General features: G+C 36.2%; 117 protein-coding genes, 1 tRNA gene, 2 rRNA genes and 8 pseudogenes (2 of these 128 running past the window's edge). 69 read left to right on the top strand and 59 right to left on the bottom strand.

Annotated features, from left to right (window positions below):
* From AAHI02_RS16730 to mce, 27 genes are all read right to left on the bottom strand, one after another.
* Positions 1 to 290: the beginning of an SH3 domain-containing protein gene (locus tag AAHI02_RS16730; RefSeq protein ID WP_346984210.1), read on the bottom strand. It extends 478 nt beyond the left edge of the window; the window shows 290 of its 768 coding nt (coding positions 1–290); it begins with the start codon at positions 288 to 290; its stop codon lies beyond the left edge, outside the window.
* Complete coding sequence (locus AAHI02_RS16725; RefSeq protein WP_346984209.1) at positions 241 to 549, bottom strand: hypothetical protein; 309 nt, start codon at positions 547 to 549, stop codon at positions 241 to 243. The genes AAHI02_RS16730 and AAHI02_RS16725 overlap by 50 nt, the downstream gene beginning before the upstream one ends.
* Before the next feature lie 3 nt (positions 550 to 552).
* On the bottom strand, positions 553 to 1140 hold the full coding sequence (locus AAHI02_RS16720; RefSeq protein WP_346984208.1) for a L,D-transpeptidase: 588 nt from the start codon (positions 1138 to 1140) through the stop codon (positions 553 to 555).
* A gap of 25 nt (positions 1141 to 1165) precedes the next feature.
* Positions 1166 to 1957 (bottom strand): hypothetical protein, encoded by a 792-nt coding sequence (locus AAHI02_RS16715; RefSeq protein ID WP_346984207.1) that lies wholly within the window; start codon positions 1955 to 1957, stop codon positions 1166 to 1168.
* Positions 1926 to 2756: a hypothetical protein gene (locus AAHI02_RS16710; RefSeq protein ID WP_346984206.1), complete on the bottom strand. Its 831-nt coding sequence runs from the start codon at positions 2754 to 2756 to the stop codon at positions 1926 to 1928. The genes AAHI02_RS16715 and AAHI02_RS16710 overlap by 32 nt, the downstream gene beginning before the upstream one ends.
* Before the next feature lie 16 nt (positions 2757 to 2772).
* Entirely contained in the window at positions 2773 to 3564 is a 792-nt protein-coding gene (locus AAHI02_RS16705; RefSeq protein ID WP_346984205.1) for a PAAR-like protein, read from the bottom strand.
* A 9-nt stretch (positions 3565 to 3573) separates the two neighbouring features.
* The gene (locus AAHI02_RS16700; protein ID WP_346984204.1) at positions 3574 to 4605 is read right to left on the bottom strand and encodes a LysM domain-containing protein; all 1032 of its coding nucleotides are present in this window, start codon (positions 4603 to 4605) and stop codon (positions 3574 to 3576) included.
* A gap of 41 nt (positions 4606 to 4646) precedes the next feature.
* On the bottom strand, positions 4647 to 5036 hold the full coding sequence (gene tssD, locus AAHI02_RS16695; protein ID WP_346984203.1) for a type VI secretion system tube protein TssD: 390 nt from the start codon (positions 5034 to 5036) through the stop codon (positions 4647 to 4649).
* Positions 5037 to 5129: 93 nt separating this feature from the next.
* Positions 5130 to 5516, bottom strand: a complete 387-nt coding sequence (gene tssD / locus AAHI02_RS16690) for a type VI secretion system tube protein TssD (RefSeq protein ID WP_042721255.1) — start codon at positions 5514 to 5516, stop codon at positions 5130 to 5132.
* 236 nt (positions 5517 to 5752) lie between these two features.
* On the bottom strand, positions 5753 to 6139 hold the full coding sequence (gene tssD, locus AAHI02_RS16685; protein WP_346984202.1) for a type VI secretion system tube protein TssD: 387 nt from the start codon (positions 6137 to 6139) through the stop codon (positions 5753 to 5755).
* Positions 6140 to 6659: 520 nt separating this feature from the next.
* The gene (locus tag AAHI02_RS16680; protein ID WP_346984201.1) at positions 6660 to 8033 is read right to left on the bottom strand and encodes a DUF5458 family protein; all 1374 of its coding nucleotides are present in this window, start codon (positions 8031 to 8033) and stop codon (positions 6660 to 6662) included.
* Between the two features lie 18 nt (positions 8034 to 8051).
* Entirely contained in the window at positions 8052 to 8501 is a 450-nt protein-coding gene (locus AAHI02_RS16675) for a hypothetical protein (protein WP_346984200.1), read from the bottom strand.
* Between the two features lie 174 nt (positions 8502 to 8675).
* Positions 8676 to 10496, bottom strand: coding sequence for a hypothetical protein (locus tag AAHI02_RS16670; protein WP_346984199.1), 1821 nt, complete (start codon positions 10494 to 10496; stop codon positions 8676 to 8678).
* A gap of 15 nt (positions 10497 to 10511) precedes the next feature.
* Positions 10512 to 11699, bottom strand: coding sequence for a hypothetical protein (locus tag AAHI02_RS16665; RefSeq protein WP_346984198.1), 1188 nt, complete (start codon positions 11697 to 11699; stop codon positions 10512 to 10514).
* A 103-nt stretch (positions 11700 to 11802) separates the two neighbouring features.
* Positions 11803 to 12231: a GPW/gp25 family protein gene (locus tag AAHI02_RS16660; protein WP_346984197.1), complete on the bottom strand. Its 429-nt coding sequence runs from the start codon at positions 12229 to 12231 to the stop codon at positions 11803 to 11805.
* Positions 12228 to 12929 carry a hypothetical protein gene (locus AAHI02_RS16655; RefSeq protein ID WP_346984196.1) on the bottom strand — a complete coding sequence of 234 codons (702 nt, stop codon included), beginning with the start codon at positions 12927 to 12929 and terminating at the stop codon, positions 12228 to 12230. Before AAHI02_RS16655 ends, AAHI02_RS16660 begins: the two co-directional genes overlap by 4 nt.
* A gap of 67 nt (positions 12930 to 12996) precedes the next feature.
* The gene (locus AAHI02_RS16650) at positions 12997 to 13566 is read right to left on the bottom strand and encodes a hypothetical protein (RefSeq protein WP_346984195.1); all 570 of its coding nucleotides are present in this window, start codon (positions 13564 to 13566) and stop codon (positions 12997 to 12999) included.
* 43 nt (positions 13567 to 13609) lie between these two features.
* A complete protein-coding gene (locus tag AAHI02_RS16645) occupies positions 13610 to 13879 on the bottom strand; it encodes a hypothetical protein (RefSeq protein ID WP_346984194.1) in 270 nt (89 codons plus the stop codon).
* Complete coding sequence (tssO, locus tag AAHI02_RS16640; protein ID WP_346984193.1) at positions 13866 to 14123, bottom strand: type VI secretion system TssO; 258 nt, start codon at positions 14121 to 14123, stop codon at positions 13866 to 13868. Before tssO ends, AAHI02_RS16645 begins: the two co-directional genes overlap by 14 nt.
* A 79-nt stretch (positions 14124 to 14202) precedes the next feature.
* Positions 14203 to 15363, bottom strand: a complete 1161-nt coding sequence (tssK, locus tag AAHI02_RS16635) for a type VI secretion system baseplate subunit TssK (RefSeq protein ID WP_346984192.1) — start codon at positions 15361 to 15363, stop codon at positions 14203 to 14205.
* Positions 15364 to 15377: 14 nt separating this feature from the next.
* Entirely contained in the window at positions 15378 to 16265 is an 888-nt protein-coding gene (locus AAHI02_RS16630; RefSeq protein WP_346986630.1) for a TssN family type VI secretion system protein, read from the bottom strand.
* Positions 16222 to 16347: a hypothetical protein gene (locus AAHI02_RS16625; RefSeq protein WP_346986666.1), complete on the bottom strand. Its 126-nt coding sequence runs from the start codon at positions 16345 to 16347 to the stop codon at positions 16222 to 16224. Before AAHI02_RS16625 ends, AAHI02_RS16630 begins: the two co-directional genes overlap by 44 nt.
* Positions 16344 to 17282, bottom strand: a complete 939-nt coding sequence (locus tag AAHI02_RS16620; protein WP_346984191.1) for a hypothetical protein — start codon at positions 17280 to 17282, stop codon at positions 16344 to 16346. The genes AAHI02_RS16625 and AAHI02_RS16620 overlap by 4 nt, the downstream gene beginning before the upstream one ends.
* Positions 17279 to 17872: an NlpC/P60 family protein gene (locus AAHI02_RS16615; RefSeq protein WP_346984190.1), complete on the bottom strand. Its 594-nt coding sequence runs from the start codon at positions 17870 to 17872 to the stop codon at positions 17279 to 17281. Before AAHI02_RS16615 ends, AAHI02_RS16620 begins: the two co-directional genes overlap by 4 nt.
* A 401-nt stretch (positions 17873 to 18273) precedes the next feature.
* Positions 18274 to 19335 (bottom strand): PKD domain-containing protein, encoded by a 1062-nt coding sequence (locus AAHI02_RS16610; RefSeq protein WP_346984189.1) that lies wholly within the window; start codon positions 19333 to 19335, stop codon positions 18274 to 18276.
* A gap of 131 nt (positions 19336 to 19466) precedes the next feature.
* A tRNA-Ile gene (locus tag AAHI02_RS16605) sits at positions 19467 to 19540 on the bottom strand.
* 61 nt (positions 19541 to 19601) lie between these two features.
* Positions 19602 to 20000 carry a methylmalonyl-CoA epimerase gene (mce, locus tag AAHI02_RS16600; protein ID WP_346984188.1) on the bottom strand — a complete coding sequence of 133 codons (399 nt, stop codon included), beginning with the start codon at positions 19998 to 20000 and terminating at the stop codon, positions 19602 to 19604.
* Positions 20001 to 20089: 89 nt separating this feature from the next.
* Between mce and rbfA the strand changes: the two genes are divergently transcribed.
* The 8 genes and pseudogenes from rbfA (at position 20090) to AAHI02_RS16560 (ending at position 28348) form a co-directional block, all read left to right on the top strand.
* Positions 20090 to 20449 (top strand): 30S ribosome-binding factor RbfA, encoded by a 360-nt coding sequence (rbfA, locus tag AAHI02_RS16595; protein WP_346984187.1) that lies wholly within the window; start codon positions 20090 to 20092, stop codon positions 20447 to 20449.
* Between the two features lie 3 nt (positions 20450 to 20452).
* A complete protein-coding gene (locus tag AAHI02_RS16590) occupies positions 20453 to 21658 on the top strand; it encodes an ABC transporter permease (protein ID WP_346984186.1) in 1206 nt (401 codons plus the stop codon).
* A 50-nt stretch (positions 21659 to 21708) separates the two neighbouring features.
* A complete protein-coding gene (locus AAHI02_RS16585) occupies positions 21709 to 23520 on the top strand; it encodes an endonuclease (protein WP_346984185.1) in 1812 nt (603 codons plus the stop codon).
* A gap of 61 nt (positions 23521 to 23581) precedes the next feature.
* Positions 23582 to 24320, top strand: a pseudogene (locus AAHI02_RS16580) (shikimate dehydrogenase).
* Positions 24321 to 24401: 81 nt separating this feature from the next.
* Positions 24402 to 26207 (top strand): DUF349 domain-containing protein, encoded by a 1806-nt coding sequence (locus tag AAHI02_RS16575; protein WP_346984184.1) that lies wholly within the window; start codon positions 24402 to 24404, stop codon positions 26205 to 26207.
* Positions 26208 to 26267: 60 nt separating this feature from the next.
* A complete protein-coding gene (gene ribD / locus AAHI02_RS16570; protein ID WP_346984183.1) occupies positions 26268 to 27293 on the top strand; it encodes a bifunctional diaminohydroxyphosphoribosylaminopyrimidine deaminase/5-amino-6-(5-phosphoribosylamino)uracil reductase RibD in 1026 nt (341 codons plus the stop codon).
* 101 nt (positions 27294 to 27394) lie between these two features.
* Positions 27395 to 27580: a hypothetical protein gene (locus AAHI02_RS16565; RefSeq protein WP_346984182.1), complete on the top strand. Its 186-nt coding sequence runs from the start codon at positions 27395 to 27397 to the stop codon at positions 27578 to 27580.
* Positions 27581 to 27742: 162 nt separating this feature from the next.
* The gene (locus AAHI02_RS16560) at positions 27743 to 28348 is read left to right on the top strand and encodes a YigZ family protein (RefSeq protein ID WP_346984181.1); all 606 of its coding nucleotides are present in this window, start codon (positions 27743 to 27745) and stop codon (positions 28346 to 28348) included.
* On the opposite strand, the gene AAHI02_RS16555 is transcribed toward AAHI02_RS16560, so the two are convergent.
* The gene (locus AAHI02_RS16555) at positions 28345 to 29055 is read right to left on the bottom strand and encodes a zinc metallopeptidase (protein WP_346984180.1); all 711 of its coding nucleotides are present in this window, start codon (positions 29053 to 29055) and stop codon (positions 28345 to 28347) included. The two genes, AAHI02_RS16560 and AAHI02_RS16555, sit on opposite strands and share 4 nt — an antisense overlap.
* A 103-nt stretch (positions 29056 to 29158) precedes the next feature.
* Between AAHI02_RS16555 and AAHI02_RS16550 the strand changes: the two genes are divergently transcribed.
* From AAHI02_RS16550 to AAHI02_RS16435, 24 genes are all read left to right on the top strand, one after another.
* Complete coding sequence (locus tag AAHI02_RS16550; protein ID WP_346984179.1) at positions 29159 to 30286, top strand: GNAT family N-acetyltransferase; 1128 nt, start codon at positions 29159 to 29161, stop codon at positions 30284 to 30286.
* Positions 30287 to 30332: 46 nt separating this feature from the next.
* Entirely contained in the window at positions 30333 to 30509 is a 177-nt protein-coding gene (locus AAHI02_RS16545) for a hypothetical protein (protein ID WP_346984178.1), read from the top strand.
* A gap of 121 nt (positions 30510 to 30630) precedes the next feature.
* The gene (locus AAHI02_RS16540; protein WP_027380112.1) at positions 30631 to 31002 is read left to right on the top strand and encodes an NADH-quinone oxidoreductase subunit A; all 372 of its coding nucleotides are present in this window, start codon (positions 30631 to 30633) and stop codon (positions 31000 to 31002) included.
* Between the two features lie 105 nt (positions 31003 to 31107).
* A complete protein-coding gene (locus AAHI02_RS16535; RefSeq protein WP_047397471.1) occupies positions 31108 to 31668 on the top strand; it encodes an NADH-quinone oxidoreductase subunit B in 561 nt (186 codons plus the stop codon).
* Positions 31669 to 31673: 5 nt separating this feature from the next.
* The gene (locus AAHI02_RS16530; protein WP_346984177.1) at positions 31674 to 32168 is read left to right on the top strand and encodes an NADH-quinone oxidoreductase subunit C; all 495 of its coding nucleotides are present in this window, start codon (positions 31674 to 31676) and stop codon (positions 32166 to 32168) included.
* Positions 32169 to 32243: 75 nt separating this feature from the next.
* Complete coding sequence (nuoD, locus tag AAHI02_RS16525; RefSeq protein WP_042723044.1) at positions 32244 to 33467, top strand: NADH dehydrogenase (quinone) subunit D; 1224 nt, start codon at positions 32244 to 32246, stop codon at positions 33465 to 33467.
* Between the two features lie 133 nt (positions 33468 to 33600).
* On the top strand, positions 33601 to 34110 hold the full coding sequence (locus AAHI02_RS16520; RefSeq protein WP_346984176.1) for an NAD(P)H-dependent oxidoreductase subunit E: 510 nt from the start codon (positions 33601 to 33603) through the stop codon (positions 34108 to 34110).
* Between the two features lie 102 nt (positions 34111 to 34212).
* Positions 34213 to 35571: an NADH-quinone oxidoreductase subunit NuoF gene (nuoF, locus tag AAHI02_RS16515; protein WP_346984175.1), complete on the top strand. Its 1359-nt coding sequence runs from the start codon at positions 34213 to 34215 to the stop codon at positions 35569 to 35571.
* 1 nt (position 35572) lies between these two features.
* On the top strand, positions 35573 to 35710 hold the full coding sequence (locus tag AAHI02_RS16510; RefSeq protein ID WP_346984174.1) for a hypothetical protein: 138 nt from the start codon (positions 35573 to 35575) through the stop codon (positions 35708 to 35710).
* 167 nt (positions 35711 to 35877) lie between these two features.
* Positions 35878 to 36453, top strand: a complete 576-nt coding sequence (locus tag AAHI02_RS16505; protein ID WP_346984173.1) for a hypothetical protein — start codon at positions 35878 to 35880, stop codon at positions 36451 to 36453.
* A gap of 4 nt (positions 36454 to 36457) precedes the next feature.
* Positions 36458 to 37459 carry an AAA family ATPase gene (locus AAHI02_RS16500; RefSeq protein WP_346984172.1) on the top strand — a complete coding sequence of 334 codons (1002 nt, stop codon included), beginning with the start codon at positions 36458 to 36460 and terminating at the stop codon, positions 37457 to 37459.
* A gap of 2 nt (positions 37460 to 37461) precedes the next feature.
* Positions 37462 to 38004, top strand: coding sequence for a hypothetical protein (locus AAHI02_RS16495; RefSeq protein WP_346984171.1), 543 nt, complete (start codon positions 37462 to 37464; stop codon positions 38002 to 38004).
* 25 nt (positions 38005 to 38029) lie between these two features.
* On the top strand, positions 38030 to 39028 hold the full coding sequence (locus AAHI02_RS16490) for a 2Fe-2S iron-sulfur cluster-binding protein (protein ID WP_089856701.1): 999 nt from the start codon (positions 38030 to 38032) through the stop codon (positions 39026 to 39028).
* 92 nt (positions 39029 to 39120) lie between these two features.
* Positions 39121 to 40185, top strand: coding sequence for an NADH-quinone oxidoreductase subunit NuoH (nuoH, locus tag AAHI02_RS16485; protein ID WP_346984170.1), 1065 nt, complete (start codon positions 39121 to 39123; stop codon positions 40183 to 40185).
* A gap of 102 nt (positions 40186 to 40287) precedes the next feature.
* The gene (locus tag AAHI02_RS16480) at positions 40288 to 40845 is read left to right on the top strand and encodes an NADH-quinone oxidoreductase subunit I (protein WP_089856697.1); all 558 of its coding nucleotides are present in this window, start codon (positions 40288 to 40290) and stop codon (positions 40843 to 40845) included.
* Positions 40845 to 41342 carry an NADH-quinone oxidoreductase subunit J gene (locus AAHI02_RS16475; RefSeq protein ID WP_346984169.1) on the top strand — a complete coding sequence of 166 codons (498 nt, stop codon included), beginning with the start codon at positions 40845 to 40847 and terminating at the stop codon, positions 41340 to 41342. Before AAHI02_RS16480 ends, AAHI02_RS16475 begins: the two co-directional genes overlap by 1 nt.
* Before the next feature lie 4 nt (positions 41343 to 41346).
* A complete protein-coding gene (gene nuoK, locus AAHI02_RS16470; RefSeq protein ID WP_027380123.1) occupies positions 41347 to 41676 on the top strand; it encodes an NADH-quinone oxidoreductase subunit NuoK in 330 nt (109 codons plus the stop codon).
* Positions 41677 to 41678: 2 nt separating this feature from the next.
* Positions 41679 to 43592, top strand: coding sequence for an NADH-quinone oxidoreductase subunit L (gene nuoL, locus AAHI02_RS16465; protein WP_346984168.1), 1914 nt, complete (start codon positions 41679 to 41681; stop codon positions 43590 to 43592).
* A complete protein-coding gene (locus AAHI02_RS16460) occupies positions 43592 to 45085 on the top strand; it encodes an NADH-quinone oxidoreductase subunit M (protein ID WP_346984167.1) in 1494 nt (497 codons plus the stop codon). Before nuoL ends, AAHI02_RS16460 begins: the two co-directional genes overlap by 1 nt.
* 16 nt (positions 45086 to 45101) lie before the next feature.
* Entirely contained in the window at positions 45102 to 46487 is a 1386-nt protein-coding gene (locus AAHI02_RS16455; RefSeq protein ID WP_346984166.1) for an NADH-quinone oxidoreductase subunit N, read from the top strand.
* A 217-nt stretch (positions 46488 to 46704) separates the two neighbouring features.
* Entirely contained in the window at positions 46705 to 47562 is an 858-nt protein-coding gene (locus AAHI02_RS16450) for a hypothetical protein (RefSeq protein WP_346984165.1), read from the top strand.
* Positions 47486 to 48121 carry a GAF domain-containing protein gene (locus tag AAHI02_RS16445; protein ID WP_346984164.1) on the top strand — a complete coding sequence of 212 codons (636 nt, stop codon included), beginning with the start codon at positions 47486 to 47488 and terminating at the stop codon, positions 48119 to 48121. Before AAHI02_RS16450 ends, AAHI02_RS16445 begins: the two co-directional genes overlap by 77 nt.
* A complete protein-coding gene (locus tag AAHI02_RS16440; RefSeq protein WP_346984163.1) occupies positions 48114 to 48668 on the top strand; it encodes a hypothetical protein in 555 nt (184 codons plus the stop codon). Before AAHI02_RS16445 ends, AAHI02_RS16440 begins: the two co-directional genes overlap by 8 nt.
* Positions 48631 to 49011 carry a hypothetical protein gene (locus tag AAHI02_RS16435; RefSeq protein WP_346984162.1) on the top strand — a complete coding sequence of 127 codons (381 nt, stop codon included), beginning with the start codon at positions 48631 to 48633 and terminating at the stop codon, positions 49009 to 49011. The genes AAHI02_RS16440 and AAHI02_RS16435 overlap by 38 nt, the downstream gene beginning before the upstream one ends.
* Positions 49012 to 49067: 56 nt before the next feature.
* Here the strand turns inward: AAHI02_RS16435 and AAHI02_RS16430 are convergent, their stop codons facing one another.
* Together AAHI02_RS16430 and AAHI02_RS16425 are read right to left on the bottom strand one after the other, a co-directional pair.
* Positions 49068 to 49652: a Pycsar system effector family protein gene (locus AAHI02_RS16430; protein ID WP_346984161.1), complete on the bottom strand. Its 585-nt coding sequence runs from the start codon at positions 49650 to 49652 to the stop codon at positions 49068 to 49070.
* Positions 49612 to 50241: an HD domain-containing protein gene (locus tag AAHI02_RS16425; RefSeq protein WP_346984160.1), complete on the bottom strand. Its 630-nt coding sequence runs from the start codon at positions 50239 to 50241 to the stop codon at positions 49612 to 49614. Before AAHI02_RS16425 ends, AAHI02_RS16430 begins: the two co-directional genes overlap by 41 nt.
* A 26-nt stretch (positions 50242 to 50267) precedes the next feature.
* On the opposite strand from AAHI02_RS16425, the gene AAHI02_RS16420 reads away from it, so the two are divergent.
* Genes AAHI02_RS16420 through AAHI02_RS16410 form a run of 3 tightly spaced genes read left to right on the top strand, consistent with a single transcriptional unit; the run spans position 50268 to position 53986 of the window.
* Positions 50268 to 51599, top strand: coding sequence for a metallophosphoesterase (locus tag AAHI02_RS16420; RefSeq protein WP_346984159.1), 1332 nt, complete (start codon positions 50268 to 50270; stop codon positions 51597 to 51599).
* Positions 51559 to 52581 (top strand): hypothetical protein, encoded by a 1023-nt coding sequence (locus AAHI02_RS16415; protein ID WP_346984158.1) that lies wholly within the window; start codon positions 51559 to 51561, stop codon positions 52579 to 52581. The genes AAHI02_RS16420 and AAHI02_RS16415 overlap by 41 nt, the downstream gene beginning before the upstream one ends.
* Complete coding sequence (locus tag AAHI02_RS16410; protein ID WP_346984157.1) at positions 52532 to 53986, top strand: BamA/TamA family outer membrane protein; 1455 nt, start codon at positions 52532 to 52534, stop codon at positions 53984 to 53986. The genes AAHI02_RS16415 and AAHI02_RS16410 overlap by 50 nt, the downstream gene beginning before the upstream one ends.
* Positions 53987 to 54035: 49 nt before the next feature.
* On the opposite strand, the gene AAHI02_RS16405 is transcribed toward AAHI02_RS16410, so the two are convergent.
* The 4 genes and pseudogenes from AAHI02_RS16405 to AAHI02_RS16390 all read right to left on the bottom strand — a co-directional run bounded on the left by AAHI02_RS16405 (position 54036) and on the right by AAHI02_RS16390 (position 57788).
* Positions 54036 to 54908 carry a hypothetical protein gene (locus AAHI02_RS16405; protein ID WP_346984156.1) on the bottom strand — a complete coding sequence of 291 codons (873 nt, stop codon included), beginning with the start codon at positions 54906 to 54908 and terminating at the stop codon, positions 54036 to 54038.
* 2 nt (positions 54909 to 54910) lie between these two features.
* On the bottom strand, positions 54911 to 55990 hold the full coding sequence (locus AAHI02_RS16400) for an FUSC family protein (RefSeq protein ID WP_346984155.1): 1080 nt from the start codon (positions 55988 to 55990) through the stop codon (positions 54911 to 54913).
* A pseudogene (mazG, locus tag AAHI02_RS16395) lies at positions 55991 to 56759 on the bottom strand (nucleoside triphosphate pyrophosphohydrolase).
* A gap of 510 nt (positions 56760 to 57269) precedes the next feature.
* Positions 57270 to 57788 (bottom strand): hypothetical protein, encoded by a 519-nt coding sequence (locus AAHI02_RS16390; protein WP_346984154.1) that lies wholly within the window; start codon positions 57786 to 57788, stop codon positions 57270 to 57272.
* A gap of 697 nt (positions 57789 to 58485) precedes the next feature.
* Here AAHI02_RS16390 and AAHI02_RS16385 point away from each other — a divergent pair.
* Complete coding sequence (locus AAHI02_RS16385; RefSeq protein ID WP_346984153.1) at positions 58486 to 58836, top strand: helix-turn-helix transcriptional regulator; 351 nt, start codon at positions 58486 to 58488, stop codon at positions 58834 to 58836.
* Positions 58837 to 58886: 50 nt separating this feature from the next.
* Here AAHI02_RS16385 and AAHI02_RS16380 read toward each other — a convergent pair whose 3' ends face one another.
* The 5 genes from AAHI02_RS16380 to ruvX form a co-directional block, all read right to left on the bottom strand.
* Positions 58887 to 59165, bottom strand: a complete 279-nt coding sequence (locus tag AAHI02_RS16380) for a hypothetical protein (protein WP_346984152.1) — start codon at positions 59163 to 59165, stop codon at positions 58887 to 58889.
* Entirely contained in the window at positions 59137 to 59523 is a 387-nt protein-coding gene (locus AAHI02_RS16375) for a hypothetical protein (RefSeq protein WP_346984151.1), read from the bottom strand. Before AAHI02_RS16375 ends, AAHI02_RS16380 begins: the two co-directional genes overlap by 29 nt.
* 204 nt (positions 59524 to 59727) lie before the next feature.
* Positions 59728 to 60291, bottom strand: coding sequence for a DUF5606 domain-containing protein (locus tag AAHI02_RS16370; protein ID WP_346984150.1), 564 nt, complete (start codon positions 60289 to 60291; stop codon positions 59728 to 59730).
* A gap of 97 nt (positions 60292 to 60388) precedes the next feature.
* Complete coding sequence (gene def / locus AAHI02_RS16365; RefSeq protein ID WP_346984149.1) at positions 60389 to 60961, bottom strand: peptide deformylase; 573 nt, start codon at positions 60959 to 60961, stop codon at positions 60389 to 60391.
* Positions 60958 to 61374 (bottom strand): Holliday junction resolvase RuvX, encoded by a 417-nt coding sequence (gene ruvX, locus AAHI02_RS16360; RefSeq protein WP_346984148.1) that lies wholly within the window; start codon positions 61372 to 61374, stop codon positions 60958 to 60960. The genes def and ruvX overlap by 4 nt, the downstream gene beginning before the upstream one ends.
* Positions 61375 to 61487: 113 nt before the next feature.
* On the opposite strand from ruvX, the gene AAHI02_RS16355 reads away from it, so the two are divergent.
* Positions 61488 to 61949 (top strand): histidine phosphatase family protein, encoded by a 462-nt coding sequence (locus AAHI02_RS16355; RefSeq protein WP_346984147.1) that lies wholly within the window; start codon positions 61488 to 61490, stop codon positions 61947 to 61949.
* Between the two features lie 389 nt (positions 61950 to 62338).
* On the opposite strand, the gene AAHI02_RS16350 is transcribed toward AAHI02_RS16355, so the two are convergent.
* Positions 62339 to 63883, bottom strand: a complete 1545-nt coding sequence (locus AAHI02_RS16350) for a serine hydrolase (protein ID WP_346984146.1) — start codon at positions 63881 to 63883, stop codon at positions 62339 to 62341.
* Positions 63884 to 64262: 379 nt separating this feature from the next.
* Here AAHI02_RS16350 and AAHI02_RS16345 point away from each other — a divergent pair, with 379 nt between their 5' ends.
* The 5 genes from AAHI02_RS16345 to AAHI02_RS16325 all read left to right on the top strand — a co-directional run bounded on the left by AAHI02_RS16345 (position 64263) and on the right by AAHI02_RS16325 (position 66647).
* Positions 64263 to 64760, top strand: coding sequence for a metallophosphoesterase family protein (locus AAHI02_RS16345; protein WP_346984145.1), 498 nt, complete (start codon positions 64263 to 64265; stop codon positions 64758 to 64760).
* An 8-nt stretch (positions 64761 to 64768) separates the two neighbouring features.
* Entirely contained in the window at positions 64769 to 64957 is a 189-nt protein-coding gene (locus tag AAHI02_RS16340) for a hypothetical protein (protein ID WP_346984144.1), read from the top strand.
* Positions 64958 to 64991: 34 nt separating this feature from the next.
* Complete coding sequence (locus tag AAHI02_RS16335; RefSeq protein WP_346984143.1) at positions 64992 to 65264, top strand: Smr/MutS family protein; 273 nt, start codon at positions 64992 to 64994, stop codon at positions 65262 to 65264.
* A gap of 18 nt (positions 65265 to 65282) precedes the next feature.
* A complete protein-coding gene (locus tag AAHI02_RS16330) occupies positions 65283 to 65999 on the top strand; it encodes a DUF3822 family protein (protein ID WP_346984142.1) in 717 nt (238 codons plus the stop codon).
* A gap of 69 nt (positions 66000 to 66068) precedes the next feature.
* Positions 66069 to 66647 carry an RsmD family RNA methyltransferase gene (locus tag AAHI02_RS16325; RefSeq protein ID WP_346984141.1) on the top strand — a complete coding sequence of 193 codons (579 nt, stop codon included), beginning with the start codon at positions 66069 to 66071 and terminating at the stop codon, positions 66645 to 66647.
* 56 nt (positions 66648 to 66703) lie between these two features.
* Here AAHI02_RS16325 and murI read toward each other — a convergent pair whose 3' ends face one another.
* The 5 genes from murI to AAHI02_RS16300 all read right to left on the bottom strand — a co-directional run bounded on the left by murI (position 66704) and on the right by AAHI02_RS16300 (position 72072).
* Positions 66704 to 67534, bottom strand: a complete 831-nt coding sequence (gene murI / locus AAHI02_RS16320) for a glutamate racemase (RefSeq protein WP_346984140.1) — start codon at positions 67532 to 67534, stop codon at positions 66704 to 66706.
* Between the two features lie 110 nt (positions 67535 to 67644).
* On the bottom strand, positions 67645 to 68769 hold the full coding sequence (hemW, locus tag AAHI02_RS16315) for a radical SAM family heme chaperone HemW (protein WP_346984139.1): 1125 nt from the start codon (positions 68767 to 68769) through the stop codon (positions 67645 to 67647).
* A 49-nt stretch (positions 68770 to 68818) separates the two neighbouring features.
* A complete protein-coding gene (locus tag AAHI02_RS16310) occupies positions 68819 to 69769 on the bottom strand; it encodes a PorP/SprF family type IX secretion system membrane protein (RefSeq protein WP_346984138.1) in 951 nt (316 codons plus the stop codon).
* Positions 69770 to 69820: 51 nt separating this feature from the next.
* Positions 69821 to 70894, bottom strand: a complete 1074-nt coding sequence (locus AAHI02_RS16305) for an RluA family pseudouridine synthase (protein ID WP_346984137.1) — start codon at positions 70892 to 70894, stop codon at positions 69821 to 69823.
* A gap of 62 nt (positions 70895 to 70956) precedes the next feature.
* Complete coding sequence (locus AAHI02_RS16300) at positions 70957 to 72072, bottom strand: PASTA domain-containing protein (RefSeq protein ID WP_346984136.1); 1116 nt, start codon at positions 72070 to 72072, stop codon at positions 70957 to 70959.
* Between the two features lie 143 nt (positions 72073 to 72215).
* Here AAHI02_RS16300 and AAHI02_RS16295 point away from each other — a divergent pair, with 143 nt between their 5' ends.
* The 3 genes and pseudogenes from AAHI02_RS16295 (at position 72216) to AAHI02_RS16285 (ending at position 74475) form a co-directional block, all read left to right on the top strand.
* Positions 72216 to 73199, top strand: a complete 984-nt coding sequence (locus AAHI02_RS16295; protein WP_346984135.1) for a D-alanine--D-alanine ligase — start codon at positions 72216 to 72218, stop codon at positions 73197 to 73199.
* 92 nt (positions 73200 to 73291) lie between these two features.
* Positions 73292 to 73760 (top strand): annotated as a pseudogene (gene coaD / locus AAHI02_RS16290) (pantetheine-phosphate adenylyltransferase).
* Between the two features lie 82 nt (positions 73761 to 73842).
* Entirely contained in the window at positions 73843 to 74475 is a 633-nt protein-coding gene (locus AAHI02_RS16285; RefSeq protein ID WP_346984134.1) for a trimeric intracellular cation channel family protein, read from the top strand.
* Positions 74476 to 74554: 79 nt separating this feature from the next.
* On the opposite strand, the gene AAHI02_RS16280 is transcribed toward AAHI02_RS16285, so the two are convergent.
* Both AAHI02_RS16280 and AAHI02_RS16275 read right to left on the bottom strand, forming a co-directional pair.
* Entirely contained in the window at positions 74555 to 75121 is a 567-nt protein-coding gene (locus AAHI02_RS16280) for a DUF2892 domain-containing protein (protein WP_346984133.1), read from the bottom strand.
* 96 nt (positions 75122 to 75217) lie between these two features.
* Entirely contained in the window at positions 75218 to 75712 is a 495-nt protein-coding gene (locus tag AAHI02_RS16275) for a dihydrofolate reductase (RefSeq protein WP_346984132.1), read from the bottom strand.
* 74 nt (positions 75713 to 75786) lie between these two features.
* On the opposite strand from AAHI02_RS16275, the gene AAHI02_RS16270 reads away from it, so the two are divergent.
* The 5 genes from AAHI02_RS16270 to AAHI02_RS16250 all read left to right on the top strand — a co-directional run bounded on the left by AAHI02_RS16270 (position 75787) and on the right by AAHI02_RS16250 (position 80217).
* Positions 75787 to 76395, top strand: a complete 609-nt coding sequence (locus AAHI02_RS16270; protein WP_042722299.1) for a LemA family protein — start codon at positions 75787 to 75789, stop codon at positions 76393 to 76395.
* Positions 76395 to 76826: a TPM domain-containing protein gene (locus AAHI02_RS16265; RefSeq protein WP_346984131.1), complete on the top strand. Its 432-nt coding sequence runs from the start codon at positions 76395 to 76397 to the stop codon at positions 76824 to 76826. Before AAHI02_RS16270 ends, AAHI02_RS16265 begins: the two co-directional genes overlap by 1 nt.
* Positions 76807 to 77613 (top strand): TPM domain-containing protein, encoded by an 807-nt coding sequence (locus AAHI02_RS16260; protein WP_346984130.1) that lies wholly within the window; start codon positions 76807 to 76809, stop codon positions 77611 to 77613. The genes AAHI02_RS16265 and AAHI02_RS16260 overlap by 20 nt, the downstream gene beginning before the upstream one ends.
* A 199-nt stretch (positions 77614 to 77812) precedes the next feature.
* Positions 77813 to 78334, top strand: a complete 522-nt coding sequence (locus AAHI02_RS16255; protein ID WP_346984129.1) for an NAD(P)H-dependent oxidoreductase — start codon at positions 77813 to 77815, stop codon at positions 78332 to 78334.
* Positions 78335 to 78339: 5 nt separating this feature from the next.
* A complete protein-coding gene (locus tag AAHI02_RS16250; protein WP_346984128.1) occupies positions 78340 to 80217 on the top strand; it encodes a monovalent cation:proton antiporter-2 (CPA2) family protein in 1878 nt (625 codons plus the stop codon).
* On the opposite strand, the gene AAHI02_RS16245 is transcribed toward AAHI02_RS16250, so the two are convergent.
* Positions 80218 to 81039: a head GIN domain-containing protein gene (locus AAHI02_RS16245; RefSeq protein WP_346984127.1), complete on the bottom strand. Its 822-nt coding sequence runs from the start codon at positions 81037 to 81039 to the stop codon at positions 80218 to 80220. It abuts the gene before it with no gap.
* Between the two features lie 194 nt (positions 81040 to 81233).
* Here AAHI02_RS16245 and AAHI02_RS16240 point away from each other — a divergent pair.
* From AAHI02_RS16240 to AAHI02_RS16230, 3 genes and pseudogenes are all read left to right on the top strand, one after another.
* Positions 81234 to 83376 (top strand): annotated as a pseudogene (locus AAHI02_RS16240) (M3 family metallopeptidase).
* A 135-nt stretch (positions 83377 to 83511) separates the two neighbouring features.
* Positions 83512 to 83832: a superinfection immunity protein gene (locus tag AAHI02_RS16235; protein ID WP_346984126.1), complete on the top strand. Its 321-nt coding sequence runs from the start codon at positions 83512 to 83514 to the stop codon at positions 83830 to 83832.
* Between the two features lie 32 nt (positions 83833 to 83864).
* Positions 83865 to 84242: a YchJ family protein gene (locus AAHI02_RS16230; RefSeq protein ID WP_346984125.1), complete on the top strand. Its 378-nt coding sequence runs from the start codon at positions 83865 to 83867 to the stop codon at positions 84240 to 84242.
* A gap of 502 nt (positions 84243 to 84744) precedes the next feature.
* Here AAHI02_RS16230 and AAHI02_RS16225 read toward each other — a convergent pair.
* Positions 84745 to 85245, bottom strand: a complete 501-nt coding sequence (locus tag AAHI02_RS16225) for an FKBP-type peptidyl-prolyl cis-trans isomerase (RefSeq protein WP_042722290.1) — start codon at positions 85243 to 85245, stop codon at positions 84745 to 84747.
* Positions 85246 to 85348: 103 nt separating this feature from the next.
* Entirely contained in the window at positions 85349 to 85600 is a 252-nt protein-coding gene (locus AAHI02_RS16220; RefSeq protein WP_346984124.1) for a VF530 family protein, read from the bottom strand.
* A 147-nt stretch (positions 85601 to 85747) separates the two neighbouring features.
* Here AAHI02_RS16220 and sbcD point away from each other — a divergent pair, with 147 nt between their 5' ends.
* From sbcD to AAHI02_RS16200, 4 genes are read left to right on the top strand one after another with little or no spacing between them, the layout of a single operon-like run.
* Positions 85748 to 86953, top strand: coding sequence for an exonuclease subunit SbcD (sbcD, locus tag AAHI02_RS16215; protein ID WP_346984123.1), 1206 nt, complete (start codon positions 85748 to 85750; stop codon positions 86951 to 86953).
* Positions 86954 to 86956: 3 nt separating this feature from the next.
* On the top strand, positions 86957 to 88264 hold the full coding sequence (locus tag AAHI02_RS16210) for an SMC family ATPase (RefSeq protein ID WP_346984122.1): 1308 nt from the start codon (positions 86957 to 86959) through the stop codon (positions 88262 to 88264).
* Positions 88236 to 89993: an SbcC/MukB-like Walker B domain-containing protein gene (locus tag AAHI02_RS16205; protein ID WP_346984121.1), complete on the top strand. Its 1758-nt coding sequence runs from the start codon at positions 88236 to 88238 to the stop codon at positions 89991 to 89993. Before AAHI02_RS16210 ends, AAHI02_RS16205 begins: the two co-directional genes overlap by 29 nt.
* Positions 89994 to 90028: 35 nt before the next feature.
* Positions 90029 to 90475, top strand: a complete 447-nt coding sequence (locus tag AAHI02_RS16200) for an STM3941 family protein (RefSeq protein ID WP_346984120.1) — start codon at positions 90029 to 90031, stop codon at positions 90473 to 90475.
* Positions 90476 to 90517: 42 nt separating this feature from the next.
* On the opposite strand, the gene AAHI02_RS16195 is transcribed toward AAHI02_RS16200, so the two are convergent.
* Entirely contained in the window at positions 90518 to 91426 is a 909-nt protein-coding gene (locus tag AAHI02_RS16195; protein ID WP_346984119.1) for an LLM class flavin-dependent oxidoreductase, read from the bottom strand.
* Between the two features lie 279 nt (positions 91427 to 91705).
* On the bottom strand, positions 91706 to 93847 hold the full coding sequence (locus AAHI02_RS16190) for a DPP IV N-terminal domain-containing protein (protein WP_346984118.1): 2142 nt from the start codon (positions 93845 to 93847) through the stop codon (positions 91706 to 91708).
* Between the two features lie 235 nt (positions 93848 to 94082).
* On the opposite strand from AAHI02_RS16190, the gene AAHI02_RS16185 reads away from it, so the two are divergent.
* A complete protein-coding gene (locus AAHI02_RS16185) occupies positions 94083 to 94595 on the top strand; it encodes a YceI family protein (RefSeq protein WP_042722281.1) in 513 nt (170 codons plus the stop codon).
* 149 nt (positions 94596 to 94744) lie between these two features.
* Complete coding sequence (gene ygiD / locus AAHI02_RS16180) at positions 94745 to 95572, top strand: 4,5-DOPA dioxygenase extradiol (protein WP_346984117.1); 828 nt, start codon at positions 94745 to 94747, stop codon at positions 95570 to 95572.
* Between the two features lie 64 nt (positions 95573 to 95636).
* Here ygiD and AAHI02_RS16175 read toward each other — a convergent pair whose 3' ends face one another.
* Entirely contained in the window at positions 95637 to 95912 is a 276-nt protein-coding gene (locus AAHI02_RS16175; protein WP_346984116.1) for a hypothetical protein, read from the bottom strand.
* A gap of 568 nt (positions 95913 to 96480) precedes the next feature.
* On the opposite strand from AAHI02_RS16175, the gene AAHI02_RS16170 reads away from it, so the two are divergent.
* Positions 96481 to 97419, top strand: a complete 939-nt coding sequence (locus tag AAHI02_RS16170; protein ID WP_346984115.1) for a hypothetical protein — start codon at positions 96481 to 96483, stop codon at positions 97417 to 97419.
* A 35-nt stretch (positions 97420 to 97454) separates the two neighbouring features.
* Positions 97455 to 97652 carry a hypothetical protein gene (locus AAHI02_RS16165; protein WP_346984114.1) on the top strand — a complete coding sequence of 66 codons (198 nt, stop codon included), beginning with the start codon at positions 97455 to 97457 and terminating at the stop codon, positions 97650 to 97652.
* A gap of 31 nt (positions 97653 to 97683) precedes the next feature.
* Here the strand turns inward: AAHI02_RS16165 and AAHI02_RS16160 are convergent, their stop codons facing one another.
* Complete coding sequence (locus AAHI02_RS16160; RefSeq protein ID WP_346984113.1) at positions 97684 to 99180, bottom strand: S8/S53 family peptidase; 1497 nt, start codon at positions 99178 to 99180, stop codon at positions 97684 to 97686.
* Between the two features lie 185 nt (positions 99181 to 99365).
* Positions 99366 to 100854, bottom strand: a pseudogene (gene hutH, locus AAHI02_RS16155) (histidine ammonia-lyase).
* A 131-nt stretch (positions 100855 to 100985) separates the two neighbouring features.
* Here hutH and AAHI02_RS16150 point away from each other — a divergent pair.
* The 4 genes and pseudogenes from AAHI02_RS16150 to AAHI02_RS16135 all read left to right on the top strand — a co-directional run bounded on the left by AAHI02_RS16150 (position 100986) and on the right by AAHI02_RS16135 (position 104552).
* Positions 100986 to 101258 (top strand): hypothetical protein, encoded by a 273-nt coding sequence (locus AAHI02_RS16150; protein WP_346984112.1) that lies wholly within the window; start codon positions 100986 to 100988, stop codon positions 101256 to 101258.
* On the top strand, positions 101209 to 101748 hold the full coding sequence (locus tag AAHI02_RS16145; RefSeq protein WP_346984111.1) for a hypothetical protein: 540 nt from the start codon (positions 101209 to 101211) through the stop codon (positions 101746 to 101748). Before AAHI02_RS16150 ends, AAHI02_RS16145 begins: the two co-directional genes overlap by 50 nt.
* A 187-nt stretch (positions 101749 to 101935) precedes the next feature.
* A pseudogene (locus AAHI02_RS16140) lies at positions 101936 to 103058 on the top strand (VWA domain-containing protein).
* A 54-nt stretch (positions 103059 to 103112) separates the two neighbouring features.
* Positions 103113 to 104552 (top strand): AAA family ATPase, encoded by a 1440-nt coding sequence (locus AAHI02_RS16135; protein WP_346984110.1) that lies wholly within the window; start codon positions 103113 to 103115, stop codon positions 104550 to 104552.
* A gap of 234 nt (positions 104553 to 104786) precedes the next feature.
* Here the strand turns inward: AAHI02_RS16135 and AAHI02_RS16130 are convergent.
* Positions 104787 to 106416, bottom strand: a pseudogene (locus tag AAHI02_RS16130) (carboxyl transferase domain-containing protein).
* A 388-nt stretch (positions 106417 to 106804) separates the two neighbouring features.
* Here AAHI02_RS16130 and AAHI02_RS16125 point away from each other — a divergent pair.
* The 4 genes and pseudogenes from AAHI02_RS16125 to AAHI02_RS16110 all read left to right on the top strand — a co-directional run bounded on the left by AAHI02_RS16125 (position 106805) and on the right by AAHI02_RS16110 (position 112464).
* Positions 106805 to 107684, top strand: a pseudogene (locus AAHI02_RS16125) (DMT family transporter).
* 12 nt (positions 107685 to 107696) lie between these two features.
* The gene (locus AAHI02_RS16120) at positions 107697 to 108779 is read left to right on the top strand and encodes a PorV/PorQ family protein (protein ID WP_346984109.1); all 1083 of its coding nucleotides are present in this window, start codon (positions 107697 to 107699) and stop codon (positions 108777 to 108779) included.
* 11 nt (positions 108780 to 108790) lie between these two features.
* On the top strand, positions 108791 to 109531 hold the full coding sequence (locus AAHI02_RS16115) for a hypothetical protein (RefSeq protein ID WP_346984108.1): 741 nt from the start codon (positions 108791 to 108793) through the stop codon (positions 109529 to 109531).
* Between the two features lie 53 nt (positions 109532 to 109584).
* On the top strand, positions 109585 to 112464 hold the full coding sequence (locus AAHI02_RS16110; protein ID WP_346984107.1) for a T9SS type A sorting domain-containing protein: 2880 nt from the start codon (positions 109585 to 109587) through the stop codon (positions 112462 to 112464).
* Positions 112465 to 112507: 43 nt separating this feature from the next.
* Here the strand turns inward: AAHI02_RS16110 and uvrC are convergent, their stop codons facing one another.
* The 3 genes from uvrC to AAHI02_RS16095 all read right to left on the bottom strand — a co-directional run.
* A complete protein-coding gene (uvrC, locus tag AAHI02_RS16105; RefSeq protein ID WP_346984106.1) occupies positions 112508 to 114301 on the bottom strand; it encodes an excinuclease ABC subunit UvrC in 1794 nt (597 codons plus the stop codon).
* A 679-nt stretch (positions 114302 to 114980) separates the two neighbouring features.
* A 5S ribosomal RNA gene (rrf, locus tag AAHI02_RS16100) occupies positions 114981 to 115088 on the bottom strand.
* Between the two features lie 215 nt (positions 115089 to 115303).
* Positions 115304 to 115343, bottom strand: a 23S ribosomal RNA gene (locus AAHI02_RS16095); it runs 2716 nt beyond the window's last position.

The raw sequence follows: 115343 nt of genomic DNA, 5'->3' as shown, positions 1-115343 counted from the left end.
GCTAAATTATCTTTAAAAAAGGTTTCATTAACAATGAAATCTTTAAGAATAGTCAAAACATAATTATTAATTTCTTTATCGTCATATTTTACCCCTTGTTGAATAAAAAAATAAGGATCATCAAGAAATAATTCAGTTACACTGTCTCCTAATAATTCTATACCTTCAGATGAAAGCTCATTATCTTTAGAGCTTTCTGATAAAATAAAAAAAGAATTTGAATCTTTAAGTTGTTGAATCCTAATGAGTAAAAGTTTGCAAAAAAAGAGTCGCCTTAAAATCATTATCATCTGTTTTATTTTTTAGATAATTAAAAAAATTGTGCCTATATTCTTTATCCAATAATTTTTCAATATGAATATTTTCTATATATGTATCCTCAAACTTATATTTCTTAAGCTCTATTTCTTCTTTAGGAAAAACAGAGTTATTCAAATCTAAATTTCCTGCTAATTCTATATTTGTTTTCATATATTTTGATGGTTGTTTTTTTTCTTGACAATCACTTAAGATCGTAAACATCAGGAAAAAAAATAATTTACTTTTCATATATTATTTAATTATTTTTAGCCTACCTGGTTTAATATCAGGATTAGATTTATGGTAGTCACTCCACCAATCATAAAATCTTTTTGCATCCGCATCCCATATTCTTATACATCCATGCGTTCTCAAAAGATCAGGATTTGGTCTTGGCTGAAATTTCTTAGTTTCCTGCCTTCCTCCATGTATTCTTATTAAAGAACGTCCGCTTTTTGCCGCTTCATCATCGTTTCCTGAAATTGGTTCAAAAGACAATCTGGGATTTGGTCCATAAGAAGTACGTTTGTCTCCTGACGCAGAACCCATAATAAAGGGTGAGGCTGATATTTGATATACGCCAAAAGGAGCGTCAGAATCTTTAACTTTCCTATCTTCTCCAGCTATTCCTTCAAGCAAACAGTCTGAAATTGTAAAAACTATTTTTCTATTATGATCATAAACCTCTATTTTACCTCTTCTACAATTATTTCTAATTGGAGTTTTTTCAATGTGGGTACACATTTTTCCAGTATAGTGTTCAGTAATTATTACATTCCATGTCCCTTTTTCTGTTGATGAAAATATCTCTTTCTTTGGTTCTTTTTGACATTCGAACACTTTTGCTTTATAATTTTTCCCATCTTCATAGAATGTAGAAATACTTTTTTTCTATTTCCCATATATATGTTTTTCCTTTACCATTATATTTTTTTTCTCCGTTTTCATACCATATCTTCTTTTCATCATAAAGTTCTTTAAATACTTGATATTTTCCGTCACTTCTCTTAATTTTAATTTTTTCGTGTAACTCTCCCTCAAAGAAAAAAGCAGGATTTTGTCTGTAACCATAATGTCTTGATTTACTTAAATCTGTCAGAATTCCTTTTTTAGAATATTCAAGAGGATATTTATTGTCAAAAACTATATAATTAGGTTGATTACCCTTACCAACATCAACAGGCATTAATATAGACAAATAAAAATCAGTAAGTGTATTGATCTTATCTTTTTTCTTTTGCAGATATTTTTCAACATAATGCAATTGCTGAATATCTGTCATTTTTAATAAAGCGTCTATTGTTGTTCCTACAGATTCTGCAGCCAAATCGCCAAATTGAATAAGCCCTACATAACTAGTTCCTGCTCCTACAGTTGGAGAAAATGTTCTTCCAGTTTCTAACGCCATACCAGCCATTAATAAATTTGGATCTTTGCCCAGTCTATTAGCAATTTCCACCACTTTCTTCCTAAACTCACAGCTAACTTTCTCACCCCAGATTAAGTCATAACTCTTGCAAACACAATTATTATTTATTTTGAGAGTTTCTTGTTCTTTCACCACCACAACACTTCTCCCTTCCTGTTTCTGTACCGTTGGCACTTTATCTTTAGTAACTGTTCCTTTACTTTCTTTCCAATCCCATAAATCTATCAATTTGTCGGTAACAGCATCCAAAATTCCCTTTTCTTCTTTTTTTGGACCTGGGTCTCTGTTCGGCAGGCGAGCCTTTAGCTTTTGGAATTACAGGTGGTTCATAGGGTTTGGGGTTATAATATTTTGCATAAGGATTATCGATTTCTGCATTTTCTGTTGCGTGCTTTTTATTTTTATAATATTCTACTGTCACATAGAATTCCAGCTGCTTTGAATCAGCTTCGCCCTGCAGAGCTTTTTTCATCAGAGCTTTTGTGAGCATAAATTCTGCAACAGCAACACCGTTTTCATTTATTCTTGCTTTTTGTACATCTATGGCTTTATTGCTTTCACTATGCCCTGATCCCTTGAAATCATCTTCCCATAATGTAAAGACCAATTCTTTATTGAACATATTAATGCAATATGCTCTGGCTCTCAGCTTTTCCATAAAGCTAAACGTACTGCCTTTAGTATCATCAACATAAAATAATTCTACCTTACTGATTTGCGGAATTTTATTTGGCTTGGGCGTGATAATTAATCCACCACCTTCCGGTTGATGAAGGTAGCCTTCCAAACGGTATGTATTTCCTAAAGATGCTTCTCCAAAAGTAAAACTGCTGTCTCCCTTTTTCTTGACATGTGTGGTAGTAAACTTTCCATTACTCCTTTTCCTGAACAGTTCCCATGTCACATTTGCAGGATTACGTTCTGCTTTTGGGGTATCGGGATACCAATCAATAATATGATAGATCTGTTTTTCTCCTACTACAGGAGAAATATTTCCTGAAATTACTGAAACTCCTTTTTTACTCATCACAACATAAGTTCGATTACCAGGCTTCGCCGTTAGTTTGATTCATTTCTTCCTGAAATTCTTTAAAATTCACGATCGTATTATATATTCGCTGTTCGCGTTCATCTGCTTTTTTCACCTGGCTTTTACCCATTTCACTTTGCTGACCATGTTTTAAAACCGTAATCTTTCCGCCAGTACTGCACATGAGTTCCGAAATTTCCGTAACACAACTCTTGCCCGTTACCTTTACTTTTTCATAGGTTTTTATCCATTTTCCTGCAGGAGCATATGTACAGGGAAGATAACCTCCGGAAGAAGGTTTTAGTTTGCATTGTCCAAAAGGTTGTACCGGAGGATCTAATTGAGTATCATCTTCGGTTACAGCAAGATAATCTGCCTTTCCGTCTTTATCATTCCAGTAATGCTTCTGATGAGAGGTAACCTTAAATTTTGGAAATTTAAACCCTTGATTGCATTGGCATGTTCCTTTTTGTATCACGAAATATTTGCCGTCATGCTGGCTGGAACTACTTTCTTTTTTCTCATTTTCTTGTTTGTTTTTTCGGTGTTCTTCCTTTTTTTCGTCAAAACTTTTTTCTGCTTCATCATATCCTTTCTTAGGATCGGTCACCTCATCATTTTCTTTCAGATACACCGAATCTTCAGGAATCAAAATCTCTTTTCCGGGAATCGCTTCGTAGCCCAATATATCTTCCAAAGGACAATAGATATTATGATAAGAGCGAAGCGATTGACCATTCTTCACTCCAAATTTCTCCGCAATAGAGTCTAAAGAATCTCCTTTTTGTACAATATATTTTTTCATCCAATTCGTTTATTTTGCCGTCAGCAGAAGACGATACTTTTGATATATTTTTTCTTCATGCAGAAGAATAATATAAGCTTCAATCTTTCCCAGCTGTTTATGTTCTTTATGAAAAGTATATTTTAATTCTATTTCACCGCTTACTTTTTCTCCAGGAAATTCATCAATTCTTACTCCTTTCAATAATTCCTGCAAACTGCAATCATCTACTATTTTACCTTTTATAATAACTTCGATATGATTGAAATTTTCAAAATCGTATTCTGTATGAAAATGGCACTTCACAGGAAATGAATCAGGAACAACATCATAATAATCTTCCCAGTCTTTTTTACTGTGAAGCCAATTCATTTCAGGAAAAAGAGTTTGGTAAAGCGGTTTAGAACAAAATTGTTTTAGCAGATCATTCTCATTTTTAAGATTTTCATAAAATGTATTTAAATAATCATGAGAAGTTTCACCAATAAAAAAATCAGTGAGATCAGAACGTTTATCTTCAAACTTTTTAACAATTCCCTTATGATCATAGAATCTTTTTATTTTTCCCTGTGCCGGAATCAGAAATGCAATTGGAGAAATATTTTTCATACAAGAAAGAGAAAGCTGGCTCATTTTATCATCAGGACATTCGCCAGCCTTACTAAAGCCGGTAGTTTCAATTTCTGCAATAAAGCCTCTATCAGTTGTTTCTCGGAGCTTAACAGACAATAAATATGTTATGTTTAAATCTTCCCTCCCTGATTGTGCAAAGCTTTCAGACACCTTATATTCTGACACATAGAAATCTTTCGTCAAATAAAAAAGAGAAAGGATTTCACTTACTTCTTTGTGATTTTGTGATTTTTTAAGTTCAGTAATGGTTTCGGGTGACGGAACCATTATTTCATTAACACCTGTAAGATCATGCCCAATAAGATCTTTCAAATCACAATACGTATTGTGATAGTGTTTCAATGTCTCCGCAGGAATTCCTAATTTTTCTGCAACGGATTGTATTGTATCACCTTTTTGAACACGATATGTTAAAATATTGATGTCCATTTTTCAGCCCAAAAGTTTTTTGTTACCAGTACCGCTCAAGATTATTCTCTCCACATTTTCTCATGGACAGCTCCATTCACATTGAATTTCCTGGCGATCAAATGCATTTCTATCTGCAGAGGTTCTTCATTATCTGAATTGAACTGTTCAGTAAATTCTACACAAAAAGCTTTCTCAAAAATAAGTTCCTGTAATTTGCTCATGGCATCTCTGCGGTAGAAAATTATTTTCCCGTTCTTTACCTGATTATGATCCAGCATCCAGCTTAACAATTCAGGATTTCCGGTACTTTCAATACGAATCACTATTTCCCCACCTTTTGGCACCCCCTTCGGCTTTCCCGTTCCATCAACCGGCTGTGTAAAATTGTATTTACATTCAAGAATATTATAGGTATTTCCGTCTAATTCTAATTTCGATAAAAAGGACATAATTCTTTAATTTGAAAAGTTTAAAAATGAATCGAGATTCTGAAAGAAAAAAAATGGATAATAATATCATCATCCATTTTCTGTTCCCCAGGATTACACCCATTCATTCTCATAAGCTCCGCTTCCCATTTCTATCTTTCTGGCAGAGATTGTAAAGGATTCCGTAAGTGGATTTTCTCCCACGGAATCAAATTTTTCCTTATGCTTTACCAAATAAGCTTCTGTGAATTTCAATTCTTTAAGGGTTGCTTCACTATCTCTTTTGAAAAAGACTACTTTCCCGTCTTTCCTTTCGAATGAGTTTGTCATCCATTCAAAAAGGTCGGTGGCGCCCGTCCCTTCTACAGTGACATCAATTTTACCTCCTCTTGTAATAGTGGAAGGCCTTCCTGTAGAATCTGTTTCCTGAAACAATCCATAATTGACGTTCAGTATGTTATACTTTTTTCCGGATACTTCTAATACTGCTTTAAATGACATAATGCTAATTTTTTTATTAGTTGATAATTGAATTAATCCTACCAATTGCTGATTTACTTTATCTACAAGACACAGCAGTTCAATGCAATGCGTTGATTACAAATAGAATATTTAATAAAAACCAAAATTTCCTTTGTTATAACATCTTTCAATTAAGACGTAAAGGGATGTAGAATCTTGTATTTGTGTTTTTTGAAAATAAATAATAAGGTATATAAAAGCTCTTTATGTGAAGATTATACCCATTCATTTATATGCTTGGCATTACCGAGTTCAATTTCCTTTGCGGAAAGAACAAAGGATTCCGTAAGAGGATTTTCGCCAGATGCTTCAAAATTTTCCGTGTACTTCACAATGTAAGCTTCCTTAAATTTAAGCTCCTTTAACGTAGCATCACTGTCTCTTTTGATAAATCTTATACTTCCATCCTTCCTCTCAAATGAATTGGTCATCCATTCAAAAAGGTCTGTGGCACCTGTTCCTTCTACGGTTAAATGAATTTTGCCGCCACGGGCTACGGAAGACGGCCTTCCTGTTTTATCGGTCTCCTGTAGCATACCGAACTCTACTGATAATACGTTACGCTTTGTACCTGCGTATTCTAAAATGGTCTTGAATGACATAACAAAAATATATTTAGATTAAACTTCAATACTACCAATATGGAATACACTCTGTCTTGTTTTTTTCTTTTTCATCATTTATGTTTTTATAAAAACCAACTATGGAATATATTCATCCGATATTGCGACTATATTAATCGTTTCTCAAAATCATATTCAAATGTAAAATTAATTTCACAATTAAAAACGTTTTTATCAACAAAATTTAAATTATTTTATTATGTTAAACAACAAAAATTTAAAAATTTAAATATTATTTAAAATAAATCATTATATAATATTAATTTATCAATTATGAAAAACAAACAATATTGTGTTATTACTAAAACATATGTAAAATAAATAACTTTATATTATTTTTCCCATATCACAGCAACAAACAATTTTAAACTTTATAAAATAAAAAACACAAGAACAAAAAAATGTTCTTGTGCCAAACACAAATGAAATATTCAGGAGTACTACATCAATCTCCGGCTCATCTCCTGAATCGTACACTATCAAATCAATAGTTTTATTTTTACTTTTGTTCGTATTCCGTATCCCATTCGTTACCATCGTCACCTTTATGACCATCCATTTTGATCAGGAAGTTCTTTGCCGGAAAGTATGGTTTCATATGAATGTCCAGATGGATTCTGTCTTTTTGCAAAGGATCCTGCTCAAATCTTCTGATCTCAAAATTTTCAATCAATTTACCAGGCCCTGTAATAGCATCCAGAAAGCGGACAATCTGGTTCATTATTTCTTTTCGGGTAACAGCGGTAAAGTTTTCAAAGGCTCTCCTGTTCAAAAAATCCATCAACACTTTAGTCACATAATCAAACACCCTAACTACAGAATAAGTCTGAAGTCCCAGGTTATCACCATTAAAAAGTGTTTTGCCTGAGAAAGCCATTACTTTTCCATATTCATTGACCATAGGGATCAGGCCTAGGTTTTCCAGGTTGGCAATCTCGCTTTTCTTCAAATCGAATTTTACACCGTCAACTTCATTGATTCCTCCGAATTTCTTTCCTGCAGTTACCTGAGACATCAGCGTTTTATAAACTTTTCCTGCCAACGCACCCGATGGTGGAATAAAAAGATCGTCTACCTCATCTATTTCTTCATATCGTCCTCTTCCTACCAGCCAGTTGCAGGTCATCAGAACATTGGATCTGTATATTTCTCCGCCGGTAAGGTAGGCTTGGTCAAACATCTCCATCACATCATCCGGCTCATCCAGATGTTCAAAATCGGTAACAAGCATCACTTTATTCTGATGAGCGATTTTAGCCCATTTTTCTATTACTGTGTTAGATCCAAGATATCCGGGAATAACTAATAATCCGTAATTGTTTTTAAGATCCAGACGGTCATAATTATCAGAAAGTTCGGCATGGATGGTATCAATAAAACGAGTATTATCGAGATCTTTCAGCTGTTCCAAGGTAGAATTCACTACCGTTACATTTTTCACCTTATCCGATTCTGTATTTTTATAAAACAAAGCTATTGCTCTGTAGTTGGCTTCCAGCTCCCTGGTGGCCTCTACTGCTTTGGAAAGGTTTTTAGAAAGTAATTCTTCTGCAGATTTCCTCTGATCTTCGCAGTGTGTAACCATATCCAGAAGGGAATCGCCTTTATTGATAACAGTTGCCCAAAGCTCAAGGGTTTTCTTCAGGGTTTCTCTCTCTTTTTCTTTACCTTTTTCAGTCAGGAAAATTTTTCTTCTTGCCTTACGGTCGGGGTTGATATTCTGAACATTTTCTATTGATGTTTCCAATAAATCAAAACCTCCGTAGCGAGCTAGCTCTTCCAATAATTTATCTGCAGATATCTGACCGGTTCTTTTCTGTTCAAGTACAGGCACTTCTGCTGTCTGTTGTATTTCCTGTTGTTTCTGTGACATAATTTGTGTTTTTAAAGGTTATTTGTTTTCTTCCAGTTCTGTGATGAGTACATGTATAATATCGTACAATGCTTTTCTTGCATCAGGATCCGCCAGTGCAGCTTTTAAAATTTTATTTGTTTTGAGCTGCTTCACTATCTTCTGATACTGATCTTTTTCAGTTTCCAGTCCGGTGAGAAAGTTGCTTTGTGCGGTGATTCCTTTAGTTCCGAAATCTCCGAGGTTTTTAAATTTCAGGGTTTCCATTTTGGCTGTTCCGTTTGCATCTTCAAAATCGGCTCTTACCTCCGGCTTGTAGTGTTCAAAAACTTTCTCTACGGTAGTAAGTCCTTCCACAAGCTCAGGCTTTACAGGATCATCTGCCGTAAGTTTCTGTGCAAAAAGGGTTCTGTTTTGTGGGATTTCCGTAATGGCTTCGTTTGTATCCAATGGCAATTCATTACCACCAATTCCTTTGTTTGATAACATAATAATATGATTTTAAATTGTTGTTCTTTGTATAATCCAAAAATGAGATCATCAATTTTCCAAAGGATTCGGAATTTGGGAAGATTCCGGCAGTACCAGGAAGGTGAGATTCATCATCGTGTTTTGTGTTATAAATGTATAATTTTTTTACTAATCAATACCTTTTTTTAGAAATTATTTTTCAAATACCCGATACGGATAAATATTAGCCGACATACTTTGCAGCTTTAATAAAAAGCTTTCAATCAAATAGTTCCATTCCGAATCCTGAATTTCCATAACGTCTTTATTTCGAGTCAGGAAGATATCAACTGTCCTGCTGAAGCCTCCTTTCAAGGATACTTCTTTTTTCGTTCCTTTCAGGACTTCAACTTCCGTAATGAGGTTTTTAAAATGATTCATTCCGAATGCCCTGATGTCGGCTACCGTAACAATCCTGCCCCTAGTCAGAAGTGAATTTCTGTATTCGAGAATCTTATCCTGCGGTGAAAGTTTTTTCCTTCCTCCTACCGATGTCCGGATCATGACTGCCTTTTCTTTCAATACACTTTTTCCATTGCTTTCAACAGTCAATACAGAAGCGGGTTTCAGATTATTAGCATCTTCAGATGTTGTAGACCAATATGAAATCATGCATCTCGTTTCTGTTTCAGCATTTCCGGAGGATATGACCAGATAAGGATTATTGGTCTGAATAAAATTCTTTTCCCTGGCAATCTGATGAAGTGACGCAACATTCTGATTGATCTGCCTTAGCACTTCAGTTGCCGCATTGGCACCCATTCCTGCAAATGCAGCGGTTTCATCTTTTATGAGTTCTAAAAGATATTGCAGCAACTCGGAAGCATTCCTCCTGTCAAAGCGGGATACTCCTCCGTTTCTCAAAACAGCATTCATCTCTTCATGATCAGCTTCATAGTTTTTAAGATCTAACCTTTTGCCGTTTTCTTCCGAAACATGATCCAGATCTAAAAAATGATCTTCTTCATCTATGGAAATAATATTCAGCCTTCCCGTTATTTTCCTTCCCATCCTAATGTTTCTTATATTAAGTACCGGAACACAATTAAGCGTAAAGCGAACGTTCTGAAGGATATCAGGAACAATGGCTTCGGAAAAACAGAATTTCAGCCAGATAAGATCATCTTCTTCACCCACTTTGTGATAGGGATAATAATGATCAAATAATTCGCTTTTCTGTTTACTCTCAAAACTTATTTTTCCCTTCAGGGTAAAGAAATGAGATTTGTAATACTGATTGATTTCATTATAAATATAATCGAGGTCAGAATAATTTTTAGTAATAATATTATCGATGTTCAGTTCTTCATTTTCTTCGTTATAGCCTGGCTTCAGAGTGTATTCATTTTGCCCGCAGTACACTTTCACCTGCTTAAGGTAATAGAAAAAAAGCTCTTTCTGATACGTATTGTTGATATCAATAAAAAACATCAGATCTTCAAGATCTTCTTTCTGAGAAGACTGTATGCCCAGCCAAACCTCACCCGACGGAAGAGGCCTGTCGGCTTTTCCCATAACATCGTCAGAGAAAAAACTTTCAACATGATGCAAGGTTTCATTGTAAGCAAAATACTTCACTATTGCCGTTGTAAGCTTCACTTCGATGGATGGACTGAAATATAAATCCTTAACAGTACTTTCTGCAGGATTGTAAATATTCTGTTTTCTTATTGAAGTCTTAAAACTCTCATACCGTGAGATCTTAACATTATTTTCCAGAGGAGCCACCTGAATAAGTGACCTTGCCGGAACAACTCCCGAAACTTCTTCAGGAAACATGACGTCCAGTACCCTTTCAATAATTCTGGATCGTGAACTTTCCAGTTCAAAGCTCAGTTTTTCAAGCTCTGCGGCACATGCTGAAAGCAATAAACCGACAATAGGATCAAATGAAGTTTCTGCTTCCAGTTCATTATATCCCCACATACGGGCGGCTCTCCTTAGTATCCTGTCTTTTATTCTTTCCTGATTCATTTACATAAATTTGTTTTATCTAAACAGATTATTCCAAAAGCCTTTTTTCTTTTTAAGTTGTAATTTTTCATCTTCTTTGATAATTTCATTGGAAAAATCGGGATCATTGCTCAATGGTGACGTTTGCTGTCCGGAGGATCCATTTTCTAAAAGAACTCCGCCATTTCCTGTTTTAGCTTCCTCCCATATTTCTTTGAAATCAGAGATATTATAATAATTATTCTTTTTAAATTCTTCTTCATACCTCTCTCTTTCCTTATCTAATAACAGAATTTTAAAGCATTGAAAAGATTTGTTTATTTTCTTGCCTGTTTTTTCTCCGTAATAAGCAATTTTGCCCAGAATTTCAGCTTTTTTGGAAAAGTTCTCCTTTAAAACGGCAGTAGTATTCTGAATTTCATATGACAGATAATCAGCAATCTTATCAATATACTGTTGTTGCTTTTCTATAGAAGATTCCTGAATTAATTTTACAGTTTCTTTATTGAAAACGACTTTACCGTCACATTTTTCATTCCATAGTATTTTCCCAAACCCCTCAATACTTTTATTATTATTTTCAAGAACAAACTTTAACAATTCCTGATCCTTTACATAACCGAAAGTTTTCACTAAGCTTTCCAGAAATGGCTTGTCATTAAATTTCAACCAGGCAAAATCTGCCCTCCTTTCATTGAAAAGATATTTGTTTCTGGAAATTAATGTCTGTAAATTTATTGGCCTTTGTTCTGCAAGTGCTGAAATATCCTTCCATTGAAGTATATTGATCTTTCCATCATCCGTTTGCTTTGTTATTGGCTTGCTTTCGTATTCTGCCAGTTCCGGATATAACCTCAGATAGTCTACAATATTGGGGAGAGGTAAAAAGAACGTGATGAAATTATTTTCTTTTGACACATATATATAGATTTTCTCCGATGTAAATGGTTCAAATACCAACTCCTCTTTACATTCCCCGGAAATGTCTGCTATCACGTATTTTGCATTGGAAGTATAATCTACCTGCCGTCCAAATATTTCATTGATTTTCAGCTTAAAATCTTTGTCTTTAAGCTTCTTATATCCGTTATTGATCAGAATTTGTTTTTCAAAATCAACAAGAACCTGAAGATCCCTTTCAGAATAATCATCAAAACTTCCGTGCTCCGGTGCTGCTCCGGAAATAATCTGCTTTTTCAGAATTTGTTTTAATTCATAATTCATTTTAACTTCATTTATAAAATTATCATTACTGGTGTTATATGAAAGTCATCAGAATAAAAACCAATTGCATTTTAACAGTCATTTTCATCATATTTTATTTTTTTTAATACGAAAGCGGTCCTACAAAAAATGAGGTGCTGAAGAAAAAAGCGCGGTTGGTTTCGGAGATCAGGCCTTTGATGCCTATTTCTACTTTTTTCTTCATTCTCCTTTTACCCAATGTACCTACATTATAATCTTTAATAAAAACGTCCACATCTTCCAGAAGAAGCCTTTTTTCGTGCATGGTTATCGTTTTTTTTAAGGTTCCTGCAATAAGATCTTTCAGATTGTTGTCTGTTTTTAAAAGATCAAAATCCATTTCCCATATCTCAGAACCATAGGTTTCATCAAATTTGCATTCTCCAAACGATGTCGTTGCCAGCAAGAAGATATGCTGACTGACAGATACATCCAGCGGGATCTTATCCGCATCTTTTTTCTTCATCAGGTTCTCAAAGTCGAGCGGTATTTTGTAATAGGCTCCTTTCATAGATACATCAGTTTTTTAATGTTTCCTTTTTCGTCATATTCAACATTCCTTGGAATCTTTTTTCTCTTGATAATACTTAGCTCAACCTTTGGGGTAAGTTTCAGAAACTTTTCACGGTAAAGAACATCCCCGATAAAGCTTTTGCCGTTGTCTTTATCGACCACGATAAAATATTTATCAATATGTGCAGGCTTTGCAAAGGCATTAATATTTCCCGCATAGAGAAGCACTTTTTCGCCATTGTTTTCCAGTTCATAAGTCAGCATATCCTGTGAGAGTTTGCGGTATTTTGTAATATCAAACTTCTGAAGATCCTCCAGCATTGGCTCAAAAGCGATGGTATCGTAGAGATAAGACGTCTTGTCAAAACGCCTGAATCCAAAAAATGATAAAAAGCTTTTTCTTGTTTTACTTTTCACAAAACTAAACGTGTCTCGTGTCACCTGATAGCATTCTGTTTCTTCAGTTTTACCATCGGTTATTAGAAGCTTATAGGTAGGAACCACAATTTCTTTTCCTCCGGCCTTCAGGATAATGTTGCCGACTTCCTGATCTGATATCGTAAGGCTGATGGTATGTTTTCGCATTCCTGAATCAGTACGCACCATCACCTCTTCTTCACTGTTGCCACCATACAATGAGGAGCCAAAGGTATTGGTCATTCCTAAATTCAGATTTAATTCCGGCAGTGGGCTCATATCGTTAATGATAATTGATTAACTGGTAATTGACAGTGGCTTTAGTTATTATATTCTTCACCTGTTATTATGGGTTTCTTTCCTTTTTGTTCAGCCTTACCTCATCAGATTTCCTGATTTTATATGCTGAAAGACAGTTGATATAATGTCTGATATCCTGATTCTGAATTTCACTAACATCCATCTCATAGTTTTTTTTAAATGTGTATATTTTGATGAGGGTAATATCACTTTCTTTAAGTTTCTGAAGTTCTTTTTTATTCAGCTGCTTGGCAAAAAACGAATCACAATTCAGAGAAAATTCATTTTTAAGGGTAATGATTTCACCGGTCTTAAAATACACATCCACATTTTTTTCTTTTTTAAGACATACATTATCAGCCAATATTCTGAGGTACAGATATATTTTATTTTTTCTTTTTCCCAGCTGAAAGATGGTATAAGTATATTTTTCATTACTTACCCGCAGCTCGATAGGCGGGGTGCTGGCAAAAAACTTTTTGTCAAGTCGCTGCTTTGTCTGGGTAATGTTACAATCGAAGTGAGCAAATCCGGAGGAATCAGTCATTTTCTGCTGGGCTTTCAGAAAAAGTGCCGAAAACAACAACAGAGCCAATAAAACTTGCTGATATTTCATAGATTATTCTTTATACTGCATTTCTTGTTCACTTCATTATTTATCATTGAGCCTGATAAAGCTGCCTGCAGACATCAAGATCGGTTTTCATTTTATCATATTCTTCTTTCAGCGTTTTATTTATTGTACTTAAACTATCCATCAGCACTTGATTTCCGGAAAGCTGGTTAATCTGTTTCTTGGCATCAATAAGATCCTTGAATGTCATGATGGTGTTGTTATACATATTCTTATTTTTCAATGTATCTTTCGGCAGCTGTTTGTACATATCAGCAAGAATTGATAATGCCAGCTTTTCATTAAAAAAAGTCATTCTGCCCTTTCACTCCTATAGAATCTACCGCCGCTTTCACTTTTTCCAGCTGAAAGGAAAATTTATCCTGTGTTTCCATTTCTTTTTTCATTTTCATATTCTCGGCTTTTAGCAGGCTGTTTTCCTTGAAAGGAAAATAGGCGTTGAAAAAAACTGCGGTGACCAATACTGAAACTGTAAGCAAAAAAAAGAGTACGAAAAACCAGTAAGCACTTCTCCTTTGTTTTTTGTTTAAAACCTCCATAAAATTAATTATTTACAGGGTTGATTATTGATGGTAATTTAAAATTCATAATAATTTATTATTCATTAAACATACGCCGCTAGTCGGCCAGGAATGTTCTACTCCTTTTAGTATGGATCACCGCATCATGATCGCTGGTATTCTCCGACACAAAGATGCTTCCGTCACGTTTTTTACCGATATAATCCAGCCTGCTGAGGATAGCAAAAAGGTCTTCCAGGGTCTTCATAAATCTTTTGATTTTAGTAATCATTGCATCCATTCGGTTGTGATCATAATCTGAGTTGATAGGATCTGAAAATATGGTATCAAAATCTCCCTGGCTTACATTGCACCATTCTGCAAAGTAATTCAGCAACTCTTCTTTACCCGCGCCTGAACGCGCATCTATGAAATTTTTTAATATTCTTGCCAGAGCTACCACAGACACCAACATTCCGGCAGGAGGCATGTGTGGAGACAACCAACGAAACCTGTTGATTTCTGTTCCCAGATAATTCAGAGTTTTGTCAGACATCAGTTCCATCATGACTGCCAGATCATTGGTCTGCCGTTTAGCGTATATTTTCCGGGCTATCTGTGTAGCAGACAATTCGATCTGACCATAAAAACGATCAATCTCAGTGTACAGATCCTGAAGTTTCGGATGGCTTGATACACTGACACAGGGTGGAATATAATCTTCATCAATCTTTGACTCTCCGGAGCTGACGAGTATTTTACCAATAGTAAGATAATGGGTCCCGAATCCCACGGTATTCTTCAGTTCATTTTCAGGAATCAGATTGAGGGTATATTCCGGCAGTGTATAAGGATATCTCGGAGGATTCTCTTCAGGATCCGGCTCTCCGTATGGGGTTCTTTTAAATGGATTCACGGAAATACAGGCAAGAAGTACAGTACTTTCATTTTCTTTCAATTCACGAATTGCTTCCGGATAAGGGATTGAAATACTCAAACTTTCTGAGATATTTGAACCAATCTCTACCCGTGATCCGTTAGACGTAATAGCATGACATTCCTCGACTCTTATTCTGAGTAGTTGATGATTATCAATAATAAGGTTTATTTTAATAGGATCCTTTACAGGCAGCAGCCCATAGCTAATCATCGAAGTATGAACACTTACGGAGTCGCGGACAGAATCGCTTATAAAATTCTGCACATCGGTAAAATGGCTTTTATTAATTTTCATCCCGTCTTTCCAGTTTACAGGGAAATGAGTTAGCTTTTCTATCATTAGTTTTTTTGTTTTTATTCGTTGGCTATAAATTGTTGGTTCTCCTTCTGCTGGCTGTACTCAAAGTCCGCTTTCTGCTGATGTGTATTTTTACTTACTGCCTGATCTGTTCTCATACAAAACACAACACTATTTTCTTCGATACCATTCATATAAAGAGTGAGATTGGGATCGATATATTTTGTAGCTTCATACCATTTCGGCTGAAGAAAGAACACCCAGTCGAAAAGACCGTTCTCATCTTCCACCTGAATCTGGTTTCCGGGATGTCTTTGATTATAGTCTACTACAAAGTTGTAAAACAGTCTTCCAAAATCTATTCTTGTTGGTCCTTTAGCCCGGTAAACACTGTACTTTGTAGCTTCTTTGTCTTTATCCATTACATAGGAAAGTACCACCATATCGCGCCATTCATCATCGGTGAGTCCAACCGTTTCTCTATAATTTTCCGGAAAGCGCCAGGTTACGTAGATTTTTGGAGGGATGCTCATTGCACGTTTGAAGGTATCATTCAGAAAAGTTGGCACATAAAACACGATGAAATGTCCAAGCATCAGATACACAAGATCTGTCCCATTCAGAAATGCGTAAATGAGCATAAAAGGAACAGCGGCAAAGCATATAGCAATAAGAACAAAAAGATATTCATCAATAGATTTTTTTGAGCCAAATTTCTCAAAGTAAGCTCTGTATGCATAACAATGAACAATTCCTATTACCAGGGAGCACAGCTGATAGAAGATAAATTCATATAAATTATTATTCTGAAAAAGTTTATTATAGCCCAGCAAGGCAATAATGGCATATATAAAAGCTAATGAAAAGAGATAAATGTAAAATTTTGAACGGTATTTTTGCTTAAAATCCGAAGCTTTTTGCGAAAAAAACCATCGTGAGAACAATACATATCGCAATGACTACCAATACAATGATCAGCAGCTGTGGGTCGAATAAATTGAAGAAGTATTTTTTGATCTTATTCATATCGTTGTATTGTAATCTAAAACAGAGATTTCCGTTCTGTTGAACTCAAATTTTTGCTGGTCTTCCGGAAGCAGGATAATGGTATTAATCTCTACTTCAATCGGGAAGAAATGCTCATAAAAAATTTCTACAAATCGCTTCTTTTTGCCCTCATGGATAAAGTCTGTAAAGGAGGATGTTTGCAGAGGTCCTATCATGATGTCCAGATGTCTGGAATAGTCGTCATATTCAGTACCTGTAATTGAATCTAATCCCAGGCGTGTTTCTCCAAGAGAAATCCCCTGACTTTCATCGGCATATCGCTTATATGCTCTATTATTTAAACTCACTTTTTCTTTCAGTAATATGGATAGAATATCACATGCCAGCATGATATCACCAACTATTTTGTACGCAAACGGTAACAAACGTATAAATTTTGAGATCAGATGCTCTGGGAAATCACGGCTGATGTTCCAAAAATCATAAAACATATCCGGAACGTTACTGCTATTTAGTCCGAACAAAAATTTCCTCTCGAAACGTTCCATTTCCACACCGTAAAGGAACATCTCATTTTCAAAAGGCTGGAAAAAATTCCTTGCTGCTTTTTGCTGCTTCTTCCGATTATTATATTCCCCGATCATTGTTTCTATATCTTTTCCGGGGATATCATTTTGGGAATTATGACTTACTGCTTCCGGGAAAGTATCATACATACAGTCACGGGAAAGGCTGAACGAAAGCATCTGCGTACTGTCATAATCATAATCGACTACCTTGGTATCCAGCAGATCAAAACGGTAGGATCTTGAAAACTGCCCCTCTTTACGGATTACGTATTGACCTTCTTTGAGGTCACCGCTTTCCAGAAGGTCACTGATAATGACCTCCGACCGGATATCGTACTTCAATGAAGTGACGAGATTAGCAATATGGTTTAAAGAAGCTTTCATTTAGTTTTTGTCTTAAGCCTTCCGGCAGCAACATATCTGAGCTGGAAATATCCATCATTAAAATTATAAATATTGAGTTCTTTGGCTGTACATGCAAGGATACGGTCGTTGTGGAGGTAAATCCCCACATCCGAAATAGGATGAAACTTGTCATACCGAAAAAAAATAATATCTCCTTCTTTTAAAAATCCCCTCCCTGTAAATAGCTGAAGAGATTTAGCCCGGAAAATACCTTCCGGCGTCTTTGGAAAAGTTTCACCGTATATATCACTGAACAGCGCCTGTACAAAATAAGACATTTCAATACCAACCTGGACCTCAAGAGATTGTTTTTTATAAGGCGTCCCCAGCCATTCATCAATATAAGAATAGAGTTTATAATTGCTAATTTGCCGTGGCATTACTTCCATCATTATGGAATATTTCTCGCGTATTTTTAAAACATCATCATTGAGATCTTCAGGATTATCATCAACAACAGAATACTGTGAATCTAAACTGTTTTTCTTTACCTGTACTGTTTCAGAAAATTCATCCGAAGAATAGTAGTAAGGTATCTCATTGATATAATTTTTACTGCCGCAAGACATTACGGCAAAAAAAGAATAACGAATAAAGGATAAGGATTTTACCTCTTTTCATCGTGTGCGTTTTTTATTATTTCCTTTTAATCTATTTTAATACAAAATTTAAACGGCAAGAACTTAATTTAGCAAATATATACAATTTGACAATAAATTTTAAATAAATTAAAAACAATTACATTATTTAACATTAAAACAATAATAAATCAACAATTTTACGTTATTAATCTCAATTAAAACTTACAAGAATAATCATTTATTGATTCAATGATTTTAACGATAAACAAAATTAAATTACATTTTCAGCAATAAAACACGAATATTAATCCTTTTATTGTGATAAAATTTCATACCAATAATTTTAAATAGATTTTTAAATTAAAATCAAAATCCACCTTATAAAAAGATTATTCTTTCATCCACAAACCCCATTTCCTAATTTTATATTGAACATTGATATTCTGAATACAATTCTCTTGATTCTTGTTCACTCTTAAAGCTGTAATTTTAATTTTCTTTCCGGCAATTTCCTGACAGAACTGACCAAACGGAATGAGTTTATCATCATTGGCAATAACCGGAATATCATAATTTCCACAAAGATAATCCTTGAAATCATCTTTTGTCTTTGCCTGAACAGCTACCTGATTGAGCACCAACTGAAACTGCTCATTAGAAATTTCAGGAGCTTTTCTCCCTAAAATAACAGAATCTTTGCTGGATTTGGTTTTTGGAGAAACGGGAATATGTTGCAACATGTCTACCAACGGATCTTTTTGAGCATCTCCTTTCGGCAGTGAAAATGCGGCATGAGGTTTTTCAAATTCATATGACCTGATATCAATCTTCTGTTTTGCACGGATAGTTTTGGGGGCAATATAGATTGTCTTAACAGCCGTATGTTCTACATCACCATTGACAATAAGTGTGATTTTTTTGTCTCCAACTGTTTTAAATTTATATATAGGAGATTTTCCCAATGCATCAGTACTTGCAGTTTCGCCAAAGCTCCACTCCCAGGATTCACCGTTTTCCTTTTCAGCATTAAAACGAACAGTTTCTCCCACTGTAGCGACATCGGGGCACATAATTATCGGCAAATAACCGATTTGCTGACTAACACTTGTAATGGTAATTAATTTCTCATGAATACAACTTTCGTTAATAGTAAGCCTCACTATATATTCGCCTGGTTTTTTGTAGTAATGAATCGTTCGTTGCCGCGTATCAATATTTGTACGATCACCAAAATCCCATTTCCAGGAGGTAGCTCCCTGAGTATTATCGTTGAATTCCACAACTTTGTTAACAAGGTATTCATCAGCATGAATATAGTAATTGGCTTTTTCACAATCTATATGCCGAAAGTACTGAAATAATAAAAAAACTATGCTTAGAAGCAGGATGATAACAAAAATTATGTATATTCTCGCATCAATATTGGGTAAGAAACTTATTTTCTTCTTCATTTGGTTTTTGTGTATTCACAAATATATTTACACTTTTAGTTTTGCGCAAATTTTTTTTGAATAAAAGTTTCTCTAATATTTTAAAAACAAAAAAAAACACCTACATTTCTGTAAGTGCTTGATTTAAAAAGTGGTCCCACCTGGGCTCGAACCAGGGACCACCTGATTATGAGTCAGGTGCTCTAACCAACTGAGCTATAGGACCGCAAAATCGGTTGAATTTTGTGATTGCAAAAATAGTAAAATTTCTCGCATTACAAAATTTTTTATCGCTTTTCTTGACAAAGTTCTACCAGAATACCATTGGTGCATTTGGGATGTAAAAATACAATAAGTTTATTATCAGCTCCTTCTTTCGGCTCTTCGGAAATAAAATAAAATCCTTCTTTTTTTAATCTGTCAATTTCTTCCAAAATATTTTCAACCCCAAATGCTAAGTGATGAATCCCCTCTCCCTTTTTATCTATAAACTTTGATATCGGACTTTCTTCTTTACTAGCTTCCAAAAGCTCAATTTTACTTTCTCCGGTGTTGTAGAATGAAGTAACGACACCTTCTCTTTCCACAGATTCTTTTTTATACGATTCTTTACCTAAAAGTTTCGCAAATAGCTCGTCGGAAACTCCCAACGTTTTTACCGCAATACCGATATGTTCTAATTTCATAAATAATTATCTAATTAAATTGTAAATTTGATAAAGCTTCAAATTTTCAAAGGATCAATTCAAACAAAAGTACTAAATTTGCACAACTTATGGAAAGCAACAGACAACGAAAAGTAGCACAGATTATACAGGAAGACTTCGCGGAGCTTTTCCGCAAGCAAGCTGCAGAAAGCAAACAAAGTATTTTAGTATCAGTTTCCGATGTAAAAGTGACGGCAGATCTTGGTATTGCCAAAATTTACTTAAGTATTTTCCCTCAGGAATTTCGTTCTGCCGTGATGAAAGAAATTGAAGAAAATAAAGCCCAATACAGAAACTTTATCGGCCAGAAAATGGCAAAACAGGTGCGCGTGATCCCTAATTTAAATTTTTATCTGGATACTGCTCTTGATGATGTAGAAAGATTAGACAGAGAATTAAGAGGTGAAGGTGATAATCCTATTCTGTAAACCTTGAAGAACATTGCATTTTATATAGCTTCCAGATACCTTTTATCTAAAAAAGGAAGTACTGCCGTTACATTTATTACGTGGCTGGCAGTAGGAGCCATGACGGTTGCCGTTACCGCAATGTTTGTCATTATTTCCGTTTTTTCAGGTTTGGAAGACCTTAATAAAGATCTGATTTCCAACCTCCATGCAGACCTTACCATTAAAAGTATTTCAGGAAAAACACTGAAAGATTTTAATACAATCAATTCCGTGCTTAAAAACAATAAAGAGATCAGTCATTTTTCAAGAATAATTGAAGAAAAAGTATATATCAGCTACAACGGAAAAGGCGACATTGCTTACCTGAGAGGTGTTGATTCCGCATATACCAAAGTTAACCCCATTGATAAAGATATTTTCTACGGATCTTATCCGACTTTTAAATATTCTAATGAGGTTTTAATGGAAAACTCTCTTGATAACAGACTTTCTGTCCCGGTCTCTTCAAGTTCGGGGTATGCAACTATTTTTATGCCTAAGCCGGGAACCGGAATCATTAATAAAGAAGACGATATTTACAACAAAAAAGATATTCTTGTAACAGGAATATTTCCGGGAAAAGACCAACTGGATAATTATATCATCTCGCCTATTGAGCTGACTGAAGAATTATTGGATCTTCCAAAACATTCAGCATATCAGATTGTTGTTAAACTTAAAAATCCGGACAACGCCAATACCGTAAAACAGCAGCTTCTTTCTTCCCTCGGAAAAAACATTGAGATCAAAACCAAGGAAGAGGAAAATGCAGCATTTTGGAAAATGATCAATACCGAAAAGCTGTTTATCTATCTGATTTTTGCTTTGGTGATTTTTATAACCACTTTTAATCTGGCAGGAGCCATTATTATTTTACAGCTTGATAAAAAACAGCAGGCCAGATCTTTGGTTTCCCTGGGACTTCCTTTAAGCCATTTGAGACAGATTTATTTTTATACAGGAATTCTTATTGTCGTGCTGGGAATTATTTCCGGGTTGATAATAGGAACTGCACTTTGCTTTTTCCAGCAATATACAGAGTTTTTTAAAGCGAATGAGATATTACCTTTTCCTATAAAAATTGTTGGCAAAAATTATTTAACGGTTTCCGTTACCGCAGCACTTTTTGGTATCGGTATTTCATGGGTATTCTCTAAAATCGGCAAGGACTACATTACCAAAAGTTAATATTTCACACGTACATTTTTTTTTACTTTTACCGACCAAATTTAAAAAAAATGAAACGTATTTTATTCTCTTTATTAATGAGCTTTGTCTTCATCAGTACATTTGCTCAGATTCCTACGGGATATTACGACGGTACTACCGGTCTTTCCGGAGCAGCATTAAAAACTAAACTTAAAGACATCATTACATCCGGACACGTAGACCATGGCTATGGCGGATTATGGACCGGCTACCAGACAACAGACCGCGATAACATCGCAGGAATTTCGGGATATGAAAATGACGGAACAATTCTGGACATGTATTCTGAAAACCCCAACGGAACCGATCCTTACACCTATACTTATGGTACAAATCAATGTGGAACTTATGGCGTAGAGGGTGATTGCTACAACAGAGAGCACGTTGTTCCACAAAGTCTTTTCAACAGTACCGCACCAATGGTTTCAGATATTCATTTCATCAGACCAACTGACGGAAAGGTAAATGGAATGAGATCAAACTATCCGTTCGGAATCGTAGGAAATTCAACGTTCACTTCTCAGAATGGTTCAAAAGTAGGTAATTCCGTTTCGCCAGGATATTCAGGAATCGTTTTCGAACCTGTTGACGCTTTCAAAGGAGATATCGCAAGAATGATTTTTTATTTTATAACAAGATATGAATCTCAGCTTTCAGGTTTTTCTACAGGGAATATACTGGGAGGCTCTGCTTTCCCTGGATTACAGACATGGGAACTTAACCAGCTCTTAGCCTGGAACACATTAGACCCGGTTTCACAAACAGAAATTGCCCGAAACAACGCATCTTACTTATATCAGGGAAACAGAAATCCCTATATTGATCATCCAGAATATGTTAACGAAATCTGGGGAACTCCAGTTGTGGACACGGAGGCACCGACCGCACCGACCAATTTAGCAGCAAATACCCCTACGGCAAATTCAATTTCTTTAAGCTGGACAGCTTCTACAGACAATCTTGGTGTTGCAGCCTATGATGTTTACAAGAACGGTGTTTTAAATACAACCGTTACAGGAACTACAGCGACTGTTTATGGGTTGACACCTTCAACAACTTACAGTTTTTATGTGATTGCTAAAGATACAAGCGGAAATTCTTCAGCACAAAGTAATACGGTTACGGAAACTACTCTTTCAGGTGGTCAGACAGGAACCGTGTGCGGAACAGAAGATTTCAGCAACATTCCTGCAAGCGCAAACAATTACACAACCAGAACATGGACTAACAACGGCATCACATGGAATGCAACAGACGCAAGAACAGATCAAACTATTAATGGAAAGGCAATTACTTTAAGAATCGGCAACTTAACAAGTTCTTCATTTTCAGGAGGTATTCAAAGTCTTACCGTTACAGCTTCTTTAAAATTCGGAAGCGGTGCAGGAGTTTTAAATATTGAAGTAAATGGCGTTCAGGTAGGTACAGTTCCTTACAATGCAGTAGCAAATACTACCACTACCACTACAATCAACAATATTAATGCAACAGGAAATGTAGTTATCAAAATTACAAATCCTACAACAAGTACAAGCGGACCAAGAGTTGCCATTGATGATGTGAGCTGGACATGCGCCGGAGTGCTGGGAATTGTTGAAAATTCTAAAAATAAGCCTATTTTTTCCATTTATCCTAATCCTGTAAAAAACAATGAGCTTTTTGTAAAAGGTGAAAACCTTAATAAAATTTCAAAAGCGCAGATCTATGACCTTTCAGGAAAGTTAATTGAGACGATAGAAAACCCTTTCAGAAATTCAAATAAAATAAATCTTAAAGGGTTATCAAAAGGAAATTACATCCTTACAACAGATTCTTATTCTACAAAATTTATCGTTGAATAAGATTTGAAAATATTTTGCAACAAAGACCGGTTTTGTCCGGTCTTTTTTTTATTTTTATACTATGGATTCCAACAAAAAATTAGGGTTGATCGGAAGAAATATTTCTTATTCTTTCTCTAAAAAATTCTTTGAAGACAAGTTTCACAAACTCATGCTAAAAGGTTATTCCTACAACATTTTTGATTTAATGGAAATTAATGAAGTTGATGATCTTTTTTCAGCTCCCGGCCTTTTAGGGTTTAATGTCACAATTCCTTACAAAGAAAAAATCATCGGTTATCTGGATAGCTTGAGTGATGAAGCCGAAAAAAATTGGGGCCGTAAATTGTGTGTTAATCGAGAATGGAAAAAAAACAGGATATAATACTGACGCTTTCGGATTTGAAAAAACGTTGCTGCTCCATAAAAAAGCCCATCAGAATTCAGCCATCATTTTAGGGAACGGCGGAGCTGCAAAAGCCGTGAAATATGTTTTGGATAAACATAATATTCCTTCTGTTACAGTCTCAAGAAAAACAGAAATCAATTTCGAAAACCTGACCAACGAAACTGTCGAAAACAATAAAATCATCATTCAGTGTACACCTGTCGGAACTTTCCCCAATGTAGACGACTGCCTGGAATTTCCATTTAATGGTTTAACAAAAGATCATTTGGTTATTGACCTGATTTATAATCCAAACTATACACAATTTATCATCAAAGCAGCTGAAAAAGGAGCCAAAACCGTGAATGGATACTATATGCTTGAACAGCAAGCAGAAAAAGCATGGGAAATTTGGAATTTTCAAAAAAAATAACATAAATTAGTACTATAATTGGCTTTTTTACTATATATTTAGAAGATATATTTAAATGCCACTCACAATAAACGATTTGCTATGATTACAGAAAACAATCTTTCTGAAAACGAGGAAAATAAGAATTCTAACCCAACACCTCAGGAAGAAACTTCAGAAAATGCCGAACCTAAGGAAGAGAATGTCACCCATGACGAAAATGAACATGAAGAAGAACATGAAGAGGCCGATATCTCTCTGGCCGACGCTTTGAAGGAAATGGAAAAAATCATCAATGCACCTAATGCCGGTGAAGATTTTAAAAGGTTTAATCAGCTAAAAGAAAAAGCAAGTCATTACATCCACGATGAAGTGGAAGACAAAAAACACGAGTACACAGATGCAGGAAACGCTCCCGAAAATTTCAGCTATGAGCATCCTGCCCAGGCAAGATTTTCAGCTTTGGTAAATATTTTCAGAGAAAAGCATGACAATTACCAAAAAGGCCAGGAAGAAGAGCAGAAGAAAAATCTTGAGCATCGCCAGAATATTATTGAAAGACTTAAAAATCTTTATACAAACTCAGAGCCGGGAACCAATCTTTTCAAGTCGATAAGAGAAATCAAGGAAGACTGGTCTCATGCAGGTCAGGTTGCCAAATCTGAATTCAAAATTCTTAACAACAATTATTTCCATCATTTGAATCAATTTTATCAAATGTTAGATTTAAATAAAGAATTTCTTGAGCAGGAATACAGTCATAATCTCGAAAAAAGACAGCATATTATCGAACGTGCAAAGCAGCTTGAGCATGAACCTGTTATTCAGAAGGCACTCAATGAGCTGCAATACCTTCATAAACTCTGGAAGGAAGAAGCTGAGCCGGTAGCTGAAGAATTCCGTGAAAAAACTTGGGAAGAATTTAAAGAAATTTCCAATAAAATCCATGAAAGAAAATCTGAGCTTTCAGCAGCAATAGAAACGGAACAAAACGAAAATCTTGAAAAGAAAAATCAGATTATCGCAGAAATAAAAAAACTTTCGGAACCGTCTGAAAATCCAAACCACAGTTACTGGCAGAATTCGATCAAAAGAGTTGAAGAACTGCGCTCAGAATTTCTGAAAACAGGAAGCGTTCCGAGAAAACTTTCTAACCAGAACTGGAATGATTTTAAGACGACGCTGCGCGCTTTTAACACTACAAAAAATACTTATTACAAATCACTAAAAGGTTCTCAACAGTCTAATCTTGAGGAAAAATTAAAATTAATCCAGACAGCAAAAGACAATCAGAACAATGAAGAATGGGACATTGCTGTTCCGTTGTTTAAAAAGCTTCAGGAAGACTGGAAAAAAATCGGGCATGTTCCGAAAAGCATGACGAATAAAATCTGGGATGAATTTCGTGATGCATGCAACGCTTTTTTCAACAATTACAGAGATAAAAGCAATGCCTCTACCGATAACTGGAAAGAAAACTACAAGCAGAAAAAGGCGATTCTTGAAGATCTTAAAACAGTAAGCAACGAAGAAGGAAGCATCGAAAGAATTGAAGCCATCAAAACAGCATGGAATAATATCGGAAAAGTTCCAAGAGATAAAATTTCAATCAATACAGAATTCAACAAAACGCTGAGAGAAAAATTGAAACTTAATAAGATCAATGAACTGGAACTGAAGGAAGAAGGTTTATCTGAAAACCAACTGACGGATAAAGCACGAAAAATCAAAAACCAGATCTCAGATCTTGAAGCTGAAATCGTGAAGCTGGAAAATAATCTGGCATTCTTTAAAAATCCATCAAGAGAAAATCCTTTATTGAGAGAAACTTTTGAATCGATTGATGGAAAAAAAGCTCATCTGGAAACGTTAAAACAAAATCTTCACAGCATTATTGCCGGAGAATAATACAATTTAAAATCTAAAAAGGCGGAGCAAAGCAATTTGTCTTCGCCTTTTTCATTCAATATGCAGGACGAATTTTATATAAAAAGATGCATAGAGCTTGCTAGTAAAGCTCTTGGAAAAACTTACCCAAACCCGCTGGTAGGAAGTGTTATTGTGCATAATAACAAAATTATCGGGGAAGGATATCATCATAGAGCCGGTGAAAACCATGCTGAAATCAATGCGATCAACTCTGTTAAAGACAAATCCCTACTTCCTGAATCTACCATCTATGTGTCGCTGGAACCTTGCGCACATTATGGAAAAACACCTCCGTGTGCATTGAAAATTAAAGAATTGGGATTCAGGAGAGTCGTAATCGGCGCAATGGATTCTCACGACAAAGTGAACGGAAAGGGAAAAAAAATCATTCAGGACGCCGGAATTGAAGTTGTCTCAGGGATTTTAGAAAAAGAGTGTCTGGATTTAAATAAAAGATTTTTCACTTATCACGAGAAAAAAAGACCTTACATTATTCTGAAATGGGCACAATCCGGCGATGGATTTTTAGATAAAGATTTTAAACCTTATTCAATTTCAAATTCTATAGTGAATCAGTTTGTTCATCAACTTAGAGCCGATGAACACGCCATTCTTGTAGGAACACAAACTGCTTTAAACGACAATCCAGGCCTAACAGTGAGAAATATAGAGGGCAAAAACCCTGTAAGAATTCTCATTGATTTTGAACTGAAAGTTCCGGAAACTTTCAATATTTACAATCAGGAAGCGAAAACATTGATTATAAATACAATCAAGGAAGAAGAGCAGGGAAATATAAAGTTTATCAAAATCAGAAAAGAAAATTTCCTGAATGAGCTGATGAATGTTCTATACAAAGAACAGATCCAGTCGGTGATTATTGAAGGCGGAAGATTCACGTTACAACAGTTCATCAATAAAGGGCTTTGGGACGAAGCAATTATTATAAAAAATGAAAATCTTAAACTTAATAATGGTACAGAAGCTCCATTAATTAAGGACCTTAAACCATTCAGAAAGGAAGAATTCAGAGACAACGTCATTGAGTTCTATAAAAAAAGATAATACTTTAGTAATCAACATTTAACACAATAAATATTTTAAAAACATCACTATACTTTGAAATTAATTCGTAACTTCATGATCAACTTAAAAACCTATACATCATGAAAAATTTAAGAAAACTTTCAAAGAGAGAACTGAAATCAGTAAGCGGAGGAATTCCAAGCTGTTATTTTGACATTGTACTCAATCAAATGGTTTGCCCATGCAATCCCCATCTTTATTATAACTGCAACGGTAAATGTGTGCCGCTTGACCAAGCCTGTGCTACTCCGGGTGTTGAATTATGATATTTTAGTTTTCAGATATCGAATATAGATAACCGGGAAGAGAATTTTCCTTACTAATGAAATTAAAGAGAACTTCGGTTCTCTTTTGTGTTTATTATAAAAATGTATTTTGAAAAAGTTTTAACTTTGGAAATTTAATGTAAAGCAAGTTAGTTTTTAATTATGTTCAATTTCAAAACGATAGAATTTCCGGTCGAAAATATATTATTAAAAGAAAAAGGCAGCAAATTTATCGGATTTGCTTTTCCTGTAAATAATGAGGAAGAGCTAAAAAACGCTTTAGAAAAAATACGCTTAGAACATCCGAAAGCTACACATCATTGTTATGCATTCAGAATCGGATTAAATGGTGAAAATTATCGGGCCAACGATGACGGAGAACCTTCCGGAAGTGCAGGCCTTCCTATTTACAATCAATTATTGGCTCATGAAATTACCAATGTTCTGGTGATTTCAGTTCGTTATTACGGTGGAACAAAACTAGGAGTTTCCGGCTTAGTAAAAGCGTATAAAGAGTGTGCTAAAATTACTTTGGAAGAAGCCCGGATTGTCACAAAAGAACTGGAAACCTCTATAGAAATTACGTTCAATTTCAACCAGCAGAATATTATTTTCACCTTACTATCAAAATATGATGCGAAAGTGACAAATTTCGACGCCAATGAACAGTGTCTTGTCACCGCTTCTCTGAAACTGTCACAAAAAGAAAGCATCTCAGACAAATTGTCCGAGATGCAGCATATTATTTTTAATTTTAAAGATAATTAATTTCTCCTTCCTCCCATAAGAAGTGATGCCCAGTAAAGCAGTTGCGCAAGTGAACCAATTGCCGCCACTACATAAGTTCTCGCAGCCCATTTTAAACTGTCTTTCACTCCTACATACTCTTCAGTCGTCACAGTACCCGTATCTCTGAGCCATTTCATTGCTCTGTTGCTGGCATCGTATTCTACAGGAAGCGTTATAAATGCAAACAGCGTGGTGAACGCAAACATTATTACTCCTATTGCCAGCACCAGTCTGTTTCCCGTAGGATTTTCAATAGATCGGGTCGCAATCATAATCATGACTCCTGCGATCACCACAAACTGCATCAGATTTGAACTTATCTGCACAACCGGCACTAATTTCGACCGCAACTGCAACATAGAATATCCCACTTTATGCTGTACAGCGTGTCCACATTCGTGCGCTGCAACGGCGGCGGCGGCGGCATTTCTCTGCATATAAACAGCCTCAGAAAGATTGACTGTTTTATTTTCAGGATTATAATGATCCGTCAGTTGTCCGGGAACAGAAATTACCTGAACATCATTAATCCCGCTATCTTTAAGCATTCTTTCAGCGATTTCTTTTCCGGAAAGTCCATTTCTGAGGTGTACTTTAGAATAAAATTCAAATTTCGATTTCAATTTCCATGAGACATACCAGCTCACAGCCATTGAAACAATAATAATCAGATAATACCCATTCATCTTAGTAACTTTACAATATATTTTCACACAACAAGATGTAAAAACTGTGCCAAAGTATTACATTTAATTGGTTATATTTGCTTATTAATTTGCCTTTAAAACTATGTCTAAAGTTTCAGTAATTGAAGTAACAAACGCTGCTCAGTTAAAGCAATTCGTCAGGTTTCCTATGGATCTATATAAGAACAATCCATATTACGTTCCGTCATTCATTAATGATGAAATCAATATCTGGAATCCGGCTGAAAATCCGGCTATGCAATATTCTGAATCTAAACAGTTCCTGGCTTTTAAAGAAGACAAAATTGCAGGCAGAATTGCAGTAATGATCAATCACAAAGAAGAAAGAGAACTGGGAATAAAAAAAGTCCGTTTCGGATGGATTGATTTTATTGATGACTTCGAAGTATCTAAAGCCCTAATTGACACCGTCATAAATTACGCCAAAGAAAAAAGCATTGACAAAATAGAAGGCCCGATGGGCTTCACTAATCTTGACAAAGCAGGAATGCTGACTTTAGGATTCGACAAGTTGGCAACGATGATCGGAATTTACAATCATGAATATTATCCAAAACATCTTGAACAATTAGGTTTAACAAAAGAAAAGGAATGGGTAGAATTCGAACTTCAATTCCCGGAAATACTTCCTGATAAAATCCACAAATTCAATGAATTAATATCGCAAAAATATAAGCTTAAAGTTTTAAACTTCAAATCAAAAGAAGAGATTATTGAATATGTTGATCCCATGTTTGACCTTCTGGATGAAACCTACAAGCATTTATCTACATACACTCCTATTTCCGATGAACAGCGAAAAACATACAAGGAAAAATATTTTAAGTTAATTGATAAAGATTATATTGTGTGTGTTGCTGATGACGCAGATCAGCTCGTCGCCTTTGCTATTACAATGCCTTCGTATTCAATAGCTTTACAAAAATCAGGAGGAAAACTTTTACCTTTTGGATGGTGGCATTTTTTGAAAGCCGGAAAGAAAAACGACCGGGCAAATTTTTATTTAATAGGAATTCATCCTGATTATCAGCGAAGAGGCGTTACTTCCATTATTTTTAAAGAGATATGGAAACTTTTAAGAAAAAAAGGAGTAAAATATCTGGAAACGAATCCTGAATTGGAAGAAAACAAAAGTGTTCAGCTTTTGTGGCAGGATTACAATCCTGTTAACCATAAAAGAAGACGCACATATTCTTTAAATATCAAATAATTTTCTTTCAAACCAAAAAAAGTAGACTTATCCAGTCTTTTAATTTATGAAAATCCATCTTATTATTTTTGGAGTTTTAATCGCAGGATTCATCATTTTTAATATTTTTCTGCAGTCAGGAGACGACAGAACCGATACTGCCATTAATATCATCTATGCAAGTATACTGTTTGCTTATATTTCTTTTATGGCGTTTTCTCTCTTAAAAAAAATGAGAAAATAAGCATTATTTTTATTCATTCTAAATTATGAGTTTTCTTCATTTTGAAGCGACTTTTAACCCGATAAATTTCATGCTTTCTTGTTTATTCGCTAAATTTGCAAATTGAGATAATAATGCAAAAATGAATTTACCTGAAAGTTATATTCCAATCCTTATACAAGCAGGTGTTGCGATAGGTTTCGTAGCCATTTCTTTGCTTGGAGCGCATTTTTTAGGTCCGAAACAGAAAAAAGGAAATTCTGTGAAAAACCAAAGCTGGGAGTGTGGAGTCCCGGTAGAAGGGAATGCAAGAACACCGTTTTCAATTAAATACTTTTTGACGGCGGTATTATTCGTATTGTTCGATATTGAAATCGTATTTTTTTATCCGTATGCGGTCAACTTCAGAGAATTCGGGATGGAAGGATTCCTTGCCGTTCTTACCTTTGTGGCGATTTTCTTTATGGCATTTTTCTATGTCTGGAAACGTGGCGCACTAGACTGGGATAAATAAAAAAAATAAAAATTTTAAATTAAAAATTTTAGATGGTGATTTTTAATTAAAGTTAACATTAACAATAATTTAGAATCTAAAATTTAAAATCTAAAATCTACTAAAATGTCAGATAACAAACCAGTAATAAGAACAGATGCACCTGCTCCGGAAGGATTTGAAGGAGAAGGGTTTTTCGCAACGAAACTGAGCAGTGTAATCGGGATGGCAAGAAAGTTTTCGCTTTGGCCGTTGCCTTTTGCAACCTCTTGTTGTGGTATCGAGTTTATGGCTACCCTGAACCCAACCTATGATGCCTCAAGATTTGGTATGGAAAGAAACTCTTTCTCGCCAAGACAGGCAGATATGCTGATGGTTTGCGGAACTATATCTAAAAAATTAGGACCTGTCCTAAAAGAAGTTTACACTCAGATGGCAGAGCCGAAATGGGTGGTAGCAGTGGGAGCCTGTGCTTCCAGCGGTGGTATTTTTGATACCTATTCTGTGTTACAGGGTATCGATAAAATTATTCCGGTAGACGTTTATGTTCCGGGGTGTCCTCCAAGACCGGAGCAGATCATTGAAGGCGTAATGCAGGTTCAGGCTTTGGCAGAAAGCGAAAGCATCAGAAGAAGAGATATGCCTGAATACCAGAAATTATTAGATTCTTACAACATAAGCAACTAACGGAAATGACAAACGAATTTGTATTAGAAGCAATTACAAGAGAATTTCCGGAGTCTGTAATTTCGAGTTCAGAACCTTATGGAATGCTGACAATTGAGGTGAAAAAGGAAGATTTAAAGAAGATAATTCACTATCTTAAAGATTCATCTTTAGAAATCAATTTCCTTACAGATGTTTGTGGAATCCATTACCCGGAATATCCTGAAAAAGAAATCGGAGTGGTTTATCACCTTCATAATATGATGACAAACTTCAGATTGCGTCTTAAAATCTTTATGTCCAGAGAAAATATCGAGGTTGATTCTCTTGTAGAATTATACGCCGGGGCCAACTGGATGGAGAGAGAAACTTTTGATTTCTATGGAATTAAATTTAAAGGACATCCGGATCTGAGACCTATTTTGAATATGGAAGATCTTGGATATCATCCTATGTTGAAGGAATATCGTTTGGAGGACGGAACAAGAACCGATAAGAACGATAGCATGTTCGGAAGATAAAATATAATGCAATAAGCAGTAAGCAGTAAGCAATAAGCTTAAAGCCTATAGCCTATAGCCTAAAGCATTTAAATTATGAAAGATAACTCATTATCTAATATACTTAACCAATACGACAGCAAGGAACAGATTGACGGACAATTATATACCCTCAATTTAGGCCCTACTCACCCTGCAACGCACGGGATTTTCCAGAATGTCTTAACGATGGACGGAGAAAGAATCCTTCACGCGGAGCAAACGGTGGGATATATCCACAGAGCATTTGAGAAAATTTCGGAAAGAAGAAACTATTCTCAGATTACTACCCTTACCGACCGTATGAATTACTGTTCTGCACCTATTAATAATCTGGGTTGGCACATGACCGTTGAAAAGCTGATTGGCGTTGAAGTTCCAAAACGTGTAGATTATATGCGGGTCATTTTAATGGAATTGGCAAGAATCGGTGACCACCTTATTTGTAATGGTGTAACCGGGATGGACTCAGGAGCAATTACCGGTCTTACCTACATGTTCATCGAAAGAGAGCGTATTTACGATATGTACGAGCAGATCTGTGGAGCGAGAATGACGACTAATATGGGAAGAATCGGAGGTTTTGAAAGAGATTTCACACCGAAATTCCACGAGTTGATCAAGGATTTCCTTAAGACTTTCCCGCCAAGATTCAAAGAATTCTGTACTTTATTGGAAAGAAACAGAATTTTCATGGACAGAACCATAGGAGCGGGAGGAATTTCTGCAGAAAGAGCATTAAGCTATGGTTTTACAGGTCCAAACCTAAGGGCAACCGGCGTAGATTATGACGTAAGAGTTGCACAGCCTTATTCTTCTTATGAAGATTTCGACTTTATTATTCCTGTAGGAACCTCCGGTGATACATACGACCGTTTTATGGTTCGTCAACAAGAGATCTGGGAATCCATCAAAATCATCAAACAAGCATACGAAAATCTTCCTGAAGGACCTTTCCACGCGGATGTTCCTGATTTTTATCTTCCTGAAAAGGCAGATGTTTATCAGAAAATGGAAGCTTTGATCTACCATTTCAAAATCGTAATGGGAGAAACTGATGTCCCTAAAGGTGAAGTTTACCACGCTGTAGAAGGTGGAAACGGAGAATTAGGATTCTATTTGGTGAGTGATGGCGGAAGAAGTCCTTACAGACTGCATTTCAGAAGACCCTGTTTTATCTACTATCAGGCATATCCGGAGATGATTACAGGTTCTGTAATTTCTGATGCGATCGTAACCATGTGTAGTATGAATATTATTGCGGGAGAATTAGACGCATAAGAAATTATAAATTTTAGATTATGAGTTTTAAATTAATCTAAAATTTATTAAAAATAAAATTATAAAATTGATAAGATTTTTAGAACACGATTTTCATCTAAAATCTAAAATCTAAAATCTAAAATCTTTAAATATGAGCGAAACAATAGCTTTTAAACCGGAAAGTTTAGCACAGGTACACAAAATTATCGCAAGATATCCTGAGGGAAGACAAAAATCGGCTCTTATTCCTGTACTTCACATAGCACAAAAAGAATTCGGAGGATGGTTAGACGTTCCGGTAATGGATTATGTTGCGGAACTATTGAGCATCAAACCGATTGAAGTATATGAGGTTGCAACTTTCTATACGATGTTCAATATGAAGCCGGTAGGTAAATATGTTTTGGAAGTTTGCAGAACGGGACCTTGCATGGTTTCAGGAAGCGAAAAAATCCTTAACCATATCAGGACTAAACTGAACATTAAAGACGGAGAAACTACGGAAGACGGAATGTTCACACTAAAACCTGCTGAATGTCTTGGCGCTTGTGGATATGCCCCGATGATGCAGTTAGGAAAATTCTTTCATGAAAATTTAACGATAGAAAAAGTTGACGAAATCCTTGATCTTTGCAGAGAAGGACAGGTTAATTTGGGCTAATAGAAATTTTAAATTCTAGATTTTAGATTTTAAATTATTCACTTAACGTTTAATACTAATTAATGCAAGAAGCCAAAAGCCAATTGCAATAAGCAAATAAAAATGAGTAAAAAACTTTTACTTAAAGACGCACATATAGAAGGAATCCGCTACTTTGAAACCTACCGCAAACAGGGAGGTTACACAGCAGCTGAAAAAGCCTTGAAAATGACACCGGATGAAATTCTGGAAGAAGTAAAAGCTTCAGGACTTCGTGGCCGTGGTGGAGCAGGATTCCCAACCGGGATGAAATGGAGCTTTCTGGCAAAACCGGAGGGTGTTCCAAGACACTTGGTGGTAAATGCCGATGAATCTGAACCGGGAACTTTCAAAGACAGATATTTGATGGAATTTCTTCCTCATTTATTGATTGAAGGAATGCTCATTTCATCGTACTGTTTAGGTTCCAACACTTCTTATATCTACATTCGTGGAGAATATTCATGGATTCCTGATATTTTGGAAGAAGCAATTGAAGAAGCGAAAGCAGCAGGATTTTTAGGTAAAAATATTTTAGGAACCGGCTTTGATTTAGAAATTTATGTTCAGAGAGGTGCAGGAGCTTATATCTGTGGTGAAGAAACTGCATTGCTTGAATCTCTTGAAGGTAAAAGAGGAAATCCAAGATTAAAACCGCCATTCCCGGCTGTAAAAGGGCTTTGGGAAAGACCAACGGTAGTTAATAACGTTGAATCTATCGCTGCAATTGTTCCGATTATTGATATTACAGGAGCAGAATACGCTAAAATAGGAGTAGGAAGATCTACAGGTACAAAATTAATTTCTGCTTGTGGAAACATCAATAAACCAGGAGTTTATGAAATCGACATGACCATTACGGTTGAAGAATTCATTTACTCTGAAGAATATTGCGGCGGAATTAAAAACGGAAAAAAATTAAAGGCTTGTATCCCCGGAGGAAGCTCAGTTCCGATTGTTCCTGCTAATTTATTATTAAAAACCGTAAATGGAGAACCAAGATACATGAACTACGAATCATTGGCAGACGGTGGTTTTGCCACCGGTACCATGATGGGTTCAGGAGGTTTTATCGTATTGGATGAAGACCAGTGTATCGTAGAACACACCATGACTTTAGCGAGATTCTATAATCACGAAAGTTGCGGACAATGTACTCCTTGTCGTGAAGGAACGGGATGGATGTATAAGATTTTAAAGAAAATCGAGAAAGGAGAAGGAAAAATGGAGGACATTGATCTGCTTTGGGACATCCAGAGAAAGATCGAAGGAAATACAATTTGCCCATTGGGTGACGCCGCGGCTTGGCCGGTTGCAGCAGCAATCCGTCATTTCAGAGATGAATTTGAATGGCACGTTAAAAACCCTGAATTGTGTTTAACACAAAATTACGGATTGGCTCATTATGCAGACCCAATCCCTGCAGTTGAGAATAATGCTTAAAATGAAACAGATATTAGCAATCGGTCTAATGATGTCGGGGTTTGCTTTCGGACAAGTCAAAAAAGACACAATAGAAAAAGAATATAAATTGGAGGTTACTCCATTTAAAGCTGAAAAAAAGAAAAGCCTTTACCATTAAGCAAAAAAGGACAGGTTTTCGTTTTTTACGGATGGAACAGAGGAGCTTTCAGTAATTCTGATATTCATTTTACCGGAAACGGTTATGATTTTCAGTTAAATAATGTTTCTGCAAGAGATAAACCAACAAAGTTTGGAATTGTATATTTTGATCCAAGCTGGTTTACAGTGACGCAATATAATTTCAGGCTAGGGTATTTTATTAAAGATAATTTAGCACTTGTTCTTGGAATTGATCACATGAAATATGTGATGAAACAAAATCAGACGGTTGATTTTTCAGGACATATTTCAGATCCGAAATATGCGGCGATGGTACAGAATGGTCAAATAGATTTATCTAATGGCGAATTTCTTACTTTTGAGCATACAGACGGACTTAATTATGAAAATTTAGGCCTTGAGAAATACAAAAATCTTATTCATAAGAAAAATATAGATTTGGTATGGTCTTATGGAGCCGGATTGGGAGTGATGTTCCCGAAAAGTAATGTAAAACTTTTTGGTAATGACAGAAGCGACCGTTTTCACGTTGCAGGTATGGGAACCGACCTGAGATCCAGTTTAAACTTAGTTTTCTGGAAAAACTGGATGCTTAGAGCAGAGGCAAAAGCCGGATATATCAATATGTGGGATATTAAAACCACCTTAAACAATAAACCGGATAAAGCCCGTCAGGATTTTGTTTTCGGACAAGTGCTTGCAGGAATCGGATATACATTTAACACAAAGAAGTATAATTAAAAGAGTGAATCAACACATTCAAAATATTGAAATTTCCAATTTCAAATCTATTAAGGATTTGAAAATAGACGGCTGCAAGAAAATAAATATTTTTGCAGGAAAGCCAAATGCTGGAAAGAGTAATATTTTGGAAGCTCTGGCAGTATTTCAGTATAATACGGATGACAAAATAAGATTAAAATTTCATGTAAATAATGATTTAAAAGAATATGATTTAAATGATATTGTAAGATTTAATGAAATTTCTGATTTATTTTTTGATGGAAATTTAAATGACCATATAAAAATTCGTTTAGATAAAAATTATACTAGTTTCGGATTTAACAACAATTCACTACAATCTTTAAAAAGTTCTTTGTCAACTTCAACTAATAAAAATGGTATTTTTGAATATAGACCATATATTAAAAAGTATTCTTTCAACTTAAAATCAACCAATATTAGTAATATAAATTTGGTTTCGTTATCATATCCTTTTGGAGAAAACTTAGGACAAATAATTTCATCACATTCTGATTTAAGAAAGTCAGTAAATAAATTTTTCATTGAAAACAATTTGAAATTATTAATTGAAAAAAATACTAATGAAATTAAGATTTTTAAAGAGTACCAAGATGGAACTGTTTTCATTCTTCCATATAACATGATTGCAGATACTCTTCAAAGGTTAATATTTTATAAAGCTGCAATGATGAGTAATTATGATTCTGTTTTATTATTTGAAGAACCAGAAGCTCATTGTTTTGAACCTTATATTTTAGAATTTACTAATGAAGTGAAGTATAATAAAAACAACAATCAGTTTTTTATGGTTACTCACAGTGATTTTATTATTCAAGAGTTTCTAAGAGATGAGGAAAGCAGAAATAATTTACAGATTTATCTGGTAAATAATGTGGATGGAAAAACTGAAGTAAAAAAATTAGATGTCGATAAAAATGATGATGTTTATGAATATGGAATGAATGTGTTTTTTAACTTCGACAGTCTTTGGGAAAATAATTAACGATGGAAAGGGTTGTTGCGGTAGAATGTTTTGCAGATAAATATTTTTTCGGAAAGTTATTACAAAATGAAAAACGTATCCGGAAAGAAAAAAATAAAAATGAAGTAATCAAAGCATTTGATAAAGTAAAAGGAGAATTTCTTATCGGAATTGTAGATGAAGATAGAAAAGATTTATTACTTAACCCTAATTTAAAAACCTTTGAAAAAATAAAAGAAGGAAGAAGTTTCAAGATTTATAAGGATAAAACAAAATATCATTTTATTTTTGCACTTTGTCCTAAAGCTTTTGAAGATTGGATTTGCCAATTTTTAAAAACTCAGAATAAAGATTTGAACGAATTTGATTATTTTGATTTTGAGTCATTCAAAAAGGAGACTAAAAGTGAACAAATAGACAGAGATAATAAGTATAAAAATTTGGTTAAACATATTATTCAAACTTATCCAAATTTTGACAATCATATTAAAGAATTTAAAATTCATATTGATTATCTACTTACTGAAACTTATAATTTTAATTTAGAAATATTTAAAAATATATAGCTTAATTAAGCGAAAAGCATAGAATATGAGCGAAGAGGTTAAAAAATTCAAAATAACTATAGACGGACAGACTACTGAAGTTTTGCCTGGTACTTCTATTCTGGAAGCAGCAAGACAAATCGGTGGAAAATCTGTGCCTCCTGCAATGTGCTACTACAGCAAATTGGAAACCAGTGGGGGAAGATGCAGAACTTGCCTGGTAGAGGTATCTAAAGGGTCTGAAGCGGATCCTCGTCCTATGCCTAAGTTGGTTGCAAGTTGCAGAACAAATGTAATGGATGGGATGGAAGTGAAAAATCTTACTTCCGAAAAAGCTCAGGAAGGCAGAAAAGCAGTGACCGAATTTTTATTGGTTAATCACCCATTAGACTGCCCTATCTGTGATCAGGCCGGTGAATGCCACCTTCAGGATCTAGGATATGAACATGGCGTTGAAAACACAAGAACAGAATTCGAAAGAAATACTTATGAAGCTGATGATCTTGGTCCACATATCAAATTGAATATGAACCGTTGTATTCTTTGCGCAAGATGTGTATTAGCAGCAAACCAATTAACTGGTGAAAGAGAGCACGGAATTTTGTTCAGAGGAGACCACGCCGAAATTTCAACTTATTTGAATAAAGCTTTGGATAATGATTTCATCGGAAACGTAATCGACGTTTGTCCGGTTGGAGCATTAACAGACAGAACAGCACGTTTTGCCAGCAGAGTTTGGTTTACAAAGCCAATGAACGCTTCTTGTAATTGCGATAAATGTTCAGGAAAAGCTGTTGTTTGGATGAAAGGTGACGAAATCGTAAGAGTTACTGCAAGAAAAGACCAGTGGGGAGAAGTTGAAGAATTTATCTGTGACACTTGTCGTTTCGAAAGAAAAGAACTTTCTGACTGGAATATCGAAGGTCCGAGACATATCGACAGACATTCTGTTATCTCATTGAACCACTACGAAAAGCCTAAAGATGAACTGAGAGTTTTAGACAATCCGATGGCTAAGGAAATCAGTGAAAAAGACGAAAAATAAATTTTAATCAGATTTCAGATTTCAGACATTAGATAACAGACCTTGTATTACTAATTTCTAACTTCTAATATCTAACATCTATAAAAATAAAAATGGATTTACTTACATTTAAACTTATACTTGTACTGGCACTTTTCCTGCTTTCTTTAACGATCGCCGCCTACTCTACCTGGGCGGAAAGAAAAGTTGCTGCTATTATGCAAGACAGAATCGGGCCAAACAGATCAGGACCTTTCGGATTGCTGCAACCTCTTGCTGACGGTGGAAAATTTTTCTTTAAAGAAGATTTTACCCCGCAAAATGCAGAAAAATTCCTTTTCGTATTAGGACCGGCTTTAGTAATGTTTATATCATTGATCACAGGAGCGGTTATTCCTTGGGGTAAAAGTTTAAATATTGCAGGTACTTCTTATGATCTTCAGGTAGCCAACATTGATGTTGGGGTACTTTTCATCATCGGGATGGCTTCCATTGGTGTTTACGGAATCATGATCGGAGGCTGGGCTTCAAACAATAAATATTCATTATTAGGTGCCATCCGTGCTTCTTCTCAGATGATTTCTTACGAATTGGCAATGGGACTAGCTTTACTTTCAATCATTATGATGACGGGAAGCTTAGATTTAAAAGAAATCACCGCAAGTCAGACTAATGGAAAACTTTGGGGAGTAATTCCTTGGGTTTCCGGCCTGAACTGGAATATTTTTTATCAACCGATAGCTTTCCTTGTTTTCTTTGTAGCAGCATTAGCTGAAACCAACAGACACCCTTTTGATTTACCTGAATGTGAATCTGAATTGGTAACGGGGTATTCTACAGAATATTCATCCATGAAATTAGGATTGTACATGTTTGGTGAATATGTGAATATGTTTATTTCCAATGCTTTCATGGTTGTCTTGTTCTTCGGAGGATATAATTATCCGGGAATTGAATGGGTAACTCAGAATTGGGGCGAAAATACAGCCGGTATTTTAAGCATCGTAGCATTCTTAACTAAAACGATCATCGGAATTTTGATCTTTATGTGGATCAGATGGACGCTTCCGAGATTCAGATATGACCAATTAATGCATTTAGGTTGGAAAACTTTAATTCCAATGGCATTGGTGAACTTATTAATTACAGGAGCCGTAATTTTAGCTTTTGCGAATTAATCTAAACCTTAACAGGTTTAAAAACCTTAGGTTTGTATAAATTGAATATTAAAAATTAAGATAACAGACAAGATTAGTCTAACATCTAACATCTATAATTAAATGAAACTTACAAACAGATCAAAAGTTGTTTCCAATAAAGAAATGACCCTTGCTGAAAAAATCTACTTGCCTGCAATTTTTACAGGAATGGGGATTACATTTAAGCATGCTGTAAGAACCGTATTGAAAGGTGCTCCCGCAGTATATTCGTATCCGGAAGTACAAAAACCGAGAGCGGATATCTGGAGAGGTCAGCACGTTTTGAAAAGAGACGAGGAAGGCAGAGAAAGATGTACCGCTTGCGGACTTTGTGCGGTGGCATGTCCTGCAGAAGCAATTACGATGACTGCCGCTGAAAGAACTAAGGAAGAAAGAGATCTTTACAGAGAAGAAAAGTATGCTTCAGTATATGAAATCAATATGCTGAGATGTATTTTCTGCGGGATGTGTGAAGAGGCTTGTCCGAAATCTGCAATCTACCTTACCGACAGGTTGGTAGACGTGGAAACCAACAGAGGTTCTTTCATTTACGGAAAAGATAAATTGGTTGAAAAAATAAATGAAAGGATTGATATCACAGAAAGACAATCCGAGAAACAAAAAAATGCGGTAAAATAATGGATCAGTTTTTATTTTTCTTGGTGGCGTTTTTAGCAGTGGCAAGTGCGGTGTATTTCGTATTTGCGAGAAATCCTTTATATGCTATTTTGTCATTAATTGTTACGATGTTTTCTATTGCGGGTATGTACATCCTTCTGAATGCTCAATTCCTCGCGATTATTCAGATTATTGTTTATGCCGGAGCGATCATGGTATTATTCCTTTATATCCTGATGATGCTTAACCTTAATAAACAAGACGAAAGTAAGAAGAACAATACTTTAAAATTTGTTGGGGTTTTTACAGCAGGTCTATTATTAACCGGAGTATTAGGGGTATTCAGAGGCGTTCAGCAAAACCAGATTGTCGTTGAAAATGTGGACGGAAGTGTTGGACTTACCAAAAATCTGGGAAGACTTTTGTTTAATGAATATGTTTTACCGTTTGAGCTTGCATCCATCCTTATTTTGGCAGGTATTGTAGGTGCGGTATTAATCGGTAAAAAAGATTTATAAAGTTATGGGAGAAGTAAATACATTTATACAAAGCATCCCTCTGAATTATTTCATCATTCTTTCGTCAGTACTATTCTGTCTGGGAGTGTTGGGAGTATTGTTGAGAAAAAATGCGATTGTTATTTTGGGTTGTGTAGAGCTTATGCTGAATTCTGTAAACCTTTTGCTGGCTGCATTTTCAGCGTACAAAGGGAATGGCGACGGACAACTTTTAGTTTTCTTCATTATGGTGGTGGCTGCTGCGGAAGTAGCGGTAGGTTTGGCAATTATTGCTATGCTGTATAGAAATACCCGTTCTGTTGATGTAAGTATATTTAATAAATTAAGAGGATAAGAATGGAAAATTTAGTGTATGCAATAATACTTTTACCACTTTTAGGTTTTCTTATAAACGGGTTATTCGGAAAAAATCTTCCAAAAATTGTTGTAGGTAGCTTGGCTACAGCAATGGTTTTTGCATCTTTCTGCATCGCAGTAAGTATTTTCATGAATTTTGATTCTGAAAGCCAGCCTGTTATTGTAAAAGCTTTTGAATGGTTTAGAGTAAATGGAGTTCAGATTAATTTCGGATTCCAGATCGATCAGTTATCCTTAATGATGATCATGATTATCACAGGAATCGGTTCTTTAATTCACCTCTACTCTATCGGATATATGAGTCACGATAAAGGTTTCTATAAATTTTTCACTTATTTAAATCTGTTTATCTTCTCAATGTTATTATTGGTAATGGGAAGCAACTACCTGATCTTATTCATCGGATGGGAAGGTGTAGGATTGTGTTCTTATTTACTGATCGGTTTCTGGTACACCAACGAAGAATATGGTAAAGCGGCAAGAAAAGCTTTCATTATGAACAGAATCGGTGACCTTGCGTTATTGATCGGTATTTTCATGTTGGCTTCTCAAACCAATGCTGTTGATTATCTTACGATCAGAGAGAACGCCGGAAAATTTGAATTAGACGGAAGTGTAATTATCTTTATTACAGCGAGTTTATTTATCGGTGCAACCGGTAAATCTGCTCAGGTTCCATTATATACTTGGTTACCGGATGCGATGGCGGGTCCTACTCCTGTTTCTGCGTTGATTCACGCGGCAACGATGGTAACTGCGGGTATCTACTTAGTCGTAAGATCAAACTTTTTATTTACACTGGCACCAAGCGTTCAGGATGGAATTTTATTCATCGGATTCCTAACGGCTGCATTAGCAGGATTCTACGCATTACGTCAGAACGACATCAAAAAAGTATTGGCCTATTCTACCGTTTCACAGCTAGGATTTATGTTCATCGCTTTAGGTTTGGGAGCTTATACAACGGCGATGTTCCACGTAATGACGCACGCTTTCTTCAAAGCACTACTCTTCCTTGGTGCAGGTTCTGTAATTCATGCGATGAGCAACGAACAGGATATGCGTTTCATGGGAGGTTTGAAAAAATATATTCCTCTTACGCATGCCACTTTCCTTATCGGAACATTGGCAATCTCAGGATTCCCTTTATTATCGGGGATGATTTCTAAAGACGAAATTTTAGTAGCAGCTTTCGCTAAAAATCCAATCTATTGGGTATTCTTATTTGTTTTAGCCGCTGTTACAGCAACTTATATGTTCAGACTGTATTATTTAACTTTCCACGGAGAGTTCAGAGGTACTGAAGAACAAAAGCACCACTTACATGAAAGCCCGACGAATATGACATTACCACTGATCGTATTGGCTATTCTTTCTGTAGTTGGCGGTTTGATTAACCTTCCTCACTTCATCGGTCACGGTCATTATGCAAAATTAATGGAATGGCTGAAGCCCGTTCTTACTGAGGAAAGTTTTAACCAGATGGAAGCTACTCTGTCAGGAGTTCCGTTTGGTACTGAAATGATACTTTTAAGTGCAACTGTTTTGATGTTCTTTGCGGTTTGGTTTCTTGTTAAAAACACTTATGTCAATAAGAAAAAACAGGCATTACCGGAAGAGCAGTACACAGGATGGGAAAAACTGTCTGCCAGAAAATTATATGTTGACGAACTTTACAATGCATTGATTGTAAAAACTGTTGAAGGATTAGGACGCGGAGGAAAGATGTTTGATAAAGGTATTCTTGACCGTTTTGTAGACTTTGTAGGCGAAGGCGCTGAAGACAGCGGAAAAGCCATGAAGCGCATTCAGAACGGAAATGTTGAGAATTACATTTTAATCATGTCTTTAGCGGTGGGAATTATACTGATTGTTAACTTTATATTACAATAATGTCTGGTTTATTATTAACATTATTACTATTACCTCTAGTAGGTTCGGGATTAGTTTTTGCATGGAAAGATAAATCCAGCAAATATTTGGCATTGGGAATTGCATTGATACAAATGCTTATTACCTTCTACATTGCGGCGGATTTTGATTATAATCCGACGGTAGACAGCGTATTGCAGCATGAGATCAATTATCCTTGGTCACAATTCATTAAAAGCACTCTTCACTTCGGTATCGATGGGATGAGCCTGCTTCTTTTATTGCTGACAAACATTTTAACGCCAATCATTATTTTATCTTCTTTTAATGAAAATGTAAGCTACAGAAATACATTCTACGGTTTGATCTTGCTCATGCAGTTCGGATTGGTGGGAGTTTTCACATCGCTTGACGGATTACTGTTCTACATTTTCTGGGAAGTAACTTTGATTCCGATCTGGTTCATTGCCGGACTTTGGGGTCAGGAAAATAAAAGATTTGAATTCACTACGAAATTCTTTGTCTATACATTCGTTGGGTCATTATTTATGTTAGCCGGATTGATTTATGTTTACAATCACTCTGCATCTTTTGCACTGACAGATTTATATAATGCTCAATTAAACGAAACACAACAAACCGTGGTATTCTGGTTTATTTTCTTTGCATTTGCAGTGAAATTACCGGTATTTCCTTTCCATACCTGGCAACCGGATACTTATACCTATTCGCCGACGCAGGGATCGATGCTTTTATCAGGGATCATGCTTAAAATGGCGATCTACGGAGTTATGCGTTATTTATTACCGATCACACCACTTCCTATTGCAGGAATTTCAGGACAGATTGTAATTATCTTAGCCATCGTAGGAATTGTTCACGGTGCATTGATCGCGATTATCCAGACAGATATGAAGAGAATTATTGCATATTCCTCTTTCTCTCACGTTGGATTAATGGTTGCGGGTATCTTCGCTTCCGCGGTTATTACTTTAAGAGGAAGTTTCAATATCGAAGGTGCTGAAGGTGCTTTGGTACAGACTTTTGCTCACGGTATTAATGTGGTAGGCCTTTTCTACTGTTGTGATATTTTATATAAGAGATTTAAATCAAGGGACATCAGACAAATGGGAGGTCTTGCAAAAGTAGCTCCCAAATTTGCCGTATTGTTCTTAATCATCATATTAGGTTCGATGGGAGTTCCGTTAACGAATGGATTCATCGGGGAATTTATTTTGTTAAAATCGGTTTATGATTTTAATGGACTGGCCGCGGTAATCGCAGGTCTTACAGTAATTCTTGCAGCCGTATATTTATTAAGATTTTATGGAAAAGCAATGTTTGGGCCTGGTGACGAAGCGGTTTTGAGTACTGCAAAGGATTTATCCGCAGTAGAATTCTCTGTGTTGGCAAGTTTAGCGGTTTTTGTGATTGTGTTTGGTATTTTCCCACAACCGATAATCGAAATGGTGAATAGTTCGTTGAAGTTTATCTACCAATCAATGGTAAGCTAATTTGATATTTTAAAAAATGAGTGTTTTAATTATTGTTTTCCTAACGGCAGTTGTTGCGTTATTTTCAGGAGTTTTTGAACAAGGGAAATTCGCAAGATACATTGGGATTTTGGGATTAATCATCGCATTATTTGTAAGTTTTATGCCAGAATGTGCTTTCTTCGGACAGTATAGACTGATGTATGACTACACCGCAAATACAGCGTTATTCACTAAAATATCAATTGTAACGACTTTATTGTTATTCTTTCTGGGAGGTTTTGCATTCAGCAACCACAGAAGCCACCAGTCAGAATTATACGCGTTAATGCTTTTTGCTCTTTGCGGCGGAATTATCCTTTTCGGATACCAAAACTTAGTAACGCTATTCCTGGGAGTTGAAATCCTTTCTATTCCTCTATATGTAATGGCGGGAGCCAACAAAACCGATCTAAGATCAAACGAAGCTTCTATTAAATATTTCCTGATGGGTGCATTTGCAACAGGTTTTTTACTGTTCGGTATTGCATTTATCTACGGAAGTGTTGGAAGTTTTGATTTATATAAAATCCAGGATTTCGGAGTTTCAAATCCTAAAGATGCCATGTTCATTTTAGGAGTATTATTGATTCTTTGTGCACTGGCATTTAAAGTAGCATTGGCACCTTTCCATATGTGGAGTCCTGATGTATATTACGGAGCGCCTTCATTAATAACGGCTTTCATGGCAAGTGTTGTAAAAATCTCAGGATTTTATGCATTATTCAGATTGATGACGATTGGGTTTGGAGGTGTTACAGAAGAATGGATCAATGTTTTCGGAGTATTTTTAATCATTACACTGCTTTTGGCAAACGTTATGGGTCTTGCCCAGACGAATGCGAAAAGAATGCTGGCCTACTCTTCAGTTTCTCACGCAGGATACATTGGGTTGGTATTTTTCGGAATGACAAGCCTTTCTACTTACAATCTGGCATTCTATTTATTTGCTTATGCTTTAGCAACAGTAGGAGTTTTCATGTGCTTAATTTATGTTGAAAAACTAAAAAGAGAAACCTCTTTCGGTGCTTTCAAAGGATTGGCAAAGACAGAACCACTATTGGCAACAGCTGCAGCGATTTCCATGCTTTCAATGGCGGGAATTCCTTTAACAGCAGGATTTATGGGTAAATTTGCATTATTCTCCCAGGCAATGAACTCAAAGCACGGAGCATTTTTAGTATTGGTCGCCGTTCTGGGATCTGCAATTTCAATTGCTTATTATCTTAGACTGATTATTTCAATGTTCTTCTTTAAAGAAAGTACATTCAAGTCTTCGGAGAAAGTAACGATTACTTATAATATTGTAGCGGTAGTTGTGATTGTTTCAATCATCGCATTAGGCATATTTCCGGATCTTTTCGCAAGGCAATTCGGATTGTAGATTAAAAAAAATTATATCAAAAAATAGTAAGCCACAACCGAAATGTTGTGGCTTTTTTTAATATGCCAGGAATAGTTTTGACGATAAAAATTCAAATCTAAATTATTCCATTTTATAGATAATCTTCAAAACTATAATCAGAAAAAAAATGAAGTAAAGGCACGCTAAAGAAGAGTAAAATCCCGCATTTTTCTTAACTTTACCTTAAATTTCAGCTTTGGCAGACCTTTACAAACAAGACGCTCCATTTCAGGTTTATATTTCATTCAAAAAGTATTTGGATGTACTGGAACATATCCGATATAATGACCGTTTGGAATACCGTGTTAATTACGCCGAATCTTTAATAGAAAAAACAAAAAATTTCACGGAACTCAGAGACGGCTTTCAGGATATCTCTCTGCTTGAAAAAAATGAAGATCTTATCAAGCTTTTACTCGCAGATCTCTTCCCTACCGGATTGACAAATAACGAAATAAAAGCTGCCAGCATCCCTCTTTCAAATATTACATTCAATTACACAGAAAGATTTAAAGCTATATTAAAAGATGCCGGGAAAGATTTCGAGATCGAACTTAGGAATATTGATGATAACGAATTTTACGTTTTCTGCTGCTGTCTGATTTTACAAAGCTATTTTAAAAGAGACATAAAAAGTAATCTTCCTCTCTATTATGACATTCCCAACAAACAGGGAATCATGAAGCACTATAAAATTTCGGTAAATGCAGATTTTACAGAAGTTTATCCAACAGATGATGCCAGAATTCCTTCAGATGAAGTCATTGATATGCTCCTCGAAAATCTGGATGATTTCAAACTCTGGAAAAAATATTTCCCTTCAAATTCCTGGATCCTGAAAGGCTTTACAATTGTTTCTCTTGTCGACTGTACTTCGGAAGTTGCGCTTTCAGATTTGAAATCAAGCATGATTCAGATCGACCCTGAAGATTTAAGCCCAGATGAAAATCTTATTGAAATTTTTAAATCTTATTTTGATGTTGCACAGCTCAGTTTTGGGCTCATGCTTTTTAATAAAAAAAGATCAGCAACTGGAAAAACTGCCGATTTATGAGAATGTCTTTACCAATCATATTTTGGATTTCTGGATCAATACTTTCGATGAAGAAACAAGAAGAAATACATTTAATAATTTAAATCATAATTCCAGACCGATCGTCGTTTCCAATATAGAAAATCTGGATCATGACATTAAATCGATGCCGTCATTCAGAATTTTAAGAGAAAATGAAATCAACAGTTTTATGGTCATCCCGATCATGAAAGACGGGGAGCTCATAGCCATGATGGAATTTACTTCGCCTATTCCCAATAGTTTCAACGGTCTGAAACTAAAGAAAATGGAATTCTTCACGGATATGATTTTATTTTCCCTTAACCGCTTCAGCTTTGAAAAAAATTATCAGATCGAGGCTATTATTCAGCGGGAATATACCACTATCCACGACAGCGTTGTCTGGAAATTCAGAAATGAAGCAGAAAAATATTTCAATGCCTCTCTGGCAAAAAAAATCTATACTTTAAAACAAATTTCATTTAAAAACCTTACCCCGCTTTTTGGATTTTCAGATATCCGTTCATCTTCAGAAAAAAAGGTATCATCTGATGCTTGAAGATCTTAACCAACAAATTGACTGTCTTCATGATATTTTTTCGTTAATTAATTCTGATTCGGAAAAGTATATGCTTGCTTTGGAAATTTTTGAAAACGAACTGAACAATGAAATAAAAGCAGACAGCGAACAGCGATTTCAAAGATTACTGAGAGATGAAATCCATCCTTTTCTTCAGGGAAAACTTGAAGTAAAATCATCCAGTGAAGTAAAAGCAAAAATTAAAGATTATTTTGCTCTGGTTTTTAATCAGACTGATCTTTTTTATAGCAACAGAAAAAGCCTGGACGACTCTATCACACTGGTCAACAGAAAATTGGCCGATGTGTTGGACGAAGCACAGATCAAAGCTCAACAAATTTTTCCACATTATTATGAAAGATTTAAATCTGACGGCGTGGAACATAATTTATACACGGGTCAGAACATAGCGCCTGATCTTCATTATCATTCGAAAATTGTGCATAAGCTGAGATATTGGCAGCTTAAGACCGTGTGTAATATGGAAATTGAATTCCGGAATTTCAAAAAAAGATCTCCCGATTGATCTGGATATTGCTTCGCTGATTTTTGTGTATAATGAAAAAATAGATATCCGTTTCAGAATGGACGAAAAACGTTTTGATGTCGACGGAGCATACAATTCTTATTATGAGATCATTAAAAAACGTCTGGACAAAGCTCTTGTAAAAGATTCTACAGACCGAATTACCTGTCCGGGAAAAATCACGATCGTTTATTTCGGAATGGAAAATCAAAAAGAATATCTCGATTACATCAGCAGATTACAGAAAAAAGAAATCCTTAAAAATGACATTGAATTTCTAAAAGTTGAAGATTTACAGGGAATTACAGGGCTTTTAGCATTAAGAATTTCATTAGCTCAATAAATCCATTTGTCTTTAAAATTATTTTTAATTTGTTAAAATTCTGCTTAATAAAAATGTTAGAGACTCAGAAAAGCATATCCGAAAGACAGTACTGAAATAACGATTCCAACCATAAAAATCTGGTAGGTTATCGACAAAAGCCTGTATTTTCTATCTAAAACTTTACCGAGATAATATAAATCTTTCACCATAGAATCGTAAATATAATCGCGATCTTTAATCAGAATGTTCATTGCGTCCTGATAATCATCGAAAATCATTCGATTAAAATTCCCAAAAAACAAAAGATTTACCTTTCTGTCGGCAATATCCTTGGCAGTAAATTTCGCTTTTGTAACATTTGGTTTTGTAGATAATATCGCAAATATGATCGTTAAAACAGCTGATAACAAAAGAATAAAGCTTGGTATAATCAGATGAGAATTTTTTGGGGTGTCTAATTTCGGAACGAGTACAGAAAGACAAACAGAAATAATAATCGCATTTACAGAAAGCAGGATATTTGCTTTGCTGTCGGCAATATCACTCAATCTCGTATGATTGCTTAGCGTTACTCTGAACAATGTATCAACACTTCTGTCAGGTTTTACTTCTTTTTCTTTATCTTTTTTTACTTTCAGAATGTTCTTTTTTCCCATCATCCTTTTCCAGCTTTTTTTCGATTTTCTTGATATTTTTTTCCTTTAAAGACTGCCAGTTCTGTTGGGCATATTCGGTATAAAATCTGTGCTTGTTTTTAAGCATATCCAAATTTCCGGCATTCCATTCGTCGTTGGAAAAACATCTCACATTCGTCAGTTCCCATTCTTTTCTCAAAGCATCGGAAATATCATTATAATCATGGCTGGCAAAATGGCTGCAGTCGGCATCTTTCACAATTTTCTCCAGTAAATTCTGTGGCTGATAGGTAATTTTGGTTGCCAAAATCAGCTTTGACACCTCATCTATATAATTTTCAGGGTAATTTTCATTCTGTAGAAAATTTTTCGCAATCCTTACTCCTTCTTCCTCATGCTCTTTGGCACATTCTATGTATCCTGTATCATGGAACCAGAGAGCCAAAAGAACCTTTTCCTGATCTTCCGGAGAAACATCCGTGTTTCTCAGAATCTCTTCAGCTTTATTTACCGTAAATGTAGTATGAATAAAATTATGATAAAAATATACCGAAGATAACTTATCTTTGAATAAGGTTTCAACATAATCTTTGGCTTTTTGTAAAATGTCCATCACCGAAATTTTGTTAATGTAAATTTATGAATTTATCCTTTAAAACTCATTTAAAAAATACTTCTGTTATCATCAGAGTAGCATTATCTGCAGGAGTTCTTTATTCCTGCGCAACATATAACGTAAAAAAGGGTAAAAACTTATCTGAAATAAATAATTCTGAAATAAAATCTGAAAATGATTTTAAAGTTTTCCTTGTAGGTGATGCCGGAAATGCTGATGAAGCGCAGGCTCAAAACACGTTGAACTTACTGAAAAACCAACTTGAAAAAGCAGACAGCCATTCGATGCTGATCTTTTTGGGTGACAATATTTATCCTTCCGGAATGCCCGAAAAATCTGATAAAGATTATGATCTCGCAAAAAAGAAACTGGAAGACCAGCTTTCCATCGTAAAAAATTTTAAAGGCAAAACATTAGTAATACCTGGAAATCATGACTGGTATAACGGCCTGGATGGAATGAAGGGCCAGGAGGATTTTGTGAAAAATTATTTAGACGACAAAAAAGCTTTCCTGCCTAAGAATTCATGTCCGATTGATGATATCAGCCTCACCAAAGATATCAAACTGATTGTAATTGATTCTGAATGGGCTTTGCTGAACTGGGACAAATATCCCGGAATCAACAAAAACTGTGATATTAAAACCCGGGAAGATCTCTTTACAGAATTTAAAGATTTAATTAATAAAAATCAGGATAAAAGAATCATTGTTGCTCTGCATCATCCTGTCATGAGCAGCGGAACCCACGCTGGATATAGCTCTGCGAAATCCCATCTTTTTCCTTTAAAAAGTAAAATTCCGGCTCCGGGCGTTGCAAGCCTTATCAACATAGTAAGAAGTTCATCAGGAGCCAATCCTGAAGATATCAACAATAAGCATTACGCTGATCTGGCAAATCGCTTAAAAAGCATTGTTCAGGAGAAAGAAAATGTAATTTTCGTTTCAGGGCATGACCATAATCTTCAGTATCTTGAAATGAGAAATATCAAACAAATCATCAGCGGTGCGGGTTCCAAGATTGATCCGGCGACCATTGGTGATCAAACAGATTTTTCGTATGGAGGAAGCGGCTTTGCTGTTTTAAATATCAGAAAAGACCAAAGCTCGGATGTTGAATATTTCTCGACAAAGGATAATTCTTTAGAAAAACTTTCACATATTCAGGTAATTGGAAAACCGGCACAATTTATAAATAATTATTCCGATTCTTTTCCTTCAACCTTTACCTCAACCATTTATCCTGAAAAATTGACTCATAAGAGAAAGTTTTACCGATGGCTTTGGGGGGGATCATTACCGAAAGTATTACGGAATGCCGATCGAAGCTCCTACGGCCAACATTTCAACGCTTGATGGCGGCTACACACCTTTTAGAGAAGGTGGTGGAAATCAGTCAAACAGTCTGAGACTGAAAGCTCAGGACGGTCAGGAATTTGTCATGAGAGGTATTAAGAAAAGCGCAGTCAGGTTTCTGAATAATATGGCATTCAAGAAAAGTACGTTCGGAAATGAATTGAGCAATACATTTCCGGAAAAATTCCTACTGGATTTTTATACTGCCAATCATCCGTTTACTCCTTTTGCGGTAGGAAATATGGCCGATAAGATCAATCTTTTCCACAGCAATCCGCGATTATATTATATTCCGAAACAAAAAGCTCTGGGAGAATATAACCAGAACTACGGTGATGAAATGTATATGATTGAAGAACGTTTTTCTTCCGATCCTAAAACCTTGGCGTCACTTGATAATGCAAAAGATATTCTCTCAACAGATGACGTTCTGAACAACTTTAATAAAAACTATAAATATTCCGTAGACAAGGAATCATACATCAGAGCAAGACTATTCGATATGCTCATCGGCGATTGGGACAGGCATTCTGATCAATGGAAATGGGCTGAATATAAAGACGGGGACAAAGTAATCTATAAGCCTATCGGTAAAGACCGGGATCAGGCTTTCAGTAAATATGACGGTAATGCTTTCAAGCTTATCATGAACATCCCGGCAATCCGCCATATGAAAACATTTAAGGATGATATTAAAAACGTAAAATGGCTTGCGATGGAACCTTATCCTTTGGATCTGGTGTTTTTAAAAGGATCAACTGAGGAAGACTGGGTTGCGCAGGCAAAATATATTAAGGAACACCTTACTGATCAGGATATCGATAATGCTTTCAGTAATTTACCAAAAGAAGTACAGGATGAAACTATTGCAGATATACAGAGAAAACTGAAATCAAGAAAAACAAAATTAGAGACGTACGCATCTCAATATTATGATGTTTTACAGAAAAAAAGTTCCATTGGCGGGAACTGTAAATCCTGATAAATTTGTCATTACAAAAAATGGAAACTCCGTCAATGTAAAACAATATAAATTAGATAAAAATCAGCAAAATCCTGAGTTGGTTTTTGAAAAAAATTATGATGATTCCAAAACGAAGGAACTTTGGATCTATGGCTTGGAAGATGATGATATCTATGAAGTTTCCGGTGAAGGAAGCCCAAATATGAATATCAGATTAATCGGCGGTTATAATCATGATACTTACAACGTTGCTGATGGGGAAAAGGTGAAAATATATGATTTTAAGTCTCAGAAAAATACATATAATACAAAAGGGGCAACCAAAAACATTTCAGATGACTACGAAATCAACACGTACAATTATAAACATCCGAGATATAATTTCTTTGCAGGTTATCCCAATGCAGATTACAATCCTGATGACGGTGTAATTTTAGGTGTTTTGGCCAATTATACGGTCAATAATTTCATCCGTTCTCCATACACACAAAAGCACAGCCTGAAAGTGAATTTTTATACCGCAACAGGCGGCTTTAATGCAGCATATAAAGGAATATTCAAAAAAGCAATAGGAAGCTGGGATTTTAATCTGGATGCAGGTTTCACAACGCCTCGCTTTGCAGAAAATTTCTTTGGCCTTTCCAACGAAAGTGAATATGACAAAGAAGAAACTGAAAGGAAATTCAACAGAGCAAGAATTTCAAAGGTGAATTTTGCGCCATCTATTTCTAAGAAAAGCTGGACTAATATATTCAATCAGTTTCAGATGACTTTTGAAAATAACAAAGTACAGCGGAACGGCGATCGTTTTGTGGATCTTTCATCGGATGTAAGGCCTGAAGTTTTCGACAATCAGCAGTTTGCAGGTGCAAATTATACTTTCGGATACAAAAATCTTGACAATACAGCTTTCCCAACCTTAGGCATGGAATTTAAAGTAAATGCCGAGTGGAAAACCAATCTTAATGATTCGAAAATAAACTTTTTAATAGTAAAAGGCACACTATCTTTAGACCATAAGCTAGACAGAAGAGGAAATTTTGTTTTTGCCAACTCCAGCAACGGAATGTGGATCAACAACAATAATTTTGAATTCTATCAGGCGGCTGCAATCGGTGGAAATAATGGGATGCGGGCTTTCAGAAACGAAAGATTTTCAGGGAAATCATATTTCACCAACAACTCTGAGATCCGTTGGGATTTCGGAAGGGTGAAAAACAATATCGTCCCTGCCAATATGGGTGTTTTATTAGGCTACGATATAGGAAGAGTGTGGAATGATCATGAAGATTCCAGAAAATGGCATCAATCCGTCGGCGCAGGATTCTGGCTAAGCATTGTTGAAATGTTCTCTGCGAGATTAAATTACTTCTACGGAAGCGATGGAGGTCGAATTTCAGGCGGTGTCGGCATGACTTTCTAAGTACACTTACATAGTAATAAAAATCCGCAGAAAATTTCTGCGGATTTCTTTATTTTAATTTAAACTGATAAATATTTCCTCCCTCTTTTTTGTCCTTTTCATCGGCAATCAATAATGTTTTATCATCAAGAAAAACAAGAGCTTCTTTTTGTGAATTATGATTCAAAGGTATCTTCTGAATTTTTGCTTTACTAAAATCATCTGCAGTAAATCCGGTTAAAACCTGAATATTTTTATGATTTAATAAAACAATTTTATCTTTTGTACTGTTGATGGCAGCAGAAGTAATCGCGGCATCAGTGTAACCTCCCTGAAGTTTCAGTCTGCCGACTAATTTGGCTTCAAAATTTCCCTGTTTATTCGGAACCCGGAAAACCAAAAAAGTTCCGTCAAAACCTTTGCTTCTGTTTTTTGTAAAAAGATAAAAATTACCATCCATTTCTACAAAAGCTTCGCAATCGTACAGCCAGTTTGATTTTTTAGGAGGAAATTCAGTCTGTCCCTCATAATGAAATGTCGTTGCCTGCAAAACTTTTGTGGATTTCTGTGACACATCTTTCAGATCGATTTTAAGAATCGATAAATTTTGTCTGTCATTATCGTTATTCCCGAAATCCCCGATGTAAATATTCCCTGCAGAATCGGTTGTGATATCTTCCCAATCGTGGTTTTCTGTGTTTTCTACTAAAACATCACTCGTGAGATTTCCTTTCTGATCCAGTCCGTAAATTACATTTTTATTTCCCTGATCTTCAATCGCCCAAATGGTCTTTTTATCCTTAGAAACCGTAATTCCCGAAACTTCTTTAAGCTTTTTAGGTAAAGAAAATTCTACCTTTACATCTTCTGTTTTAGGTGAATCCTGTGCTTTCGGATTACAGCTCCACAACAAAAATGCCGATACAATAACAACGCGCAACATATCTATTTTTTTAATTTTTTAAACTGAAAATAAGAGAATCTTATATTTTTCTCTAAGTTATTAATAATCTGCTGATGGTGAAGAAAAAAACCTGCCGCCAGACCGATTAAACTTCCGATAACGGTATCAATAAGCCTTGCCTGCATAAGATTTTCAACGTTATGATGAATTTCACTTCCCGTTTCTGCCAGAAGAATCGTTAAAGGCGTAATAAATACCACCGCAAAACCGTAATTTCTTACGATTAATAATTCAATAATAAACTGCAAAACAGTGATCATGACAATCATGACGATCTTTTCAGGATTGAATAAAAGAATCAGCCACGCAAATCCGATCCCGATGAAAGTCCCTAAAATACGGTGCATATTTCTCTGCCGTACATGCTCAAAATTACGTCCCTGAATAATGGCAACGGCTGCAATAGAAATCCAATAGGTGTTTTTAAACTGTAAAAGATGCCCGATAATTAAAGTCAGCGCCATGAAGAAACCGATGATGGTACTTTCGACAAATTTGGTATATCTTCTCTTGTTGAATGCTCTTCTCGGAACCGTTACCACTTTGCTTTTTTCAATAAAAACCGAATACAGAAAAGCAAAAGAGCATGATAAAATGGCTCCCATCGTGACAAGCCCTACTCTTGCTGGAATCAGTTCCAGATCAAATTTATAAGTGCTTGCCATCGCCGCCACCATGATAAAGAAAAAATTTCCCGGTGGTGGAATTTTAAAATACGAAGAAATAAAATGCGCCAAAAATGAGATGATTGCCACTGATAAAGCTGCACAATAAATATTAAATCCAAAAAATGAACTTACTGTAAACGAAAATATAATACCGAAGGCACAAATCGCCAGATGGATCATTCTCTGCGTAATCGGAGCCGACGTGAAATACAGAATAGTCAGTGCTCCCAGACTTGAAAGTGCTCCATAATTTGGTTTTCCTGAAAAATACCCTATGAACAGGCAACTTCCAACGCACAGAGCAGCAAGAAAAGGAAAATGCCATTTTCTTTCCGTCTGTTTGAATTCCAGCAAATAATGGAAACGGTGATGTACCGGATTTTGTACTTTCATTTATTGTAAAAGTTTAGCTTTTTCCCAAAGAACATCCATTTCTTCAAGCGACATTTCTGCTAATTTAAGATGCTGATCTGATGCCAAATTTTCCATTTTCTGAAACCTTGAAATGAATTTTAAATTGGTCCGCTCCAGTGCAGAATCGGGATTGATACCGGAAATTCTTGCATAATTGATTAATGAAAAAAAATACATCTCCCAGTTCCTGTTCTTTTTTATCAAGATCTGTTTCAGCATGAAACTCCTGAATTTCTTCATCTACTTTTTTCCATGCATCTTCCGCATCATGAAATTCAAAACCGATTCCTTTTACCTTATCCTGAATTCTGTAGGCTTTTACCATGCTTGGCAAACTTTTCGGAACGCCTCCCAAAATGGATTTGTTACCTTCTTTTAGTTTCAGTTTTTCCCAGTTCTGTTTTACTTCTTCTTCGTCCTTCACTTTTGTGTCTCCATAAATATGAGGATGGCGGAAAATGAGTTTTTCGTTCAATGAATTAATCACATCCGCAATATCAAAACTTTCTTTTTCCGAACCTATTTTAGCATAAAAAACCAAATGCAAAAGAACATCTCCCAACTCTTTTTTTATTTCCTGCAGATCATTCTGCAAAATGGCATCCGAAAGTTCATACGTTTCTTCCAGCGTCAAATGACGAAGCGATTCCAAGGTCTGTTTCTGATCCCACGGACATTTTTCGCGCAGATCGTCCATAATATCTAATAATCTTCCGAAAGCTTCAAGTTTTTCCTGTTTGGTATTCATAGTTTGAGAATTCAAGTCTTACAAAGTTAAGGCAAATATTCTGTTTGATTCTTTTGCAGTTAAAATTTTAAACCACAGATGAGCACAGATCTTCACGGATGATAATGTGTAGCTTCAGACAGCGGAACACATAGTTCACGGAGAAAAATGTTCCTACTTACTGCTGAAAGTTTCACAAAGGCGTTCTACTTATAAGAGACCGCTAAGTTTGGCTTCAATACAATTAATCAGGCTACTGGATAGTTGTTTCTTACAACCATGGGGTATCAAATAACATCTGCAAATTCAACACCCTGTTTGTCATTCCCGAAGGGAATCTCAACATCGTATTAGAGATTCGCAAGGAAAAATTCGCATCTGGATTCCTACGGAATGACAAACGAAATACATAGTCTAATACTCCAGTAAAAATCTTTTGATTTTCTTCTTCTGTGCTCTAAAATATGCGCAAAGCTTATGTTTCTAATGTGTTTAAATATCTTTTGTCACTTTTGCGGTTTAAAAAAAAGCTTACTTTTCCGCTGAAGTCTTTTCCACGATCAGCCATGCAGCATCCAGTATTTTCATGAGCTGGATATACGGAATCATGATTTTCTTTTCCGTTTCACAACTGAAATTTCCCAACGAGAAATAAACCATCGCCGACAAAAACTCATCGAATTCCTGCAAAGTACAGATTTTAAAAGCGTCCTGAAATACCTGCGCTGGATTCCGGTATTCTCTTTCTGAAAGGCTCATTACCATTTTGGAGAAACTGGCTTCCGATGAAATTTTAAACTTCCCTTTTTTGGCGATCAAATGAGAAACACGGATCAACGATCGCAATGACTGGTACAAATGGAAAACTTCGGCAGGCTCTTTTGTGGTTCGGATATTTTCCTGAACCGAACATTGAACCATTTGGTTGAGAATTTCTTTCGTAACAGCAAGATCATTGAACTGGAAAAATGCCTCCAGTAAACCTGTTGCGGAATGTTTTCTCGTTCCGGACCAGAATTTGGCTTCGAAGTCTGTTTTTTTCTTTTTCATCATTCTGTTTTTTGATTATCCGTTATTAAGCATAATACTTTTTTAACGCAAAGGATCGCTAAGATTCTTTTATATACCAAATGTTTTTAAGTTCGCAAAGACTGAACTACGTTCGTAAACCTTCAGTTTATACTCAGCAAAGAACTCAAGATTTTCAACTCAAGGCAGTTCAAAAAATTCTTCGCTCTCTAAGCATACCGGAGCCGGCCTGCCTCGTATGGCAGACCATTACCGGATGTCAAAAACAACAATCACTACGTTGCTCTATACAGGCCGTGTTCTTTTTAAATTCCTTTCGGGATGAAAATAATTTGGAAAATTGAAAGAAAGCCACTACTTTTAAGGAGTGAGTTTAAGCGTACTTCGGCTTTCCTTTAGGCATAAAGGAATTTCGGAGGGCGGCGGTTTTTGGGTGAAGCGATACTCCGGCTTCCTGCCTTTATGGCAGTTTGGGTATAGCACTGTTATTGGTAAAGCTGCACGGCTCCGCTTATTCGGGCGGTGCTGTAAGCAAGAGGATTGGGATTTTCTTTTTCATCATCTGTGTATTGTGAAAACTTTTACCTGAAACCCACCTAAAGATCACATTCTTGTTGCTTGGAATGCGTCTTTTGAATTGGTCTTTCGAGGCTTTTTCTAATTCGCTGATACAAATATAAAAAAAATAATTTACACCACACTATAGTAGGGTAAAAAAATGGAAAAAATATTTACGTTTGAGACTTATCAATTTGATTTTGCTTTTATTGAACACGTAAAGGCTTTAAGAATATCAAAAGGTTGGTCTCAAGAAACACTTAGCATTGAGATGGGAGTTGCTAAAAAATTTATTGGAAATGTTGAATCTTATAAGCAACATCAAAAATATTCTACCCGCCACATTTCGTTGCTGGCAAAGGCTTTCGGCTTTAAAAATATTTCTGAACTGATGGACTTTCCTACTCCTGAATATGACCGGATTAGAGTTACCGTGAAACAGGTTTATAATGAGAGTGGGACCAAGGTGATGGAAAGTGAGGTGGTGGGGATTGAGGGGATTGACTTTTAGTTTTTTAATAAGATTTTTAATAGTGAAAATTCTGTATTCTTATAAATAAGTCATTTTCTAATTTTTAAAATTGCTTTTTCTAAATTTTCTAATTTTTCTGAAATATTGCTATTTTTTATATAAAAATCTTCTAAATCAGAATCTGGTGAAGTTGTCATTCTATATTGTTCAATAGAAATTGTCTTCTGCCTTTTAATCAGTCTTCCATTTTCAGATTGCGAAAATGAATACTCAACTATATATTTTTTAGGTCTTTCACCACTTAAATTTTGAGCAAACATATCAGCAGTATAAAATACATTATATTGTATTCTTTCTTTTTTTGTCAATAAAATTTATATTACCATTTTTTATTATTTGATTATTAATCACTTCCAATTCTGGAGAAACACTGAAGTTTACGTTATAAGCTCTACTACCACCAGTATTTTCGATTACGAACAATACCTTTCTGCTAAGCGTTTTTAAATCAAAATTAATATCAATATCAGCCTCATATTCGTCTTCCTGTTTCCAGGAAATACGTTGAGAATTAAAATTTGCAATTATTGCTGCAATTACCGCCAATGCAGCTGCAGTAATTTCCCAATTGGAATTCTTAATAGAGTATCCTATAAGAATTACAGAACCTAATAAAGCAAAGTATTCTATACTAAGTATGAAATTTCTCAAAATTCTTTTTTTCATATAATTTTATTCTATATTGAAACTGATAGACTATAAGCCAAATTCTATTGATAGATCAATTAACAAATGTAATAATAACAAATTATTCACGTTTACGGCAATCCATACTTATACTGATTTAATAGTAGAATATTCTTTATTTAAGCTAAAACAAAAAACCTCATCAAATCTGACGAGGCTCATATTTTAAATAAGATAAATTAATTATCCCTGTTTTCTGTGCGTGCTTTTCGGAGCAGATTTTGCGGCAGAAGTTGCTTTTACTTTTGGAGCTGCTGGTTTTTCTGCTTTCGGCGCTGCTTTTTTAGGCGCTTCTTTTTCTACGTTTACTTCTTCCGTTGCCGGTTCACCATCCAACGTTTCTGGTTCTGCTTTTACGAAGCTTTCAGGAGTAATGTATCCTGCTTTATGAAGAATATTGTACCACTGTGCTAATTTCTTGATGTCTGAAGCGTAAACTCTTTCCGTATCGTAGTTTGGAAGAGAAGCCGTCATAAATTCTTTTAGTTCAGCATCACTTGCTTTATGGTGAATCGCTTCTTTGTAATCGTAGTTTTTAGCAATATTTTCAAAAACTTCGAACAAAGGAACTTCTTTATCAAAAGTAAACATGGCGATATTATCCAATAAGCTTACCTGGCTTGAATTACCAATACTTACTTTTTTCTTTGTTGTAACATCTTCAATGATAAATCCGTTTCTTAATTGAGAAACTAATTTAAAAAGTCCTGGTTTTCCGGAAATTGAAATTATTTTTTCTAACAGCATAATTTTATTTTTTGTATTTCTGAAATCGTTATTGCACTTCGACAGGCTCAGTGTGACAACTTTTTGCTCTTTATTTTTTTATTTATTGTATTGTAAACTATTTTGGAAATCTCATTTTATAATTGATGCTTACATCACCTTGGGTGATTTTTGTCAATTTACCTTTTACCAGTTTCTTTTTCAAGGCACTTAAATGGTCGGTAAATAAAATTCCTTCAATGTGATCGTACTCATGCTGGATTACGCGGGCTCTAATATCGGAAAAAGTTTCTGTATGTTTCACAAAATTTTCGTCATAATATTCGATCACGATCGTCCCTTTTCTCTTCACATCTTCTCTCACATCCGGAATAGAAAGGCATCCTTCGTTAAATTTCCATTCTTCCCCGGATTCCTCAAGAATTTTCGCATTAATGAAAACTTTTTTGAATTCTGCCAGCTCATCTTTGATATCGTCATAATCTTCATCTTCCGCCAAAGGACTTACATCGATCACAAAAAGACGGATATCCAGTCCGATCTGAGGTGCAGCCAGACCAATTCCGTTGGCGCTGTACATGGTATCGAACATGTTTTCTATCAATTCCTGCAGGTCGGGATAATCTTTATCAATATCCTTTCCTACTTTTCTTAAAACGGGGTCACCAAAGGCTCTTATCGGTAAAATCATCTTGTTTTCTGTTCTAAAAAATTCTGCAATATGATGGTTGCACTTACTTTATCTATTAATCCTTTCTGCTGTCTCTGCTTTTTATTTTTTCCGCTTTGGGAGATAAAAAACGAAGCCATTTTGGATGTAAATCTTTCATCGAAGCGGTTGACTTTAACCATTGGAAATTCGTTTTTAAAAATATCTATAAATTTTAAAATATCAGTTTCCACTTCGGAAATATTTCCTTTCAAATCTATAGGAAGTCCTATCACAACTTCATCTACTTTGTTTTCACTGAAATATTTTTTCAGAAATTCAATCATCAATGGAGTCTGTACAGTATCCAGACCGCTTGCAATGATCTGCATGTCATCCGTTGCAGCAATGCCACAACGAGCCTTTCCGTAGTCTATTGCAAGGATTTGTCCCATAGGTTTGCAAATTTAGTAAATTTTAATGATTTTATTCCAAACACATTTTTTTTATAAATCATGTTTTTATTCCGCTATTTTTTTTATAAATTTAATTTTCCAAAAACGTAATTATGAAGAAACTCATTCTCGTAAGACATGCTAAAAGTGACTGGCCGGAAGAAACAGACGACTTCGACAGACCATTGGCAGACAAGGGTTTAGAAGAAGCGATGCAAATGTCCAGATTCATGAAGAATAATAATGTGGCCATCGATTATTTTATCTCGAGTCCTGCAGTTCGCGCATTAAATACGTGCAAAATCTTCAATCAGGACTACCACATCAGCATCGTTACGAATGAGAGACTTTATAATCCTTCAGAAAGCAATTTTGAATCGGTGATTTATGACCTGGACGACAGGCATGAGTCGGTTGCTCTTTTCTCCCATAACAACGGAATTTCCAATTTTGCCAATTCTATTTCCCAGGATATTTTTCATTTTCCGACATGCGGTGTCGCCGGCTTTGAAATCGACTGCAATTCCTGGTCTGAATTTGACGGAGCAAAAAAAGAGACTATTGTTCTTTTATGATCCGGGAAAAATTAAATAAATCGTCTGTAAATAGAGACTTTGTCTTTATAAATCAAATAATTAAGATTCTTCACTACCAATAAAACATTATAAATTTCACCGCAAAAGTTACAAAAGATTTTAAAATACTTTTTAAAATATGTGAAGTTCTCAAAAAAATAAAAATCAGAGATTTTTAAAAACTCATGTGTTCTAAAATATTCATAAAGTTTTTATTCTTTAATCTAATGTGACTCATGTGTTAAAAAGCATTTGTGACTTTTGCGGTTAAATAAAAAGTTTAAACTTAATCAATAATTTTTGGCTAAAGCCTTTTTTCTCCATTCAAACAAAAGACGGGCTAAAGCCCGTCCCTATTGATAATCATCCCCTGAATGATTTTTCTAAAATTATTTTCGTCTTAAATCCAGATCATCAAAATCAAAACTGAAATCCGTAACATCAGAAATTGGTTTTAGTCTGGCAGACTGAGCCTTTCCTGTCTCGTCATAATCAAAAACAATATAAGCATCGGCATCATAGCTTCTGTCGTCCCATTTGATAATGAAGGAATTATTGGAGAATGACAACAGTTCACCTTTTAATCTTGGAGAATTTTTGCATGAAATTCTATACGTATTCCCTTGTCTTGCAACTTCTACATCTCCAAACCATTTATCGTTATACGTTCCGACAAACTGTTCCGGTTTTGGCTGAAGATTTTTATCCTTTTGGAAAGCTTCAGATTTAGCAAAAGCTTCTTTTTTCTGCTTGTCAAAACCTTCTTCCATTTTTTTCATTCGGTCTCCGTACGTTTTCAGCCAGTTACGGTCTGCGATGCCGAGATAAGAATCTTTCACCGTATTGGTAATCGTATTGAAAGCTGCTCCGGACTGTTGATTCGTCAAAATCACAATTCCCAATTTCATATCCGGGATCAGCGTAAATTGTGTTACCGTCCCTATCAATCCGCCGGTGTGTTGAATTTGCTTGTGTCCTTTGATATCACTTAAAAACCAGCCCATTCCATATCCATAAAAATTGGTATCGTAAGGACTTTTCGCTGCTACTGCAGTTGGAATCTGTAAATTCCAAAGCTGTTGAACATTTTTATCTGAAACTAATTTCTTTCCGTCTCTGGTGGTGAAATTGTTCAGAAGACATTGTGCCCAGACTGTCATATCTTTAATATTACTCAAGATTCCTCCGGCTGCATTGGCTGTTTCGTTCCAGTCGTGAGGAACAGCGATGGCTTTACCATCCACCGGTGCATGAGCATCAATTTTGTTCGCAACTGCTTTAGCTCTGTTATAGCTCCCGAAACTTGAGGTCATTCCGACAGGCTTCATGATTCTTTGTTCAATAAATTCTGCCCAGCTCAATCCCGAAACTCTGTGAATAATTTCACCGGCAACGATGAACATAATATTATTGTAATCCAAAGTTGTTCTGAAAGGATTTTCCGGTTTTAAATAGCGTACGTTGTGAACAATATCGTTTACCGTTAAATTTCCACCTTCCGGAAAGAACATCAGATCGCCCTGTCCCAATCCTAATCCAGCTCTGTGGGTTACCAGATCTTTAATGGTAACGTTTTGAGAAACATACGGATCATACATCTGGAATTCAGGAATATATTTGGAAACTTTATCGTCCCAGTCTAATTTTCCTTCATCTGCTAAAATTGCCAGAGCTGTACAGGTAAAACCTTTGGAGTTGGAGGCAATTCCTACCAGCGTATTGTCGTCCATAGGCTGTTTCGTCGTTAAAGAACGTACTCCAAAGCCTTTGGAATAAATAACTTTTCCGTCTTTGATAACACCAACCGACATACCCGGCACATCGAATGTTTTCAGCGTGTTTTGTATTAATTCATCCAATTTTTTCTCTTCAACCTGTGCGTTGGCAAAACCAACCGTGAGCAAAAGAAGGAAAATAGAAAGTTTCTGCTTCATTTTTAATTTTTTTCAAATTTAGTAAATAAAGCTGTTTAATCTTTTTAATTATATTCAATAACAATTAAAAACGCAAAGTTTTCATTTTCAGTTTAAATCGTTTAAGGAAAGCAAAGAGGGCAGATTTCATCTGCTATCAAGCCTACGCTTAATCATCCGTCTCTGAAGGAAATTCCTTTAGTTTATTCATTAATAAAAATATACTTTTCTCTGCGTTTAATCATTACTTTAAATTTTGATTCAATACTATTTGAAGTAAAATCTGAACATTCAAATAGCTTATCTACAAATCTTACAGAAGACAACTGATCGTAAAGATGTTCGTAAATAGTCACAAAAAATAATTTCAAATCTTATCTTTGTAAAGAATTTTTAATCAATGACCAAAATCCTCCTACTTTCTGACTCTCATTCCTACATTGATGACCGTATTTTAGAATATGCCGGACAGGCTGATGAAATCTGGCATGGCGGTGATTTCGGAAGTATGGAAGTGATTGAGCAGCTTGAGAGGATAAAACCCTTAAAAGGAGTTTACGGAAATATTGACAATGCAAAAATACGCACTGAATTTCCTGAAGTGAACCGTTTCTTTTGTGAAAATGTAGAAGTTTTGATGATTCACATCGGAGGTTATCCCGGAAAATATACGCCACTGGCAAAACAGGAAATTGCTGAAAAAGCTCCGAAGCTTTTCATTTCAGGGCATTCGCATATTTTAAAAGCGATGTTCGATCCGAAGAATAATCTGCTGCATCTCAATCCGGGAGCCTGCGGAAAACAGGGATGGCACAAAATGCGAACAATGATGCGTTTTGTGATTGATGGTTCAGAAATTAAGGATTTGGAAATTATAGAATTAGGACCGAAGTTTTAAAATAAAATATGAAAATTGGTGATAAAGTTTCTGTAGTGGATGAAGATTTGAGCGGAGTTGTAACTTCGGTTAACGGAAATACTGTTGTTTTAAAAGATGAATATGGTTTTACGCATCAGTATTCGAAGGAAAAACTGGTTCCGAAAAACTCTGATTTATACGAAAACATTAAAATTGTAAAAAAAAGCAGAACCTAAAAAAAATATTTCTAAAAAGCATCAGAAAAATGCTTTGATTCTGGATCTGCATTTTCATAATCTGGTTAAAAACCCTAATGATTATGACAGTTTTGAAAGGTTATTCATTCAAAAGGAAAGATTACTAGAAACGTTGAATTTTTGCAGAAAAAACCACCTTAAAAGATTAGAAATCGTTCACGGAATTGGTGACGGAATTCTTCAGAGAATGGTTTTAGATGTTTTGCAAAGCCAGACCGGACTTGATTTTTACAATAAGGAGATACTTCATCATCAATCAGGTGCAGTAATGGTAGAATTTCACTAAATTTGCAGGAATTGAAATATGAATATACTTAATTTACTTTTCACTAAAGACGGTTTGACGTACCAGATTGCCAGAAACAAAAGCATTGTGGAAGAAAAATCGTATTTCGTAGATGAAGAATCTCCGGAAAATCTTATTTCAGATAAGCTGGATGAGGTATTAATCAAACAAAGATTTGATGAAATTCATGTCATTTCCGCCCTCAATCACTTTACTTTGATGCCGGAAGGTTTTTCCCAACATGAAACAGGATTTGATCTGATCGCCTTCAATGCACCGATTGACAAGGAAAAAGAAGAACTGATGCTGTCGATCAATGAGAAATTCAAAGTTCAGTTTTATTATACTTTTCCGAAGAATTTTTATAAAAAGATTAAAGAGCTTGCAGTGCCTGTTAATTTTAATTTTTCCGGCGAAAAGTTTCTGAATTCAATTCATAATAAAAACAATAAGGAGATTCATATCAACCTTTATCACAATCAGTGTGAATTTTTTGCGATAGACAGCAAGAAAGTTATTTTATATAATAATCTGGATGTAAATTCTGAAGTGGATTTTTTGTATTTCATCATGTTTACTTTAAGCAAAATCGGTTTCGGAATCAATGAAACCAACTTCTTTGCGTATGGAGAAACTACTGAAAATGAAACTTTTATTTCAGAACTGCAGAAATTCGTGAAAAATTTAAAAATCATATTCGATAATATTCCGAATAAAAATTTTATACTAAATTAGGTTACAGGAAGCAGTTATCAGGTTTAAGTTACCTGCATGCTATGTCTACAATCTAAAACCCAACTATTTATGTACAGAATCATTTCAGGCAAATGGAAAGCCAAAAAAATAGCAGCTCCAAAGAATTTTGATGTAAGACCGACGACGGATTTTGCCAAAGAAGCCCTTTTCAGTATTTTGGAAAACACTTATGATATGCAGTCGATTTCTGTGCTTGATTTATTTGCCGGTATTGGCTCAATAAGCTTTGAATTCGCTTCAAGAGGCTGTAAGGATGTAACTTCTGTAGAAATGAACCCTAAGCACACCGCTTTTCTTAATGCTACGGCTGCCGAACTGGATATGGCGTTACAGATCAATGTTCAGCGTGGAGATGTTTTTGACTGGCTGAAAAAATTCAGAAATAAAAAATCATTTGAAATTGTCTTTTCTGATGCTCCTTTCGAAATGGAGGAGAAAAAATATCAGGAAATTATTTCTTTAGTTTTAAACAATAAATACTTAAAACCAAACGGAGTTCTGGTTATTGAGCATCAAAGCCGTATGAAATTTGATCATACGAACTTATTCGACACCAGAAAATACGGAAATGTAAGTTTCAGTTTTTTTGAACCGAATAAAGAAGAAAATACAGAAATTGGAGAATAAAACCTGTATTTATAGAAAATCAAAAAGCTGTTTCTTATCGCGAAACAGCTTTTATTTTATAATACTTTTAACTCTAAATCAATCGATTTTCCAAAAAATTTCTTTGAGATCTTTTCAAAGTTTTTCGTTAAATCTGAAAGATAAAAATGATAGCTCGGTTTTGGATTCTGATCATTCAGCAAATTATATTTATCCAAAATAATTTTCAAATGATTGGCCACAATATTCGGAGAATCGATCACACGGACACGATTTCCGTAATACTGTTTGATTTCGTCAATGAGTAATGGATAATGGGTGCAGCCCAGAATCAGTGTTTCAATATTTTTCAATTTACTATTACTCAAATAATTATAAATAATTGCATGAGTGATCGGATGATTCTTGAAACCTTCTTCAATTGCAGGAACAAGCAGAGGCGTTGCCAATTCATCCACTTTAATCCATTTGTTGTGCTTTCTAATACTTTTTTTATACAGACCTGAATTCACCGTCGCCTTTGTCGCAATAACTCCAACATTGTTGTGGATTTCATAAGAAACTTTCTCCGCGACAGGATTGATAACATCGATTACAGGAACTTTACCGGCAACAGAATGCATTACTTCGTTTAAAGCATTCGCCGTCGCCGTATTGCAGGCAATAACGATCGCTTTACAGTTTTGGTCTAACAGAAAATTGGTGATCTTGGTAGAATATTCGATAATGGCTTCCTTTGATTTTTCACCGTACGGAAGATGTTTTGTATCCCCGAAATAAATAAGATCTTCATGAGGAAGAAGTCTCTTGATCTCTTTAGCCACCGTTAAACCTCCCACTCCGCTATCAAAAATGCCGATAGGTTGCTTGGCTGAAAGATGCGAATAATCTTGCTTTTTAGTTTTCAAAACTGAGTTAAAATTTTATACAAAAATAGTGAAATTGTTGGATGCGGGATGTGGGATTTCAGAAGTTTTTCACAAAGTGCTCTTCGAATATTGGGATTCAAATTCACGACTTAAATAATAAACAGATCAGAAGCAATACCATCTGCCATGAACCAATGCTTTTCAGGGATTTTTAAATGATTGTTTTCAATGATTAAAATTTCTTCTTCCAGCTTAGATTTGATTTCAAATTGGAAATGTTCCAATATTTTATCATTAAACTTTTCTTTTAAGCTTCCGAGATCAACTCCCCAAATTGTCCGTAAACCAATCATAATCATTTCATTAAACTGGTCTTCCGTAGAAAGCAATTCTTCTTCTTTAGCCAAAATATTTGAATTTAATTTCTTAATATATTGACTATTATTGGCGACATTCCAGCTTCTTATCTCAAATCCGTTGTAAGAATGCGCGGATGGTCCAATTCCCAAATATTCTTTATACTTCCAATACGAAGAATTATGTTTTGAATAAAAGCCAGGTTTTGCAAAATTGGAAACTTCGTAATGTTCAAATCCGTTATCTTTTAGAAAATCTGATAAATAGTAGAATTCTTTATTCTGTTCTTCTTCTTTCGGACTCTTTATTTTTCCTTTTAAGATCCAGTTTTCTAAGGCCGTTTTGGGTTCTACCGTAAGAGCATATGAGGAAATATGTGGTACTTCCAGCGCAATTGTTTTATTTAAATTTTCTTTCCAGATTTCCAGATTGGAAGTTGGTGAGCCATAAATTAAATCAATACTTAGATTTTCAAATCCGAAATCCTGCGCTCTTTTGATGGAACCTTCTGCTTCTGATGCAGTATGGGCACGATTCATTAATTTTAAATCTTCTTCAAAAAAACTCTGAGTTCCGATGGATAAACGATTGATCGGTGAACCGGCTAAACCTTTCAGGAAGTTTTTATCTAAATCATCGGGATTGGCTTCCAGTGTTATTTCGATATTATTTTCAAAACTGAAATGTTTTAAAACCTCATCAATTAAAGATTTTATTTCATCTGATGAAAGGATGGACGGCGTGCCACCACCAAAATAAAGCGACTGTAAGTTTTTGTTTTGCAATTCATCTTTTCGCAGGAAAATCTCCTTTTTCATCGCAGTCAGCATTTCATCTTTAAAATTTAAAGATGTTGAAAAATGAAAGTTGCAGTAGCTGCATTTTTGTTTGCAAAAGGGAATGTGAATATAGATCATAAAAAAAGCCCTGAAAATTCAGAGCTCAAATTTATTTAAATTAAATCAATTAATATCTATAACCTCTGTGGTTAATGAAGTTATCGAAGTTATATCCTACCCCAAGCATGAAGCTATTTCCTCCATACTCTTGGATATCAGACAAACCGATGTTGTAGGTAGCACCTATCATAAATTTATTGAATCTCACTTTCACTACCGGAGCGATCTGCAACTGCTGACTGTCAAATCTGTTCTGAACAGTTCTGTAGTTTACTCCGAAAGAGAATGAGTTGATATCATTAAAGAACGTAGCCATAAGGTTACCGTCAATAGTTCTTGTAGAGTTGGTATTTAAGTTAATCAATACAGATGGTGTTACATACATATTATCTGCAAAATGCCAGTCCCATCCTAAATTTAAGAAGAATTTAATTGGAGAAGGCTCACGTCCGTTTACGATTGCCTCATCGTTTGTAAGAGCGATATCATTCACGGAAACCGAAGCAAAGATGTTACTGTAAGTAGCCGCTACCCCAAAATTGGCATATGCCATGAAGATGTTACTTTCACTTCCCTGTAATAAAGGATCTGAAGCATCCTGAGTATTAATTTTTGAATAATCAAAATTCATGTTGTAGAAGCTCACGCTTGTACCGAAAGAGAACTGATCTTTTCTGTCTCCTTCACTGCTAAGAGGAATAAAATATGAAGCACCAGCCGTAATACCTCCTGCAGAAATAGGACCATTACTGTCTCTGAATACAGATAAACCCGCACCTACTCTATCAAAAATATTCGCGTTAATCCCCACAGACTGTACGTTTGGAGACTCACTGAACTTCGAAAATTGCTGCTGATAGTTAAGATTAAGTTGCACATAGTCGGTCTTTCCGTATTGTGCCGGGTTGAACAGAAAATCACCATCCAAAAGGTATTGTTGATAGTATGGTAATGTTTCTTGTGCTTTGTATGCATTTGACAAAAGAGCTAAACATACGATAGCATATAGTTTTCTCATAACAAATCTTGATTTCAATTCAACAAATATAAAAAAATTCTCAATATATTTTTAGTTTTCTAAATAATTTCTCCATTTTTTTACAGCATCCGCCATATCTTTCGGCATTGGGCTTTCAAAATATAATTCCTTTCTGGTAGTGGGATGTATAAATCCTAAAGTGTGTGCATGCAGTGCATGTCTTGGAAGAATTTCGAATACATTTTTTATAAACTGCTTATACTTAGGAAGATTCACTCCACGGAGAGGCGTATGGCCTTCATATCTTTCATCGTTAAACAGAGTGTGGCCAATGTGCTTGAAATGCGCCCTGATCTGATGTGTTCTTCCTGTCTCCAGTTTACATTCTACCCAGGTCATATATCTGAATCTTTCCAGAACCTTGTAATGGGTCACGGCATGTTTCCCCTGGCTACCGTCTTCATACGTGTGCATCTGCATCCTGTTTTTGGGATGGCGGCCGATATGCCCCGTTATTGTGCCCTCATCATCCTGTACATTTCCCCAGACAAAAGCCCAATAAAGTCTCTTCGTTTTCCTGTCAAAAAACTGTTTCGCCAAAAAACTTAAAGCAAATTCATTTTTTGCGATCACAAGAAGTCCGGATGTGTCTTTATCAATTCTGTGAACAAGCCCTACTCTGTCGAGATCAGATTTTTCACCTTGCTGTTCAAAATGATAAGCTAATGCATTCACCAAGGTTCCGTCCCAGTTGCCGAATCCGGGATGTACTACCATTCCGGGATCTTTATCTACCACGATCAGATCATCATCTTCGTAGACAATATTAATAGGAATATTCTGAGGGATAATGACATTTTCTCTCGGCGGATGTGCCAAAAGCACTGAAACCTGATCTCCCGGTTTTACACGATAGTTTTTTTTTACAGGAATTCCGTTCACCATGACATTTCCGGCTCTACAGGTCTGTGAAATTTTATTTCTTGAAGAATTCTGACGAAAAATCAATAGAAACTTATCTATTCTTAAAGGTTCCTGGCTCTTATCCACAGTGATATTGAGGTGTTCGTACAGTCCTTTATTTTCCTCGTCAATATCGATATTATCAATACTGTTCTGATCTAATAATTCTTCATCTGAAAATTCTTCGTTATCTTCTGCCATTGTTTTACTTTTTATACAAAAAGGCTTCAACATAAAAGTTGAAGCCTGTATTTTTATGATTATTAAAAAATTAATCTATCACGACTTTTTTTAGCCTTCGGTTTTTCAGCCGTTTTTTGTGTTGCCGTGGCCGCAGGTCTGTTACCTGAAGTTACATTATTCGGGGTACCTGTATTGGAAGCTGTCGTTCTGGATTTGTTTCCTTCGTTTACCGAACCTGATGTTTTCACTGTTGATTTCTGAGCTTCCGTCTTTGGAGCTTCCGTAGAAGGCTTAGGACTTTCTTTTTTCGGTGCTGCCGGCATTGGAGGCTCTTGATAGGTTGGCTCATGATAAGCCGGAACTTCCTGATACTGAACAGGCGGCAGTCCTGTATCCACTTTCATCCTATAGATTGAATTCAGCTCTTCTATTTTTGCTCTCAGCTCCGCCGGAGTTCTTTTACTTGCCCAAAGATCCATCTGCATTCCCTGATCCCTGACATCTCCCGCTGCAGGATCCTGATAATAAATAATATCAGATTCATCTTTACTTCCGTCTTCATGCTCTACAAGGCCTACTTCAAACATGCTTCTTGCAATCACGGCTCTTGCCTCTTTCACGGTAAGACCAACAACATTAGGAATTGAAATATTTCTCATCGGCCCTGAACCTATGACTACATCCACCACAGAAAATCTCGGTAGTTTTGTCTTTGGTTTTACAGCTGCCCCTTTGAACATAATTCTTAAGACCGCATCTTTCTGAATACTTGGTTCAAAGATGGTATCTCCTACTTTTAATCCTACCTGTTCAAGTCTCTGGAAAGCAAGACCAGAATATTTATTGATAACATCCGGAACTTCAACTTTAGCCCAGGTTCTCGGATTTACTTTTAATAAAATTGCTCTTCCGTCTTTAACCCTTGAACCCGGTGAAGGATACACCTGCAACACCTGGAAAGGCCTGTATTTAGGATTATACTGAGGACTATCAACTTCATATTCTAAACCTGAATCATCTAAAATTTTAATGGCTTCATAAACGGATTTATTGACAATATTGGGAACAGGAATTTCCTGACCGTGATTGGTATGATACTCCAGCCAACGGAATGTAAGCCAAACCAACCCAACGAAAACACCTATGGCAACAGCTAAGTTCAATAAAACTTTCCAATTGAAAAGTGATTTAAGCATACTTAAAATGACTATAATTAGACAGCAAATATAATTAATAATTTTAGAATGTCCATATTTCATTTTCGTTTTCAAAATTTCAGGTTTTGCAAAATTGCATGACATAAAATCATTAAATTTGCCCTAATTGATACTTTACGAATATGAGCAAAAAAAGTGTTGCCGTAGTAATGGGAGGCTATTCAGACGAATATGTTGTGTCATTAAAGAGCGGACAATTAATTTATGATTCTCTGGACAGAAACCTTTACGATGTATATAAAGTGGTCATCCTTAGAGACGAATGGTATTTTTTAGATGAAAATGATCACAAATTTCAGATCAATAAAGGTGACTTTTCAGTGACATTGGATCATAAACCGCTGAAATTTGATGTCTGCTTCAATATCATTCACGGAACGCCTGGCGAAAACGGAATTCTTCAGGCATATTGGGATGCCATCGGACAAAAATATACCGGCTGCGATTTTTATCAAAGCGCTCTGACATTTAATAAAAAAGATACCTTAGCCGTGCTTTCAAAATATGGAATCCCCTCAGCAAAAAGTATTTATCTTCGAAAAGGTGAAGAGATCAATGCCGATGAAATCGTAGAAAAACTAGGATTGCCTGTTTTTGTTAAGCCTAATCAATCCGGCTCTTCTTTAGGAATTTCAAAGGTTAAGGAAAAATCTGAATTAATTGCTGCCACAGAAATCGCTTTTAAAGAAGATGATGAAATTTTAATTGAAAGCTTTCTTGACGGAATGGAAGTTTCCGTAGGAGTTATTGATTATCATGGAGAAACCGTTGTTTTGGGCATCACAGAAATTGTTCCTAACAATGAGTTTTTCGATTATGAAGCTAAATACGAAGGTGCTTCTGAAGAAATTACACCGGCAAGGATCGATGAAGAAACAAGAATCCGTGTGGAAGAAATCGCAAAAAAAGCCTACAATTCTCTCGGAATGAGTGGTTTTTCACGTAGCGAATACATTCTGATGGACGGAATACCCTATATGCTTGAAATGAATACCAATCCGGGATTCTCTCCTGCCAGCATCCTTCCGCAACAGGCAAAAATTTACGGAATATCAATTAAAGACCTTTGTGGAAACGAGGTTGAGAAAGCTTTACATAAAAATTAAAACAATTGAAGATTGAGGCAGGAAGATGGAAGTTAATGATTCTGTAAATTTTACCTCATCGTTCATAGCACATAACTTATAATTTACTGCGCATGAAAATTGCTGTTTTCCCCGGATCATTTGATCCCATAACTTTAGGACATTACGATATCATAGAACGGGCAGCTCCGCTTTTTGACAAACTCATTATTGCTATCGGGCAGAATTCCCAGAAAAAATACATGTTTCCTCTGGAAAAAAGAATGGAATTTATACAAAACTCTGTCGCCGAATTTCCCAATGTAGAGGTTGATTTTTTTGAAGGCTTAACCGTAGATTACTGTTTTGAAAAAGATGCGCAATACATTATCAGAGGCTTAAGAAACCCTGCAGATTTTGAATTTGAAAAAGCCATTGCACACACCAACAGAACGTTAGCACACAAAAAAACTGGAAACCGTCTTTCTGTTAACTTCCTCCGGAAAATCATTTATTAGCAGCAGCATTGTAAGGGAAATCATCAATCACGGCGGGGAATACGGACTGCTGGTCCCGGACTCGGTGAGAGTTGAGAAAAAGTAAAATGATCGATAATCGATAAATGATGATTGATAAAAATCCGACTAAAAATCAATTATTATCATCATTTTATCATTCCTAAAATATGCACGAACAATTCAATTTCGCCATAGAAGTTCTTGGAACGATATCTTTTTCGATGTCGGGCAGTTTTGCTGCGATGCAGAAGCGGCTGGATCCGTTCGGCGTATTGATTATTGCATTTGTGACATCTGTAGGTGGCGGAACGGTAAGAGACCTGCTTTTAGATATTCCGGTTTTCTGGATGCATGATCTGTTAACATGTTCTTTAATCATCCTGACCAGTATTTTCACAATGATTTTTAAATCTTTTGAAAAAAACTTCCGCGTCACCTTATTTATTTTCGACAGTTTCGGACTGGGATTGTTCACGATAATCGGTGTTCAAAAAGGACTTCATGCAGATATCCATCCTTTGATATGCATAGGACTGGGGACTATTACAGGTTGTTTCGGAGGGATTATCCGGGATATTCTGCTTAATAGAATTCCGTTGATTTTCAGGAAGGAAATCTATGCAACGGCTTGTATTATAGGAGGTGCTGCATTCTTGTTACTAACAGAATTCACGACTTTATCATATACTATCATTCAGATTGTCACTATTTTGTTAATTGTATTAATCAGAACTTTAGCCGTGAAATATCACTGGCAGATCCCAAAATTCTATGGCTATAACAACGATGCAGAAATGTAAAGTTAAATTAATTGCAACACTTAAATATAAAAAGCATCTGAAAATTTTCAGATGCTTTTATTTTTTATAAGATTCTTCATTAAAAGAATTTCCCTCTGTTTCTCATATTCGGGTTATGCATATGCTTTTGCATGGTCGGCATTTTAAGCTGCTCTTTCATCATTTTGATCTGATCGGTCATCATCCCGGCGCTGTCGAGTCTTTTTGCTTCTTCAAGCAATTTCTGCCCTTCCTGCTTTCTTCCTTTAGAAATCGCTGCGGCGGCAAGGTTTAATGTTGCCATAGCCCTGTCATGCTTCATATTGAGGCCATATTCCAGAGCTTTTCTCATAAGAGGCTCCACTTTTGTCGGATGATCCTGAGCCTGCGTCAATCCTGTCAGATAATGGAAATAACCATACTGAGATTTGTGAAGCTGAGCCTGATAATTCGTAATATTTTTTAACCAGTGAGCAGCTTTTTCCATATTCTGTTTTCTCAGTTGCCAGAAAGCAAGCAGGATATATTCATTTTTAAAGAAAAGCAAAATCGGAATAGCAGATAGAATAACCAAAACAATTCCCCATCCGATATTTCTATTCATCATCAGATAAACTGCTATTGCAATAATTATCGCAGAGATTACGAACTTTATGTATTTATTCATTATTAAATTTTAGAAGTGCAAAGATAAGAAATTTGGTTGTTAGTTATCAGTTGTTGGCTGATGGTTTCCCTTAAAATTTCATCTGTCAACGAACAACTACTGCTCAACAACTTTTTCATACGTTTGAAAATAAAAATCATATTGATTCTTTTCGTCTTTCTCATGGAAAACTTCATTCGTTTTTTTCCAGGTTTTCTCATCAATCTTGGGAAAATAAGTATCAGCTTCAAGATCAGCTTTTACCAAAGTAACTTCCAATTTGTCAGCAACATCCAGAGTTTGCTCATAAATATTCCCTCCGCCAATAATGAAAACCTCTTCATCTATTTTCCTGGCAAATTTTACCGCTTCTTTAATGCTTCCTACAATCAGAACTCCTTCTTCAAACCAGTCATTTTTTCTGGAGATAACAATATTTGTGCGGTTAGGAAGCGGTTTCCCGATGCTTTCATATGTTTTTCTTCCCATAATCACAGGATGTCCCGAGGTAAGATCTTTAAAGTGTTTTAAATCTTTTGGAAGATGCCAAAGTAACTGATTTTCAAAGCCAATCTCGTTCTTTTCTCCCATTGCCACGACTATTGTTGTCATTAAAATAATTTTTCACAAAATTAGCACATAATTTGTATATTTGGTTAGCACAAAAAAATTTAAAAAATTAAACTATGAAAAACAGAGGCTGTCTGAGCGCCGGCACTATCGGCATTGCTCTTCTGATTATCGTGGCGGTTTTATTCTTCTGGGGAAAAAGCGGCTACAATAATTTTGTTACGAAGGAACAGAACGTCAATACAAAATGGTCCAATATAGAGACGGTTTATCAGAAAAGAGCCAACCTGATTCCTAATCTTGAAAGAACGGTGAAATCATATTCGAAATTCGAGCAGGAAACCTTGACAAAGGTTGTTGAGGCACGCTCAAAAGCGACTTCCGTAAACATAGACCCTACAAATATGACGGAGCAGGATATGGCAAAATTCCAAGCTGCACAGGGTGAATTATCCGGAGCATTAAGCCGATTGATGGCCGTTGTGGAGTCTTATCCTAATTTAAAAGCAGATCAGCAATACATCAATTTCCAGAGAGAATATACGGCGATTGAAAACAGCATCCGCACAGAAACGGTTTATTACAATCAGGCTGCTCAGGAATATAATACAGCGATTAAAACTTTCCCGAATAATATTCTGGCGAATTTTACCAACTTTAAAGAAAAACCTTATTTCAAAGCAGAAGCAGGAGCTGAAAAAGCACCTGAAGTATTCACAGAATAATGGCCGGTAATTTCTTAACAAGTCAGCAGATAGCTTCCCTTGTGGAAGCTATTCAGTCGGCAGAAGAACATTCTACCGGTGAGATCCGTGTGCATATTGATTCGAATACAAACGATGACAATGCAAAAACTGCATTTAAGGTTTTTGAAGATTTATGCATGGATAAAACTGCCGAAAGGAATGCGGTTCTTTTTCATGTCAATTTTGAACAAAAATATCTCACGATTATCGGTGATACCGGAATTCATGAAAAAGTAAGTCAGTCTTACTGGGACCATCTGCACGATTATATTACTTCTGAATTTGCCAAAGGAAATTATTACAAGACATTGAAAAGTGCCATTCTGGAAACCGGTATTGAACTAAAGAAACATTTTCCTGTAACGGGAGAAAACCCCAATCAGCTGTCTAATGAAATTACGTTCTCTTAAAATAGTATTTTCATTCATCCTTCTATGCTTTTACACATTTGTATCAGCACAGTATTCTATTCCTAAAAAGCCTGCTGTTTTATATCCTGTTTTTGATGAAGCCAATCTTCTTTCCGAGCAGGAAAAAAATGATCTTAATAAAAAGCTTATTGCTTTCTCAGATTCCACTTCAACTGAAATTGAGGTTATCATTATCAAATCAACTAATGGAGAAGATGTTAATTTTCTTGCTACCATGTTTGGTGAAAAATGGGGAATCGGACAGAAAGGTGTTGACAATGGTGTCGTTTTTTTAATTGCAAGTGAAGATCACACGATGTCTATCCAGCAGGGGCGGGCTGTAGAGCAATACCTAACAGCCTCGGTTGCAGGCCAAATTCTGGATTACATTGTCACTCCTCATTTTAAGCAGGGCGAATGGTATGAAGGAATTGATCGCGGAACATCCGCTATTATGGAAGCCGTTCAGGGAAAATTTAAACCTTTAAAAGAACACAAAAAGAGCGGCGACGGAGGTATTGTTAAAATTATGATTATTGCTTTTGTCATCTTTATCATTTTCTCTATAATTTTCGGAAGCCGAGGTGGCGGAAGAGGCGGAAACGGTGATGATGACGATATTATCCTTTCAAGAAGAGGACGCAGAAATTATCCCGGTGGATTTTTCCCATTCCCAGGCAGCTTCGGAGGAGGCGGTTTTGGCGGGGGAAGCTCTGGCGGTGGAGGATTCGGTGGCTTTGGCGGAGGTGGAAGCTTCGGCGGTGGAGGTGCTTCCGGCGGATGGTAAACTATTCTGGCCAGTAAAACCATTTCTTATTCTGATCTTATTTCCAATTATTAATTCATTTCATAAAAAGGAATTTTTTCTATATTTTTTAATTTTAATTAATAAAAATTCCAGTTATTAGTATTAAAAAATCAACAAACCTGTCCTAAATCTGTTTTTAATTTAAAACTTTTTCGCTATATTTACTGAAAACAGGTTTATGAAGAAGACGTTGGTAGTTTTTGCACATCCTTATTTAGAGCACTCAAACTCGAATGCAGAGCTCATCAATTTCTATGTTCGCCACCAACATTTTACCCTTCGGGATCTTTATGAAGAATATCCTAATTTTCATATTGCAGCATTCAGAGAGCGAAAAAGAATACAAAACTATGAACGTTTCATTTTTCAGTTCCCTTTGATATGGTTCGGAATGCCGCCTCTCCTTAAACTTTGGATTGATGAAGTTTTTGACCGTGACTGGCTTAAAGAAGGAAATCAAAACCCGTTGCAAGGCAAGGAAGTTTACATCCTGGTAACTACAGGCGGAAAAGAAAGGTCTTTTCACAGACAAGGAACCTACAAGTTTACGGTAGAAGAACTGATCAGCGGACTTGTTGTGTCTCTGAATGTTTTCAAAGCCGACATTAAAAATATAAAAATCGTTTACGAAGCCAACAAACTTTCAAAAAAAGAAATCATTTTACATAAAAAGGAATTTTCAGAACTACTTAATCAGTAAAAATTATGGAAACAAGCTTAGCCATGAATACTCTTTTATTCCTGGGCGTTGCCATTATTATGGTTCCGCTGGCGAGGAAGTTCGGACTAAGCTCTGTGATAGGATACATTGCAGGCGGAATTATTATTGGCCCTTACGTTTTAAAACTTACGGGGAAAGATGTCAATGATATTATGCATGCCAGCGAATTCGGGGTAATCATGTTACTCTTTCTGGTAGGATTAGAACTTGAGCCCCGGAAATTCTGGGAAATGCGGAAGAAAATTGTCGGGCTGGGGCTTACACAGATGATGCTTACCATTTCTTTACTTTTTCTGGTTTTTATAATAGTAGGATGGCCATTAGATAAAGCGGTAGCTGTTGCCATGTGTTTCGCACTTTCCTCTACGGCTATTGTTTTGCAGACGTTGCAGGAAAAAAATAATTTAAAAACACTGGCAGGAGAAGCTTCATTTTCCACGCTTTTATTTCAGGATATTGCTGTAATTCCTATTTTGGCAATATTACCGCTGATTGCACATTACAAAGCAAGGCACAACGATAATGAAATTCAGGTATTGATCCAGACACTTCCGGAGTGGATGCAGTTTGCTACCGTGATTTTAGGTGTTGCCATATTAATATTATTGGGAAGGTATGTTTTTGTCCCTTTTTTAAGATATGTTTCAAAATCGGGAATGACGGAATTATTAACGGCCTCTTCCCTGTTTCTGGTCATCGGAGTTTCCGAACTGATGGTAGCCATCGGGCTTTCACCGGCTCTGGGAGCATTCCTTGCAGGAGTTATGTTGGCTAACAGTGAATTCCGGCATGAGCTTGAAGCACAGATTGATCCTTTTAAAGGATTATTGCTTGCGGTATTTTTCGTAAGCGTAGGTTCAACGATGAATTTTAATATTATTCAGGAAGATCCTTTATTTATTTTTAGTACAGTATTTGCTGTTCTCGCGATCAAGTTTATTGTTTTATTTTCGATCGGAAGATTTTTTAAAATTGATACTCCCCAGAGTTTATTTTATGCATTTGCCCTTTCACAAGTAGGAGAATTTGCATTTGTTCTGATTAATTATGCGTCGAATCTTTATCTTCTAAGTCCTGAACTCAACGCTCAAATGATGGCGGTTACAGCTATTACAATGTGTATCACGCCGTTTCTTTTAATTATTAATGATAAACTGATTACTCCTAAATTCATTAAAGAAATCCCCGATTCTGAAAATGATTTTAATATTCTGGACAACAATGTCCGTGAGAAAAAAATTATCATTGTAGGATTCGGACATTTCGGAAGTACAGTCGGGCGACTTTTAAAGGCTAATAAAATTTCTGCTACGGTTTTAGACAGAGACTCTGACCGGGTGAAATTATTAAGAAGCTACGGATTTAAAGTTTATTATGGTGATGCCACTAAAATTCCCACTTTACGTGCTGCAGGAATTGAAGACGCCGAAATACTTGTTCTTTGCCTGGACGACCCGAATGACAATAAATTTATAGCCGATATAGTGCGCGATAATTATCCCAACGTGAAAATATTTGTCCGGGCCAAAAACAGAATCGATGCCTATAATTATCTGAATAACGGGATTAATAATATTTATCGAGAAACACTTGGTACAGCCGTCGATATGGCTGTGGATGTCCTTCACGAAACAGGCATGCGAAAATACGCAGCCAGACGTCTCGGACAAAGATTTATGGCTATTGACAAAGGATCTATCAGAAAGCTGGCGAAGGCAGAAGAAGACGATGAAATTCATCTTTTTACCACAAAAGAAATCCTCCAGAGAGAGGAGGAATTATTGGCCTATGATAATCTTAACTTTGAAAATAAGCAATGGGAAGACTCCTCAAATGATGAGGAAGACGAAATCGAAAAGTAATTAATGAATGCTTACACTTCCGCCGCTACTCTCCTCTTTTGTTACCGAAGTTACATTTCCTTTTTTGTAGACGCTCACACTACCTCCTGAAGAAGCTTCTGCATAAATTGATGATGATGCACTGATGTCAATGCTTGCACCGCTTGATGCATCTACTTTAAGATTATCCGCTACAAAATCTTTAGCTGAAATACTGCTTCCCGAAGATGAAGAAACTTCCGCTTTTTTTGCTTTTCCGGAAAGATCAATACTTGCACCTGATGATGCCTCAATATCCAAATCTACCGCCCATATTTTTCCGGTAAAGCCACTGCTGCTTCCAGCAGAAATTTCAAAATCATTGGCTTCAAGATTTCCGTCAACAGATGCTGCGCTCGAAACATCAATACTCATTTTATCCTGAACAAATTTATCTTTAACAGTGATCCCTGCAGCAGAATTAGCTTCTATTTTAGAGAAATCTTTAGCATATATTTTTGCAGAAACATTGTGGTTATTCATTACTCGTATCCCTTTTCTATAATGAATATAAAGTTTGCCGCCGCTGATATCCACCAGAATCTCATCAATAATATTTTCTGGAGCAGAAATAACTACTTTTTCTACATCCGATTTTATAATTTCTGCTTTAATCGCCTGAGAAACTTCAATTTCATCAAAATCTCCGGTCACCTCTTTTTGTTTCACAGGCCCATGATCTGTGGAAACTACTTTTTCCACCCAATTTCCTTTCTCGTTGCTGTCATGTCTTTTTTCTTTTCTTCCATCACATGATGCCAATAGTACAAATGCTGAAAAAATAAAAAGTTTTGTTGATTTCATATTCAGTTGAATTTTATGATTACTATATTAATAGACAACTAATTTATAAAAAATATTACATCATTTCTGAATTTTAAATAAGGGTTGAATTATCCCGAACTGTTTTCCAAATACTTTTTTTATACGAAACCGAAAGCTTAGGCTCCTTTTTAAATTAAGATTTAATATCTTTAGGCATTATTAATAAATCGTTTATGAAGAAGATTTCATCAGTATTATTAATTTCTGCACTAGCATTTAATCAATCCTGTACAACAATGAAAAGCACCGAAACCCAAAAGGAAGTTCCTACTCCGGACGCTTCCCTTTCGTCAAATCCTTTCATGAAGAAAAGCAAACTTCAGTATGAGACACCGGAATTTGACAAAATTAAAGACGAACATTTTAAACCTGCATTTGATTTTGGATTAAAGCAACACGATGCTGAAATCTTAAAGATCGCGAATAATCCTGAAGCACCTACATTTGAAAATACCTTGGTAGTGTTGGAAAAAAGCGGTGAGATTCTTAAAAGAGCAGTAATTGTATTCTCTAATCTTACGAGTGCCAACACCAATCCTACATTACAGGCATTGGATGAAGAATACGCACCCATTTTCGCGGCACATTCTGATAAAATGTATCTGAATGAGAATCTTTATAAAAGAATAAAAGCGATCTCTGAAAACGGTTTAGATTCTGAAAGCAAAAAACTTTTACAATATTACAAGCAAAACTTTGAAATTGCAGGAGCCAATCTTTCTGCTGCCGACAAAGAAAAACTAAAGCAGATCAACCAGGAACTTGCTTCGCTATCTACACAATATTCTAATAAACTATTGGAAGCAAGAAAACAAGGCGGCGTTTTTTTTACCGATGCTAAAGAACTGGATGGCCTTTCTGCCGACGAAATCGCTGCAGCTGCAAGTGATGCTAAAAATGCGGGAAAACCGGGTCAGTATCTATTAGCTTTACAAAATACAACTCAGCAGCCGCTTCTGCAAAACCTTAAAAACAGAGCGACAAGAGAAAAACTTTTCAAGGCATCATGGACGAGAGCTGAAAAAGGCGATGGAAATGACACTAGAGAAACGATCGAAAAATTAGCAAAATTAAGGCTTAAAAAAGCACAGATTCTAGGCAAGAAAAGCTTTGCAGAATGGAAACTTCAGGATCAGATGGCAAAAACGCCTGAAGCGGCCACTCATTTAATGAACCAGATTGCAACGCCTGCTGTAGAAACGGCAAGACGTGAGGCAAAAGACATTCAGGATCTGATTGATCAGCAAAACGGCGGCTTCAACGTTGAGCCCTGGGACTGGAATTTCTATGCTGAACAGGTAAGAAAAGCCAAATTTGATCTTGATGAAAGCCAAATAAAACCTTATTTCGAAATTACAACCGTTCTGGAAAAAGGAGTCTTCTTCGCTGCAGAAAAATTCTACGGGCTGACTTTTAAGAAAAGAACAGACCTTCCTGTTTATCATCCGGATGTAGTGACTTATGAAGTTTTTGATCATGATGGTAAATCTATTGCAATTTATTACCTCGATTTCTACACCAGAGACTCTAAAAACGGAGGCGCATGGATGAGTAATTTTGTTGAACAATCTTATTTATTGGGAACAAAACCTGTTATTGTAAACTGCTACAATTATCAAAAACCGGCTCCTGGTAAACCTTCTTTGATAAGTTTTGATGATGTTTCAACAATTTTCCATGAATTCGGCCACTCAATCCACGGAATGTTTGCCAGTCAGAAATATCCTTCATTGTCAGGAACTAATGTGCCGAGAGATTTTGTAGAATTCCCTTCACAGATCAATGAACATTGGGCTTTAGATCCTGTCGTTTTGAAAAATTACGCTTTGCATTACGAAACCAAACAGCCGATTCCGCAAGCTTTGGTTGATAAAATAAAAAAAGGCCTCTACATTCAATCAGGGTTATATGACTACAGAATTGGTTTCAGCTGCTGAATTGGATATGGATTGGCACACAGTAACCAGTGAAAGCCAGTTAATTCCTGTTTTAGATTTCGAAAAACAATCTTTAACTAAACATGGCTTTACTTTGGCAACAGTTCCGCCAAGATATCATACTCCTTATTTTGCACATATTTGGGGTGGTGGTTATTCCGCAGGATACTATGCTTATCTGTGGTCTGAAACTTTGGATAACGATGCCTGGGAATGGATTAAAAACAACGGTGGGCTGACAAGAGAAAACGGCGACCGTTTCAGAAAATACATCCTGTCCGTAGGAAATTCTGTGGATCTGAATCAGGCATTCAGAGATTTTACAGGACATGATCCGGATATTAAACCTTTATTGAGAAGCAGAGGTTTTATAAAATAAATTTGAGAAGCATTCATTTTTGGATGCTTTTTTATTTCTTCAGATATTTTTAAATAGATATATACAAAATATTGAATTGCTTTTTAAAAATAAATATATTTGACAGTATAAATTTAACTAAGAAAACTCTTATTCATGATTTTTTTAACTCTTTTAAGCATCTCGTGGCAACACATATTAATTATCCTATTATTTTGTATTCCTTTCTACTTTTTACCAACACTTGTTGCTTATCGCAGAAAAAAATCAAATGTTGATGCTATTTTCACACTAAATCTTTTCTTAGGATGGTCGGTAATAGGCTGGGTGATGGCTTTAATTTTGGCTTTATCAAATAAAGAAACCAATCAGCAAGGCTCCAATATTGATCAGTTGGCCAAACTGAAAGCGCTTCATGACAAGGGCGTAATTACGGATGAAGAGTTTTTAAATCAAAAGGAAAGATTATTGAGATAAAAGATCATTTCCCTAAAATCTAAATTAAATACATGAATTGTCCCTGCTGTTCCGGAAAAACCTATGAAGAATGTTGCAAACCATATCATGCCGGAGAAAAATATGCTCCTACTGCTGAAGCTTTAATGAGATCACGGTTTTCTGCATTTGCCATTCCAAATGGTGAATACCTTATGGAAACCACATTCCCGAGCAAGAGAAAGTATCACAACAAAAAGGATTTACAGGAATGGGGAGAAATCAATACATGGACAAAACTGGAAATTGTAAGTAAACCTGCCGTGAATAAAGTAGAATTTAAAGCATTTTATACTGATGAAAACGGAGACCCTCAAATTCATCACGAATTGTCGACATTTAAAATGATTCAAAACCGGTGGTTTTACGCAACCGGAGAATTCCTGGAATAGTACTGTTGCATTCATTTTGACAGGAGATTATAAAGAATAGATTAATAAAGGCTAATGAAAATTTTTGATTTTCTACTTATATGTAAATTTGGAGACTCCCGCCGTCTTCCGTTATTCCTCCAAAGAAATAATTTATTGTGGTTAAAATATCATTGAAGACTGGTCTACATCCATATTCTTCATCTGATATACTCTTTTAGAAGAGACCATAAAACACTGAAAGATAACAAATTGTACTTGAACGCCTCTTCGGAGTGGTTGATCGGCTCTTCGGAGTACTTGATTGCCTCTTCGGACTGGTTGATTGTCTCTTCTAAACACTTGATCGTGCATTCGGAGTAGTTGATTACCTCTTCTAAACGCTTGATTGTGCATTCGGAATGGTTGATTGCCCATTCGAAGTGGTTGATTGCTTTATCGAAGCTGTTTATCCGGCAAGTTGATTGTAAACGTTTTATGATTAAATAAAATGTCCGGCAAAACCGGACATTGATATTAGATGTTAGTGAGCTTCGTTTCCGTCGATCCCGTGCGCGTGGCCATGAGACAACTCTTCTTCTGTAGCAGGACGGGTATTCAAAATTTCTACCTGGAAATCTAAAACTTTCCCGGCCATTGGGTGATTAAGATCTGCAACTACCACTTCCGGTGTTACTTCTACCACAAATGCCTGGAAATTGTTTCCCTGATTATCAGACAATGGTAAGATAGCGCCTACCGGCGGAGTTCCGGATTCCTGGAACATATCGATTGGTAACTGTGCGATAGCATCAGGCTGTCTTTCACCATAAGCTTCTTCCGGCTGAATTACAAATGCCGCTTTATCTCCTGCCTTTAATCCCAAAATATTTTCTTCAAATTTCGGAATCATCATTCCAACACCGTATAAAAACGTAAGTGGATTTTCTGCGGTTGTTTCTTCTACAAGAGTTTTACTTCCGTCTTCTTCGATGGTGTGAAGTATGTAACGTACAGCTACAACATGATTGTTTTCGATTGTCATATTTTTTTCTTTTTTTCCGTGAATCTCACGATTAACGATACAAATATACTATTTTTGAATTCACTGACAGAAGAATAACGGCTAAAGAAGTATCCGTGGCGTTCTAATTCCGGCCTCTTGTTTCTGTTCTTTTTTTCTCTCTCAACATAAAAAGATATAAACTTTCCACTTTGGTTCTGGCCCACGGCGTTTTTCGTAAAAACTTCAGCGAAGAGTTGATACTGGGATTATCTGTAAAACATTTAATATTGATCTGCTCGCCAAGCCCTTCAAAACCCTGATAATATTCTACGAGTTCTTCAAGAATGGCATCAAGCCTTTTTCCGTGAAGCGGATCTTTAGATTGCTGTTCCATTTTGTAAAAATAGACATTAAATTATATTCACGACAAACAATCATAATACAACAAAATATATTTTAAAACCAATTTTTACATCATCCCCTGAGAATAATCTTTAAGGCACAACCTTTAGTTTCAATTTATCTTCTTTAAATTTACAGGATGAAAATTCTGCACACTGCCGACTGGCATTTGGGAAAACGTCTTGATCGCTTTTCAAGACTGGAAGAGCAGGTTCTGGTGATGGACGAGCTTGTACAGATCGCTGATGAAGAAAATGTTGATCTGGTGCTTATTGCCGGAGATTTATTCGACACCTTCAATCCCGGTGTTGAGGCGGTTCAATTATTTTATAAAACGTTAAAAAGATTATCGTTAAACGGAAAACGGCCTGTCATTGCTATCTCAGGCAATCACGATTCTCCCAGCCTTATTGATGCTCCCGATCCTTTGGCCCGCGAATGCGGCATTATCCTGATCGGCCATCCCAAAGCGATCATCAACCCTTTTGAGCTGGAGCATTTTAAAATCTTAAAATCAACGGAAGGATTTATTGAACTTACCTTAAAAAATTATGATTTTCCCGTAAGAATTCTTCATACCCCTTATGCTAATGAAATAAGATTGAAACAATATTTCGGGGAACAAAAAGAAGCAGAACTGAATCAGGTTCTTGCGGAACACTGGCAGAAAAATGCAGATGAATTCTGCGACGAAAATGGAGTTAATTTACTCATGACCCATTTGTACATGAACAAAAAAGGAGTTCCACTGCTGGACGAGCCCGAAGGAGAAAAGCCGCTCAAAATAGGAAATGCAGATCTTATTTTTTCAGATAGTATTCCTCCGCAGATTCAATATACAGCGCTCGGGCATCTTCATCGTTTTCAGAACATCGGAACGGACGAAAAACCTGTGGTGTATTCATCTTCCCCGCTTTGCTACAGCTTCAGTGAATCAGGACAGACTAAATATATCTCTATCATTGAAGCTGAACCCAATCAACCGGTTCAGTTTACAAAAATTCCGATCAAAAACGGAAAATGTCTCGAAAGAAAAAGCTTTGACTGTTTCGAAAAAACGATAGAATGGCTCACCGAAAATCAAAATGCCTTTGTAGAACTTACTTTGGAAAGCAGAACCTTTTTGAAAGCCGATGAAAGAAAACTTTTGTACCAGACCCACAGCGGAATCGTACATCTTATTCCGAAGGTTAAAAATCAGGAATTAAATGAAAATCAGCTTCGGGATATTAACCTCAGCCAGGATATTCAGTCATTGTTTAAAGATTATTTTAAATCTAAAAACGGTGGACAGGAGGCCAATAAGGAACTTATCGATCTGTTTAACGAAATTCTTAATCCTTAGCCCATGATTCCGATTCAACTCACTTTAGAAGGTATTTATTCTTATCAGGAGCGCCAGAAAATAGACTTTGAAAATCTGACGGAAGCCGGACTTTTTGGTATTTTCGGAGCAGTCGGCTCCGGAAAGTCGTCAATCCTGGAAGCGATTTCCTTTGCATTGTACGGAGAAACAGAAAGGCTTAATTCCAGAGACAAGCGTGCTTATAATATGATGAATCTGAAATCGAACAGATCATACATTGAGTTTGATTTCATCAATTTTGAGAATAAAAAATACCGTGCTACCCGCGAATTTAGAAGGAATTCTAAAAACTTTGAAGATGTAAAAACGCCTTCGGTCACATTTTATGAATGGAAAAATGAAAACTGGATTCCGCTCGACCATTCAAATGCAGAAGAGATTGTAGGTTTAAGCTATGCCAATTTTAAACGCACCATCATCATTCCGCAGGGTCAGTTTAAAGAGTTTCTGGAACTGGGAGCCGCGGAACGCACGAATATGATGAAGGAAATCTTCGGACTTCAACGTTTTGATCTTCAGAATAATGTTTCCCTTATCAATGCTAAAAACAGATCAGAGCTTGATCAACTGGAAGGTCAACTGAAAGGATTTGAGGAAATTACAGAGGAACAGATTACAGCCACAAAAGAAAATTTAAGCCTCGAAGAACTGAAGTTTAAGGAAACACTGAAAAGATTCCGCGAAACCGAAGAAAAATATATCAAGCTGAAAGGTTTAAAAGATGATTTTGAATGGCTGAATCAGAAAAAATCTGATTTTGAAAAAGTCACCCAACAGAAATCCGAAATAGATATTCTGGAAACAAGAACGGAAATCTACGACCGCATCTCAAGGATTTTCACGCCTCTTCTTTCGGAAAAAAGGAAGCTTGCTCAGGAGATTTCGGAACAGCACCAGCAAAAAGAACTTCAGCAGAAAATTCTTAACACCACCGAACTTCAGTTTGAAAAGCTGAAAAGCGAACTGGCATCAATCCAGCCTCAATATGAAGCCTTGTCACAATCGAGAATTCAGGAAAACGATTTGAACCTGATCCTGCAGATGATGAAAGTTGCTGATGAAATTAAAATCTTAAAAGAAAGAACGGAAAACGGTTTCCAGAAAGTAAAAGAAGTCGAAGCACAACAAAAAGTGATTCAGCAGAAAATTGAAGAACTTTCTAAAAACGCCGAACTGCTTAAGCCCGGAAAACTGGATCCCGGATTGCTCGTCAACGTAGGAAACTGGTTTCTCGAAAACAAAAAATTACAGGAAAACCTCAGTGGGCAGATTAAAAAAAGTCGATGCTAAAAAAATTGAAATCCACAGAATTTCTGAAGAGCTGGAGGTTTTAAAAATCAATCCCGAAACCTTTAAAGATGATTTCAGGATTCAGATCGAAAATCTGGAAAACAGAAAGAAAGAACTTTCAGAAAAACGAAATCATCTGGAAGTTCAGCAGAAGCTGGCTCATTTTGCCAGTGAACTTCATGACGGAGAATCTTGTCCGCTGTGTGGAGCTCTGGAGCACCCGAATATTTTGGAATATGATGATGTCACTTCAGAATTAAATGAAATTCAGCAACAGCTCAGCAAGATTGATCATCAGAGAGAAGAGATCCAGAAACAGTTATCAGAAGCGGAAAAGATTATTGACAGAAAAAAAATCTTTGAAGAACAGTTGAAATCCGAAGAAGAACTGGCTACACAGATTCAGATTCAAACGGAAATTCATCGTAAAAATTTTATCTGGGAAGGATTTCAGTCAGATAAAGAAAGTGATTTTGAAGCCAAAAGGCAACATTCTTTTGCGATCGAAAAACAAATGGAGGAGCTGAATCTGCAGATTAGTCAGGAACAGAAAAACCTAGATAAAGAAAGGAGCAACCTCGACAGCTACAATAAAGCACTGGAAAAATTCAGGCTGGATGAAGCGAAAAAAGAAGAGCAGATAAGGACTAATGAATCCAATCTTAAAGTGCTGGAATGGAAAAATTATGCTGAAAAAGAAGTTTCGGAGGTGGAAGAAATTTTCCATAAACTTTCTGAATCCAACTGCGAGACGGAGCGGAATTATCAGCAATTGCTGAAAGAAGAAAAAGAAATTTCGCCAAAGCTCGCCGAGCATAAAACCATTGTTGCCCAACTGGAAAAACGCATTTCCGAACTGGAAAAAGAAATCGCAAACAATAATCTTTTGATCGAAACCGCTCTTGCAGAACAGCAATCTGACCAGCATAAAGTACTGGAAATTCTGGCAGAGAAAATTGATATTCAGAAAGAAAAAAATGTCATCCAGCAATTCAGAATAATGTTTGAGACGCTGAAGAACAGCATTCTTGAATTGGAGCATAAACTGAAGGATTTTGCTTTTGATAAAGAAGAGTTTTTGGTAGCTGAAACTCATTTTACGTCTCTTGAAGTTGAGGTAAAAACAGCCAATGATTCGGTTGTAAAGATTCAGGCAGAAATTGAAAGGCTTGAAAAAGAATTTAAGAAAAAAGAAGATCTTTTAAAAATTTTTGTGCAGCTTCAGAAACGTGCGGATAATCTTAAGATCATGATGAACCTCTTTAAAGGAGCCGGATTTGTACAATATGTTTCGTCCATTTATCTTCGTCAGCTTTGTGATCATGCCAATGTGCGTTTTCATAGGATGACACGAAATCAGCTCAGCCTGCAACTTAATGACAATAACGATTTTGAGATCATCGATTACCTCAACGAAGGCCGCAGCAGAAGCGTGAAAACCCTTTCTGGCGGACAGGCGTTCCAGGTTTCTTTAAGCCTTGCTCTTGCGCTGGCAGAAAGTGTTCAGAGCAATGCAAAAGCGGAAAAGAATTTCTTCTTTATTGATGAAGGCTTCGGTACACAGGATCTGGAATCAGTGAATATTGTATTTGAAACATTGGTGAATCTTCAGAAGGAAAACAGAATTGTAGGCATCATTTCCCATGTGGAAGAGCTGAAGGAAAAAATACCCGTATCGCTGAATATTATTAAAGATGAGGAAAAAGGCAGCCTTATTGAGGTTATTTAATCTGATAATCATATATTAAATTTTAAACTCCCATTATGCAAAATTTACCCCTTATTTTAAAACCCGGAAAAGTAAAAAACATTGTTTTACTGATAATCAGTATAGGCTTTGTCATTTTAGGAATTTCCCTTTTAGACAAAAGTAAACTCATTGCGATTCTGAATATTGTTTTTTTCGGGATGTGCTTTATGGTCTTTCTTCTCAACCTTATTCCCGGTTCGTCTTATATCAAGATCGATGAAAAGGGAATTGAAATGAAAAATCTTTTCAGGATCACTTTTATCCCGTGGCAGGCAGTCAATACCTTTAAAACAAAATGGGTGGTTTTCAACAAGCTTGTGGTTTTTGACCTTAATAAAACTCTGGTAGGTAATAATATGAAGCTACGTCAGGGCGGTTTTCCAGACACTTATGGAATGTCCGCTGCAAAGCTCGCCCAACTTCTGAATGAATACAAATCAAAATTTGACCCTGAAGCATAAATTAAAAACTCCATTGAAAATTACTTCAATGGAGTTGTTGTATTATTTTACCTGCGGACCAACCTTTTCGCCAAAAAGTTCGATTGATTTTCTCATGATATCATCAGCCGGATCTCCGACATCCATATGCCCGATAAATCTTGTAATTCCGAAAATCTCTTTCATGTAAGCTACTTTATCGGCAACTTCATTGGCATTTCCTATGAATAAAGCACCATCCTTGCTCCTTCCCCCTTCATACTGCATTTTGGTATAGGGAGCCCAGCCTCTTGATGACCCGATCCTGTCCATCTGTGATTTATAATTATGGAAATATCCGTCTACAACATTCATATCATCACTTACAAATGTATGTGAGTGAATGGCAATCTGCATTTCAGATTCGGAGTGACCTGCTTTAATATATTCCTGCTTGTAGAAATCTATAAGGCTCTTGAATTGTATTGGCATTCCGCCAATAATCGCTACCACTAATGGCATTCCTAATTTTGCAGCACTCAAAACAGATTGTGGAGTTCCGCCGACTGCTCTCCAGATCGGAAGCTTTCCATCGTTTTTAGCCCTGGGATAAACAGTTTGATTCTGCATCGGAGCACGCAGTTTTCCTGACCAGGAAACGTTTTCTTCCGAATTGATTTTTAACAGCAATTCTAACTTTTCATCAAAAAGTTCTTCGTAATCATTCAGAGAGTATCCGTAAAGAGGAAAGGATTCAATAAAACTTCCGCGACCTACGAAAATTTCTGCGCGGCCATCTGAAATTAAATCCAGTGTTGAGAAATCTTCATAAACTTTTACGGGTTCAGATGAACTTAGAACTGTTACACCACTTGCCAGCTTTATATTTTGGGTAACACTTGCCGCAGCAGCCAACACCATCTCCGGTGAGGAAACCGCATAGTCGGGACGGTGATGCTCCCCCCATGGCAAAAACGTCAATTCCCACTTCATCCATCAGTTTTACCTGATCAATGATCTCACGGATTTTTACGCCTGCGTCTTTATATTTTCCGGTAGTTTGGTCGAAGCCCAAATCACCGAACATTCCAATTCCTAATTCCATATTGTTGATTTTTATACAACAAAGATAGTTCAGCTAAAAAATTTATGCATTGATGTTTGATAAGAAACAAATGAATGGTGATCGGTACTTTTAATATCCTGAAAACAAAGAAGACAGAAACCTCAACATATGAGGCTCTGTCTTTTATAATTTATTTCAGACCGAAATTATTTTTTCAGATACAGGTCAAAATAATCGGTTACTTTCTGCATCAGATGTACTCTGTCTTTTCCGATCACATTGTGCGGATGTCCCGGATACACGAAATAGTCCAGCTGTACACCATTGTCAACCGCTGATTTGATAAACTTAACCGAATGCTGCCAAACCACGACATCATCCTGCGCACCATGAATCATGAGAAGCTTTCCTTTTAGATTCTGTACTTTATCCAGCAGATTGGCCTTAGCATATCCCTGTGGATTTTCCTGTGGGGTATCCATATATCGTTCCCCGTACATTATTTCGTACATGCTCCAGTCAATTACAGGTCCGCCGGCAACACCTACTTTGAAAACTTCCGGGTGGCGAAGCATGAAACTTGTCGTCATGAAACCTCCGAAGCTCCATCCGTGAATTCCCATTCTTGCTGAATCTACATAAGGAAGTGACTTCAGGTAATCGACACCTTTCATCTGGTCGTTCATCTCAGTAGTTCCCAGATTTCTGAAAACAGCCTGTTCAAACTTTAGTCCACGGTTGGAAGAACCTCTTCCGTCCATCGTGAAAATGATATAGCCATTCTGTGCCATATATTCATACCAGAGATTTCCGGAAGCCGGGAACGAATTGGTCACAAGCTGCAGGTGCGGACCATTGTATAAATAAACAATTACCGGATATTTTTTATTCTGATCAAAATTGGTCGGCAGAATGATCTTTCCGTATAATGGAGTTCCGTCGTCAGCTTTTAAGACTACATTTTGAATTTCCGGTCGCTGATAGTTTCTCAACGGGTTCTCGGCAGTAAAAACAGTTGTGGATTTCAGCGTATTTGTATTGATGATATTGGCTACTCTCGGCGTATTTGCATTCGTATAAATATCGTAGAGATGGTTTCCGTCACTGCTTAAAACACCTGTATGAACTCCTTCAGTATTATCCAGACGCTGCATTTTAAAGTTGACCCAGTTGATTCTGTACAAATGCTTTTCAAGCGGAGTTTCTTTTGTAGAAGTAAAATAAATTTCCTTTTTCTTTTCATTAAAGCCTAAAATATCGGTAACCAGCCAATCTCCCTTCGTGATCTGGGCTATAAGACCTTTTTCCAGACTGTAATGGAACAGGTGATTATAGCCTGTTCGCTGACTTTGCCAGATAAAATCGGTATTAGAATTCGGGAAGAAGGTAAGCGGATGTTGTGGTTCAACATATTTGTCGCTGGTTTCTTCAAAAAGTGTTTTTACTAAATTTCCCGTAACGGCATCGTACTGATCCATTTTCATATGGTTTTGTCCTCTGTTCAGAACGCCTACAAAAATGTATTTAGAGTCCGGGCTCCAGGTCACTGCCGTCAGGTATTGGCCTTTCTCCCCTTCTATATTAAGGAATGTAGTGGATTGTGTTCTGATATTAAAAACACCCAACGTTACCTGATGAGAAGTTTGCCCCGCCATCGGGTATTTGATATTGTGGTTCACCGCCGGTGTTACCGACCAGTCGATGATCGGGTAATCGGCCACCATAGTCTGATCCATCCTGTAAAAGGCAACGCTTTCAGAATTCGGGGCCGGGAAAATTCCTGTATCGATGCCAAATTCGTTTCGGTGTACGTTGGATGCTCCGTTCAGAATATTTTCATCAGTATCATTCGTTACGGCGATTGTTTTACCGTTTTTATTAACGAATAAATTATTTTTTACCGTAAAAGCAAAAGTTTCATTATCCCCGAAAAGTTTCAGATCGGATGCATTCTGATCTATTTCAATCTGATTTTTTATTTTCCAGTCATTTCCGGATTTTTCAACCCAGATCATCTTTCCTTCTTTATTGAAATACCCTTTCGAATTGCTGATGAATTTGATCTGCGGAACGGCTTTAAATTTATTGTCTGTAAGAGTTCTGTTCAGTTGTGTTAAAGAAACCAGGGTATCCTGTTTGCTCGTTTTCAGATCTGTAATGAGATAACCTCCTTTCACAGCCTGAATGTAAGATTTTCCGTCTCCGGACCATGAAAACTGGGAAATATTTTTCACCGCAAGATTAGTTCTCAATCCATTTACAGCCTCCGCCATCGTAAATTTCTGAGTCTGGGCAAATGCAGAACTGCCCAAAATCAGCATCAGTAAAGAAAATTTATATAATTTCATTTGATAAAAATTGAATGGCTCAAAAATAAGAAATAAATATCATCTCTTAAGAAATGTTAAAATAAAAGATTTACAAATAAAATGATGGTATCAGATGAAATATTAATTAACTTAATGAAGTAATAATATTACTTAAAAACAACACCAAAATCATTTCTTATCCTACGTCAATGACTTGAGTAGGTTTCCTGATATAAATTTGCATCATTAATAACAATCAAAAAATATAAATACAATGGCAACAAAATGGACATTAGACCCAGCGCATAGTGAACTTACTTTCAAAGTAAAACACATGATGATTTCTAACATTAAAGGAAACTTCACCAATTTTACAGCAGAGATCGATGCTGATGACGATACTTTTGCAAATGCAAAAACTACCGCTACGATTCAGACAGATTCTATCTCTACACACAATACAGACAGAGATAACCATCTTAAGTCTGCAGAATTCTTCAATGCAGAAGTAAATCCTACCATTACTTTTGAATCTTCAGCGTTGAATAACGAAGTAACAGGAAATCTTACCATCAACGGAATTACAAAGCCTGTAACATTAGACGTAGATTTCAACGGAATCAATGTAGACCCATGGGGTAATACAAAAGCAGGTTTTTCTTTTGAAGGAAAAATCAACAGAAAAGATTTCGGGCTAAACTGGAACGCTGCTCTTGAAGCGGGTGGTGTTATGGTAAGCGAAGAAGTGAAAATCGCCGGTGAATTACAGTTTGTAAAACAAGCGTAATTGAAAGGAAGTTTTTGGGGAGTCCCGAAGGGACGACTTATTTTAGAACTGGACGAAAATCCTGTTTAACTTCAACAAAATATAAATTAAAACATAAAGGTTCAGGGAGCAAAAGCCTTGAACCTTTTTAACGAATAGGAGATAAAAAAATGAACCTCAACGATCTTCAAAATATAAGCGATCTTTTCAGTAACACTCCTAAAATGCCGGTGTTGTTTCTGGGACACGGATCACCCATGAACGCTATTGAGGAAAACCAGTTTGTACAGGGATTCCGAAAAGCGGCGTCTGAAATTCCCAAACCTAATGCCATACTTTGTATTTCTGCCCACTGGTTTACAGCCGGAACGAAAGTAACCGCCATGTCAATGCCAAGAACCATTCACGATTTCGGAGGTTTTCCGCAGGCTTTGTTTGATGTACAATATCTTGCTCCCGGATCTCCGGAGCTGGCGAAAGAAACGGCTGAGCTTCTGACTCCCATCCCGGTAGAAGAAGACCATAGCTGGGGCCTGGATCATGGTGCATGGTCGGTGATTAAACATATGTATCCCGAGGCAGATATACCGGTTATTCAGATGAGTATTGATTATTCAAAACCTCCGCAATATCATTTTGATTTAGCTAAAAAGCTAAGCAAACTACGGGAAAAAGGAATTCTGATTATCGGAAGCGGCAATATCGTTCACAATTTAAGACTCATCGACTGGAAAAACATCAATACCGTAGGTGCCGGCTGGGATTGGGCTGTGGAAGCCCGTGAGAAAACCAACAACTGGCTTTTGGATGGGAATTTCAATAATATTATTGAGTATCATAAGCAGGGAACAGCTCTGCAGTATGCTGTACCAAGTCCTGATCATTACCTCCCGCTGATCTACACGCTGGGACTGAAAAACCAGTCGGACGATCTGTCTTTATTTAATGATGAGCTCATCGGCGGCTCACTGAGTATGACGAGCGTAAGGATAGGGTAAGAATATATAAAAAAGAAAATCGGAAGATAAAAATCCTCCGATTAAAGATATATGTAAGTCTTATTTAGATTCTTGTGATACCGACAACGTGTGGCTTACCATCAATTGGCTGATAGATCTCCACAATTGCCTGCCAAATTACTTCTGAAGGCGGCATAGAAGCACTACACTTGTAACGGTAATTAACTCCGTTTACAACCTGTGTTGATACTTCAAGAGGAGTATATACAACTCCTACGAAGCCGTGCATCGCTTCTTCAAATACTTTTTTATCTTCCGGAGTTAATGGGTGAAAAGCTGTCCACCCCCCTACTAGTGCTTGTTCTTGTTCTGTTGACATGATTAATATTTTTATTTGTTTTTCCTACTCTTATGGCCTTTCGGATACGCCCCGTTTGAATGGTTTCTGGTCTCCACAGTTATAGTTTTTTTTACAGTACTGCTCCTGACATTATTGAATTCCAATTCTGTCATGACCAATACATGCATTGTTGTGATCACATGACAAAGCTACTTCAGTTCACAGATATTCTGTAGAGTAGATTTACTCATTTTTTGGAATACGTATAATTACTTATCAATGTACTAATCTACTCCCTTTGTTTCCAGACTTACTTACTTTGAGTATTGTTCTACTTACCTTGGGTATGAGTCTATTGACCTTGGGTATTGCTCTACTTACCTTGAGTATGAGTCTACTGACCTCGGGTATTGCTCTATTTACCTTGGGTAATGCTTTACTTACCTCGGGTATCATTCTACTTACCTTGGGTATGAGTCTACTGACCTCGGGTATTGCTCTACTTACCTCGGGTATCATTCTACTTACCTTGGGTATGAGCCTACTTCACCCTTTGCATAACAGTAACTTTTTTTTATCACTAAAAATTTAGTAATATTGTTTTACCATGAAAAAATCAACCATACTACTCTTACTATTGCTTCCTTTCTGCTTTTCATTTGCCCAAATGATTAAAGGAACTGTTGTGAATGATGCCGGAATGAAAATCGGAAATGTGAATATTTATGTTGACGGAACCAAAACAGGAACGATTTCCCATGAAGACGGAAGCTTTACTTTAGATGTTTCCGGTAAAAATTTGGGAAATGTTATTTTCAGGAAAGAAAATTATGAAACTTTTGCAGCACCGGTTTCGGAAGTTGTAAACAAAACCCTGAAAGTCGTACTTCTCAAAAGCAACGACATCGAAGAAGTGAGAATTGTTCCGTACACGGAAGCAGCGTATAAAAATTATATCAATTATTTTCTGGATCAATTCATCGGGTACGACAAAGAACACGTAAGAATTAAAAATCAAAGATCCCTGAAGTTTTCTTTCGATAGTAAAAATAAAATCCTGAAAGTAAAAGCTCCGAAAACATTAATCATTGAAAATAAAAATCTTGGCTACGAAATAGAATATAATCTTGTGAATTTCTCCGCAGATTTTAATACTAAAATTGTGAACTGTTCAGGAACGAGCCTTTTTAAAGAAACAAAAAACAATAACAAGATCAGACTTAACAGAATGAATGCTTTTGACGGAAGCCTGCTTCATTTTTTCAGAAGTGTTTACAATAATACGGTAAGCACCGACAAGTTTGTGGTGAATCATGTTGTTAAAGTTCCCAATCCGAAATATCCAACGGAAGAAGAATTAAAAACGTTAAAAGACTATATGGAGGTTGTAAGAAGTACAAAAGTGATAACGGTTGCTGACAACATCCGTGATATCGCTGAGAGAAAAAACAGCCAGAAACCCTATGCTCTTGCGATTGTAAAAACATTGATTCCCGATTCTGCCTATGTAAAAAGAAATAATGAAGAAGTTCTTTTTTTCTTTTGAAGATATGCTACAGGTAAATTATCAGAAATATTACTATGAGCTTAAAGGGAATGATTTTGTTAAAAGTAAAATTCCTGTGGTTCAGTCTTCATTTCTTCATCCTGAGGGGGGAAACTTTTGAAGTATCAAAAGACGGTAATATTACAAATCCTGATCTGCTGATCACCGAAGGAGAATTTGCAAAAAATAAAATTGAAAATATGCTTCCCTTGGATTATCAGCTGGGAGATTAATCTTAATACTACCGCCTTTTTTTATCTTTAATTACTGCACAGCCTGCAGTACATTGATATTACCATATCCGTAACTTGAATTCGGAGTCGGATAATAGGTTGCCGATTGTCTCATTTTATTCAGCACCTGATCTCTCGTCCATGATGGATTTTTAGCCCATACCAATGCTGCAATTCCCGCAGTAGAAGCGGTAGCAACGGAAGAACCACCGACGTAATCGGTCTGCCCATTGTAGTAACTCAATACAGGAATGCTGTTTCCTGAAGCCCTTTCCATCTGGTATGTAAAATCAATCTCGTCACCGGAATGACAGACATCACATTTCTGATTGGAAGTATTTTCCTTTACTCCTGTGATAGCCTGTGTTTCGGACATCCACGCAGGAAAAATTACCCCTACAAAGTTCGTAAAGCTGGTAGAAGTTCCGCCTGCACAAAAGATCAGTTTACCTTTTGAATGTGCATATTTTACACCGTCTTCAATTTTTCCGACCGAGAAGATATGTCCCATTGACATGGAAATGATCTTTACATTATTGTTGTTCCCTAATTCGGTGAAGGCAATTTTTACTCCGTTTTGTTCATGATAACCGTCCAGAACTACATTAGAAGCCGCTCTATAGGTTACAAGATTGGCATTATAAGCAACCCCGACCGGTTGTCCCATATTATTTCTTGGAGCTGCCATTGCGGAAGCCATGCTCGTACCGTGGCCGCATTGATCCGCAGGGCCATCATATCCAGAACTCCAAGGCCATACAGAATCTACAAACACTCCGTTTTTACTGATGCTTCTACCTGAAGAAAGTCCGTTGTTGAAAGATGATCCCAATAAAGACTGCTCCGGGGAAACTCCGCTGTCGATCACACCAATAGTGATTCCCGCGCCGGTACTGTAGCTCCATGCATTGATGATATTGTGTTTTGTAAATGACCACGGTGCCTTTGCATTGGGAGAAACGGTTGTATAATCTGATGCGCTTAATGCAGTAGATTCAAATCCGCAGCCTGATGAAGAACTGCTTGATTTCGCTGCATTGCCGAATTGTTTTTCATTTTCAAAATATCGGTAATCTGCAGGTTCTACGTAACGGATATTTTTCATTTTGCGTAAGGCGATCACTGTTTCCTGCTTTTCGATCGCAACATCCATCTGGTTGAGATACTGGTCAGATGAAAGGAGAATCCTGTCACTTTTCCCTTCATACTGCTCAATTACTTTCAGGATTTCCGCTTCGATTGCTTTGCTGTCAGAAGTCAAACTTCTATCGAAAGACGAGCCAAAACCGATAGAAGCAATTTTGTTTCCCTGAAAAATAGCGCTCCATACGAAATGATCGGATGATTCCTTCCATGAAAATCTTCCTTTGGTTTTGGTGATTTCGTTAATTTTCTCGTTGATCTGCCTGGCCGTTAAAGGATCTTTCTGAGTGATTTCAATGTTTGCCGCAGAATTCTGCAGATCGTCTCTGTTACATGCCGTAAAAACAAAGAACAGCATGAATAAGTAAAATACATTTTTCTTCATGTTAAAATAATATTTGATTGGTAAAACCAAGATATCACTTTACATTGAATTACAGAACGTTGAACATTAAATTATGCCTATTTATTGTTATGCTTTAAATAATATCAAACAAAATATACGCTATCATCCGCGGACTCTGCAAATAAGAAAGGCTTTCATTTCTGGAAGCCTTTTTATCTATTGGATTAATTTACCACGAATTTCCTTTCATTAATCAATTCTGCGATGGCCAGCATATCTTCACCGATCAGCCGGTCGTCTTCAAGTTTGGCAACCTTTGAGCGGAGAATTGCATAATTTTCTTCAATAATTTTAGAACATTTTGCAGGTCTTCTGAATTCCAACCCCTGTGCCGCAAACATCAGTTCAACGGCTAAAATATTCACTAAATTTCCCAAAACCTGATTAAACTTACGTCCCGAAATACTTCCCATGGAAACATGGTCTTCCTGTCCAAGACTGGTCGGGATAGAATCTGCAGAAGCCGGGAAACACAACGTTTTATTCTCAGTAACCAACGCTGCTGAAGTATATTGAGGAATCATAAACCCTGAATTCAATCCTGAACTTTCCGTCAACAATCTTGGTAATCCGTATTTCCCTTCCAATAATAAATAACTTCTTCTATCTGAAATATTGCCAAGCTCAGCAGCAGCCAGCGTTGCATAATCCAACGGCATGGCCATCAGCTGTCCATGGAAATTCCCTCCTGAGATCGATTCTTCAGCGCTTAAAACAATCGGGTTGTCTGTAACTGAATTCAATTCTGTTTCGGCCATCATCTTAAGATGTTCAAAAGCATTTCTGCTTGCTCCGTGAACCTGAGGGACACATCGCATAGAATACGGATCCTGAACTCTCTCACAATCTTCGTGAGCCTGCAGGTTTTCCGAGCCTTTTAAAAACTTCAGCATTCTCGCAGCTACTTTTTTTACTTCCTTCAAAAGGTCTTATCTCGTGAAGTTCTTTTTTAAACGGACTTGCAGAACCCCTGTACGCTTCAAGGCTCATTGCTGCGGTCATATCTGCAAGATCAAGTAAATATTCAAATTTCTCTAGGCCTTTAATAGCGTGAGACAAAATAAACTGGGTTCCGTTAATCAGCCCAAGTCCTTCTTTAGGGCCCAATGACAATGGTAAAAGATCGTTTTTATCTAATATTTCAGCCGTATTGAAAATTTCATTTCCAACCCATACTTTTCCTAATCCTAAAAGTGGCAGCACCAAATGTGCCAGCGGTGCCAGATCTCCTGAAGCTCCTACAGATCCCTGCTCAGGAACAACGGGAATAATATCTTTTTCCAGCATGAGAATCATCCTTTCGATGACCTCAAGAGAAACTCCCGAAAAACCTTTCGACAGCGCATGAACCTTCGCGATTATCATGATCTTAGACAATTCTTTATCAATGGGCTTTCCAACGCCTACTGCATGGGAAATAATCAGGTTATACTGCAAAAGTGCAGTTTCATCCGCTGAAATTTTTGTATCACAAAGAGGGCCAAATCCTGTGTTGATCCCATAAACACAACGGTCTGACTCTACAATTTTCTGAACATTCTTTTGTGATTTTAAAATCTGTTCTTTGGCTACTTTATTAAGTTTAGCTTTATTGGGAGTTTTACAGATCTCCAGAACATCATGGAAACTCAAAACATCTACACCGTATATCATTCTCTAAATTTTGTCCTAAAATTACACATTTGGCGATAATTGCGAAAACTAATTTTCCATGATGAAAATTTTCTGAAAACAAGCAGATTAATTTCCTATTTTTACCGCCGAAATAAAAAATTAATATCCTTATGAAACTAAAAACTTTGATGCTTGCATTAGTTCTCGCAAGTACTGCTTCTTTCGCACAGAAAGTAAAATATTCCAAAGAAGAAATCAAAAAGATGGAACAATATCTTTTCAACGAAGGGTTCAATACACCATCTCCTAAAAAGACATCTACTGTTATTCTGAAAGACGGTAGCGTTCACAAAGGTTTTTGCAGTAAAACAGATACCAAAAAAGGACAGATCTTTGAAGTTTCCCTTAAAGACAGCATTACAAAAAAAGAGCCAGATTTTTGAAGCAGACCAGATCGCTGAAATGTACATTTACCCAAGTAACGCTGAGAAAATGGCAAAAGTGGCAAAATACATGGGCAACATCAGAAATTACAGCACAAGAAAATTAACCAAAACAACCAACAACGACAGAATCTACTTTGTAAATCAAACCGTTTCGTTGAAAAATAAAAAAGACGAGAAAGAATTCTTAATGCAGGTTATAAATCCCGGATTTGATGATATTATTTCCGTTTATCATGATCCAAGAGCAAAAGAAACAGGGGGTGTTTCATTTGGTTATGGCCCACAGCTTGGAGGTGGTGTGATCAAATCCTTTTATGTAAAAAAAGGTGATAAAGTGCTATGGCTCCACAAAGATGATTTTGAAGACAATTATGACTTTCTTTTCGGCGACAATGCAGAATTCATGAAAAAATATCCTAAAAAATCTGTGGAATGGGATTACTTCAGCTTTCTGGTAAATGAGTACACTGAAATGAGCAACGGATAAAACCGTAAGAAAAATTATACAATAAAAGGCTGCCTGTAAATCGGGCAGCCTTTTGTATGAAAAAAATAATTTAAGTTAATACTAAATCCTACACTCGATTATTATTTGTTAAGTCATTTTTAATCTTAAAAACTAAAATAGATGAAATCTCTTAACCAATCGCGAATTTATATCGTAACTTTATGATATGAAAGAGCATATTGTGAGAGGTTTCAGGTTTGAAACATACAAAGCACCGGAACTATCCGTTTTCGACCGATTGCTGGAGGTTTTTACAGATCTGCTGACTCATACCTCAGGGGATTTTGATGAAGCGATTGACTGGCTCCGAATACTGGATGAAGAATATCAGCTTACTACACCGGATTATACGATCGATGATTTTATTGAAGATCTTAGAAAGAAGGGATACATCCGTGAAGAAGTTGATCCTAATGGCAACGGAAATGGCATAAGGCTAAGTTCGAAAATGGAGCAGAATATCCGCAAACAGGCTCTCAATCAAATCTTCGGAAATCTTGGAAAAAGCGGGAACGGAAATCATAAAACCAAAAAAAGCGGAGCAGGAGAAGATACGACCGGAGAATTCCGCAATTATAATTTCGGAGATCCTGTAGAGAAGATTTCCATTACTGAAAGTTTAAAAAACGCACAGATCAATAACGGAATCGGAGATTTTCATCTTACAGAAAATGATCTGATTGTGGAAGACAGTATTCATCAGTCTCAGATGAGTACAGTGCTGATGATCGATATCAGCCATAGCATGATTCTGTATGGAGAAGACCGCATAACACCTGCCAAAAAAAGTAGCGATGGCTCTCGCGGAACTCATTACAACGCGTTATCCGAAAGACACGTTAGATATTATTGTTTTTGGAGATGATGCGTGGCCGGTAAAAATCAAGGAACTTCCTTATTTACAGGTAGGACCTTATCACACAAATACAGTGGCCGGACTTCAGCTGGCGATGGACATTTTGCGTAGAAAAAGGAACACCAATAAACAGATCTTTATGATCACCGACGGAAAACCAAGTTGTGTGCGTGAGCCTGACGGCACTTACTATATGAATTCTTATGGACTGGATGAATATGTGGTGCAGAAATGCTATAATATGGCTGCTCAGGCGCGCAGGCTGCATATTCCCATCACTACTTTTATGATTGCCCAGGATCCTTATTTACAGCATTTTGTAAGTGAATTTACCGAAGCTAATCAAGGGAAGGCATTTTATACAGGGCTCAACGGTTTAGGACAGATGATTTTTGAAGATTATGAATCCAACCGTAAGAAAAAAATACGTTAACTATTATTGATTTCTTTAAACATTAATCAAATATTATAAATCATATTAATTACAATGACTGCAAAGCCAGATATAAAAACACTAGGTTCGCTGAAAGCATCAGGATACAAAACCAAAAGCATTAAAGACGAGCTGAGAGATAATTTAAGAACTAAAATAAAAAATAAAGAATCGGTATTTGAGGGAATTTTCGGATATGAAAATACAGTGATTCCTCAATTGGAACATGCTATTCTCAGCCGTCACAATATTAACTTACTAGGTTTAAGAGGACAGGCAAAAACCCGACTGGCAAGAATGATGACGAATCTGCTGGATGAGTGGATTCCGTTTGTAGGAGGAAGTGAAATCAATGATGATCCTCTTAATCCTATTTCACGTTATGCAAAAGAGCTGATTGAAGCAGAAAGTGACAATACGCCGATAGAATGGCTTCACCGTGATGAACGGTTTTTTGAAAAACTGGCGACTCCGGATGTGACAGTTGCCGATCTCATCGGTGATGTTGACCCTATCAAAGCTGCCAATCTCAAACTTTCGTATGCAGATGACCGTGTAATTCATTTCGGAATGATTCCGCGTGCGAACCGCAGTATTTTTGTGATTAATGAATTGCCGGATCTTCAGGCGAGAATTCAGGTTTCTTTGTTTAATATTTTACAGGAAGGGGATGTTCAGATCCGTGGGTTCAAGGTGAGAATGCCGCTGGATATCCAGTTTATTTTTACTGCCAACCCCGAAGATTATACCAACAGAGGAAGCATCGTTACTCCATTGAAAGACCGTATAGGATCACAGATTTTGACCCATTATCCGGAAAATATTCATATTGCAAAAGAAATCACCAATTATGAATCCAGTTTAGACAGCCGTCAGAAAAACGGAGTATATGTTCCTGCACTGGCAAAAGACCTTCTCGAGCAGATCGGTTTTGAAGCCCGTGAAAGCGAATATGTAGATTCTAAAAGCGGGGTGAGCGCGCGTATGAGCATTACTGCTTTTGAAAATTTACTGAGTACAGCAGAACGCAGATCTCTGTTAACGGGTGATGAAAAAACTTCTGTTCGATTAAGTGATTTTGCCGGAGTTATTCCTGCGATTACCGGAAAGGTTGAGTTAGTCTATGAAGGTGAACAGGAAGGCGCAGAAGCTGTTGCCCAGCTTTTAATTGATAATGCAATCAGAACTTTATTTACTTCTCATTTCCCGAAAGTTGAAAAACTTGAAAAAAAGAATGCAGACGGCCCATTTAGCAAGATTACAGACTGGTTTTTGGAAGACGATGGTTTCCTGGAAATTACTGATGAATCTGCAGATGAAATGTATGCTAAAAGTTTAAATAAAATCAGTTCGCTCAATGAATTGATAGAAAAATACCAGCCGGATACAAAGCCAGAAGACCTATTGTTTTTGAAAGAATTTATCCTTTGGGGACTGGCAGTCAACAAAAAATTGAATAAAGAAAGGTTCAGGACAGGAATTTTCTTCTCGTAATTTTATTTGAAGCTTTTCCTGCTTTCCGCAGCCTAATCTATTAAATGAGCTCAGACAATTGCTGCAATCAGGGTAAGGGTTTAGTCATTAATTTAAATATTCAAAGAATTTAACAAAGTTAGATCATTATAGCAATAATAAATCAAGAGTAATTTTCAAAGTAAAATTCAAAACATAAAAAAAGATATGGAAAGCAATTCCACATCTTTTTTATTACCTATAACCGATTCATTATCAAACCTGAATAACTCCCAAATTAAATTTCTCTGTAATCGGAGAATGATTTGCGGCTTCAATTCCCATAGAAATCCATTTTCTGGTATCTACCGGATTAATGATGGCATCTGTCCAAAGTCTTGCAGCTGCATATGTAGCTTCTGTCTGTTTTTTATACTTTTCTGAAATTGAATCTAAAATTTCTTTATGTTCTTTTTCAGTAATTTCTTTCCCCTGCTTTTTCAACGTAGATTCCTGAATCTGCGCCAACACTTTTGCCGCCTGCGCGCCACCCATTACCGCAAGATCTGCCCATGGCCACGAAACAATCAGACGTGGATCATAAGCCTTTCCGCACATCGCATAATTTCCGGCACCATAGGAATTTCCGGTAATGATCGTGAATTTCGGAACCACAGAATTGGAAACGGCATTCACCATTTTTGCTCCGTCTTTAATGATTCCGCCATGTTCAGATTTCGACCCCACCATAAAACCCGTAACATCCTGCAAGAAAACCAAAGGAATTTTTCGCTGATTACAGTTGGCAATAAATCTTGTCGCCTTATCCGCAGAATCAGAATAAATTACACCTCCGAACTGCATTTCACCTTTCCCGTTTTTTACCAGTTTTCTTTGATTGGCGACAATTCCTACGGACCAGCCGTCGATTCTTGCGGTAGCGCAGATAATACTTTTGCCGTAATCAGGCTTATATTCTTCGTATTCAGAATGATCAACTAAACATTTGATAATATCATATGTATCATATTGATCTGCTCGCGAAACAGGCATGATTCCGAAAATATTTTCAGGTTTTTCTTTCGGTTGAGCACTTTCTATTCTGTCGAAGCCTGCTTTTTCAGTACTTCCGAGCGACTTCATTATATTTTTGATTCTGTTTAAAGCATCCTTATCATCCTTAGCTTTATAATCCGTCACCCCGGAAATCGAACAGTGTGTGGTTGCTCCGCCCAGCGTTTCATTATCAATAGTTTCTCCAATAGCAGCTTTCACAAGATAACTTCCTGCGAGAAAAATAGATCCCGTTCCCTCAACAATCATTGCTTCATCGCTCATGATCGGAAGATAAGCTCCGCCAGCAACACAACTTCCCATCACAGCTGAAATCTGGATAATTCCGGCAGCACTCATTTTAGCATTATTTCTGAAAATCCTTCCGAACATCTCTTTGTCCGGAAAAATTTCATCCTGCATTGGCAAATAAACACCTGCAGAATCTACAAGATATATAATCGGAAGTCTGTTTTCCATGGCAATTTCCTGTGCTCTGAGATTTTTCTTTCCGGTAATCGGAAACCAGGCCCCGGCTTTTACGGAAGCGTCATTGGCAACAATGATACACTGTCTTCCTGAAACATATCCCATAACCACTACAACACCGCCGCTTGGACAGCCGCCATGCTCTTCGTACATTTCGTATCCGGCAAAAGCACCTATCTCTATGGAATCTGAATCTTTGTCGAGAAGATATTCAATTCTTTCTCTTGCCGTCATTTTTCCTTCATCACGAAGTTTTTGAAGTCTTTTTTTCACCACCTCCTTTTTTGATTTCTGAAAACAGTCGATTGATTTCTGATAATTTTAATCTGTTCTGATCTTCTCTTTTGTTGAATTCAATGTCCATAAAAATTTCAATTTTTTCCGTTTAAAGATACTATTTTTGAATGGAATGAAAATTGATGTAAACAATTGTTTAATAAATTGGTTTTCAGAAATTTATGAAATATTTAACAAAATAAATATTTTTTATGGTTCGTAATTTGCTAACTTTACAATAGAGTAAGTGAGAGTGAAATCTCATACTTATTCTAGTTCCTAGTTTATTTTTTTAATAGTTTATTATTTGAAGGCCCTGAAAGTTGAATAAATTTTCAGGGTTTTTGTATTTATATAGTAATAATGCGCTGACAAATTAAATTTCTCAAAAAAAAACAATTGCTTTATTATAAATTATTATCCAACTTGTAAAACCTATTTGTAAATTTGCAAAAATATTTTTAAGAAGATAGGATATGCATAAATTGGCTCTTTTCAGATTGCATTTGATTGTGTTTTTATGGGGATTTACGGCAATTTTGGGAAAACTGATTCATGCGAACGCAGAAATTCTCGTTTTTTACCGAATGTTATTTGCGGCGATATGTCTTTTTGTGTACATCCGTATTTTCAAAAAAAGAAAGTATTAAGGTTTCAAAGAAAGTATTTTTTCAGTTGGCCGCAATTGGATTTTCCATGGCGCTGCACTGGTATTGCTTCTTTCATTCCATTAAGATATCAAATGTTTCGATTGCACTTAGTTGCCTTTCATTATCAACATTATTTGCTTCGATTCTGGAACCTTTGATTTTTAAAAGAAAGATTGATATTTCGGAAGTCGTGATGGGGGTTGTGATTGTCGCCTGTATATTATTGATATTTAAAACTGAATTTCAATATAAAGAAGGAATCTTTTATGGTGTTCTATGTGCCGTTTTCGGAACTATATTTTCTGTTTTCAATGGAAAAATGTTTGGAAAGACCAGTTCAGGAAACATTATTTTTTATGAAATATTCTCCGGATGGTTTATAATTATGGTGATTTATCTGTTTACAGGACAATTTTTTCACTTAAATGAAATAAGTTACCGTGATATTGCGTTAATATGCTTGTTAGCAAGTGTTTTCACAGCTTTTCCGATGCTGGAATCGGTGAATCTCATGAAATATATTTCGCCTTTTACACTAATTTTAACAGTTAATTTAGAACCGGTTTACGGAATTATACTAGCTTTTTTTATCTTTGGAGAATCAGAACATATGAGTCCTGTTTTTTATGTGGCTTCAGGAGTTATGATACTGGCAATCATTGCCAACGGATTAATAAAAGCTAAGAAACAAAAAACTTTAAATTAAGCATCAATTTATATGATGAAAAAATATTTTTTACTTGTATTTTGTCTGACTTTCGGGATATCTCAATCCCAGATCATCAGGAAATATTCTAATGAATTTTTGAATATCGGAGCAGGAGCGCGAGGTTTAGCAATGGGAGGAGCTGTAGTTTCCAACCAGGATGACGTCTATTCCCCAATGTGGAATCCGGCAGGCCTTATGGCTATCGAAAGAGACTGGCAGGGCGCAGCAATGCACGCAGAATACTTTGAATCCATCGCCAAATATGATTACTTAGCGTATGCTAAAGTCTTGGAAACTGGTGTTTTTGGAGTATCTGTGGTAAGATTGGGAGTTGACAATATCTTAAACACAACGCAATTAATTGATACGGAAGGAAATATTGATTACGACAAAATCACGAAATTCTCTCAGTCAGATTACGCAGCAATTCTATCTTATGCCTTTAATCCCGGAGGAAATACGAAACTGGATGTGGGTATTAATGCCAAAATTGTTTACAGAAATGTCGGGAAATTTGCCAACGGCTATGGTTTTGGTTTTGATATCGGTGCGATCTATAAAATGGACAACGGTTGGAAATTAGGCGGTATGCTGAGAGATGCCACTACTACAGTGAACTTCTGGAGTGTCAATCAGAAAGAGCTTTCAACAATTGTAAACGGGGAAGAATTCAACCCTGCGCCAAAAGATAAAATGGAGCTTACGATGCCTAAATTAAATGTAGGCGCAAGTAAATTGTTTGAAATCAACAGTAGCGTATATGTATTGCCTGAAGCTGGAATCAACGTAGATTTTGCTAAAACAGCAGCTTTGGTTTCCACAGATTTCGCAAGTCTAACGCCTTATGCCGGAGCGGAATTGGGCTATCAGAAAATGATTTTTGTGAGATTGGGTGTCAACAGGTTCCAGTCCATTACTGACATTGAAGACCTTAGGAGAAAAGTTTCTTTCCAACCAAGTGCCGGAATCGGGATCAAATACAGAGGTCTCACGTTGGATTATGCGATTACCAACTCCGGAATCGGCGGATCCAATTTCTATTCCAACTTTTTTTCCCTGAAACTGGATATGGGGCAATTTAGAAATGATTAATTTAATTAAAAATGAAAAAACTTACACTTGTTATACTAACAGCCTGCTCAATGCTAGCTTTCGGACAAAAGGTTTCCGATTATAAATACATCTCACTTCCCGTGAAATTTGAAACTTTTAAGGAAGATTTCGGATTAGCTGATTTGCTGACCAAAATTTTAAGAAGTAAGAATTATACCGTAATCCCATCCGACAAATTACAGTGGCCGTCGGAAGCACAGGCTAATCCCTGCAATGTTTTAATGGCTGATGTAGTAAATGACAGTGGCTTTTTGAGAAATAAAGTATTGCTCCAGTTCAAAGACTGTAATAGCAAAGTAATATCGTCAGCGAAAGGAGCTTCCAATATAAAAGATTTCAAGGAAGGTTATCAGGATGCGTTGAAGCAGACTTTTGTATCGGTTTCTCCCGCTAATCCGGTAAACAATCAGACTGTCGCTCAGACAGGCGTTCAGGAAACGGCGGTTTCGGCTCAGCCTTCTTCAGCAGTAACCGATAACTCTGCTGTACGATTTAGTAATGGTAAAATTGATCTTCAGAAAGTTCAGATTGATAATACTCAATTTATTTTAGTGAATTCAGGTAGCTCCTCACCATTCGCTACTTTTAAAACAACAACAAAAAGTGATGTTTTCAGAGTGAAATTGCAAAACGGAGAATCTACTTTGGGCTATTATGAGAACGGAAATATTGTGATCGAAATTCCACAGTCGAACGGAGAGTATATTAAGGAAGTTATTATGAAAAAATAGTTGAAGAAATTTACCTTAATAACCAATAATGCGTAAGATTAATTTAAATAACCATGAAAAAAATTTATAGTACATTATTGATAGCGCTTTCATTGTATTCATATGCTCAAACCATGAATACACAATTGAACGAAATTAATTATGGCTCGGGAAGTTCTCCATATAATTTAATAAAACTTAATGATCTTATTATCTTTGCAGCATCCAAAAATACTGATCAAGGATTGGAACCGTGGGTTTATAATCATACCACACAAAAATCTATATTACTAAAAGATATTTTTGCCGGACAAAATAGTGGAATACCGCCTAATTCGATATTTGTAAAATTAAATAACAAAGTATATTTTCTGGCGCAGCAAAATTATTCAGGATTTCAGATCTGGGAAACAGACGGGACACCAACAGGAACAGTGAAAAAACAGGATATTAACTCTAATTATTCAATTGAAGAGTTTGTAGTTGTTGGGAACAAAATTTTCTATTATCAAAATAAAGAATTGTGGTCGTTCGATACAATTTCAAACAATTTATCTTTATTAAAAACATTTGAGTATTCGGGAAATATGAAATTATATTCCCACAATAATCAATTAATTTTTGCGGCTAATGATGGGATTTCTGGCAAGGAAGTTTGGAAGTCGGACGGTACTGCAATTGGAACTTCACTGATAAAAGATATTGCACCGAATAATGGCGGCAGCATTTCAAACGATTTTAAAATTTTAACGCTAAATAATGGAAAGTTTTATTTCATCGCAAATACAGGTACGGCATATCATCTTTATGAAAGCGATGGTACCACAGCCGGTACAAATCCTTTAGTGCCTCTTCAAAATGTAGGTCAATTGGAAGGTGCTTCAGCAGGAGATTATTTTGTATTTATAGGATTTGATGCTTCCAACGGGGGTTCTGAGCCATGGATCTCTGATGGAACAGTTGGGGGAACCAAAATTTTAAAAGATATTTATCCTGGAACCACAAGTTCTATGGGACTGAATCAGAAGTTTTTGAAAGTTGGCAACAAAATTTACTTTGACAGTAGCGCAAACGGAATAAATCCGGGTTACGGCAACTATATCTGGCAAACAGATGGTACTGAAGCCGGAACAGTCTTATTTAATACACCTACCAATAATGTATTGCATGGCACAAGCTCGGATGGACAATATTTAATTCTTACAAAACCCAATGAATGGAACCGCTTCTGGATAACAAATGGAAATTCTGCCCAAACATTTGAAATGACAGCACTTGGCATGACAGCAGCTAATGGCGTCGTGGATTTTGATTCAAAAGTATATCTTGCAGGAACTTCTCCTAAGCATGGAATGGAATTATACTCTCTGAATCCCCTTACACAGGAGACTACTTTGATTTCAGATATCAGTACATTTGAAAGCAGCTCGCCACATTCCTACGAATTACTGAATGATGATTTAATTTTTATTGCAGCAGACAGAGAATTCAATAACCAATTTTATAAGAGAAATAAAAATACCCAGCAGATCACAAGGCTTACGAACTTTAGCAATGGATCTTTTGGTTCAGGAATGTATACGGATTTTAATGATAGCCTCTTTAAAGTCGGAAACTTTCTTTACACCAAAAATAATACACCCAATCCGGTCAGCGGATTTTACAGGACAGACGGAACTCCTGCAAATTCTGTGGGCATATCTACAGGAAACACCGTTATTTATGATAATTCTTTCTTCGTTAATCTTAATGATAATAGTTTATTGTTTTCGGGATATAACAATGTGTTAGGAACAGAGCTTTGGAAGATCGACAACAATGCCAATACAGCAGTTTTAGTAAAAGATATTTCAACAGAAAGTATGGGTAGTATGTACAACACAGACCCAAAAACGACTGTCTTAAACGGATATGCTTATTTTGTTGCAAAGGAAAACGGTAAATTGGGAATTTGGAAATCTGACGGAACTGAAGCGAATACAACAAAAACAATTCAAGTTAATTTTCAGGATGGGACAGATGGAAATATTAAAGTTGTAGGAAGTTTAAATAACAAATTATTTTATTCAACGAGGAAAGAAGGATACTCAAATACCTCGAATACGGAACTTTTTGCTTCCAACGGCGATTTGGCTTCCTCTGTTTTATTAAGATCTCACAGCAATTTGTATGGCTCGGCAAATATTAATAGTGATACGGAAATCCTTGATAATAAATTGTTTTATGCCGTTAAAGGATATCCTTCAGGACTGTATTCTACTGATGGAACGGTTGCCGGAACAACGGAAATTTCGCAAATTAATCTTTTAGGAGAAATTAAGTTTAAAAAATGTGGAAATCAATTATTTTTCACAAATAACAATTCAACGGAATTATTGAAAACTGACGGTACGACAGCAGGAACTATCAGTTTAGGAGCAAATTTCGCTGCAATAAAAGATATGACTTGCGTTAATAATTATTTGTATTTTCTTAATGGTGATTCCCAAAAAGTTTGGAGAAGCAATGGTACTATGGCAGGCACAGCGTTTTTGGATATTTTTATTACTAATGATGATAACCAATTATTGCCGAATGAAAATATTCTGAAGATGGCTACAGATAATGAAAAATTATTTTTGACCATTTATACAAAAGATCATGGAAATGAATTATATACAGTTACGGACACGCTTCCTTTTTTTCTGGCAGTACATGATACAGCGGCAAATATAAAGACTGTAGGTCCAAATGTTCAATTATATCCTAACCCTGTTATAGATGAATTTTCATTAAAAATACAGAACGATTATAAAATTGAAAGTCTTAAAATCTTTGATACTTCAGGAAAGTTAGTGAAAAATATTCCAAACTTGACCGGAAGAGTAAACATCTCTGAATTGTCAGCCGGAATATATTTCTTAAAAATAAAAACAAACAAAGGAGAATTTTTAAGTAAAATTTTAAAAAAATAAATTCGTTAAAAGAAAGGCTCTTAAAAAAGGAGTCTTTCTTATTTTAATTATTATTAAAAAACTCCCAAACAATCTTCGCCTTACTTTTCCCTAGAATCTCCTCCAGTGTTTCAAGGCTAGATTCTTTAATTCTTTTTACAGATTTTAATTTAGATAAAAGCAGTTCAATCGTCTTACCCCCAACACCAGGAATTTCCTCAAGCTCAGATTTTATGGTTGAATTTTTTCTTCTCGTTCTGTGATGTTTTACCCCAAATCGGTGGGCTTCATCCCTAACCCTTTGCAGAATTTTCAGTGTTTCAGATTTTTTATCAAGATATAAAGGAATAGAATCTTCAGGAAAGAAAATCTCTTCCAATCTCTTGGCAATTCCCACAATAGTAATTTTACCGTATAGACCCAGCAAACGTAAACTTTTTACGGCTGAAGAAAGCTGTCCTTTTCCACCATCAATAAGAATCAGCTGGGGTAAATTTTCACCTTCATCCAAAAGCCTTTTGTAACGGCGATAGATCACTTCTTCCATAGTAGCAAAGTCGTTCGCTCCTTCCACGGTTTTAGGGTGAAAGATTCTGTAATCGGCCTTACTGGGCTTTCCGTCTTTGAAAACAACGCATGCGGAAACGGGATTCGTACCCTGAATATTCGAGTTATCAAAGCCTTCAATATGACGCGGCTCAACAGGCATTCTAAGCAGTTTCTGCATTTCTGCCATTATTCGGTTCGTATGCCTTTCCGGGTCTATGATCTGCACCTGCTTTAATTTTTCAAGACGATATTCTTTCGCATTTTTTTCGGAAAGTTCAACAATACGCTTTTTATCTCCCACTTTAGGAACAATAAGTTTTACGTTGGGGATTTCAATGGGCAAATGGAATGGTAGCAGCACTTCCTTTGAATTTGAATCAAACTTTTGCCGGATCTCAATTAAAGCCTGCTCCATGATTTCTTCATCCGTTTCCTCAAGGACTTTTTTAATCTCAGTGGTAAAACTCTGAATGATATTTCCGTTTCTGATCTTAAAAAAGTTGACATAAGCAGCCGTCTCGTCGCTCGTCATTCCGAAAACATCAACATCATCAATGCTCGGATTTACAACCGTATTCTTTGCTTGATAATCTTCAAGAGCATCCAGCCGTTCCTTTACAATTTGTGCATTTTCAAACTGCAGATTCGTTGCATATTTCATCATCTGGTTCATCAGATAATCTTTTGCTTTTCGGAAATCTCCTTTTATAATTCCACGGATAGCATCGATCTTCTCGTCATAATCTCCTTTACTTTCTAAGCCTTCACAGGGGCCTTCGCAATTTTTAATATGATATTCCAGACAGACTTTATATTTTCCTTCTTCGATTTTGGAGGGAGCCAGATTCAGATTACAGGTTCTAAGCTTGTATATATGTTTTATAGTATCCAGCAGGATCTTAGCCGGGCGTACTTTAGCATAAGGGCCATAATATTCCGATCCGTCCCTTATTTTTGTCCTTGTTAGAAAGATTCTCGGAAAATCTTCATTCTTTATACAGATCCATGGATAGGTTTTGTCATCCTTCAGCATTACATTATAAAAAGGCTGATGTTCTTTGATCAGATTATTTTCCAGTAGTAGAGCATCATACTCACTATTTACAATGGTCGTTTCCAGACGCTGAATTTTTCCTACCATTATTCTGGTTCTGTAGCCAGAAAGATTTCTATTAAAATAAGAAAGGACTCTTTTCTTAAGATTTTTTGCCTTGCCCACATATAACAGCTGATCTTTTTTATCATAATAGCGATAAACACCGGGTTCAGATGGTAAAGTTTTGAGCTGTAATTCTAAAGAAGGATTCATATAACAAAATTACGGAATTTAAAGCCATAAAAAAAGACATAAAATTATTACGGATTAGAATTTATATTAAACAAAATGATTCTAAATCAAATTAGAAATATCTATTATCTAGAATTATTTTATTATACTTCATTCATTTTTAATTAGCAGTATATCTTTAATTTTTTTCAGGAGCTTACTCTCGCTATCCGCTTATACTCCTCACGCCGATGTTTTCCGACACATAACCCAACGGTCTTCGGTACCCGTTGCGGGGTAACCGCTTCTATCGAGGCTAGGGTGGCAGTCCGTAACTATAAATATTGATTTCCTTAAGAAAAACAATCAGCTTCTTAGGCGCTGACCATTTCATTCAGCAAATAAATCTGACATTTTTCTGTAGCTTTTTTCGCTTATAGCTATAGTTTAGTTTATTCAACTATCATCTTTGGTTCAGTTCAGGATCGTTTTATTCAGATTCGCATTATGTGTTAGCAGAATAAAGGGAGTAGAGCGCGTTAAGATGCAGAATGTAGAGGTGTGAGGTTGAAGATGATGGAATATAGGGAATACAGGATTGGGGGTATCGGGGTGTGGGAGTCTTGTTCTAAAATAGGAGAAGGCTTTTTGGGTATGATATTTTAGAGTATGGTAAAAACAAAAAAAGTCTCACAGAGTATTCTGTGAGACTTTAAATAAAAACTGGCGGCGACCTACTCTCCCGCTTTCGCAGTACCATCGGCGCTGGTGGGCTTAACTTCTGTGTTCGGAATGGGAACAGGTGAGCCCCACCGCTAAAACCACCCTAAATAAGGTTTAATGTAACAATGTATTTAGTATAACAGTGTAACAATACAGTAAAAGATACTCATTGGTACATTGATAAAATGGTACATTGGTAAATTATATTTATCGGTAAATTTCATCACAAAGGCAAAACCAATTTTGCACTTATAAGGCTTGTTGTTGGCGCTTGGCTTTTAGCTAATAGCTATCGGCCAGTTGCCATAAGCAACACTTATAGGCTATAAATCTACGGGTAATTAGTACTACTCGGCTATGA

The sequence above is a fragment of the Chryseobacterium sp. POE27 genome, from assembly GCF_039727685.1.
Taxonomy (GTDB): Bacteria; Bacteroidota; Bacteroidia; order Flavobacteriales; family Weeksellaceae; genus Chryseobacterium.
Note: the sequence above shows the minus strand (reverse complement) of the source record. Positions and strands in the feature narration are given on the sequence as shown.

Bases quoted from the DNA above. Each gene is read 5' to 3' on its own strand.
- tssD (WP_042721255.1), bottom strand. From the start codon at position 5,516: ATGTCATTTAAAGCAGTATTAGAAGTATCCGGAAAAAAGTATAACATA.
- AAHI02_RS16225 (WP_042722290.1), bottom strand. From the start codon at position 85,245: ATGACAATCGAAAACAATCATGTTGTAGCTGTACGTTACATACTTCAC.
- AAHI02_RS16300 (WP_346984136.1), bottom strand. From the start codon at position 72,072: ATGCTTAAATCACTTTTCAATTGGAAAGTTTTATTGAACTTAGCTGTT.
- AAHI02_RS16120 (WP_346984109.1), top strand. From the start codon at position 107,697: ATGATGAAAAAATATTTTTTACTTGTATTTTGTCTGACTTTCGGGATA.
- AAHI02_RS16400 (WP_346984155.1), bottom strand. From the start codon at position 55,990: ATGAAAGTACAAAATCCGGTACATCACCGTTTCCATTATTTGCTGGAA.
- AAHI02_RS16475 (WP_346984169.1), top strand. From the start codon at position 40,845: ATGGATCAGTTTTTATTTTTCTTGGTGGCGTTTTTAGCAGTGGCAAGT.
- AAHI02_RS16585 (WP_346984185.1), top strand. From the start codon at position 21,709: ATGAAACGTATTTTATTCTCTTTATTAATGAGCTTTGTCTTCATCAGT.
- AAHI02_RS16345 (WP_346984145.1), top strand. From the start codon at position 64,263: ATGACCAAAATCCTCCTACTTTCTGACTCTCATTCCTACATTGATGAC.
- AAHI02_RS16220 (WP_346984124.1), bottom strand. From the start codon at position 85,600: ATGGAACAGCAATCTAAAGATCCGCTTCACGGAAAAAGGCTTGATGCC.
- AAHI02_RS16490 (WP_089856701.1), top strand. From the start codon at position 38,030: ATGAGCGAAGAGGTTAAAAAATTCAAAATAACTATAGACGGACAGACT.
- AAHI02_RS16340 (WP_346984144.1), top strand. From the start codon at position 64,769: ATGAAAATTGGTGATAAAGTTTCTGTAGTGGATGAAGATTTGAGCGGA.
- rbfA (WP_346984187.1), top strand. From the start codon at position 20,090: ATGGAAAGCAACAGACAACGAAAAGTAGCACAGATTATACAGGAAGAC.
- AAHI02_RS16420 (WP_346984159.1), top strand. From the start codon at position 50,268: ATGAATTTATCCTTTAAAACTCATTTAAAAAATACTTCTGTTATCATC.
- AAHI02_RS16150 (WP_346984112.1), top strand. From the start codon at position 100,986: ATGAAACTAAAAACTTTGATGCTTGCATTAGTTCTCGCAAGTACTGCT.
- nuoL (WP_346984168.1), top strand. From the start codon at position 41,679: ATGGAAAATTTAGTGTATGCAATAATACTTTTACCACTTTTAGGTTTT.
- AAHI02_RS16160 (WP_346984113.1), bottom strand. From the start codon at position 99,180: ATGAAGAAAAATGTATTTTACTTATTCATGCTGTTCTTTGTTTTTACG.
- ribD (WP_346984183.1), top strand. From the start codon at position 26,268: ATGCAGGACGAATTTTATATAAAAAGATGCATAGAGCTTGCTAGTAAA.
- nuoD (WP_042723044.1), top strand. From the start codon at position 32,244: ATGAAAGATAACTCATTATCTAATATACTTAACCAATACGACAGCAAG.
- AAHI02_RS16545 (WP_346984178.1), top strand. From the start codon at position 30,333: ATGAAAATCCATCTTATTATTTTTGGAGTTTTAATCGCAGGATTCATC.
- AAHI02_RS16260 (WP_346984130.1), top strand. From the start codon at position 76,807: ATGAAATTACGTTCTCTTAAAATAGTATTTTCATTCATCCTTCTATGC.
- AAHI02_RS16190 (WP_346984118.1), bottom strand. From the start codon at position 93,847: ATGAAATTATATAAATTTTCTTTACTGATGCTGATTTTGGGCAGTTCT.
- AAHI02_RS16495 (WP_346984171.1), top strand. From the start codon at position 37,462: ATGGAAAGGGTTGTTGCGGTAGAATGTTTTGCAGATAAATATTTTTTC.
- AAHI02_RS16195 (WP_346984119.1), bottom strand. From the start codon at position 91,426: ATGAAGTGGGAATTGACGTTTTTGCCATGGGGGGAGCATCACCGTCCC.
- AAHI02_RS16110 (WP_346984107.1), top strand. From the start codon at position 109,585: ATGAAAAAAATTTATAGTACATTATTGATAGCGCTTTCATTGTATTCA.
- AAHI02_RS16510 (WP_346984174.1), top strand. From the start codon at position 35,573: ATGAAACAGATATTAGCAATCGGTCTAATGATGTCGGGGTTTGCTTTC.
- uvrC (WP_346984106.1), bottom strand. From the start codon at position 114,301: ATGAATCCTTCTTTAGAATTACAGCTCAAAACTTTACCATCTGAACCC.
- AAHI02_RS16705 (WP_346984205.1), bottom strand. From the start codon at position 3,564: ATGAAAAAATATATTGTACAAAAAGGAGATTCTTTAGACTCTATTGCG.
- AAHI02_RS16660 (WP_346984197.1), bottom strand. From the start codon at position 12,231: ATGAAAGGAGCCTATTACAAAATACCGCTCGACTTTGAGAACCTGATG.
- AAHI02_RS16440 (WP_346984163.1), top strand. From the start codon at position 48,114: ATGCTTGAAGATCTTAACCAACAAATTGACTGTCTTCATGATATTTTT.
- tssD (WP_346984203.1), bottom strand. From the start codon at position 5,036: ATGTCCTTTTTATCGAAATTAGAATTAGACGGAAATACCTATAATATT.
- tssK (WP_346984192.1), bottom strand. From the start codon at position 15,363: ATGATAGAAAAGCTAACTCATTTCCCTGTAAACTGGAAAGACGGGATG.
- def (WP_346984149.1), bottom strand. From the start codon at position 60,961: ATGATTTTACCGATAAGAGCCTTTGGTGACCCCGTTTTAAGAAAAGTA.
- AAHI02_RS16680 (WP_346984201.1), bottom strand. From the start codon at position 8,033: ATGTCACAGAAACAACAGGAAATACAACAGACAGCAGAAGTGCCTGTA.
- AAHI02_RS16230 (WP_346984125.1), top strand. From the start codon at position 83,865: ATGAATTGTCCCTGCTGTTCCGGAAAAACCTATGAAGAATGTTGCAAA.
- AAHI02_RS16385 (WP_346984153.1), top strand. From the start codon at position 58,486: ATGGAAAAAATATTTACGTTTGAGACTTATCAATTTGATTTTGCTTTT.
- AAHI02_RS16165 (WP_346984114.1), top strand. From the start codon at position 97,455: ATGAGCTTAAAGGGAATGATTTTGTTAAAAGTAAAATTCCTGTGGTTC.
- AAHI02_RS16410 (WP_346984157.1), top strand. From the start codon at position 52,532: ATGATGTTTTACAGAAAAAAAGTTCCATTGGCGGGAACTGTAAATCCT.
- AAHI02_RS16405 (WP_346984156.1), bottom strand. From the start codon at position 54,908: ATGTTGCGCGTTGTTATTGTATCGGCATTTTTGTTGTGGAGCTGTAAT.
- AAHI02_RS16250 (WP_346984128.1), top strand. From the start codon at position 78,340: ATGGAAACAAGCTTAGCCATGAATACTCTTTTATTCCTGGGCGTTGCC.
- AAHI02_RS16185 (WP_042722281.1), top strand. From the start codon at position 94,083: ATGGCAACAAAATGGACATTAGACCCAGCGCATAGTGAACTTACTTTC.
- AAHI02_RS16305 (WP_346984137.1), bottom strand. From the start codon at position 70,894: ATGGCAGAAGATAACGAAGAATTTTCAGATGAAGAATTATTAGATCAG.
- AAHI02_RS16265 (WP_346984131.1), top strand. From the start codon at position 76,395: ATGGCCGGTAATTTCTTAACAAGTCAGCAGATAGCTTCCCTTGTGGAA.
- AAHI02_RS16725 (WP_346984209.1), bottom strand. From the start codon at position 549: ATGAAAAGTAAATTATTTTTTTTCCTGATGTTTACGATCTTAAGTGAT.
- hemW (WP_346984139.1), bottom strand. From the start codon at position 68,769: ATGATCTATATTCACATTCCCTTTTGCAAACAAAAATGCAGCTACTGC.
- AAHI02_RS16625 (WP_346986666.1), bottom strand. From the start codon at position 16,347: ATGAATAAGATCAAAAAATACTTCTTCAATTTATTCGACCCACAGCTG.
- ruvX (WP_346984148.1), bottom strand. From the start codon at position 61,374: ATGGGACAAATCCTTGCAATAGACTACGGAAAGGCTCGTTGTGGCATT.
- AAHI02_RS16620 (WP_346984191.1), bottom strand. From the start codon at position 17,282: ATGAAAGCTTCTTTAAACCATATTGCTAATCTCGTCACTTCATTGAAG.
- AAHI02_RS16330 (WP_346984142.1), top strand. From the start codon at position 65,283: ATGAATATACTTAATTTACTTTTCACTAAAGACGGTTTGACGTACCAG.
- AAHI02_RS16325 (WP_346984141.1), top strand. From the start codon at position 66,069: ATGTACAGAATCATTTCAGGCAAATGGAAAGCCAAAAAAATAGCAGCT.
- AAHI02_RS16350 (WP_346984146.1), bottom strand. From the start codon at position 63,883: ATGAAGCAGAAACTTTCTATTTTCCTTCTTTTGCTCACGGTTGGTTTT.
- AAHI02_RS16245 (WP_346984127.1), bottom strand. From the start codon at position 81,039: ATGAAATCAACAAAACTTTTTATTTTTTCAGCATTTGTACTATTGGCA.
- AAHI02_RS16210 (WP_346984122.1), top strand. From the start codon at position 86,957: ATGATTCCGATTCAACTCACTTTAGAAGGTATTTATTCTTATCAGGAG.
- AAHI02_RS16530 (WP_346984177.1), top strand. From the start codon at position 31,674: ATGACAAACGAATTTGTATTAGAAGCAATTACAAGAGAATTTCCGGAG.
- AAHI02_RS16235 (WP_346984126.1), top strand. From the start codon at position 83,512: ATGATTTTTTTAACTCTTTTAAGCATCTCGTGGCAACACATATTAATT.
- AAHI02_RS16670 (WP_346984199.1), bottom strand. From the start codon at position 10,496: ATGAATCAGGAAAGAATAAAAGACAGGATACTAAGGAGAGCCGCCCGT.
- AAHI02_RS16650 (WP_346984195.1), bottom strand. From the start codon at position 13,566: ATGAAATATCAGCAAGTTTTATTGGCTCTGTTGTTGTTTTCGGCACTT.
- nuoK (WP_027380123.1), top strand. From the start codon at position 41,347: ATGGGAGAAGTAAATACATTTATACAAAGCATCCCTCTGAATTATTTC.
- AAHI02_RS16370 (WP_346984150.1), bottom strand. From the start codon at position 60,291: ATGCTGTTAGAAAAAATAATTTCAATTTCCGGAAAACCAGGACTTTTT.
- nuoH (WP_346984170.1), top strand. From the start codon at position 39,121: ATGGATTTACTTACATTTAAACTTATACTTGTACTGGCACTTTTCCTG.
- AAHI02_RS16665 (WP_346984198.1), bottom strand. From the start codon at position 11,699: ATGAATTATGAATTAAAACAAATTCTGAAAAAGCAGATTATTTCCGGA.
- mce (WP_346984188.1), bottom strand. From the start codon at position 20,000: ATGAAATTAGAACATATCGGTATTGCGGTAAAAACGTTGGGAGTTTCC.
- AAHI02_RS16655 (WP_346984196.1), bottom strand. From the start codon at position 12,929: ATGAGCCCACTGCCGGAATTAAATCTGAATTTAGGAATGACCAATACC.
- AAHI02_RS16540 (WP_027380112.1), top strand. From the start codon at position 30,631: ATGAATTTACCTGAAAGTTATATTCCAATCCTTATACAAGCAGGTGTT.
- AAHI02_RS16610 (WP_346984189.1), bottom strand. From the start codon at position 19,335: ATGAAGAAGAAAATAAGTTTCTTACCCAATATTGATGCGAGAATATAC.
- AAHI02_RS16285 (WP_346984134.1), top strand. From the start codon at position 73,843: ATGCACGAACAATTCAATTTCGCCATAGAAGTTCTTGGAACGATATCT.
- AAHI02_RS16115 (WP_346984108.1), top strand. From the start codon at position 108,791: ATGAAAAAACTTACACTTGTTATACTAACAGCCTGCTCAATGCTAGCT.
- AAHI02_RS16310 (WP_346984138.1), bottom strand. From the start codon at position 69,769: ATGAGAAAACTATATGCTATCGTATGTTTAGCTCTTTTGTCAAATGCA.
- AAHI02_RS16560 (WP_346984181.1), top strand. From the start codon at position 27,743: ATGTTCAATTTCAAAACGATAGAATTTCCGGTCGAAAATATATTATTA.
- AAHI02_RS16275 (WP_346984132.1), bottom strand. From the start codon at position 75,712: ATGACAACAATAGTCGTGGCAATGGGAGAAAAGAACGAGATTGGCTTT.
- tssO (WP_346984193.1), bottom strand. From the start codon at position 14,123: ATGGAGGTTTTAAACAAAAAACAAAGGAGAAGTGCTTACTGGTTTTTC.
- AAHI02_RS16415 (WP_346984158.1), top strand. From the start codon at position 51,559: ATGCCGATCGAAGCTCCTACGGCCAACATTTCAACGCTTGATGGCGGC.
- AAHI02_RS16535 (WP_047397471.1), top strand. From the start codon at position 31,108: ATGTCAGATAACAAACCAGTAATAAGAACAGATGCACCTGCTCCGGAA.
- AAHI02_RS16200 (WP_346984120.1), top strand. From the start codon at position 90,029: ATGCAAAATTTACCCCTTATTTTAAAACCCGGAAAAGTAAAAAACATT.
- AAHI02_RS16575 (WP_346984184.1), top strand. From the start codon at position 24,402: ATGATTACAGAAAACAATCTTTCTGAAAACGAGGAAAATAAGAATTCT.
- AAHI02_RS16295 (WP_346984135.1), top strand. From the start codon at position 72,216: ATGAGCAAAAAAAGTGTTGCCGTAGTAATGGGAGGCTATTCAGACGAA.
- AAHI02_RS16390 (WP_346984154.1), bottom strand. From the start codon at position 57,788: ATGAAAAAGAAAAAAACAGACTTCGAAGCCAAATTCTGGTCCGGAACG.
- AAHI02_RS16455 (WP_346984166.1), top strand. From the start codon at position 45,102: ATGAGTGTTTTAATTATTGTTTTCCTAACGGCAGTTGTTGCGTTATTT.
- AAHI02_RS16675 (WP_346984200.1), bottom strand. From the start codon at position 8,501: ATGTTATCAAACAAAGGAATTGGTGGTAATGAATTGCCATTGGATACA.
- AAHI02_RS16460 (WP_346984167.1), top strand. From the start codon at position 43,592: ATGTCTGGTTTATTATTAACATTATTACTATTACCTCTAGTAGGTTCG.
- AAHI02_RS16170 (WP_346984115.1), top strand. From the start codon at position 96,481: ATGAAAAAATCAACCATACTACTCTTACTATTGCTTCCTTTCTGCTTT.
- AAHI02_RS16700 (WP_346984204.1), bottom strand. From the start codon at position 4,605: ATGGACATCAATATTTTAACATATCGTGTTCAAAAAGGTGATACAATA.
- AAHI02_RS16280 (WP_346984133.1), bottom strand. From the start codon at position 75,121: ATGAATAAATACATAAAGTTCGTAATCTCTGCGATAATTATTGCAATA.
- ygiD (WP_346984117.1), top strand. From the start codon at position 94,745: ATGAACCTCAACGATCTTCAAAATATAAGCGATCTTTTCAGTAACACT.
- AAHI02_RS16255 (WP_346984129.1), top strand. From the start codon at position 77,813: ATGAAGAAGACGTTGGTAGTTTTTGCACATCCTTATTTAGAGCACTCA.
- AAHI02_RS16555 (WP_346984180.1), bottom strand. From the start codon at position 29,055: ATGAATGGGTATTATCTGATTATTATTGTTTCAATGGCTGTGAGCTGG.
- AAHI02_RS16135 (WP_346984110.1), top strand. From the start codon at position 103,113: ATGACTGCAAAGCCAGATATAAAAACACTAGGTTCGCTGAAAGCATCA.
- AAHI02_RS16480 (WP_089856697.1), top strand. From the start codon at position 40,288: ATGAAACTTACAAACAGATCAAAAGTTGTTTCCAATAAAGAAATGACC.
- sbcD (WP_346984123.1), top strand. From the start codon at position 85,748: ATGAAAATTCTGCACACTGCCGACTGGCATTTGGGAAAACGTCTTGAT.
- AAHI02_RS16520 (WP_346984176.1), top strand. From the start codon at position 33,601: ATGAGCGAAACAATAGCTTTTAAACCGGAAAGTTTAGCACAGGTACAC.
- AAHI02_RS16270 (WP_042722299.1), top strand. From the start codon at position 75,787: ATGAAAAACAGAGGCTGTCTGAGCGCCGGCACTATCGGCATTGCTCTT.
- AAHI02_RS16175 (WP_346984116.1), bottom strand. From the start codon at position 95,912: ATGTCAACAGAACAAGAACAAGCACTAGTAGGGGGGTGGACAGCTTTT.
- tssD (WP_346984202.1), bottom strand. From the start codon at position 6,139: ATGTCATTCAAGACCATTTTAGAATACGCAGGTACAAAGCGTAACGTA.
- AAHI02_RS16565 (WP_346984182.1), top strand. From the start codon at position 27,395: ATGAAAAATTTAAGAAAACTTTCAAAGAGAGAACTGAAATCAGTAAGC.
- AAHI02_RS16355 (WP_346984147.1), top strand. From the start codon at position 61,488: ATGAAGAAACTCATTCTCGTAAGACATGCTAAAAGTGACTGGCCGGAA.
- AAHI02_RS16425 (WP_346984160.1), bottom strand. From the start codon at position 50,241: ATGGACATTTTACAAAAAGCCAAAGATTATGTTGAAACCTTATTCAAA.
- AAHI02_RS16430 (WP_346984161.1), bottom strand. From the start codon at position 49,652: ATGATGGGAAAAAAGAACATTCTGAAAGTAAAAAAAGATAAAGAAAAA.
- AAHI02_RS16550 (WP_346984179.1), top strand. From the start codon at position 29,159: ATGTCTAAAGTTTCAGTAATTGAAGTAACAAACGCTGCTCAGTTAAAG.
- AAHI02_RS16375 (WP_346984151.1), bottom strand. From the start codon at position 59,523: ATGAAAAAAAGAATTTTGAGAAATTTCATACTTAGTATAGAATACTTT.
- AAHI02_RS16645 (WP_346984194.1), bottom strand. From the start codon at position 13,879: ATGACTTTTTTTAATGAAAAGCTGGCATTATCAATTCTTGCTGATATG.
- nuoF (WP_346984175.1), top strand. From the start codon at position 34,213: ATGAGTAAAAAACTTTTACTTAAAGACGCACATATAGAAGGAATCCGC.
- AAHI02_RS16710 (WP_346984206.1), bottom strand. From the start codon at position 2,756: ATGAGTAAAAAAGGAGTTTCAGTAATTTCAGGAAATATTTCTCCTGTA.
- AAHI02_RS16615 (WP_346984190.1), bottom strand. From the start codon at position 17,872: ATGTCTTGCGGCAGTAAAAATTATATCAATGAGATACCTTACTACTAT.
- AAHI02_RS16445 (WP_346984164.1), top strand. From the start codon at position 47,486: ATGTTGCACAGCTCAGTTTTGGGCTCATGCTTTTTAATAAAAAAAGAT.